Genomic DNA, 115343 nt, shown 5'->3' with positions numbered 1-115343 from the left:
GCGCCACGTGAACAAATCGGTCTTGACCATCGGCCAAAACTTGGTCGGGATGCCCATGACCGATCCGTCCGGCATTTGTCGAAGCTGTTGGCGGACATAAATGTACGATGTCCCGGTCATCGACCGGACGAGATGATCGTCGAGTCCGAGCTCGGTGATCAGTTCGGTCAATGTCGGTTTTCGGGCCATGTATCCGTCCGGCCCACATTCTAAGACGAAGCCGTCTTGATAGACGGTCTTGATTTTTCCGCCGATTCGATCGCTCGCTTCGTACATGGTGACGTGCGCCCCGGCTTGTTTCGCGTAATAGGCGGCGGCCATGCCTGTAATTCCTCCACCGATAATTGCAATTTTGTTCAATCCATTCACCCATTTCTATGTAGTGTTCTTCCTAACGGTACCGAGAATATTGACGTAGACATAGGATAAGTCTCACATGGTTCTAGACAAATTCGTCACGATTGGGAAGGAGAGGCTCCATATGGTTTGGTTCGGCATAACGGCGACAGTCGTCGTGGTCGGCATTATTGCCTTCATTGCATCGATGAATCGGTACGGGGAGAAGCTCGACGGAGATGAAGACAGCCCGTCGGTCCTTTGGGCTGATGAGGAATGGTATAAGCCAGAAAAGGAAGACGGACCACTTGATGGTTAACCGTCTTCGAATATGATAAGATGACCCGGTTGAAAACTATCGGACATGGGGTGATTGGATGAAAGTATTGGAACAACAGTTGGCGCATTTGGTCGATGAGTGTCGTCCGTACACAGCACAAGGGAAAGTCGCCGACTATATTCCTGAGCTCGCGCATGTACAGGATGATTTGCTCGGCGTGGCGATTTGTTTGCCTGATGGTTCATATATTCATGCGGGGGACGTCCACCATAAGTTCACAATCCAAAGCGTCTCGAAGGCGTTGACGCTCTGTTACGTCTTGATGGAGTTTGGAGAAGATTACGTGTTCTCGAAAGTCGGGATGGAGCCGACCGGCGACGCGTTCAACTCGATTGCCAAGCTTGAAGAGACGGTGCCGTCAAAGCCGCTCAATCCGATGATCAATGCAGGGGCGCTCGCTGTCACGAGCATGATTTTAGGGGACACGGCGGAACTGAAAATCTATCAGTTCCGCCAGTTTTTGGCGACGTTGCTCGACGTGCCGGTGGAGGAAATCACGTATAACGAAAAAGTCGCCCGCTCGGAATACGAGACGACCGACTTGAACCGGGCCTTGCTCTATTTCATGCGCCATCACGGGATTGTCGAGGGTGATGTCGATGAAATCATCGACGTGTACACAAAGCAGTGTGCGATTGAAATCGATTGCTTTGACTTGGCCCGCATTGGCCGAATTTTGTCGGGCAACGGGGAAGACCCGGTCACGGGCGAAGAGGTGATCCCGCGTCGCGTCGTCCGAATCGTCAAAGCGATCATGACGACGTGCGGCATGTACGATGCGTCTGGGGAATTTGCCGTCCGTGTCGGTCTCCCGGGAAAGAGCGGGGTGTCCGGGGCCATCCTTGCGACCGGTAAACACGAGCTCGGACTGAGCGATGTCGGCTTCGGGATTTTCGGACCGGCGCTCGACTCGAAAGGGAACTCAATTGCCGGGATGAAACTGCTCGAACTGCTCGTCGAACGCTACACGTCCCGCTAAAGCTGGATGGCGTCGACCGATTCGTCGAGCCGAGATTGCAGCTCGTGCACGACTTGTTCGTAATCGTCGGCCAAGGCGGCGGGTGGTGTGAAATCGCTCCAACGCAATAACAGTTGATGGCGATCGTTCATGTCGCCAAGCTCGGTCTGGAGCCGCTTCAGTTTTTGAATTTGATCTTTTGAGGCTTTCGTCTCATAGTTCAATAAGTACTCGTTCAAATAGCGCTCGCGTTTCACGGCGAGCCTGACCTTGTGGAGCGTCTCGAGCCGGTCGGACATCTCCGTCGCGTCGTGATGGGCGTCGATCCGTCGTTTGCGGTCGCTCCTCGCTTTATCGATAAATGACGAGGCGTCCTGCTTTTTGAAGGCACGGAACAACTGTCCGCCGATAAAGCGGCGAACTTGTTGGTCGAGCGATGGGGTCATCTTCTCCGTGACGCGCGTATTTAAAATCGTGCGGTCTTTGGCGCGGCTCGCTTCGACGTGATCGGCGAAAGCCTGCTCGAGCTCGGTCTCGACAGCGAGCCCTTCGAGAAGAACGTCCCCGTCACGCACTGCACCGAGCGCCTCCATCAACTGTTTCAACTGACGATACGTGGAAGGTTTCGTGTCGTACAGTTGCATGAATGTCAATAGTTTCCGAAGATGGACCCGCGCTTGGTGGATGTCTTCGCTGTTTTGGAACGTGAGCGCCTCGGTCATATAATGATTGAACGTGTTCCACGTCTCCAAAAGCTCGTATTTTAATTTCTCCGCATTCCGTTGATTCATTCTAATTTTTCCTTTCTGAAATGAGATGAGGTTGTCCATGTATCAAACACATTCACTTAATGAAAAAATTAAACTGTTCTTCACCATCTTCTTCCCGATTTTGGTGACACAAGTGTCCTTTTACTTAATCAGCTTTTTTGACACGGTCATGTCAGGCCGTGCCGGTGCCGTCGATTTGGCAGGTGTCGGCGTCGGGTCGAGTCTATGGATGCCCGTCTATACGGGGTTAAGCGGGATTTTGCTCGCTGTCGCACCGATCGTCGCGCAGGCGCTCGGGGCCCGTAACATCCAACAGATTCAACGAACACTGTATCAAGGTGTATACTTAGCGATCGGACTGAGCGTCGCGACGCTCATCCTCGGGTTCTGGCTCGTCCCGACGGCCGTTGACGGCATGGGGCTGAGCGAAGAAGGTAAACGAATTGCCAAAGGGTATTTGCTCGCACTCGGATTCGGAGTGTTGCCGATGTTCCTGTTCAACGTGTTGCGCACACTCATGGACTCGCTCGGCAAGACACGGATCTCGATGCTGCTTATATTATTAGGGTTACCCATTAATGTCGGGTTAAACTACATCTTCATCTTTGGAAAACTTGGTGTGCCGGCATATGGCGGCGTCGGGGCCGGAATTGCCTCAGCGATCACCTACTGGTTGCTGTTCTTTATGGCGTTCGCGTTCGTCCGGAACGGAAAACCGTTCCTCGAATATCGCTTCCTGCGCTCGGTGGAACGTCTCATGTGGCCGAGACAAAAAGAGTTGCTCAAGCTCGGCACGCCGATCGGTCTCGCCATTTTTGCCGAAGTCAGCATCTTCGCGGCAGTGACATTGCTCCTTAGTGCCTATGGTGACAATATCGTCGCGGCCCACCAAGCGGCCATCAACTTCGCCTCGTTCGTCTATATGTTGCCGTTGTCGGCATCGAGCGCGCTCACGATCGTCGTCGGGTACGAACTCGGGGCCGGGCGACTCAAGGATGCGGTGCGCTATGCTAAAATCGGGATTGTACTCTGTCTGGCCGTCTCGCTCTTCTCGGGTGGTCTTTTGTTCTGGCAAAATGAACGGGTAGCCGCGATTTATACGAACGACGCGGCCGTCGTGGAACTCGCGGCCCACTTCATGATCTTCGCGGTCTTTTTCCAACTGTCGGATGCGGTCGCCGCACCGATTCAAGGGATTTTGCGTGGCTTCAAAGACGTGAACGTGACGCTCGTCTTGTCGCTTATCGCCTATTGGGTGATCGGTCTCCCACTCGGCTATACACTCGCCGAACAGTTCGGCTTCGGACCGGATGGTTACTGGATCGGGTTGATCGCAGGTCTTGCGGCAGGCGCCGTCTTGTTGTTCATGCGTCTCATTCATATCGTCAAACGGTATGAGGGGAAACCGCTCATGAACGAGATCTCATAACCTACAAAAGTTGACGTCACTGACGTCAACTTTTGTTGTTTTAGGCATGAATAAGTCGGGCAAAGGATTGAGGGAATCAATCCTTTTTATAAAGCAAAATTGGTCTATACAACTATACTGATTTTTGTTATGATGACGATGAAGCTACTTGAGGAAAGGTGGATGACCAATCATGGTGATCATCAACGCACAGATCGTTTCGGGGGACAAGACATGGGAACGAGGATATATCCGGTTCGACGGAGCGACGATTGAGAGCGTCGGTTCGATGGATGAGTATAGAGCAGAAGGTGAGACGGAGCTCGATGTGGACGGGGCGCTTGTGACGCCGGGCATGATCGACGTTCATATCCACGGCGGGTATGACGTCGACACGATGGATGCGGATGAAGACCGATTGCGTCATCTCGCCAAGTCGATGCTTGCTGAAGGAGTGACATCATTCTTTGCGACGACGATCACGCAGTCACCGACTGCCATCACGAAGGCGCTACAATCAGCCCGGACTGTCATCGAGGCGGGAGACACGTCGCTCGTCGGCATCCATCTAGAAGGACCGTTCGTCAATGTCGATAACGCGGGGGCGCAACCGGCAGAATATATTATCGACCCCGACGCGGAGCAGTTCCGGACATGGCAACAAGAGGCCGGCGGGCACATCCGTCTCGTCACGTATGCGCCGGAACGTCCAGGGGCACGTGAACTCGAACGAGCGATGCTTGAGACCGGGGCGGTCGGGTCGACCGGGCACACGAACGCCACGTTCGCCGAGAACAAGGAAGCGAACGTCAAACATGCGACGCACTTATACAATCAGATGCGCGGACTTCACCATCGGGAGCCGGGAACGGTCGGCTATTGTTTATTGGAGCGGGACGTCATGGTTGAAATCATTCCAGACGGGATTCACAGCCGTCACGAGATGGTCGACTTCGCCTATCGCATGAAAGGGGCGGACGGGCTCGTCGTCATTACAGACGCAATGCGGGCGAAAGGGCTTCCGGACGGTCGCTATGAACTCGGAGGCCAACCGGTCATCGTTGCGGACGGGGCAGCCCGCCTTGAAGCCGGAAACTTGGCCGGTAGCGTCTTGACGATGGACGCGGCGTTCCGAAACGTGGTCACGTTCACAGGATGCACATTACCTGAAGCGGTGAAGATGACGTCGACGAACCAAGCGCGTGAATTCGGATTGACGAAAAAAGGATCGATTGCGGCCGGCTTTGATGCGGACCTCGTCATTTGGGACGATGCGCTGTCGGTCACGACAACGATTCTTCAAGGACGTATCGCTTATTCGAAGGAGGATATGGAATGAACATACTAGTTGCGAAAACACCGACAGATGCAGAAACGATCGCTTATACACTCATCACTGAACGATTGGCCGGGAAACGAGAGTTCGTGCTCGGGCTGGCGACGGGGAGCACGCCGGTCGGCATGTATCAGATGTTCAAACGTGACAAGCTTGACTGCAGTCATGTGACAAGCGTCAATTTAGATGAGTACATCGGACTCGCACCGAGTCATCCGCAAAGTTATCATCACTTCATGGAAGAACGCCTGTTCAATGACGTCCCGTTCAAAGAGAGCCATCTGCCTCGTGGGGACGCGGAAAATCCGGAAGCGGAAGCGGCACGATACGAACAGCTCGTCCGATCGATTGGGGTCGATCTTCAATTGCTCGGCATCGGAGAGAACGGACATATCGCCTTCAATGAGCCGGGTACCGCGCTCGATGCGAAGACGCACGTGACCGAACTGACCGAGTCGACGCGGGAAGCGAACCGTCGTTTCTTTGACACGATTGAAGAAGTGCCGACACATGCCATCACGATGGGGCTCGATACGATCATGAACGCGCGAGAAATTGTACTCGTCGCAACAGGTGCTCGTAAAGCGGAAGCCGTGCACCACATGATTGAGAGCGTACCGACGATCGAGTGGCCGGCTTCCATCTTACAGGCGCATCCAAGCGTCACCATCGTGCTCGACGCCGAAGCGGCTTCAGGATGCAGTGACGTGTTACAGGCACGTGGCAGCGAAGCGGCTGATCGATTCTTTTCCATCCGAGCTTAACGACCTGGAGACAAGTGTCTCCAGGTTTTTTTATGGCCAACTGTGGGAAATTGTATGGAAATGGATTTGTAATCAAAACGTTTTCGACAAAAGTCGAGGATTCCTCTATAATAGGTGAAGCTCATATCATTCGACCGTGAAGGAGAAACTCATGAATTCAAGAACTCAGGCTCGTAGACGGCGCAAAGGCCCGTCTGCGTTTTATAAGCTGTTCAGCGCCCTCGTATTGATCGCCGTCATCGTTGGCTCGAGCATGTATGGGACAGCGTTTTATAAAGCACATAACATGTTGTCCGGTACGCAAGTGATACTTGAGGATGATCCGACCCTCGAACCGACGCGATTCGATAAAGAGGATACCGAGAGCTTCCTCGTACTCGGGACGGACTTGTCCCCGCAAAAGAAAGCACGCGGGGAGTACGGTCGTTCAGACGTCATGATCGTCGTCATTTTGAACAAGAAGAACAAGCAGACGACGATGCTCAGCATCCCGCGTGACTCGTACGTCAATATCGACTACACGGGCTTCAACATCCCGTACGGCAAGACCGGTCTCGATCAAGATAAGATCACGCATGCGTACTATTTCGGATCGATGGATGAATCGAACCCGAACAACGGGATGCGAGTAGCGACGAACACGATCGAAGACTTGGTCGGCATCGATATCGATCACGTCGTCTCGCTCAACTTCCAAGGGTTCGTCGACTTCATCGATGCCGTCGGCGGCGTCGAAATCGATGTCCCGTTCTCGTCGGAACAGAAGAGTTATGACGCTTCCCGTGAAGTCGTCCAAGTCGAAGAAGGATTGCAACAGTTGTCAGGTGAAGAGGCGCTTGCTTATGTCCGGAACCGCTATGACGACCCACGCGGTGACATCGGACGCGGACAGCGCCAGATGGAAGTCATTAACGCCGTCCTTGACCAAGCGCTCGGCACGTCGCTCATCAACAACTATGACAAGGTGTTGAAGGCGGTCGGTGACAATATGCAGACGACGCTCGGTCCAAACGACTATATGCGCCTGATCGAAGATGTTGGTGCTCTTAATAACACGGTCCAGTATCAGTTGACCGGTGAAGGGGCCCGCGGCAACGACGGCCATTTCTATTACTTCTTGAACGAGCCGTTACTCGAAGAAGTCCGCTATCGTGTCCAACAGGCCGATGCGGGCAATGAAGTGGAGCCGATGACCGATACAGAGCTCGAAACGTATATGTATGACCCTGCCGGCATCACGTACGAAGCACAATAAAAAATGGTTTGCCGTCCGCGGCAAACCATTTTTTTACGTCCGATCCATGGAGACGGTGAACGAGTAGGCGTCACCACGGAACAAGGAACGGCTATATTCGAACATGTTTCCGTTTTCGAGATACGTTCGTTGGTCGATCAAAAGGACAGGGGCGTTCGGAGAAATCGTCAACAGCTTCGCTTCTTCCGGCCCCGCGCTCCGTGCCTCGAGCGTTTGGGTCGCGTTCTTTAATCGAAGGCCGGATTGCTCGGCAAACTCATAGATTGAACCGACGGCAACCGTCTCGGTCAGTTCTGGCAACAAGGCGACCGGGATATACGCGGTCTCGAGGGCGAGCACGTTCTCATCGGCGAGACGCAACCGTCGCATCTCATAGACGGGGGTATCGAGGGACACGCTCAACTTTTGAGCGATTTTCGCCGGGGCTGGAATCGTCTGGAACGATAACAGGCGGCTGAACGGTCGCATGCCTCGATGTTTGATTTCTTCTGAGAAACTCGTCAATCCAGACAGTGCCATCGTGATTTTCTTGTTGGCGACGAACGTTCCCCGGCCTTTTTGCCGGCTTAAGTAACCGGCGTTGACCAAGTTCGTGATCGCTTGTCGAACCGTCATCCGACTGACGTTATAGCGCTCGGAAAACTCCCGTTCGGATGGGATCGATTCTCCGGGTTGAAGCTCGCCGGCATCTATTTGTTGCTTTAAATAGGCTTCGATTTGATAATAAATAGGTAGCGGTGATTGTTTATCAATCTGTAACATGCATATCGCTCCTGACTTCGAAAGTAAGTGTTTCTTATTATAGACCAAATTAGACTAGTTGTCTGAACATATCCTACAGAAAAGGCGGCGACAGTAATGAATTCATGGCAATTTGAAACGACGGTGACCGAGACTCGCACCGATGCGCGCGGGACATGGATCGCGCTTGAATCCACATTATTTTATGCAGAAGGCGGGGGACAACCACCGGATGCCGGGACACTCAACGGAGAGCCCGTGCTCGATGTGCAACGGGTCGACGAGATCGTCTGGCACTTGATCGAACGTGCGCTTGAAACTGGAACGCTTGTGACCGGCATCGTCAACGACGCTGTCCGACGCGACCATTCGATTCAACATACGGCCCAGCACGTGTTGACGGCTTTGCTAGAGGATGAGTACGGTATTCAGACGCTCAGTTTCGGGATTGGGCCAGCCGAGTCTTCGCTTGAAATCGATACGGATACATTCGATTGGGATCAAATCGAGTCGCTAGAACGGGACGTGCAACGCATCATCTTTGAAAACCGTCCGGTCCATGTGCGTGAATTCCCAGCCGAAGAAGTCGAACAAGACCGTTTACGAAAAGCGACCGACCGCACCGGAACCGTCCGCATCGTCGCCATCGACGGCCTCGATTACAACGCCTGTGGCGGGACCCATGCGGATTCAACGGGTCAACTCGGAATCGTCCATGTGACCTCGATGAAGAAAGTTCGCGGTAATGTCCGTTTGACGTACGTCGCCGGTCTTCGGGCCTTGGCCGAGGTCCATTCGTCCCGGACCGCGCTACGGACGATTCATCAAACGTTGTCGACGACGAACGAGACGGTCGCCGCCCGTGTCATCGAAGAACGGAATCTTCGGCTCGAGCGGGACAAAGAAGTGAAGGCGCTCGAGGCCCGCGTCGCGAAAGCGAAAGTCGCTGCCTTCTTGCAAGAAGACAATTATGTCATCACCCACATCGGCAAGACGGAAGCAGAGACGCTCACGACGACGATCGTCGAACGGATCGCCGCGACCGGACGGATTGCCGTCGGAGCCAATCATACGGGTCAAAAGCTGTGGCTCATGCATGACGGGACACACGACATCGCCATCGGTAAGTTTTTGAAACGGACGCTCGACGACCTCGGCATCGGTCGAGGGGGCGGCAGTCACAAACAAGCGCAAGCCCGCTTCGAGTCTGTCCTCGAGTTAGAACGAGCGACAGCGGAGATTGTGAAGCGGCTACAGGAAGGAATGGTATCATGTTGAAGATTGAACACGGGAACGACTCGAAACTGATAGAACTGGCCCGGTCTGTGCGGCAAACGGTGTTTATTGGCGAACAAGGGATCGCGCCGGAACTTGAGTATGATGAACTCGACCCGGACTGTATCCATTTTGTCGGAATGGTGGACGCTGAGCCTGTCACGACGGCACGTCTGCGCCCAATCGGTGACGGGGCCGGGAAAGTCGAACGGGTCGCCACACTTGCCGCGAAACGCGGTAACGGGTATGCCAAGGAGATCATGCTCGCCATCGAATTTGTCGCGCGGGCGAGGGAGTTACACGAGCTCAAACTAGGGGCGCAACTGACGGCACTCCCGTTCTATGAACGACTCGGGTACGAGGCGTACGGCGACGAATTTTTAGATGCTGACATTCCACATCGGATGATGCACAAGGCGTGGTGACCATTGTTTGAAATTTTCCTTTTTTCTAAAAAAAGGTTGGCAAGCCGGGAAGCATTTGTTATAACTAAAACTAACAACTGACAGATAGAGGTTGCGAATGACATGAGTAAGCTTGATCGACACGGACGCATTCCGGATCGAGCCGAAAGGGGAAATTCGCCGAAGTCGACGTTCGCATGCGTACGAACGAAGGCTGGGGTAGTCGTGAATAACGCCTACACTGCCATGGATGAAATGCCATGGAGCGCTATCTACGGAACGATTCTTTAATCGTTTTTCAACTGCGCGTACAAGCGGCAGACCGTAGGGAGAGTGCTTCCTACCGGTCTGCCGCTTTTTCTGTTGGTGGACATCATGAAAGTGGGGAACCTGATGACAACCGTATTGAAATTCGGAGGCAGCTCCGTTGCCACGATTGAACAAATCCAGGCCATTGCTGAATATTTACAGACTCGGGCCGCCGCCGGTGAAAAGCTCGTCGTCGTCGTTTCCGCGATGGGGAAAACGACGGACTCACTCTTGTCACTCGCCAAACAAATCACGGAACGTCCGATGATTCGTGAACTTGACCGCTTGCTCGCGGTCGGTGAGGAGCAGACGATCAGCCTGCTCAGCATCGCTTTGAACTCTCGGGGCGTGGCCGCCATCTCGCTCACCGGACAACAAGCCGGCATCGACACGATGGGCATTCACACGAAAAGTAAAATCAAAGCGATTCGAAAAGAAGTGTTAGAAGAAAAACTTCGGACGTATGACGTCGTCATCGTCGCCGGTTTCCAAGGTGTCAACGAGTTCGGTGATGTGACGACGCTCGGACGGGGTGGGTCGGACACGACGGCCGTCGCCTTGGCCGCCGTGCTAAGCAAACGTTGTGAAATCTATACAGACGTCGCCGGGGTCTACACGGCTGACCCACGTATCCACAAAACGGCACGCCGACTAGACACGGTCTCATATGACGAGATGATGGAGATGAGCGCGCTCGGGTCGAAAGTGATGGAGATGAGGAGTGTAGAGCTCGCGAAAAAATTTGATGTGAACATTTTTGTAGGGAAGACGCTTGCAAGCGAAGGAGGAACATGGATCATGGATATGACACAGGCGATGGAACAAAAAGCGGTGACGAGCGTGAGCGTCGTGAAAAACGTGCTCAGTGTCTCAATCAAACACATTCCACATTCGGTGGCAGGAGTTGCCGACATTTTCGAGAAGTTGTCACAGCGTCATGTCAATATCGATATGATTAGTCAGACGGCGTTCGATGGAGAAGTGTTCTTATCGTTCACGTGTCCGCTCGATGAAGAGGCGTTCCTCGAAGAAGCGCTCGCGGAATTGACCGAGACGTTCCCGCAAATCAAAATCGACCGTCATACCGAACATGCGAAAATCTCGGTCGTCGGCATCGGGATGCGTGACGCGACCGGAGTCGCGTCCGAATTGTTCGCCACGTTCCGTGAAAGCGGGATCCCATTCTATCAAGTCACGACATCCGAGATCAGCATCTCGTACACGATTAACGATCAAGACGTTGAAACGGCGGTCGCAGCTATCGCCGAACGTTTCCATTTATAAGGGGGAGTCACCATGTATAACGTAGCCGTCGTCGGCGCGACCGGAGCCGTCGGTCAAAAAATGATTGAAGTCTTGACCGAATACGAGTTTCCAATCAACGAATTATTGCTTTACGCTTCAGCCCGTTCAGCCGGAAAGACCGTGAACGTGAACGGAAAAGATGTCGTCATCCGGGAACTGTCGGACGCGATTTACGCCGACCCGATCGATATCGCGCTTTTCTCAGCCGGGGGGAGCCTCAGTGAACAATATGCGCCTCGTCTGAGTGAACAAGGGGTCATCGTCATCGATAACTCGAGCGCGTTCCGGATGCAAGCGGACATCCCGCTCATCGTCCCGGAAGTGAACCGAGTCGAACTGAGCCCGGACAAGACACTCATCGCCAATCCGAACTGCTCGACGATTCAATCGGTCGTCGCACTCGCACCGCTTGCGGAAGTATACGGGTTGACGCGCGTCGCTTACACATCGTATCAAGCCGTCTCCGGGTCGGGTCAAAAAGGGATTGAAGACTTGGAACGCGGAGCGCGCGGCGAGGAACCGAAAAACTATCCGTATCCGATTTACGATAACGTCTTGCCGCACATCGATGTGTTCTTAGAGAACGGTTATACGAAAGAAGAACAGAAGATGATCGAGGAAACACGTAAAATTTTGAACGCGCCGAACCTCGGGGTGACGGCGACATGCGTCCGTGTCCCGGTCCGTAACAGCCACGCCGTCTCCATCACGGTCACGCTCGACCGCGAGGCGACGCTAGCCGAAGTGAAAGCCGTGCTCGCGGACGCGCCAGGTGTCGTTCTCATGGACAACCCGGGCGAACTCGTCTATCCGACACCGCTCGATGCGAACGGGACAGACGACGTGTACGTCGGTCGTGTCCGTGTCGACGAGTCACAGCCGAACACGTTCCATCTCTGGTGTGTCGCTGATAACGTTCGCAAAGGCGCGGCAGCGAACGCCGTCCAAATCGCCCAATGCATGATTGGGCAGACTGCTACGAAATAAGGGGGAGATTATATGTTCACAGGAGTCGCAACCGCACTCGCCACACCGTTTCAAGCAGACGGTCAGTTACATCTCACAGCGTGGGAAGCGTTGATTGAAGACCAAATCAAAGAAGGTGTCAGCGGCCTCGTCATCGGCGGAACGACTGGTGAAGGCATGACCATCACGGACGACGAGTTCGAGACGCTTCTCGTCAAAGCGATTGAAGTCGCTGCCGGCCGTGCCGTCATCATTGCCGGTACCGGGTCGAACAACACGGCGCTCAGCATTCAAAAGACGAAACGGGCCGCCGAGCTCGGAGCCGAGATGGCGATGGTCGTCACGCCGTATTACAACAAGTCGACGCAAGCGGGTCTGATCGCCCACTTCACAGCGATCGCCGACGCGTCACCGATTCCACTCATGCTCTACAACGTACCATCGCGGACGGGCGTCGCCCTTGATCCGGCAACGGTTGGGGAACTCGCCGATCACCCACGCATCGCTGCGCTCAAGGAAGCGAGCGGGGATATTTCGGTGATGGCTCAAATGGTGGCGCACGTGCCGGAAGGCTTCCCAGTCTATTGCGGGAACGATGATCAAATCCTTCCTTATATGGCTTGGGGCGCGCAAGGTGTCGTATCGGTCCTCTCGAACGTCTATCCAGGCGCGACGGTCGCTTTAGCCGAAGCGCTCCTCGCCGGAGATTTAGAGACGGCCCGCACATGGCAGCTCCGACTGCTCCCGGTCATCGACGAATTGTTCGCGGAAGTGAACCCGATTCCAGTCAAAGCGGCATTAAATGCACGCGGCTTCGAGTTCGGTGCACCACGTCTCCCGCTCGTCCCGATGAGCGCGACGGCCGAGGCCCGCTTGTTGTCGGCAATGGAGCAGTTCAATGAGGTGAGACAGTGAACTTACTCATTCATGGCTACGGAGCGATGGGACAGATCGTCGAAGAAGTCGCTCGGACACAAAACTTGAACGTTGCGGCCATCGTCTCACCGGCCGGAGGGGAGCATCCCGTCTCGTTGCAAGACGTCGAGGCCGACGTCGATGTCGTCATCGACTTCTCGAACCCGGCACTGTTAGATGATGTGCTCGCTTTCGGGAAAGCCAAGCAAATCCCGCTCGTCATCGCGACGACGGGTTTCTCGGAAGCGGAACTTGCCAAAATTGAAGCGGCGTCTCAGGAGATCCCGATTTTCCAGTCTTATAATACGTCTTATGGGATCGCGCTCCTGAAACAGTTGCTCGACCAACTCGTCCCGCTCACGCTCGGTTATGACATCGAAGTGATTGAGGCGCACCACCGCAAGAAAGTCGACGCACCGAGCGGCACGGCGGAATTACTCGCCCGTGCCATCGAAGCCAAACGCGATGTGACACCGGTATATGACCGGACACCGCGTCGCGAAGCGCGTGCAGCCGATGAACTCGGCATGCACTCGGTACGCGGGGGGACGATTTTCGGTGAACATACCGTCCTCTTTGCCGGAGACGACGAAATGCTTGAATTGAAACATACGGCCCTGTCCAAACGCGTCTTCGCGAACGGGGCACTCGCCGCGGCGGCAACGATTCTTGACCGCCCGGCCGGACTATATAATTTAACGAACCTATACGAGGAGGCCACTCATGTTACTCACAAACGCTTATGAAATCGCGCAATACATTAAAGATGCCAAGAAAGAAACGCCTGTCAAACTATACGTCAACGGTCAGTTGGCCGGTCTAGACATCGAAGGGGCGAAAGCATTCGGGACCGACGAATCGAAATTATTCCTCACGACGGCCGAACGCGCAGCCGCTTTCGTTGAAGCGAACGCAGCGGTCATCACAGATACGCATCTCGAATACGACCGCCGGAACAGCGCCGTGCCGATGCTCGACACGACGAAATTGAACGCGCGCATCGAACCAGGTTCGTTCATCCGGGACCACGTTCAAATCGGCAATAACGTCGTCGTCATGATGGGTGCCGTCATCAATATCGGTGCCGTCATCGGTGACGGATCGATGGTCGACATGAACGCGGTCATCGGTGCCCGTGGAACGCTCGGGAAGAACGTCCATCTTGGAGCCGGCGCGGTTGTCGCCGGTGTCCTTGAGCCACCTTCAAAAGACCCGGTCATCATCGAAGACGGCGTCATGGTCGGTGCGAACGCCGTCATCTTGGAAGGCGTCCGTGTCGGTGAAAACGCAGTCGTCGCAGCAGGGAGTGTCGTCACGCAAGACGTCCCAGCAGGAAGCGTCGTCGCCGGAACACCAGCCCGTGTCATTAAGCAAAAAGATGAAAAAACCGCAGAAAAAACACAACTCGTTGATGACTTACGCTCCCTGTAACGTATAATAGACAGAAAATATAAACAATGAATGGGAGAGTTGAACAATGGAACAGTATGGACAATGGATGTGGCAAAACGGGGCTTGGATCGAGCCGAGTGACGCGAACACGAGTATCATGACACACGCGATTCACTACGGTAGCGGGTTCTTCGAAGGGATTCGGGCATACCATACAGAGGAAGGCCCGGCCATCTTCCGACTCCGTGAACACTTGGAGCGACTCGTTCGTTCGTGTGCATACTATCACGTCGACTTGCCGTACACGGTCGATGAGCTCGAACAAGCGACAATCGAATTGATTGAACGCAACGGCTTCGAGGCTTGTTACATCCGCCCATTCGTTTTCCTCGGCACACCTTGGCAGGCACTCATGCCGACGCAGGAAACGAAAGTACACGTCGCGATCTCGTGCTGGCCGCTCGGCGAATATTTCAGCAAGACGGTCGGGATCCGCGCGAAAGTCGCCTCGTATCGTCGTGTCTCTTCGACGATGATGCCGATGCAAGCGAAAGCGGCGGCGAACTATATGAACTCGCAACTCCTTAAAGGAGAAGCGGTGCGCGATGGATATGATGAAGCGATCGCCCTCGACATGAACGGAAACGTCAGCGAGGCGAGCGTCGCCAACATCTTCCTCGTCAAAGGAAACAAAATCTTCACACCGTCACTCGATTGCTCGGTGCTCGACGGCATCACGCGTCAAACGGTGATCGAACTCGCCCGTGAGGAAGGGTTCGAGGTCATTGAACGCCACATCGGACGTGACGAACTATATGTCGCAGATGAAATCTTCTTAACGGGGACGGCGGCTGAAGTGACGAGCGTCATCGAAATCGACAACATCTCAATCGGCGGCGGCGTCCAGACGGTCGCGACGAACATGCTCGCGCGTTACCGTGAGGCTGTGACGGGTCAAATTCCGACACACCGCGATTGGATCACGTTCGTCAAAGCTGGAGTCAAAGAATAAAGGAGTTTTTTGTATGGGAGTCACAATTGACTTGAATGCGATTCGCGAAAACAAACGTCGGATTGAAGCGCTTGGCCGACCGGTGTTCGCCGTCGTGAAAAACAACGCCTATAACTTAGGGATGGAGCCAGTTGTGACGACACTGTATGAAGAAGGGGTGCGTCACTTCATGGTGACGACGCTGGACGAGGCGAGCGAGGTCAGGGCATCAGCTCCGGAAGCGCGCGTTCTCGTCATGAACCCGGTCTACGACTGGGCAACCGTCCATCGTGACCATCTTGACGTCGCCATCGGTTCCTATGACTGGCTCGTCTCGCAACGGGATCAGTTGGACGGTGTCCGCCTTCATTTAAAGCTTGACGTCGGGATGAACCGATTCGGTGCCAAGACGTTCAAAGAAGCGCTAGCCATCGTCGCGTTTTGCCAAGACGAGGGGCTCGACCTCGTCGGGTTATGTACTCATTTCCCGCTCGCTGACGCCGACAACGCAGAAATCGAACACAGTGTGCACGTGGAACGGTTCGCCGACTGGTCGAATCGTCTCATCGAACGGCATTCGTTCGACATCGTGCATGCGGCCAATAGCGCCGCGACACTACAAGCGGATCCGCGCCTCGGGCATTGTACCCATGTGCGCGTGGGAATCTTCCTTTATGGCTACTCTTCGGTCGAACCGGTCGATTGGCTCATCCCGGCGTTTCACTGGGAAACAGAAGTCGTCGCCGTCCATGACATCGAGGCCGGTGCCCACGTCGGTTACGGTACGGGCTACACGGCCGAGACGAATGAACGCATCGCTGTGCTCTCGGTCGGTTATGGCGACGGACTCATGCGAGCCCGGCGCTTCTTACCGGCCCACATCGAAGGACGGGCCTATCCGTTCATCAGCAACATCTTCATGAGCCACAGTTTCTTGCGCGTCGATGACACGATTCAAGTCGGAGACCGTGTGGAGCTGTACGGCCATCTCACGAAAATCGATGACGTGACCCGCACCGGGCACGCCAATAACTCAGAACAATTATGCGCACGCTCATGGCGTGTCCCGCATCGCTTTGAAGGAGGCAATGTATGTACACCACCAACCAATCAGTTTGTATGATCGAAGGCGTGTCCGTCCGTGAACTTCAAGCGACGTACGGGACACCGCTCTATATCATGAGCGAGCCTGAACTCGAGCGTCGCCTCGGCCTCGTCCGTAACGCGTTCCTCGACAAGTATCCGAACACATATGCGCTCTACGCATCAAAAGCGATGTCGATCGCGGCCGTGTACGACAAAGTGATGGCAGCGGGCTTAAGCATCGACGTCGTCTCACGCGGTGAGATGTTCGTCGCGCTCCACGCAGGTGTCCCGGCTGACCGGATTCACGTCCACGGGTCGAACAAGACGGTGCAGGACATCACGTTCGCACTCGAGAACGGCATCACCCATTTCACGATTGACAATATGCGCGAAATCGGACTGTTGTCGGGCCTCGCGGTCGAACACGATGTCGACGTCGACGTCCTGCTCCGCATCGTCCCACAAGTCGTCGGAGGCGCCCATGAGGCGATTCAGACGGGTGGGGTCGACACGAAGTTCGGCTTCCCGACCCACGACGACACGTATCTCGAAGCGATCAAGGCGACGCTGCAGGCGGAACGTCTGCATTTGCAAGGCATCCACTGTCACGTCGGCTCGCAGATTCAAGAACCGACGTTGTTCATCAATACCGTCAAGACGATGGTCAACTTCATCGAGACGATCCGTCAAGAGACAGGATACACGGCCGACGTCTTGAATATCGGTGGTGGCTTCGGTGTCGCCTATCTCGAGTCGGACGACCCGCTCGACTTCGCCGACACGATGACACAAGTGATGGACACGCTCGTCGCGGAAGTAGAACGCTTCGGCTTTCCGCTCCCGAAAATTGGGATCGAACCAGGCCGTTGGCTCGTCGCCAACGCCGGCGCGACGCTCTATGAAGTCGGGACGGTGAAAGAAGTGAGCGGTGTCCGCACGTACGTCTCGGTCGACGGAGGCATGACGGATAACATTCGTCCCGCCCTCTATGATGCCGAGTATGATGTGATTGCGGCGACACGGATGGATGAGCCGAAGACGATTGAAGCAAAAATCGTCGGGGCGTGTTGCGAGTCGGGAGACATCATCTCGAACCGTTCGCTCATCCCGCCGGTCGAAGCTGGCGATCTCCTCCTCGTCAAAGCGACGGGAGCGTACAATTTCTCGATGGCGAGCAACTATAACCAGATGCTCCGCCCGGCCGTCGTCTTCGTGAAAGACGGGACACATCGTCTCGTCGTCCGCAGACAGACACTTGAAGACTTGGTCGCCTGTGAGGTCGTCGGGCAATCGACATGATAGAACGAACGCATTCCTAACTCAGGGATGCGTTCTTTTTGTCGAAGTCATTCTCCTTCAAATGAGAAATGTTTTCAATTATGATGGAATAGATAACAGAGGGGGAAGTGACTTCAATGGAAAAGACAGCAGGACAACAGTTGATTGAGTCGCGGCGGACGATTCGGATGTTCACTGAAGAACCGATTGCGACGAAAGTACTCTATGAGTTGTTGGCATCGGCGCATCAGGCACCGTTTCATAACAAAGTCGAACCGTGGAATCTTTATTTGTTCAACGGGGATGGAAAAGACGTCTTGCTTCAGGCGCTCGAACCGGCGTTTCAAGATGGACCAGAGGCGAAGCGCGAGAAAATCGCGGGACGCATCCGGAACGCCGCAGCTTGCGTCTACGTGACGACGAAGCATTTCGAGACGGACAAAGGGAAGAAAGATGCGCTGCTCGCGACGGCGACGATGATTCAAAACTTTCATTTATTGTGTAGTGAGCAACAGATCGGCCTCGTCTGGCGGACGGGCGGTATTTTTGAGGATGCCAGGCTTCAAGAGATGATTGGGGCTGAGGGTGAGACGTTTGTCGGACTGCTCCAGCTCGGTCGTTACGAAGATGTACCGCCTACGAAGCAACGTCAATCGATTGACGCTTACTTGACGATTTTTGAGTGAACGAAAAGGTCCGAGCGTAGGTGACTACGATCGGACCAGTATTTATAGGTCAATGCGACTGAGCCGTTCATGTGAGCGCTCAGTTTATTTTTTTAACTTGGCTGCGAGCCAGTCTTGAATGACATTCGTTGGAATCATTTTGTTCACGTTCCCTCAACTTTAGTTTCTTCCTCTTTAGTATTATCCGATTGCAATCGTTCCCAAACCTCTCGATGTGTTCCTTGCAGCGTATCGTCGAACGAATCCTCGATATGCAGGCAATAGCTTGGGTTAACGGACGAGGCGTACAAGTCTAACATGAGTTCGGCATGGTTTGGATACATTACAATTGGCCCCTTTCGACACGTCGGCTTGACTACATCCTCAGTATACAAAGGAAACATGAAGAAAAATCGGGATAATCGTTAACAATTTATGAATATTGTAAACGCTTTCACAATCTTTGTGTCGATGTGAGTGGCTCGCATGTCGTCAAGTACTGCTCAGCCCGTTTCGCGTATTTGTTGACGGTCCGTTCCATGATGAAGCGATCCTCGTCATTGAGCGGACGGACGACTTTGGCGGGCACGCCCATGACCATGACGCCCTCCGGGATTTGCATGTTCGGTGTGACGAGAGCACCAGCGGCGATGAACGAGCCCTTCCCGATTTTTGCCCCGTCGAGAACGGTGGCATGCATCCCGATGAGACAACCTTCTTCAATCTCACAGCCGTGAATCATCGCCATATGTCCGATGGAGACGCGGTCATGAATGACTGTCGGGGAACCTTCATATTGGTGGACCATCGATCCGTCTTGGATATTCACGTAAGAACCGATGCGAATCGGTCCCTCATCGCCTCGAATGACCGTGTTGAACCAGACGCCGGAATGGGCGCCAATAGTGACATCGCCGATGACGTGCGCCCCTGGTGCGATGAACACCGTCTTATCAACATGTGGAATCAATTCTCCTAATTTGTATTGCATATGTGTAACCCCTTTCAAACGGATATGCTTTCATTGTCGCATAAGTTGAAAAAGAAATTGCACCGGAAAGATTATTCTTGTTAAGATAATAAAAATACGTAGAAAAAAGGAGACACACAGATGGAGAAACAACATTTGATCGACGTCGCGGCGAAAAAAAAGAAAGCAGCGGTCGTCTTTAAAGATGTGGCGGTCATCGACGTCTACAGCCGTGAGACGATTCGCACCGACGTCGTCGTCGACGCCGGCTATATTGTGGCCATTGGGGACGGCTACGAAGGGGAGACCGAATACCATGACCCGTCTTGGACGCTCGCACCGTCATTCATCGATGCGCATGTCCACATCGAGTCGTCGATGGTACCTCCTCACGAGTTCGCCAAAGCGGTGCTTCCGCTCGGGGTGACGACGGTCATCGCCGATCCGCACGAGATTGCGAACGTGAACGGGGCACTCGGCATCGAGTATATGCTCGCCGACGCTAAAGGGTTGCCGCTCGACGTGCGGATGATGCTCCCGAGCTGTGTGCCGGCGACGCCGTTCGAGCACGCCGGGGCGAAGCTATACGCCGAGGACTTGGCCCCGTTTTTAGGGGACCCGGGCGTCCACGGTCTCGGCGAGGTGATGGACTATCCGTCCGTCGAGTCGGGGAGTGCGGATATGCTTCAAAAGATCGCACAAACCGAACACGTCGGGAAAGTCGTCGACGGTCATGCCTCAGGTCTTGGCCCGGATCAGTTGAACGTGTATCGCACGGCCGGCATCATGACCGATCATGAATGTACGACGGCTGAGGAGGCGCTCGAACGGGTGCGGCGCGGCTTTTACGTTCAAATTCGTGAAGGGTCGGTTGCCCGGAACGTGGAAAAAGTCAGCCGGGCCATCACGGAGAGCAACGCCCACCGGTTCTTATTCTGTACGGACGATAAGCATTTGGACGATCTCGTCGCCGAAGGCGGGATCGACTACAACATTCGCATGGCGATCAAACAAGGTGTCAAACCAGAAACGGCCTATGCCATCGCTAGTCTGCACGCGGCCGAGGCATACGGACTCAAAGATGTGGGTGCCGTCGCTCCGGGCAAACGAGCAAACTTTGTGATCTTGTCAGACGTCCAATCGGTAAAAATCGAAACCGTCTACGTGAACGGGGAAGTCGTCGCCAAAGAAGGCAAGGCGACGTTCGAAGCCCACGGGATTGAAGTGCCGAAACCGATGAAAGGTGAGCTCAAACTACCCGATTTGACGGCGGACTCGTTCCGTCTAGCCGTGAAAGAAGAAGCGGTCGATGTGATTCAAGTATTGCCGAACAGTCTCTTGACGAAGCGACAGCGTCTTGTCTTCACACCTGACGCGTCCGGAGCCGACCTCGCCCAAGACATTGCCACGCTCGCCGTCATCGAACGCCATCACGGGACGGGTCACATGGCCCTGGCACCGGTGACAGGGTTCGGCTTGAAGCGGGGTGCGCTCGCGGCGACGGTCGCCCATGATAGCCACAACCTCGTCATCGCCGGGGTGAGCCCGGACGACATGTTGCTCGCTGCCGAAACACTTGAAAAAATGGGCGGTGGTGTCGTCGCGGTGTCAGAAGGGAAGGTGCTGGCGGTCTTGCCGCTCGAAATTGGAGGACTCATGACGAAACGTCCGTATGCGGAAGTGGCGGACGTGCTCGAACAGTTGAACGATGCGCTCGACGTCGTCGGCGCCCATCGTCATTTCAATCCCTATTTGACGATGTCATTCCTTGCGCTCCCGGTCATCCCGGATTTGAAGTTGACCGATATGGGACTATTCGATGTGACGACGTTCTCATTCATCGAGTCGTAAGTCAGTCTAACGTATGATTTTTGTTAAGAACGACCCGAAACGATTGAACGCTCTTGGTTAAGTTGGTATAGTTACGACAAGTTTCATCGGTACAAATGGAAAGGGGGGATATAACAGATGGAACAAGTTGCTTACAACAGGTCGTATGATGAACATGAGGATTTGATCAATTCTGTGTATCGTGCCTTCCAGGATCGATGTGAAGAATTGCCTGACGAGACGCGGACGAAACGGCGGTTGCGTCAACTCGTCTTACTGACGATTAAAGACCATACATCGTCACACGCCGAACGATTCGTCTTGTATCATTTCTTTAGTGATTTCTTTAAAGCGGTCGAGTCTGACGATCAAGCCGCACTCGCTGTGTTAAAACAAATCATCCGAGATGAAAAAAACTATTGATTAGTCACTATGACCTATGATAATTTAGACGTAACTTTAAATGAATATTCGTGCTATCGATGAGGTAGAGGTGCGATGCTGATGAGTAAGTAGTCCGAGGATGACAACGGTGAAGACTACAGAAAGGCAAGATCGCCGAAGTGTAAAGTCATGTCTCTGACTTTGTGCTGGGCTGACGGGAAATACCCGTCAGACTGCCATACATATTTATGTATGGAGCGCTCCAAGTCGGCTAAGAAAGACGGAACATCCAGCGAGGGTGTCGGCTTTGTTGCCGATGCCCTCGCTTTGCGTTTTTTTAAGCATAGGGGGGCCTCATCTCAAACAGAAGAGGAGGAAATCAGCATGGTAGATTATTCAACTTCGGTACTATCACTCGTACCAGCTTTACTCGCCATTATTATGGCCATCACAACACGGAAAGTCATTCCGTCACTCGGTGTCGGGATTATCGCAGGGGTGCTACTGCTTCACAATTTCAACCCGCTCGAATCGATTCAGTATTTATGGTCAAACATCATCGCGCTATTTTGGGCGGATGGGGCCATCAATGAATGGAACGTGCTGTTGATCGCGTTCTTGCTCTTGCTTGGCATCTTGTCATCCATCATTCAAACGTCGGGCGGAGCCCGTGCGTTCGGAGAATGGGCCGCTTCAAACGTCAAAACGGCTCGTGGCGCTCGCCTCGTCTCGTTCGGTCTTGGGATTTTGATTTTCATCGATGACTATTTCAACAGTCTTGCCGTCGGGAATATCAGCCGACCGCTCACAGACCGTAAAAAAGTATCACGTGCAAAACTCGCCTACATGATTGACTCGACTGCCGCACCGGTCTGCGTCATCAGCCCGCTCTCGAGTTGGGGAGCTTATATCATCGCCATCATCGCAGGTATCCTGGCGAAGTATTCGATTGATAGCTACTCATCGTTCTCAGCGTTCATCCAAATCATCCCGATGAACTTCTATGCCATCTTCGCACTTATGTTGACGGCGTATGTCGCTTACACGGGACTCGCGATCGGACCGATGCGTACACATGAGCTACGTGCCCTTCAAGGAGAGCTCTACGATTCATCGAAAGGCGCACCGATGGGGATGAGTGAAGATATTAAAGAACACGATGGCGGGAAAGTCCGCGACTTGATTGTCCCAATCATCGTGTTGATCATTGCCACTGTTTCAGCCATGTTGTACACAGGCGGACAAGCGCTTGCTGCCGATGGTCAAAGCTTCTCGCTTCTCGGTGCGTTCGAGTCGACAGATGTGACACGGTCACTCGTGACCGGTGCCGTCATCAGCTTGCTCGTTGCGCTCTTGCTCTTGATTGGTCGTAAAATTCCAGCTAAAGACTACGGTCATGCGACGTGGGCCGGTATCCGTGCCATGTGGCCAGCCGTGCTCATCTTGTTGTTTGCTTGGACGATTATCGCCGTCATCGGTGACATGAAGACAGGTGACTACTTGGCAAGTTTTGTCACAGATTCGATTGCAGCGTCTTACTTGCCGCTCATCTTGTTCGCGATCGCTGGTCTGATGGCGTTCTCGACAGGGACGAGCTGGGGGACGTTCGGTCTCATGCTTCCAATCGGGGCAGACTTGATTATGGCCGTCGATCCGGAACTGTTGCTCCCGACACTCGCGGCGGTGCTCGCTGGTGCGGTGTTCGGTGACCACTGCTCACCGATTTCGGATACGACGATCCTCAGTTCGACGGGTGCCGGATCGCACCATATCGACCACGTGTTGACACAACTTCCATACGCGTTGATTGCGGCTGGTGTGTCAGCGGTCGGGTATTTGGTCCTCGGGATCACAGGCTCGATGTGGATCGGCTTCTTCGCGGCATTCGCGACGTTTGTCGTGGTCCTTGTCATCGCGCAAATCATTTCTAAACGCGGACGCGTGCCAGCTGATATGCGCGCTGAACGCGAAGCGTAATTCATCTAGATTAAAGGCGTGCCACCGCTCGTGGCACGCCTCTTTTTTGTATTGGCATAGGTGTCGATGCACAAACAAGCCCTGCCACAGGAGTGACAGGGCTTGCTGATTAGTTGACGTCCAACCACTTGAAGCTAGCGTCAGCTCCGAACGGATGGCGGTGCATGTTTTGAATGTTTGAGCGTTCGAGGTACGCTTCACCTTTTTGATAGATCGGTGCGATCGCGAAGTCATCTTCGAGCAAGATGCGTTCTGCTTCTTGCATCGTTTCCCAACGTTTCATTTGATCAGCTTCTTGTTTCGCGCTTTGGATCAATTTATCGTACTCGTCGTTCGAGTAGGCCATCCGGTTGAACGGACCGTCCGTTACCCACATGTCGAGGTACGTCATTGGATCCTGGTAGTCAGGGCCCCAGCCAGCAGCTGAGACGTCGTACTCACCTTTACCTTCAAGGTCAAGGAAGTTTTTGAACGGCTGTTGCTTGATGTTGAGCGTGAGGCCAGGGAGGTTCTTCTCGAGCTCACCTTTGATGTACTCGTTGACTTTCTTGAACGCTTCTTCATCACGTGAGAGGAATTCAAGTTCGATCGTTTCGACGCCAAGCTCGGCAAGACCTTTATCCCATGCCGCTTTCGCTTCGTCGACGTTGTAGCTTTGAAGGTCTGGATACTTCTCGCGGAAGTCGGCTCCGTCTTCTGTGAACGTGAAGTCTTTCGCGACGATATAGTTGGCCGGCTGTGAGCCGTCTGTCAAGATGACGTCTGTGACACCTTGCTTATCGAAGCCTTTCGCGAGCGCCTCACGAATGTTGACGTTTTGGAGTGCTTCGTTTTTCTGGTTGAAGCGAAGGAAGTTGATGCGTGCGTCGGCACGAGTCTTGAACTCTTCGCTGTCTTGGAATTGTGGTACGAATTCAGACGACAAGAGCGTGTAGTCGACTTCGCCCGATTCGAACAAGTTGACACCCGTCGCGACTTCTTTGACGACTTTGACGTTGATCGTCTCCATCTTGACGTTTTCAGCATCCCAATAGTCCGGGTTCTTTTTGTACACCCAACCTTCGTTGTCTTGCCAGCTGTCTAAGACGTAAGGCCCGTTGTAGAGCGTCTTATCGACCGCGCTCGCGAACGACTCGCCTTGCTCTTCGACGAATTCTTGCTTTTGTGGCATGTACGTCGGGAACCCTGTCAACCCGAGGAAGTAAGGGGCTGGTGCTTCCAATTGAACTTCGAGCGTCTTCTCGTCGACCGCTTTCGCGCCAAGCGTATCGAGTTCTTCTTCGCCTGCGAGAATCTTATTGGCGTTTTTCAAATCTTGAAGGATATACGCGTACTCGGCACCTGTCTCAGGATTGAGGGCACGTTTCCATGAGTAGACGAAATCTTCAGCTGTGACCGGTGAACCGTCTGACCAATTCGCGTCACGCAATTTGAAGGTGTATGTAAGTCCATCTTCTGAAATTTCTACGTCTTCAGCAATTCCCGGTACCGGTTGGTTATTTTCATCCAGACGATACAGTCCCTCGAAGACGTTGTTCGTCACGATGACCGATGTCGAGTCCGTTGTGAGCGTCGGATCGAGCTGTGGTAAATCTGTCGCCGAGACGAGCGTGATTTCCTTCTTCGCATCACCCGATGATGATCCGTCCGACGAGCTCGACGATGATTCTTCTCCGCCGCCACATGCTGCTGTCGCAAGCAAGGCGACACCCGATAAAGCTAACCATTTTTTGTTGCGCATTGTGTTACCTCCCGAAAATTCTGATTGTTTCGAATATATTGCAATTAAACTACAAACAAGATGAATAGGCAATAAAATTTTTTTAATTATTCGAAAATATAAACATTAGTGAAACACCTATCTAAACGCCTTTGGTTTCAGTAGAATAAGGAAATCGTCGAATGATTATACATTATTGATGAATAGTTATTCGTCAGACGTCAACTTGCTTTGGAGGGTTTTTGAATGAAGTCACAGTCAGCCGGAATCGGCTTTTTTGGACTCGCTGCCATGGTCATCGGAACGATGATTGGCGGAGGGGCATTTAACTTGCCTGGCGCGATGGCGCAAGGTGCCGGGGTCGGATCGGTGTTAATCGGTTGGACGATTACCGGCATCGGGATGGTCATGCTCGCGTTCGTGTTTCAATTTCTAGCGAATACGCGTCCTGAGCTTGAAGGCGGGATTTATGCCTATGCAAAGGAAGGGTTCGGCAAGTTCGTCGGTTTCAACAGCGGGTGGGGTTATTGGATGTCCGCGTGGATCGGGACGGTGGCGAACATCACGTTGATCTTTAGCACGCTCAGTTATTTCTTCCCGATCTTTTCGGCAGAGCATCGGGCGTTTCGATTGATTATGAGCGTGATCGTGATTTGGGGGCTGTTCTGGATCATCTCGCGAGGGATGAGAGAAGCGGCACTCCTCAATATCGTCACGACGATCGCGAAGCTCGTCCCAATCTTTTTATTTATCATCCTTATCTTGTTCGCTTTCCGGATCGACACGTTCCAAATCGACTTCTGGGGACAATCGGGATTTAGCTGGTCACAGGTGTTCCCGCAAGTGAAGTCGACGATGCTCGTGACGCTTTGGGCGTTCGTCGGGATTGAAGGAGCAGTCGTCTTGTCATCACGGGCTCGTCATAAACGGGACGTCGGTCGGGCGACGGTGATCGGACTCGTCGGAACGCTTGTCATTTATATGATGATCTCGATTTTATCGTTTGGGGTGATGACCCAGGAACAACTCGCGGCACTTTCGGAACCGTCGATGGCGTACGTGCTCGAGGCCGTCGTCGGACCAGTCGGTGCGACCATCATCAACATCGGACTCCTCGTCTCGCTCTCGGGTGCCCTGCTCGGGTGGACGATTCTCGCGACGGAGATTTCTTATGTGGCAAGTCGCGACGGCGTGTTCCCGAAACTGTTCAATCGACTCAATCGAAATGAGACGCCGGTGAGCGCCTTGTTCATCACACAGGCGTTCACACAACTCGTCACGATCATCGCTCTCTTTTCGGAACAGACGTACTTGGTGCTCTCGAGTATCGCCGGCATCGCGGCGCTCGTCCCATACTTGTTCTCGGCCTTGTTCGGTTGGAAAGAGGCACGGCGGACCGGAACACGCCCGATGCTCGTCATGTCGGGGATTGCGACGGTATATGCGGCCTGGCTCCTCTATGCGTCAGGCGTCGAGTATATGCTTATCGCCATGATTTTGTACGCGCCGGGCGTGTTCGTTTTCATGTTGGCCGAGCGCGAACAGGGCCGGCCGTACCTCAGCCGGTTGCAATATATGATTGCGGTTGTCATCCTGTTGGCGGCCACGTACGGTGTCTATGGACTATGGACGGCGACAATCAGCCTATAATAAAAAGTCATCGTACGTCGTGAGACGCGCGATGACTTTTTTAGTGGTTCTTTTCGGATAACAAGCGGACGACTTCAATCGGAGGCAGCGGCTTGGCGTACAAAAACCCTTGGAACGAATCGCAAGCGGTTTGTTTCAAGTGATCGAGCATCTCCTGGTCCTCGACGCCCTCGGCCACGACGTGCAGGTTCAGGCTCTTGCCGAGGTGGACGATGACATCGAGCAAGTGTGACTTCGACGCCAACCAATCATCGAGGAAGACTTTATCGATTTTTAGCTCGTCGACCGGGAACGACTTCAAGTATTGCAGTGACGAGAAGCCGGTCCCGAAGTCGTCGATGGATAAGCGATAATCAAGACGTTTGATTTGATCCATCCGGGCGATGATTTCGTCCGTCTGTTGCATGACGAGACTTTCGGTAATCTCGAGGATGATATCGGACGGATTCAAATTGAGCTGTTGCTTGATGTTGCGAAGCGTATTGATGAAGCTGTCGCTCCGGAATTGGTTCGGCGAAATGTTGACGGCCATCGACAACGGGTGATCGACGAGTTGTTGCCAGGCTTTCAACTGTTTGGCGGCCTCGAGAATGACCCAGTTGTTGATTGGGACGATGAGCGCCATCTCTTCGGCGAGCGGGATGAACTCTGACGGCGGGATTTGACCGAGCTCTTCATGGTGCCAACGGAGGAGCGCCTCGAAGCCGATGAGCGTGTCGGTCTGCAACTCATACTTTGGTTGATATTCCAAATAAAAATGTTTTTCTTCAAGCGCTTGATAAAGCGCCTTCTCGATATGGATTTGACGTGAGAACGCATCGTCCATATCTTTCGTGACGAACTGGATTGTCCCGACACCGATTCGCTTGCCTTTGAACAAGGCGCTCTCGGCGCGTGTGTACAGTTCTTCTAGTGAAGACGTGGCGGACGGATAGAAAACGCACCCGATGGAAATCGACACCATGATGGAGTGATGATAAATCCGGAACGGACGCTGCAGTTCATGTTGTAATTGACGTAGCAACTGGAACACTTCTTCTTTCGATTCCTCAAAGAAAATCAATCCGAACAAACCGCCCGACGGATGGAACATGACGCTCGTCTCCGGCATGAACTGTGCGGCGCGGTCCTTGATTTGAAGGAGCAATTCGTTGCCGACGCGTGAACCGAACGATTCATTGATGATTTTGAAGCGATCGATGTCGAACAAGGCGACATGGACCAAACCGTCCCCTTGATCGACAGTTTTCAAGACGTGGGCATATTGGCGAAGCCACCCTTTTTTATTTAATAGACCGGTCAAATCGTTATGATAGGCGAGGTAGTTGACCTCTTGCTCGAGCCGTTTTTTATCCGAAACGTCAAATCCGAAGGCGGTATATTGCACGACTTCGCCTTCTTCGCTCAAGATTGGGACGACCGTCAAATTGAGCCAGCACGTGTTCGCCGTATGACGTTCCGAGCGGATGGGCATCTCGCCGTTCCAAATACGGTCGGTCGTAAGCGCTTGAAGCACGTCCTCGGCGATCGGGTCATTCTCGAATGACGGATGGATGAGCTCGAACCAATTACGACCGATAAATTGGTGGTCGGGGGCCCCGATCAATCCGCATAACAACGGGTTGACCTCGGTGATTTCCCCATACGCGTTCGCAGCCAGATAATAAGTCGACTGCTCAATCATCGCCTGAAAATGATGGAGTAAGTTGAACTGTTCCGTGCTGATGAGCGGACTAAATCCTTTCGGTAAAAAGGCTAAAAAATAGCCGGTGAAATCGTTGATGGAAAAAGATTGTAAATAGGCGGTCGCATAGACGACCGAACCGTTTTTATGTTTGAACGGCGTCATCGCCGTCGTCGAGAACGGATATTGAAGGAGCAGTGGCGACCACGTCTCGAGTGTATGCTCTAAGTGCTGGACGACCGGGAGTGGGTGGTGAAGGACCTCGTCCCGTTCCCATCCGAAGAGCGTTTCCGCATGCTCGTTCCAAAGAAGGACGTTGCCGTCGAGGTTGATGTAACAGCATGGGACAGATAAAGCATCGATGAACTCGTCAATCGGCAAATCGCGCAATGAAGCCACAGCATTTCCTCCAATCTACATCAAATGAATCGTACTCTACGTTCAGTGTACCTTATTTTCCCAACCCGAGGAATGGGCAAGTTGGTCGTTGTCAAAAGAAAGACGGTCATCATATACTGAAGAAGTAAGAGAGTTTTTTGATAAGGGGGAAATCAAATGTCAAAGACACAAGAAGTGATTGAATTGACAGAGAAGTTCGGGGCGCACAACTATCATCCACTTCCAATCGTCATCTCGGAAGCGAAAGGGATCTGGGTGACGGATCCAGAGGGGAACCGCTACATGGATATGTTGAGTGCCTATTCGGCCGTCAACCAAGGTCATTGTCATCCGAAAATCATCCAAGCGCTAAAAGATCAGGCGGATAAAATCACGCTGACGTCACGTGCGTTTTACAATGATCAACTCGGTCGTTTCTACAAAAAAGTGGCAGCGCTTACAAACAAAGAGATGGTGTTGCCGATGAACACGGGTGCGGAAGCAGTCGAAACGGCTGTCAAAGCATCACGTCGCTGGGCGTATGAAGTGAAACAAATCCCAGGCCAAGCGGAAATCATCGTCTGCTCGGGCAACTTCCACGGCCGGACGATGGCGGCGGTGTCGATGTCGACAGAAGCGGAATATCAACGCGGATTCGGGCCGCTATTGCCAGGGTTTAAAGTCGTGCCGTACGGTGACATCGATGCTTTCGAGGCGGCTATCACTGAAAATACGGCGGCGTTCATTGTCGAACCGATTCAAGGCGAAGCCGGGATCATCATCCCACCGGCTGGTTACTTGAAACGTGCCAGTGAGCTCTGCCAGCAGCATAATGTCTTGTTCGTGGCCGATGAGATTCAATCGGGGCTCGGTCGCTCAGGCAAATGGTTCGCCATCGAATGGGAAGATGTGGAACCGGATATGTATATTCTCGGAAAAGCGCTCGGGGGCGGCGTATTCCCGGTATCATGTGTCGCAGCCAATGAGAGCGTCTTGAACGTATTCAATCCAGGGTCGCACGGGTCGACGTTCGGCGGGAACCCGCTCGCGGCAGCCGTGTCGATCGCGTCGCTTGAAGTGTTAGAGGAAGAACAACTGCCACAACGTTCACTTGAACTCGGGACGTACTTCATGGACCGATTGAAATCGATCGACAATCCGCTCATCAAAGATGTACGTGGACGCGGTCTGTTCATCGGAATCGAATTGACAGAAGCGGCACGTCCTTATTGTGAAGCGCTCAAAGAGCGCGGTCTGCTCTGCAAAGAGACGCATGAGACGGTGATTCGTTTGGCGCCACCACTGGTCATCACGAAAGAAGAGCTCGATGAGGCGTTCGAGGCGATTTCAGCCGTGTTCGCACCAGCCGCTATTTCGTGATTGCGCATCGCTTGTTATAATGAATACAGACTTAAACACCTGTCTCGCGACGTGCTCGCGGCAGGTGTTTTTTTGAAAGGAGACGGGGCCATGCTCTATGTATACGTCGGCTTGGCGGGAGCGCTCGGTGCCTTGGCACGTTATGGAATCGGGACAGGCATCGAGACGTTTTGGATCGGTCTGTTTCCGCACGGGACGCTGCTCATCAATTTATCAGGAAGTTTCGCGCTCGGTTGGCTGACACACTTTCTGTTTCGGTCCGGACGTCTCTCCCCGAGTGTCGTCACCGCGGTCGGGACAGGGTTCATCGGCTCGTTTACGACGTTCTCGACATTCAGTGTGGAGACGATTGAATTGCTAGAGGCTGACGCATTCGGTTCAGCTCTGCTTTATGTGACGCTCAGTCTCGGACTTGGGCTGTTCAGTTCATGGCTCGGATTTTGGTTTGGGCGGCGACGGTTCGATCGGGCTGTCATGCGAGAGGGGGGAGTACGATGACGCTTCTCGTCATCATGATCGGCGCGTTCTTCGGGGCGATGGCGCGATTCGGGGTCGGTCAGTTCGTCAAAACCCGGACGACATCGGCGTTTCCGTGGGCAACGCTCATCGTCAATGTGACTGGTTCGTTTGGACTTGGGTATTTATACGGGGCGAGTGTTCACCAAACGCTCATGCTCGGTATCGGTGTCGGCTTTCTCGGTTCGTTCACGACGTTCTCGACGTTCAAGCTCGAAGTGATGCGGTTCGTCGCCAAAGACTGGCTTCGTTTCGGGATGTATTTGCTTGCGACCTATGTACTTGGTCTGCTGGCGGCCTATCTCGGTTATCATCTGCCATGAAAAATCCCTCGGAAACTTGTTCCGAGGGATTTGCTTTATTCGCTAAGTTGCAGTTTTTCAGCACAGGATGGGCACGTGTTCTCGTAAGACTCGCACTGCTCATCCATCTGTTTCCCGCATTCTTGACACGTCTTGTCCGGTAACTTCCGATAAAATTCGACGGAAGATTCAAGTCGGCTTGCCCATTCATTCATTGTAACTGCCCCCTTTATTTAAGTAACGTAGCTGTTATGTTGTTTTTATTGTATTATAACAGTAGTGTATAAGTCAACAATAATATATAACAGATTTATAAATCGGATTTTATTAGAATGAGACTACAGAAAACGAGGTGAGACGGATGAAAGCACCCCAGTGTGAAACAATCGCCATTCAAAGTGAAGATGTGACGGTGTTACAACGGGCACTGACAGACCTAGATGCGGTTCGAGTCAGCCGATTGTTCAAGGCGTTCGCCGATCCGACCCGGCTCAAAGTGTTGTACGTCCTGACGTTAGAACGGGAACTGTGCGTCTGTGACGTGGCGGCCGTGATCGGACATTCAAACGCGACGGCGTCGCATCATTTACGGACGTTGCTCGAGCAAGGGCTTGTCAAATATCGAAAAGAAGGAAAAGTCGTCTACTACTCACTCGACGATGATCACGTCCGGCTACTCGTCGAGATCGCGATGGCCCACAGTGCCGAACAAATTGATGCGTGACAAAGAGCCAGCTGGGATTCCAGTCGGCTCTTTTTTCGGTTGTAATTGTGATGGAACAGCGTTGCGATATATTCAAATGAACGTTTGAATGTAAAGGGGCAAGATAATTATGAAACGGGATGTATTACCTGTCGAAGGGATCACATGTACGAACTGTGCCGCCAAAATCGAGAAAAGCGTGACGGGAGAGGACGGTGTCGCCGCTTGTCAAATCGATTTTGCGACAAGTCGAATGATTATCGAATGGGATGATTCGAAGGATCACACGAAGACGCTCCGCGCCATCGAAGCGACGATGGGGCGAATTGAACCGGGTGCACATTTTGTCAAAGACGAGGCGGAAGTGCCGATGTCGGGTCGCTTATTGTGGCGGTTTGGCGTCGCGTTCGCCCTGCTGCTCGTCGGTCTGTACACCGATTTGCTCTTTGTGTACGCGATTGCCTATGTGGTCGCAGGCTATAACGTCGTCTATGCCGCAATTCGCAACGTATGGCATCGGGAATGGTTTGATGAAAAATTTTTAATGTCGATTGCGACGATCGGTGCGATTGCGATTGCGGAGTATCCGGAAGCGGTCGCCGTCATGCTGTTCTACCAGCTCGGTGAATACTTCCAAGCGCGGGCCGTCCACGCCTCGCGACGGTCGATTCAATCGCTGTTGAACATGAAACCGACGATTGCGCGCGTGTTCGAAGATGGACGAGAAGTAGAAAGACGTCCTGAAGAGGTCGCAACCGGTAGCATCATCATCGTTCGAGCAGGCGAACAGATCCCGATGGACGGTCGTGTGCTGCGAGGCTCGAGCTCATTGGATACGGCGTCGCTGACAGGTGAGTCGTTACCACGCCCAATCGGTCCCGAGGAAGACGTCCTTGCGGGAATGGTCAACCTTGACGGGCGGCTCGAAATACGAGTCGAACGCCCGGCGACTGAATCGAGCCTGCAAAAAATGATTGCCCTCGTCGAACAAGCGAGCATGAACAAGGCGAGAACGGAACAGATGATCACACGGTTGGCGAAAGTATACACGCCGGTCGTCGTCGTGCTCGCGGCGGTCGTCGCATTTGTTCCACCACTGTTTGTCGGAAATCTCGAGGAATGGGTATACCGGGCCTTGATTTTCCTCGTCATCAGTTGTCCATGCGCCTTGGTGATCTCGATTCCACTCGGCTATTTCGGTGGGATTGGAGCATGTTCACGGCGGGGCATCCTAGTGAAAGGCGGCGAATATTTAGATGTGCTCGCCGAAGTCGATACGGTCGTATTCGATAAGACCGGTACGCTCACGACCGGCCGCTTTGAAGTGACCGATGTCGTGACAAACGGGGAGCTGACGACAGACGAGTTGCTTCAGCTTGCCGCCCGTGTTGAGATGGCCTCCACGCATCCGCTCGCAAAAGCAATCGTCGAGCATGCGGGTCCAGTCGCACCGTTCTCGATGATTCAAGAAGAACCGGGATACGGGTTGATGGCGATCGACGGTGAAAACCGCATTTACGTCGGCAGCGCCCGCTATGTTCAAAAATTGGGTTATCCAACCCCGGCGGAGACATCGGGGACGATCGTCCATATCGTCAAAAATGACCGTTGGCTCGGCCGAATCGAGTTGAGAGACCAAGTGAAGCCAGATGCGCAAGAAACGATTCAAGCTTTGAAGCGCTATGGTTATCAGACGGTCATGTTGACCGGGGACCGGCAAGAAGTCGCAGCCGCCGTCGGTTCGGCAATTGGAATCGATGAAGTGAGAAGCGAATTGCTTCCGCATCAAAAAGTCGCAGAAGTCGAACGGTTGGCGGCAACTGGCAAGGTCGCTTTTGTCGGTGACGGATTGAACGATGCGGCGGCGCTCGCACGAGCCGATGTCGGACTCGTGATGGGCGGCGTCGGGAGTGATGCAGCGGTCACGGCAGCCGACCTCGTGCTGATGAACGACGCTCCGCGAGATGTCGTGGCAGCGATTGAATTAAGTAAGCGGACACGGCGGATTGTTTGGCAAAACATCACGTTCGCGTTCGGTATGAAGGCGCTCTTCCTCTTGCTCGGTCTCTTCGGACTAGCCTCGATGTGGGAAGCCGTGTTTGCTGACGTCGGGGTTGCCTTGCTCGCCATCGGGAACGCCGCACGTCTCATTCATTCCAAATAAAAAGACCTCACAATGGAAATTGAGGTCGAGGGATCGTCTCATTGGAGACGGTCTTTTTTTCGTGTTTTGAAGAGGAGAAACAGCAAAACGAGCAGTGCGGCGATGAGCAAGATGGCAATCGACGTGAGGGCTTGAATCAACACATCGATTTGATTCTCGGTCGCGACGAGTTGTTTGCGGATGTCTTCATACTGTAGTTTCTTCAATGCGCGCAAATCTTCGAGGATCGTTTGGCGCTGATCGGTCATCGTCTCGGCTAGCTCGGTCGCGGCCTCGAGATCGCCGCGCTCATAAAAGACAAGCACTTCGGCGGCGCCTTGCTCCCATATTCCGTCACGGTAAAGCAAATCAATCAGCGAGCTCGGTGTGTGCGGGTCGTTCGTGATCGACGTCTTCAACTCTTCAGCTTGCTGGGACATACTGTAATACGATTCTAAAAAACGCCGGTCTTCGTAGGCGAGCAACCCGCGAATGGCGTTGGCTCGTTCAATGTTAAAATACATGATCTCTTCGATGGCATCATAGGAATCGAGGCGTTGACTATGAATCGACTCGAGCTGATGTCTCGTGTCTCGAAGTTGAAACCCAAAACCCGCAAGGATCAGCACGGATAAAAGTGACAACAAGATGAGTAAGGTCAGCCATTTCTGTTGGGACACGGTCATCCCTCCTTCCATACAATCGTACAATATTTACCGATTTCGTCGCAAAATATTTTTTTGGAAAAGGAAAATTTCGGGTAAAGGTATAAAAATATAGTAAAGCGTTTCTTGTTATCGTTTACAATGAAATGAGGAACGATTTCATTCATAAGGAGAATACACATGCCAGAGAACTCATCGTTACGCAAGTTACACCAGGTCTTGAAAGAAAAACGAACGAACATGGAATACGACATTCCGGCCTTGTGGAACCGCCTGCAATTCCCTTCAGAGCCTGTCCGAGATGGCGTCGAACGGGTCAATCCTTACGATTTTTTAATCGAGACGATTGAAAAAGCGATTCTCCCGCATGCGGTCGACGGACGGGATTATCATCAATCGGTCGCCCAAGCGGATGGATATCTTCAAACGGGCGGCGATTGGATCAAACGTGCCTCCGTCTATTCGATGCAAGTCCGGACCTCGACGTCATGGGATCATGACGGTTCAGGTTATGTCGAGATGGAGAACTCGGTCGGGATGAAGGACACGGGAACGTTCGTCAAAACGCTCGCGCTAATCCCGCACTTGCTTTATATGGGAATTGACACGTTGTTCCTATTGCCGATCTCGCAACATAGCCACAAAAATAAAAAAGGCGAATTTGGTTCTCCTTATGCCGTGCAAGACTTCTTTGGAATCGATGAAGAACTGAAAGAGACGTTGACGGGAGACGGCTTGACGGTCGAAGAAGAGTTCGCCGCGTTCGTCGAGGCATGCCATATGGTCGGAATTCGGGTCGTCATCGATGTCATCCCACGCACATGCGCCCGTGACAACCGTCTCATTCTAGAAAACCCGGAATGGTTTTATTGGATCCCGGTGACGGAACTTGACTACTATCACCCGCCGCACGTGCCCGGTATCGGAGAGAACGTAAAACCAGAGCACGCTTTCTTGCCAATGATTTACGGGTCGGAAGACGTCTGGGCGCATTTGCGTCGCTTCTCGATGGCGCCGAACCTCGTTGACGCGGACAAGTGGGAGACGGTGAAGACGTACTTGCTCGAGCACCCGGAAGAGAACTTGCTCGCGGTCATCGAGCGTGAGTTCGGTTTGACGACCGCTCCAGCTTTTTCGGATTGTATCAATGACCCGCAACCGCCATGGTCGGACGTCACATACTTCCGTCTGTTCCTCGATCATCCGACAGCGGCAGCGCCTTACGTCAGCGAAGCGAACTTGGCTCCGTACATTCTGTTCGATTCGATCAAGTCGAATCAATTCCGGGGCGATCAAATCAATGAGCCGCTATGGGCGATGCTCGCCGATATCATCCCGCACTACCAGCGCGAATTTGGAATCGATGGGGCCCGCATCGATATGGGTCACGCCTTGCCGGTCGATTTGGCACAACGGATCCTTCAACAGCCACGCGCACTCGACGCCAACTTCAGTTTCATCGCTGAAGAATTGATCGAAATCGGAGCGTGGGCAGCGAAAGAAGCGGGCTATAACATGATTATCGGGTACGGGTTCTATAAAGAGCCACGTTTTGATACACATGAGACGCACCAGTTCGTATATGACTCGCGCTTCTTACCGTTACCGGTGTTTGCGGCCGGAGAAACGGCAGACACGCGCCGTATCGCGACACGAGATGGGGGACGGCAGGCGAGTCGCTTGCTCACCGTCTTGAACGGCTTCGTACCGAACGGCGTCCCGATGACGAACTCTGGACTCGAACTGTATGAGACACAGCCGATGAACACCGGGCTCGACTGCCGACCGGAAGAAGCGTATCAACTGTTCCCGACCGATCCGTACTTTGGAAAGCTTGCTTTCTTCGATGCGTACCAGTTCCATTGGGATCATCCAGAGCGAGACGAGATGATCGAACTGATGCATCAAGTGGCCGAGGTGCGTCGTCGTTGGTTGGACGTCCTCGTCAACCCGAGTCATTTCGAACCGCTCGCCATGGCACATATGGATGCGCCGTTCATCGGCCTCGCTTGGTTGCGTCCGGATACGAACGAGACGCTTCTCGTCGTGGCCAATACGGATATGTACCAACCGCTGCAAGGGAAAGTCCCGCTCGACGGGGTGCGACGCCGTAACTGGAACGCGAGCCGTTTCGCCGAGATGGTATACTCACCGACGTCATGGCCGTATGCCGAGCACTCGTTCGATGAGAATTGGGACCTGTGGGTCGATTTGAAGCCGGGCGAAGTCAAAATTTATGAGATGAAATAAGCAAATGCCCCGAATCGGTTTACCGGTTCGGGGCATTTTTTGTCACATCGTCTGCTTCATGTAGTAGATGACAAACTCATTGAGTGGCATCGGTTTCGCATAGCGATAGCCTTGCATCGAATCACAGCCGATTTTCCGTAAGAAATTCTCTTGATACTCGGTCTCGACACCTTCAGCGACGAGTGCCATCCCTAGTTGTCGGGCCATGGCGACGATCGTCGCGGTGACGGTTTGATACTCCCGGTTCTCTTCGAGTTGCATCGTGAACTCGCGCGGAATCTTTAACTCGTCAATCGGATAGCGGACGAGGTAGGCGAGTGAGCTGTAGCCGGTCCCGAAGTCATCGATCGACAGTTTGATGCCGAGCGCCTTGAGTTCGAGGATCCGTGTCAACACCCGGTCGGAATGGTGGGCGGCGACGGTCTCGGTCAATTCGAAGTTGAGTCGGCTCGGTTCGATTGGAAACCGCTCAAACAAAGTCGTCAAATACTCGATTAAATGTTCATCGAACAATTGACGGACGGAGAGGTTGACCGACAATTTCGGCAAATTGATTTCTCCTTGCTCGAAGGCGTACATCAATTGGAACGTCTCATGGATCATCCAGCGACCGAGATCATGGATGTGGCCCGTCTCCTCGGCGATCGGGATGAATTGGCTCGGCGGGATGAAGACCCCATCGCGTTGCCAGCGCATGAGCGCCTCGGCCCCGATGATGGCTTTCGTCGAGGCGTCGACTTGAGGCTGAAGGTAAAGCGAGATCTCGCCTTTTTCAAGGGCGGTGTCGAGCCCTTCCATCAACAGCTTGCGTTCTTCTTTATCCGCACGCAGCTCTGGCGCGAACAGGACGGTCTCATTACGTCCCTTGTCCTTTGCCTTGTACATCGCGAGGTCTGCGTTTGAGAGCAAGTGCTTGAGCGTCGATCCGTGGTCGGGATAGCGGACGATGCCAATCGACGCATGGATCTCGACGAGCGTTCCGCCCATAAAGTAAGGCGGGCGATAGACGAAGCGTCGCAACCGTTCGACTAACATCTCATCATCATCATGTTCGGCGACGACGATGAACTCGTCACCGCCGAGCCGTCCCGCGTACTCGTTCGGCAATAAGGCACCTCTTAGTCGTTTGCCGATGTGTTGCAGCAATTCATCGCCCATATGATGGCCGAACTGGTCGTTGATCTCTTTGAAGCCGTCCAGGTCGGAGAACATGAGCGAGAATCGTCGTCCTTCGGCGATGAGCCGTTCGATTTGTTCTTGCAACGCGTAACGGTTGTGTAGTCCCGTCAAACTGTCATGATTTGCTTGATAGTAGATTTGTTCTTGTTGCACGATCATTTGGGTGATGTCTTTGACGATGGCATAAATGCCTTCGACTTCCCCGTCGATAATCATCGGGATGTTCATCAGCTGCCAAACTCGCTTCGCCCCGTCCTCGGTGACGACATCGACGTCGAGCGTACGCGGGCGACCGTTCTTCAAATCATGCAATACGGTCGCATAGGCGGACCGGTCTTTTTGTTCGATGATATCTAATATGTTGGAACCGATGAGTGTCTCTGTGTCATGACCGAGCACCGAGCTGCCGGCCTCGTTTACGGACAACACTTCACCGTGAAGGTCGAACAAGAAAATCGGTTCGGCATGATAGGCGAACAGGGACCGATACTGTTGCTCCCGAATTTCAAGCTCATGTGCTTTCGTCGTCACTGCGACTTCGAGGTCGGTATTGACGGTATGTAAACGGTGACTGATCAATGCGTTTTGTTTGGCGACGACGAACTGACGGATGAGCAGCAACAAGACGGCGTTCGCCGTCATCGAGTCGAGCACAGATGTGCCGAGCAAACGATCCGAGGCGAGCATGAACAGCATGACGATTGCGCTATAGACGACGTAGTCGAACACGGAGTCATAGACGAGGGCATCTTCTCTCGATTCATCGAACACGTAGCTGATTGAAATGATAAAGATGCTACTCACTTGAAGCAGGTGCACCAACTCATGGCCGATGCCGTTGAAGATGAGCAATTGGTTCAAAATCGAGGCAGTCGTGAAGCCGAGAATGCCGATCAACAAAAGCACACGGAACGTTTGGCCGACCGAGGTGATGCGATTCAAGTACAGGAAGCCGAGCATCATGTAGAGACTAATCAACACCATCTGTTCTTCAAACCCGTTCAAATGAGCCGCATAACGTGCTCCGTCGTTCGAATAAACGAACAGATGCAACGCCCCAATCAACAGGAAGCTGAACAAGGCGAAGATGTCAAACGTTCGCAGTTTCAATGTCCGAATTTCAATCGATTGCGTGATGACAATCAGCGACATAATCAAATAAAAAAAGTTCTGAATGAACGGCATATGGTTGATTGTTGTCGATGCGCCAAAATGGTGTCCGACCAAATAAGCGATGAAGCAGACGTTGCCGGCGCTAATCAGTAAATGTATGTAGCGTCGCATCCCGCGATTTTGAAACACGGCCGTCGCGCTAAAGACGGTCGCGATGAGCGTGACCGCCGTGAAATAGACGAACAAACTTGTCTCCCTCAAGGCGTAAGGGGTGAACAGAATCAATAAAAGTCCGAGAAAAAAGGTCCCGACGAGCAAAGCGGGGACTGTTTGGCGCAACGAGTGGTTGGTCAACTCATGCACCTCCTTCTGTATATGTCTAAGAGGCCCACCATTATTATCGGATTGTTCATGCGTTTGTTACACAAAAAAATCGACAGCAAGTTGCTGTCGATTAAAGTGTATACGAATGCTCTTTGAAGTTACCGACGATCGAATCGATTTCGGAGACGGTGACGAACGCTTCTGAATCAATCTCTGAGACGATTTGACGCAGTTTTGGTATTTCGTTGTTCTGGATGACGACATACAACATCTTCTTCGAGTCGTTCGAGTAACCGCCGGTCGCGTCCATGATTGTGACGCCGCGTTTCAAGTTCTGCTTGATGACGAGGTTGATTTCATCGGCTTTCTTACAGATGATGAAACACTGCTTTTGCGCCGAGAAGAACCGGTGAATCGTCAACAACGTCCGCGACCGGACGAAACTGAGGACGAGCGCATACATGACCGCTTTAATGTCGAACGTGATGAACACGAGGATATAGACGATGATATCTTGTGTCAAAAAGATTTTCGGGAGTGATAAGTTCCGGTTGTTCGTATAAATGACTTTCCCGAGAATGTCGAGTCCTCCGGTCGAAGCGCCTGCGAATAACAGCAGGGCGAGCCCGAGGCCGGAAACGATCCCACTGAACACCGAGGCGACGAGCGGGTCATCGAGCGGGGTCGGCGGGATGAGCACGGGCAACGTATCGATCAAGATAGATGATAAGACGACGACGAGCCCGGTCATGAGAATGAACCGTTTCCCCAGATATTTAATCCCGACGATAAAGAGCGGGACATTCAACACGAGTTGCGTGAATCCGATCGGTGTGCCGAACAGCTCGTTGATGATCAAGGTGATCCCGACGATGCCCCCGGTCCCGATCTCGTTTGGTTTGAGCAATAAGCCGACAAAGATCGATTGTAGAATCGTTCCGGCGATGATGAACAAAGTCGTCTCGACGGCGATTCGTTTTCTTGATTTTGCGTACATAGATGATGGCTAGGCGCCATACGCCCCCTTTGAAATAAACTCACTCAAGCGTACTCCGATGGTGGAGGAATTTCAAGCGCCGAACGATTACAATTCGTTGTGGAAGCGGTCGATATCGCTTGCGAGCTGTTCATGCACGTAATCGATGACTTGAGCGTCATCGAATAAGCCGAGTGGGGCGTCGTCCGGAATCGCATCGAATGGGGATACGAAGTATAAGACGGCCGCAACGAGGGCATGTTGTTTGTCCGGCTGCATCTCGAACTGGTGATTATAGACGGCACGCAACATGTTGAGTAACTGTTTCATTTGGAAGTAGAGCGTCAGTTCTTCTTCTCGCTCGATATTGCTAATCTCGTTCGAAGCGACGTCGACCGTCACTTTAGCGAGAGCGAGTTCGCCTTGGACCAAGAGGTCACCTAATGTTTCATTGTCGGTATAGTCCTCGGTCGCGCTCGTTAAAAAGTGTGTGTACGTTGTTTTCCAATCTGACATGTATATTCCTCCTTCTGTCTTCATCTACTAATATGCCCGTTTTTGCGATTTGGTTGCAACTTTTCCGAAAATTTAAGAAAATAGAAATAAGTGAAAAAGGAGGAACTGTACATATGTCTACTGTAACCATGCCGACTGAGGCAGAATTTGCCCGCTACGCTGAGCTTGCCGTCAAAAAAGGCGTCAACATTCAGCCGGGCCAACAGCTCGAAGTCCGAGCTGATATTAGCCAAGCACCGCTCGTCCGTCAAATCGTGAAAGCAGCTTACGCAGCTGGCGCGAAACAAGTATATGTCAACTGGAGCGACGAAGAGACGACGAAAGTCCGTTACTTCAACGCCCCGGCGGATGCTTTCAAAGAATACCCGGAATGGCTCAAGGCTCGCTTTGAGCAATTGGCCGAAGAGAAGACGGCGTTCCTATCGATCGTCAGCGACGACCCGGACGCACTGAACGGCGTTGAGTCGTCACGCATCGCGGACTCGAACCGTGCTGCCGGCGTGGCGCTCGCGAAATGGCGCAAATATGTCATGAGCGACAATGTCAGCTGGTCAATCGTTGCTGGCGCTTCGGAAGCATGGGCGAAGAAAGTCTTCCCAGACCGTGAAGACGCCGTACCAGCCCTTTGGAAAGCGATTTTCGAAGCGACGCGCATGGACCAACCGGATGTCGTCGCGGCGTGGGATACGCATGACGCATCGCTCCGTGAACGCGCGACGTTACTCACGAACAAGAAGTACACGAAGCTCCATTACAAAGCACCGGGCACGGAATTGACGATCGGCTTGCCGAAGAAGCACGTCTTCCTTGGCGGCGGCGGTCCGAACATCGACGGTGTCGATTTCATCGCCAACATGCCGACCGAAGAAGTGTTCACGCTCGCCGATAAAGATTCGGTCGAAGGACACGTGTCGAGCACGAAACCGCTCAGCTATAGCGGCAACTTGATCGATGGATTCACGCTCTGGTTCGAAGGCGGGAAAGTCGTGAAGGCGGAAGCGAAACAAGGACAACAGGCACTCGATGAGTTGTTGAACCTCGATGAAGGGGCGCGTCGTATCGGAGAAGTCGCGCTCGTGCCGGACGACTCACCAATCTCGAACTCGGGTCTCCTTTTCTATAACACGTTGTTCGACGAAAACGCATCGTGTCACTTGGCGCTTGGACGCGCGTACTCGACATGTCTCGAAGGCGGACCGCAAATGTCAGCCGAAGAACTCGCCGAGAACGGTGCGAACGACTCGATGACACACGTCGACTTCATGATCGGCTCGGCCGAGATGAACATCGACGGCGAACTCGAAGACGGTTCACGCGAAGCCATCATGCGTGACGGCAACTGGGTCATTTAATCAAGCAAGAGACGAATCCCTTCGTGGAATTCGTCTCTTTTTTCATGTCAATTCATAGAGGAAGGCGAGGGCGTTCGGTAGCCGACGCCGCCACGCGATCTCATTATGGACGGCACCGGGCTCGACTTCATAGCGGAAGGCGATCCCTGTTCGCGCGACCGTCTCGACGAGTTTCGCATTCGTATAAAGGTAATCCTCGGGCGTGATCGGTCCGCTCGTCTCGTTCGTCCCGATGTCCATATAGAGACGCGCCGTCAAATCGGCCTGCTTCACTTCCCGAATGAGGGAGTCGAGATTAGCCCAAGCGGCTGTCGAGAGCGAGCCGACGCGCCGGATGGACGGATAGGCCGTCATCATATAGAGCGAGATGACCCCGCCCATCGAGCTGCCCATCACGCCGACGTCGTCTGGGTCGGTCGCATAGCGTTCATCAATCCACGGCTTCAACTCTTGCATGAGCCAGTCGGCGTAAGCACGCCCTTTACCCCCGAGCGTAGGCCGTGTCTTGGCGAGTTCCGGTCCAATCCGCCGGTATAGCATCTCATCCTCATAAAACGAATACTCATCGTAGCGGTCGAGCCAGTCTGGGGCACTCGCGATGGCGACGACCATGAGCGGCAATTGTAAGTCCTCGATGTGGCGGTCGATCGACCAACCTTCGCCGATCGTGGCGGTCTTGCCGTCGAACACGTTTTGACCGTCGTGCATATAGAGGACCGGGATCCGCTCGTCAGCCGAAACAAAGTCGGGACGATAGACACGGACGATTCGTTTCCGTCCGCGTGTCGTCTCGGTCGGTAACGTAAAGCTGAATTGCTCAAGCATATAAAGCGCTCCTTTCCCATCAACTGTCTCCATTTTGCCGGGTGGAACCGGGGAATGCAATCCGCGCACTTGACTACCTACCGTTCGTTAGGTAAGGTGGTGAGAGAGAAAGGGGACGATCTGTGATGAATACGAAACAACGAATCGAACTGGCGGCGCGGCGCCGGTTTGCGCTTGAAGGATATGAAGGCTTGTCGCTCGCCTCGCTCGCTGAGGATGTCGGCATCAAAAAGGCGTCGCTATACGCCCATATCGAAGGGAAAGAACAACTGTTCAAGCAAGTCGTCGAGGACATGGGGAACCGTTATGCACACATCTGGCAGGAGGCACGGGACGCTTCCGTTGACGCTGCGCCGCTCGAGCGGATCGAGGCGATCGTCGAGGCGTTGATTCGCTTCTTTGAAGAAGAGGAGACATGGATGCTGACGAAGCGGATGTTGCTCGTCCCACCGCCCGAGTTGCGATCATTCATCGAGACGACGCTCGGTTCGGTCGAGACGGAACTGCAAGCGTTCGAGAAAGAACAGTTTCGATTGGCGATGGAGCAAGGGGCGTTACCCGAACAGTCACTCGAGGACGTGTATGACGCGTACTATTGTTTTCTAGACGGGGCGCTTCTTTCGCTCTTCACGCTTGAGACGAATCGCGTCAAACGGCAACGGGCCGCATTCACGATTTTCAAGAAGGGAGTCGGTTGGACATGAAACAAGATCAACTAGCCTGGGTTTGGCTCGTGCTCGCCGGTCTGCTCGAAATCGTTTGGGCGACGACGATGAAGCTGTCGAACGGGTTCACGGTGCTCGGTCCGAGCGTGATGACGATTCTATTATTGATTGTGAGTTTTGGATTGTTGGCGATGTCGTTCCGCACCTTACCGGCCGGGACGGGGTACGCCGTCTTTACCGGCATCGGAGCCGTCGGAACGGTCATCGTCGGGGCGCTCTTGTTCGACGAGGCGCTCACCGGGATGAAGCTCGTCTTTATCATCACGCTTCTGATCGGTGTGGTCGGACTGAAACAAGTGACGGGAGGTGAGTCGGCATGAGTTGGGTATTTTTGATTGGTGCGGGTCTTGCTGAGATGATGGCCGTCTTTTGGATGGGTAAATCAAAAGGCTATCAGATTGTTAAATGGTCGATCTTGTCGGTCGGAACATTTGCCTTAAGCTTTTATTTGTTGTCGCGTTCGCTCGAGACGCTCCCGCTCGGATTGGCGTATTCGATTTGGGTCGGGATTGGGGCGGCTGGCGGGGTCGTGCTCGGCATGCTGTACTTGAACGAATCCCGGGACCGGTGGCGTATCTTCTTCTTATTGCTTATTATCGGAAGCGTCATCGGATTGAAAGTTGTCGCATGATCAGGATTAGCTTCGAATAAAAACGGGAATTGAATAGTTCAGACTGTGAAAGAAAGGGGCGGGGACGATGAGTCATATCAAACTGCAATCCGAGCGTCTACGACTCGAACCTTACACGATTGCTGATTTTTATTTCGTGAAATCGCTACTCCAAGATCCGCGCGTGATGCGTTTTATTAGCCCGGACGGAAAGCCATATACGGATGAACAGACGATCGAGTGGTTCGAGCGCCAGTTGGCCCGCTATCAGACGGGTCGTCAAACCGGGTTGCTTAAATTGATGTCGCATGAAAATGACGAGCCGATCGGTCATGCCGGCACGTTGCTCCATGAACTCGACGGCACGATTGAACTTGAAGTCGGATATTGGTTGGCGCCGAAGCATTGGCATATGGGCTACGGACGTGAGGCGGCGGCTCGTCTTATGCGTCATGCGTTCGAAGAAGGTGAGAAAGAGATCATTTCCTTGATTCATCCGGATAACGTCCCATCGCAACGAGTCGCGAAAGCGAACGGATTGCATTGGGACCGTGACACTGAATATCAAGGCATGCTCGTCTCAGTATATGCCGGTGATTTAGAGCGGTTATGCCGCCATATGAAACGGGAAAAAATGACGCGTTAAAAAAAGTAAAAAAGTTTTAAAAAACAGTTGCCAAGGCATTAGTTTCTTGATATATTAATAGTGTCCTTAAGAGAGGACACGACCTGATTCTGTAGCTCAGCTGGGAGAGCGCTACCTTGACAGGGTAGAGGTCGCTGGTTCGAGCCCAGTCAGAATCACTTGGGTGCCAAACCCGATGCGAAACCCATAGGAACGTGGGTTTCCGCGACGCCACTTCTTGCGAGAAGTGGCTTTTTTTTGTTTTTCTTTCAATTGACAGTCTACATAAACAGTTGGTATATTCCTCTCATTACATACAGAAACGGGGAATATTACAATGGCCTTAACCGGAACAATCGTCAACGCGGCGTTGATTGTGATTGGCACATTACTTGGACTTTTATTTCACCGCATCCCCGAACGAATGAAAGAGACGGTCACCGCAGCCATCGGTCTCGCCGTCGTCTTGCTGGGGATTCAAATGGGGATGAAGAGTGAGAACTTTTTAATCGTCATCGGCAGTCTCGTCATCGGGGCGGCGCTCGGTGAATGGTGGAAGCTTGATGAGAAGTTGAACGAGGTCGGCTATCAATTGGAACGCCGACTCGGCGGTAAGAGCAAGTCGAGTATCGCCGAAGGCTTCATCACGGCGACGCTCATCTTCGTCATCGGGGCGATGGCCGTCATCGGCGCACTCGACAGTGGATTGCGCGGGGACCATGATGTCCTCTATACAAAAGGATTGATTGACGGCTTCACGGCACTCGTCCTTAGCTCGACGCTAGGGATTGGGGTCATGTTCTCGGCCGTCCCGGTTCTCTTATACCAAGGAGCAATCGCCTTGCTCGCCATCCAAATCATGAAGTTTATCCCGGAATCGCTCATGGATGACTTTATTTTAGAAATGACAGCGACCGGCGGCGTCATGATCGTCGCGATCGGTTTAAATTTGGTCGGCATCACTCGGATTCGCGTCGCGAATCTATTGCCGGGGATTTTGATGGTCGCGGTCATCGTCTCGATTTTACATATCGTCCAATAAAAAATCCGAGAGACGCGATGCGTTTCTCGGATTTTTTCAATTCTTCGGTTGTTCGACTTCTTCTCTCGCACTTTCGCGAAGGGCAGAAGCCATGACGTCTGCTAAATCGCGCGAGCGAAGCACACCGACACCCCGATCGGTCGGACCGTCCGGCGCGGCCACATCTGCGATCAAGTCGTTCGTCGGCCGTGTCTCATGGAGGAGAAGCTCAGCTGATCCTTTCATCGCTTGGGCGACGATTTGACGGGCCGTCGTTTCGTCAAATCCTGCTTCCGTCAAGACCGGTGTCATCGACCCGACAATCTCGTAAAAGAAAGCGGGGCTGCAACCGGCGGCGGCCATAAAGGCCGACATCGTCTTCGCATCAGTCACAGCTGTACGACCAACACGCTCAAACAAAGCCGTCGCCTTTTCACGGACCGTATCATCGGTCTCGGGTCCGAACCAGAGCCCGGTCATCCCGTTTTGATAAGCCACTGGCGTATTCGGCATCGCGCAGACGGCAGGGAGACCTGACGCCTCTTCAATTTCGCTCGGTTCGATATGAGCCGCTACGGAAACGAGGAGCGGTGTGGTCCACGTCTTCGAGCTTACATATGGAAGCACTCCGTCCGGTTGCATCGCAAGGACGACGATGTCATACGCGTTGACATCCTCTTCGTCGACGATTTGCACGCCGAGCTCAGTGTGAAGTTCTGTAAGACGTGTCCGGTCACTCCGGTTCGTCATCGTGATTTGTTCAGGAGACAGGCCTGAGGCTAACCATCCGCGGACGAGTGACTCGCTCATCGATCCTGCTCCTACCATTAAAATATTCATAATCGTCACCTCTTCATATAGATTCGGTCGTGTACATGTTGCCTATCATAACAAATGATACGTCAAATAGCGCCTCTCGTGCTCAAATTGTAAAACAAAGGAAAAACGTGACACCGTCTTGTCACTGGATTGTCGCAGACGTCACGGATGACAAGTCGAACCGGTCGAGCTATCATGGCAGTAATCAATCAGGAGGCGATGAAACGTGAAACGAGTGTTAGTCCGGGGGATTCAAGGGTATCAACGCTTCATTTCTCCGTTGAAACCACCGACGTGTCGGTTTTATCCGAGTTGTTCGCATTATGGGATCGAGGCGATCGAGAAACATGGTGCACTCAAAGGTGGTTATTTGACGACGCGCCGGCTCATGCGTTGCCAACCGTTCCATTCAGGCGGGCTCGACTACGTGCCGGACGAGTTCGATTGGAAGGCGCCGTTACAACGTGAAAAACCCCCATCTCAGCGAGACGTCTAATCGACGGCTCGCTGTTTTAGATACAGCCCTTCTTTCTCTGACTTGTTTTATCACAATACTTTTGACAATCTTCTAAGTATTCTGAAAAAATAGAGATGTACTCATTACATACGGGGAAAGGGGAATACAACATGGGTCAATCGTTCAGTGAACTCATCGGTACGATTTCAAACTTTGTGTGGGGACCACCGTTATTGATTTTGCTTGTGGGGACAGGCATTTATTTGACGGTACGTCTCGGGGGAATTCAAATCACGAAGTTGCCTTACGCACTGAAGCTCGCATTCTCTAAAAATCAGGACAAGTCATCGAAAGGGGACATCAGTCACTTCCAAGCACTCATGACCGCGCTCGCGGCTACGGTCGGTACGGGGAATATCGTTGGGGTCGCGACGGCCGTCGTGCTCGGTGGGCCAGGCGCGATCGTCTGGATGTGGGTATCCGGTTTCTTCGGAATGGCGACCAAATACGCGGAAGCCGTGCTCGCGGTCAAATATCGGGTCACTGATGAGCGGGGACAAATGGCTGGGGGACCAATGTATTACTTGGAGCGCGGCTTGAAACAGCGCTGGCTCGCTGTCGCCTTCGCGGGGTTCGCTTCCCTCGCGGCGTTCGGGATTGGAAACGGGGTACAGACGAATTCGGTGGCGATGGCACTCCAAACGACGTTTGATGTGCCGATTTACGTATCCGGCATCTTGATCATGATCTTCACGGGTGCGGTCATCTTAGGTGGTGTCAAATCGATTGGACGCGTCGTCAGTTACTTCGTACCGGTCATGATCGTCTTTTATCTCGGCAGTGGATTATTGATTATGATTATGAACTATACGCTCATTCCAGATGCGATTTCACTCATCTTCAGCAGCACGTTAAGCGCCGAGGCAATTGGTGGAGGAGCGATCGGGGCGGCGATTCGTTACGGGGTGGCCCGCGGCGTCTTCTCGAACGAGGCTGGTCTTGGATCGGCCCCAATCGCGGCGGCAGCGGCCAAGACGGATATGCCAGGACGTCAGGCACTCGTCTCGATGACGCAAGTGTTCCTCGATACGCTCATCGTCTGTTCGGTCACAGGGATCACGCTCGTCATGGGCGGACAAATCGGGTCGGGGCTCGAAGGGGTCGCGTTGACGACGGCGACGTTCGAGCAATTTTTAGGGCCGGCTGGCGGATATATCGTGACAATCGGCCTCGTCATGTTCGCCTATTCGACGGTGCTCGGATGGTCGTATTATGGAGAACGTTCGATTCACTACTTGTTCGGCCAGAAATCGATTATTCCGTATCGCATCGCCTTCGTCCTCGTGGCCGGACTCGGCGCGATGACGACGAACCTCAACTTGGTCTGGGCCCTTTCCGATGTGTTTAACGGTTTGATGGCCATCCCGAACTTGATTGGTCTGCTGTTCTTGTCGGGTGTCGTGATCGCCGAGACGAAACGGTTCAATCAGCAACTCGAGCTCGAAAATCGAAATCGAAAAGCATCTTAACGAAACACGCCACCGTCTTCAAGGAGACGGTGGCGTGTTTCGTTTGCGGACCTCTTCGAGTCGCGCTTGCTGGAGGTGGTCAAAGACTTTGGTGATGAAGCCGACCATGATGCCGACACCAGTAATGACGTAGCCGATTGTGAACACTTTACCGAGATCGGTCGTCGGGACGAAATCCCCATAGCCGATTGTCGTGAGCGTGACGACGCTGAAATACAAGGCGTCAAGCCAACGCATGTCCTCGAACCGTGAATAAAATAGTGTCCCCGAGATGATGGTCAGAAGGGCGAGACTGAACATCACTTGAAACTCAGCGTCTTTCAGACCGCGCCAGATTCCGCGAAACATGCGACGAAATGTCAAAATAAATGAGAGCATTCGCCCGCCTCCTTTCTTTATAGGTTTGTTCGCTAATAACAGGGGAACATCCTCTATAGAAAAGTTGGAAAGGATGATACATCATGACACGACCGATTCCGAAAGAACAAGGGCTCGACCATAGCTTGGCGTTCCTCCGGGAGGGCTACTTGTATGTCCCGAACCGCAGAAAAAGCTTTCAGTCAAACCTATTCGAAACGCGTTTGCTTGGGGAGCGAGCAATCTGTCTCGGTGGTGCCGAGGCAGCCGCTTTATTTTATGACGCGGACAAATTCGTTCGGCAAGACGCGGCACCGAAGCGGTTGCTGAAGACGTTGTTCGGGGAGGACGGGGTGCAGACGCTGGACGGTGCGGCGCATGCACATCGAAAAAAGATGTTCATGTCGCTCATGTTCCCAGGAAATATCGAGCGCCTGACGAGACTTGTCAGCCGTGAATGGGAACGAGCGCTCGATGCGGCCGAAGACGAAACAATGCTCTATGGTATGGCTCAAGAAGTCCTCATGCGGGCCGTTTGTGAATGGGCCGGGGTCCCGCTCGGCGAGCATGAAGTGAAACAGCGGACGGATGAGATGCGGTTGTTGTTCGAATCGGGGACGGCCCTTGGACCAAAGCACATACGTGGACGGGCGGCCCGGTCGTCGGCCGAGTCTTGGGTTCGGAAGATGGTCGAGGAAGTGCGGACGAACCGGTTGCTTCCGAACGAACAGACAGCGCTGTATGAATTTTCATGGCATCGTGATGAGGCAGGGGAACTGCTTCCGGCCGATGTCGTGGCGGTCGAGGTGATCAATATTATACGACCGACCGTGGCGGTGTCGATTTACGTCTTGTTCACTGTGCTCGCGTTGCATCAGTTTCCTGGGGCTCGTGCCCGGTTGGCCTACGGCGAGACGGATTCGACATGGTTCGTCCAAGAAGTCCGGCGCTTTTATCCGTTCTTCCCGGTGACGGCCGCGCGCGTCAAGCAGGACTTCGAATGGGATGGGTTTGTGTTCGAGCAAGGGACGCTCGTCTTGCTCGACTTGTATGGGACGAACCACGACCCCTCGCTTTGGACGGAACCCGAACAGTTCAATCCAGACCGGTTCAAAGGGTGGACCGAGAGCCCGTTCACGTTCATCCCTCAAGGTGGCGGGGATGTGGATTTTGGGCATCGCTGCGCTGGGGAACATGTGACGATTGCCATCATGCGTGAAACGATCGACGTGTTCTTGAACCGCTATCGCTATGAGGTACCGTCTCAAGACCTTAGTTATAGTTTTGTGGACTTACCGAGTTTGCCGAAAAGCGGGCTCGTATTGAAACAGATTGAACGCAAATGAGTCGCCGAGAGGCGACTCATTTTGTGTGCAAGGCTAACCGTTTCGTGATCGGTTGGATTGTGATGTTCGTGTCGACCATACGGTTATCCCGTTTCGGTTCGTCGGTTCGTTCGATTTGCCATGATGTGTCATGCAACTCTTTCAAGCCGAGTGCGATGTCATAGAGGGAATGGCTCGGGTTGCCGTTCAATTGATACAGTCCCGGCCCACGTTTCGTCAAAATCTCGAACAAGGCGTCCGCCGTATCTTCTAAAAACGAGCAGGACGGGTACCAGTGTGCGCTCGCGACGATTATACCGTTTCGCTTCATCTCGGTCTCGAAATAATCCATCATATTGTTCGAACCGGGACCGTCCCCGATTTGCCAACCGAGGCGGACGATTTGGGCACCGGGATTAGTCCGGGCGATGGTTTCTTCACACGCCCGTTTATAGGCACCATATTCATCTGTTGCATCGGGCGGTGTGTCCGGGGTGATTGGTCCCGTCACATCGTCGGAGAAGACGGAGACGGTGCTCGTGAAGAGGAAGGGGATTTTGTATTCCCCGCATAGACGTGCGAGCGTATCGGCCCATTCGACGGCGCCCATGCCAATATGAAGAAAATAAGTCGGGCGGACCGATTCGATAAAGGCTCGCATCTCAGCCTCGTCAGATGTGGACACTTTCGTGCGGTCCCACGCGACCGGCTCGATGCCGTGCCGCTTTAATGTACGGGCGACGACAGGGGCGACCGTCCCGTTCATGCCTGTCAAAATTGCTTTCATTACTTATTCCTCCCTTCTGTTTGTATCATCCCACACTTCACTGTCCGACAAACCCTTTGAAAGAAGCTTTGTGCTAGACTGATGGGTGGAGGCGATAAAGATGAATATTCGAAAAGCGACACCGGATGACAGCACGCAAATCGCACCGCTCGTTTACGCGGCGATTCACGAAATTGCGTATTCGTTGACCGGTACGTCAGACCAACAACAAGTACTCGAACGACTCTCGATGTGGATTGGTCAGCCCGGAAACCGCTTGAGCTACGAAAACGTTTGGGTGGCGGAAAACGAGACAGTGATGGCGGGCATTCTGATTGCCTACCACGGGGAACGGGCATCGCAGTTGGATGAACCGATCAAGACGTGGCTCCGGACCCAAGGGCAACCGGACACGTTAGACGTCGAAACCTCAGGGGATGTGCTCTATATCGATTCGGTCGCTGTCGACTCGTCGTTCGGCGGCCGTGGGATTGGGACGAAACTGATTCAACAAGCGATCGACCATGCCCGTGAGATAGGCATCCCACAAGTCACGCTCAACGTTGACCAGACAAATCCGGCAGCCGGGCGGTTATATGAGCGGCTCGGTTTCAAAAAAGTGAAAGAAATCGATATCTCCGGAGGACGGTTTGATTATATGGCGCTCGCGCTTTGAATGAACCGTCAATCGGTCAATTATCAGTCTTAAAACCGATGCAAAATGATTGCGACTCGGCTATACTAAATGCTTGAAATGAATCAGTAGCGAAAAAGGAGATCATGTATGGAATGGAAAAATATCCTGCGCGGCATCGCGATGGGGACGAGTGACTTGATTCCCGGTGTCAGTGGTGGGACGATTGCAGTTATTTTAGGAATTTATGACCGGTTGATTGAAGCGATCAGTGGGATTTTCAGTCGACATTGGAAACAGCATATCTTGTTCTTGATTCCGCTCGGGATCGGGATGGCGAGTGCGATTTTAGGTCTTAGCCGCGTAATCGAATTTTTGCTGCTTGAATATTACGAGCCGACCCAGTTCTTTTTCATCGGGTTGATTCTCGGGATAATCCCGTTGCTCCTGTTTGAATTTCGATCGCGTGCGGTCATGCGTCCGGTACATATCGTCGCCATGGCGATCGGGGCCATTCTTGTGGCGAGCATGGCTATCATTAAACCGGCGGATACGGCCATCATTACAGAACTTTCCACAAGCACGGCGATCCTGTTGTTCTTCTCAGGATGGCTCGGAAGTATGGCCATGTTGTTACCAGGGATTAGCGGCTCGTTCGTCTTGCTTCTCATCGGGGTCTATCCAACCGTCATCAGTGCGTTATCGAACTTGAATATTCTCATCATCGGTATCGTCGGTCTTGGGGTGGCGGTCGGTTTCATCGTCAGCAGTAAAGTGATCCGCTATTTGCTCGGCCATTTTCCAGGCATGACGTTTTCTGTCATTTTAGGCCTCGTCATCGGCTCGCTCGCGGTCGTATTCCCGGGTCTCCCGGACACGACGCTCATGTGGGTGCTCAGTATCCTCTCATTTGGAGCAGGCTTTATGATCGTCCGTCTGCTCGGACGCTTCTCTGTATAAAAAAACATGCACGACCGTCATCGATTGACGGCGTGCATGTTTTTGGTTTATTCAGCGATTGTTGCTCAATAGATGAACGGGATCAATCGTTTACGCGATTTGGCCCACGTTCGATACGCGCTCCCGAAATGAGAGGTCAGCATCTTCTCTTCGATATGAATTCGCCATAACAGCGCTAAACCAATCGAGAATGTGCCGAATAAGGCGATGCCCCAATGCGTGAAGTAAAGTGAAAACCCGAGTGTGATAAACAAGAGCCCTGTGTAGAGCGGGTGACGTAAATAGCGATACGGCCCCGAACTGACGAGTTCATCCTCGGGACGGACGACGACGTGACGGGTGAACTGATGGCGCAACTGCCCGATGCCCCAATAGCGGAGCGACACTCCGGCTACGTAGCAACCGAGTCCGAGCAGACGTTGGGGAAGCGGTTGACGTACATCTGTCCAGACGGATAATCCGATGGAAACCGCGAACACGATGACCATGATCAATGAAACGATGTAAAAACTGGCGTGCTCACTGGCGCCGTCGGTCGGCTCGGACCGATTTCGGTAACGCCAAATTTCATATAGCCAAGCGACTGAGATGAGAATGAAGAACCCGTCTAACCAATCCATAGCGTGCCTCCTTTCTCAGTATCTTCCACTCAATACCCGCGTCTTCCTCCCCAAAAACGCACGCTGAATGAAAAAACGTCTCGCAATATGCGGGACGTTAAGTAGTGCTCAGCCGATTAATACGCGTTGGTAAGCAGTGCTGCGGCGACCTGTTTGTCGTGTTTCACTTCGTTTGTCTCTTCTTTGATCAAGTGATACGTGAGACACATCGGCTTCTCGGTCCGCGGGTCGCGACCGATGATGGCATCGATGTGGAATACTTGTCTGAGGACGAGCGGACAGATGACTTCTTCGGCCGTTCCTGTCGCGAGTACTTCGCCGTCTTTCATCGCGACGATGTGATCGGCAAAGCGAGCGGCCTGATTCAAGTCGTGGAGGACCATGACGATGGTTCGTCCTTGGTCTCGATTGAGCGTCTCGAGCAGTTCGAGTACTTCGAGCTGATGGGCCAAGTCGAGATACGTCGTCGGTTCGTCCAAGAAAATCAAATCGGTCTCTTGGGCGAGCGCCATCGCAATCCATACACGCTGACGTTGTCCGCCTGAGAGGGCATCGACGCTGCGGTCTTTATAGGCGAGCGTCCCGGTCACGTCAAGCGCCCAATCAATCACTTCATGATCATGTTTCGAAAGGCGGCCAAATCCGGATTGATAAGGGAACCGGCCGTAGGAGACGAGTTCTCCAACCGTCAATCCGCCGGCACCTTCTGGCGTTTGCGGCAGGATCGCCATTTTTCGGGCGATCTCTTTCGTGTTACATTTGGCGATGTCGGCTCCGTCCAAATGGACTGAACCGTTAGACGGAGAAAGAATCCGGGTCATCGCCTTCAAGAGCGTCGATTTTCCACAGCCGTTCGGTCCGATGATCGTCGTGATTTTATGGTCGGGAATCGACAAGCTCAATTGTTTTACAATCGTCTTGTCGCCATATCCGACCTCGATATCTGTCGTATGTATCCGTGACATGATGGATTCCCCTTTCCGTAGATGACGCCCGTGATAATGATTCTCAATATCGAATCTACTATAGCAAGTGCCACACAGCGTGTCAATGTTTGTTTGATGTCAAAATAGATTGTCGACAGGCGTGTTTCAAGGTATAGTGAATGAGAATGAGAATCAATGGCGCTGGAGTTTCAAGGAAGGGTGAGGGCGATGAGCGAACAAGATGTATATGATGTAACGATTATTGGGGGCGGACCAGCCGGACTATATGCGACGTTTTATAGTGGGCTTCGTGGGATGAAGACGAAATTGATTGAGTTTCAACCACATCTCGGCGGCAAAATCCATGTCTATCCAGAGAAGATGATTTGGGACGTGGGCGGGGTCACACCGACGACCGGTGCTCGCCTTATCGAACAATTGGTGGAACAAGGCTTGACGTTTGATCCGACCGTCGTGCTCGGAGAGAAAGTCGAATCGATGACGAAGGACAACCAAGGCCATTTCGTACTCGATACGACACATGGACAGCATGTTTCCAAGACGGTCATCGTCGCGACAGGAAGCGGCATCCTACAACCACAGAAAATCGATATCAGCGGGGCAGAGCGCTTCGAGGTCTCGAATTTACACTATACGGTCAAATCGCTCATGGCGTTCAAAGGAAAGACAGTATTGATCTCAGGGGGCGGCAACAGTGCCATCGACTGGGCCAATGAGCTCGAACCGATTGCTGAGCGCGTCATTTTAACGTACCGGAAAGAAGCGCTCAAGGGACATGAGTCACAAGTCGATAAGTTGCTTTGTGGCCGTGTCGACTGTCGGTTGCATACGCAAATCGAAGACCTCATCTCTCGGGATGGGACGACGATTCATGCGGTTTCGCTCGTCGATTGCGGGACGGGGGAACGTGATCTCGTAGAAGTCGACGAAGTCGTCATCAACCATGGGTACGAGCAGGATACGGCGCTGCTCGGTGATTGCGAGTTACAAGTCGAGATGGTGGATGGTTTTTACGTGAAAGGCAATGCGAGCAGCGAGTCATCGGTGCCAGGTTTATATGCAGCGGGCGATATCTTAACGCATGAAGGGAAAGTCCATCTGATTGCGGGTGCTTTCCAAGATGCGGCCAATGCCGTCAACCGTGCAAAGACGTTCATCGATCCGGACGCCACGAAAGCGGCGATGGTGTCCTCGCACAACGAACGGTTGAAGACAAAAAACCGTGATATCATCGAGCAGGCATTACAAAAGCAGTGAGGGGCTCCCTCACTGCTTGTTTGTTGTCGGATAGTCGCACAGTTCGACGATGACGCCGCCCGAATGACGTGGGTCCATATATATGAGACGTCGGCCTTTTGCCGTCGTCCGCAACGTGTCCTCTAAAAAGGAAATGCCGTCTCGTTTGAGCGACTCGATCGATTGGGTTAAGTCATCAACCCGGTAGGCGATATGGTGGACGCCTTTGCCTCGTGCTTTCATGAAGCGGGCGATTGGACTCGTCGGGCTCGTCGGCAACAACAGTTCAATCACATCGTCACCGACGTGGATGACGGCGATTTCCGTCTCGACGCCGACCGCTGTGTTTGTGTAGCGATCGACGAGCTTCCCTTGTAGGACGGTCGTGTAAAATGAAATCGCTTCGTCTAAATCACGGACAGCGATTCCGGTATGGTCAATGTGCATCTTGATCCCTCCTCACACTCTAGTTTGACGAAACTTGAACAAAATGTCACTTCACAACGTTTTGTCGGAATCCGATATACTGAAAGAGGGAGGGACGGCGAAATGAACGGAAAGATCACTCTTGGATTGATCAGCGCGTTCGCGCTGGTGTCATTTGTGTTTGGACTCTCACTTGCGACGTTTGTCGATTATCGGATCAATGAAGAACAAGTCGTCCTGGAACGATTGACGACACATAAAAAAATTGGTCCTGCTGAAATCTTGTCGACGGAAGTGGACTTTCATTTGAACGGTTCCAATTATGCCCTGCGTTTTACAGACGAGCCACATATCACCTATTGGTTCAGCGTGGCGGACCGCGAGATCCAATTCGATCGAATCGAATCGTTGGATCGGCGCGATACAGGACTTAGAACCGATCTTTTTGAACAGATGCCACCGCTCGCGATGGAATCGACAAACGCTGCCGAATGAAAACACGAAACGAACGAGTCCGATGAAGGACCCAGAACGTTTCGTGTTTTTTTACTGTTTACTGTACAGAAGGATAAGGGACCAATTCTTTTAAAAATGTATGAGTGCTGACAGATGTTTGGGTGGCTTTTTGTTTTAGTAGGGCGTCTCGCAAGCTTGGTTGGAGCGATGTCACGGTGACCTTGACGTCTTGAATCTTTTTCAACTTTATGAAAGATGATTGTTGGAGGAACGAGAGACCTTCTCGGGTCGTGAATGAGTCGCACGTCATGTGGAGCTCATGAATATGCAAGCGCGAGAACTCGATTCGGCTATACATCGTGCCCACGACAGCACCGTTCCGTCTCAATGAATGGAACGCACCTTGATTTCGATGACATTCGTCGATGGTTCTAGCCGAAACCGGTAAGGCGCCTGGCAAAAGACGGGCGTACTGATTGCGGGTCGATGTCCATGACGCATACGTTTCCGGATGCTCAAGGCAGAGTTGCCATTGCACGTATGTCTCTTTTTGGAACGGTAGTACAGGTAAATCATAAACGGTCGACTCAAGATGAGGTGTGAACCCGATGGCGGTGAACGAATCGAGTCGTTGAAGTGCCTTTGCGTTTTGGACATTTAAAGAGACCATCGTTTTTTGTCCGATATGCGGATGGAATTGATACAAGACGCGATCGATCAACCCACGCAATGCCGCGAAATTTGTATAGGCTGCATCAGTCATGCGAATCTGTTGGGTGGTGGGGAGGTCACGATAATCCACGGTGATGGCGGCCATGAGCTCATTTCCTAGCCAACCGGTATACAACGAGCACTGTGGTGGAAAGCTGAACAGATTCGGGACGTGCTGAGGGGGATAAAGATTGTGGAGCAATGGTCGAAGATGGGGTGGAAGTTCACGACTTTCTTTGATTGTAAAGGTCTGCTTCATCCGAGCGGTCCTACTTTCTATATAAAATGAGATACCCTTAAATTGTAAGCGTTACCACATTTAAATGCTCGTATTAAATTGATGAACATTTATTGGGAAATCAAGAGCGTATTTGTTTCAAAAAACACCCAAAAATCTTTCCGATTTGACGTGGAAATGGCGCAAGGACGAGACTCTATCTGGCTAAGACATACATAAAGAGGTTTGATGGCGGAGGATGAAACAGGGTGTGATATTTGTTAAAACGTAGAACAATCCAATTCAGGTTAAATGAAAAAGACATGCTATACTGATGGGTAAGAAACGAGTCAAGGAGACGACTATGCGATACGTAATAAGTTTTTGGTTATTAGCAGTAGTGTTGATGGGTATACCGCATACGACGCAGGCGGAAACGAATCCGATTGTTGTCCATGAGAACGTCATCGTTGACGAAGCGGTAGAACTATATGAAGGGTTTCGCTCCCCGAACGAGATGGTGTTCATTTTTGTATTGATTGTATTATTATCCGTGATTGGGCTAGGGATTATCAATGCGATTGAATAACGTGAAAACGTTCACAAAAATGCAATATCTGAATCGGAAGCGGTTTCAAATCTAATTTATACTAAACGTGTAGGAAGGAAGTTCTGCACCAACTTCCCCTCCTTTTCAGATGAACACCCCTCGTTCATATCATGTTTTGGAGTCAACCGACGCTGTCGATTGACTCCCTTTTTTGTATGATTAAAATTGGATTCGTTTTTCTTTGGCGAGTCGTCGCAGTCGTTTCGTTTCATTCGCGTGGCCACGACTTTCGAGCATATTCACATATACTTTGAACGGTTCTGAACGATGGGAGAAGAAAGGGATATATTCGGCGAACAACTTTTGTTCGGCTTCTGATAAATGGCCGCGCTCCACGAGTAATTCCAGCTCAAGCATCTTTAAGGCTTGATAATCGGCAAGGGCGTTCTCGTCTGTGTGGGCTTTGGCTAATGTGCGGTCGCACAACGTGGTCAAACGTTCACGGAGCAAATTCCATTCGGACGAATTATAAGATTGATCGAGGAGTGTCGAGAGCAGGTCGACCCGAGTCGAGTCAACATCTTTTGGGACATGGAGTGCGGTGTATAAGGAACGATCGATCCAAACGGCGGTCGTGGGGGCATCAAGTTGATAATACTGAATCAGTTGGGATAACATCGTGGTTTGAGACAATTTTAACAACCGGAAAGGATCGCTCGTTGTGAAGAGCGGTTCTTCTCCCGCTGAAGACGACAGCAACAAAAACATTTCTTCGTACATCGTCCGGGCCTCGGGCTCGTAATCCGCGTAATAGGCTAAATCGCGAATGATTTTTTTCGCATGAATGTACCAATTTTTTTGGTCACGTTCACTCATCACTTGGTTCGGGACTACATATAAGTGATCATAAGCCAATTCGACAAAACGTTCAGCGAGGACGATGGTTTGTGAGAGCGAATGACGTTCGTCTGACGATTTTTGTTCTTTATATCGTGTGAACTGGCTGACCATAAAGTCGATGTCTTTCTCTTCAATCACGGTTTTAGGGATGTTTCGATACATCTCGACAATCACATCGCGAAGCGTGGCTTCGCCGTACTGTTCTAGCAACATCCGTAACTTTCCGATACGCATTAGCTCTCCCTCCTTTCAAGAGGACGTCGAACAAAGTAACTGTCCGCAGATGGGCAGACACCAATTATTATTCCTTTCCCGCTTTCGATTCAAAACAACCCTTCCGTCTCATGCTTGAGACGGATTTTTACGTTAACCGTTGTCAGAAAAACGTTTGTCGATGATAATGTAGAAAAATCTAACCATAATTGAGGTATTGCATATGAATGACGATCAACACTTATCACGTGTCGAACGCAGAAAGCGTGAGCTCGAACGGGAACGGTTGAGTGAAGAGGCTCAGCTAAACGAACAAGCTCGACACGAAACGATAAATCATCAAACAAACGAAGAGAACCCGGAAAGATGGGAGACGGGCCGGCAAGCAGAGACGACACAAGGCGAGCATCCGTTTCTAAACCGAGCGCATGAACAGTCGTCTGAACAAAAAAAGAGAGCGCGCGACGTCCGGAAACCGAAAGCGAAGTTAACCCTTCCGTTCGGCACGAAACGTAAATCAAAGCCACGTCGAGAAGAACGACGGGAACCGAGACGCCAAACACGTGAACCGGAACGAACTCACGTCAAACATGAGGCGACCGCACCGAAAGACAAACCGCGCCGCCGGAAGTGGAAAGGGAAGCTATTGCTTGTCATGTTGCTCCTCCTCATCGGAGTCGGCTATATGGCAACGCGTCCTGTCACGTTTTTAGTGATGGGAAGTGACGCCCGCGTCGGAGAATCATTATCTGGATCACGGACGGACTCTTTACAGTTGATGGAATTTGTACCACGTTCACGCACTGTTCAAAACGTCTCGATTCCGCGGGACACGTATACAGCGATTCCTTGCGAACCAGAACGAGAAGGCGATAAAATCACCCATGCGTTCGCCTATGGCGGTGCGGATTGTACGGTCGGGGCGGTAGAAGGACTGACGGAAACCTCGGTCGACGGTCAAGTCGTGATCACGTTTGAAACGTTTATGGAATTGATTGACCTCGTCGGCGGCGTCAACGTCACAGCGACCCACTCGTTCAGCGAGAAAGGCTTCAATCAAACGTATGAGTACACAGAAGGAGTGTCTTACGCCATGGACGGGGACATGGCGCTCGCCTACGCCCGTCACCGGAAGACAGACACGGACGGTGCCCGCTCGAACCGTCAAACCGAAGTCATGTCGGCCGTCGCCGATAAATTGGCCAGTCCGACGGGGTGGACGAAAATCCCGGCGACGTATCGTTTCATGAAAGACGAGATGGGACTCGAAATGAATCCGTTGCAGATGGCATCGATCGGAATGACGATGGTATTACAGCCGCAGGTGGATAAACTTCAAATCGAAGGAGAAGACGCCTACATCGATAACGTCTATTACTATCAACCGACCGAAGCGAGTGTTCAAGCCATTCGTGACGCCCTCGACTTGACGATGTGGGGAACGGTGAGATAATTTCGCGAAAAGGGTTTGATTCCGTTCCGAAAGAGGAAATTTAATCAAATGAACTACTCTTTTAAGGAGGGAAATTTGAATGAAAGTTTTAGTCATTGGAGCAACAGGAAAAATCGGTAGACGTGTATTGAAAAGTTTAGCGAAATCGCATCAAGTGACCGCTTTAATTCGTTATCCTGAACTACAGGCAGAGTATGAAAAGATGGGTGCGCGCGTGCTCACCGTCGACGTCGAGAAAGAATTGGATAAAGGGATTCACGAGGCGACCTCGGGACAAGATGCCGTCATCATCGCGGCAACGGCAGGGGCAGATGGATCAAGCAAGGAAATCGAACTGCTGGACCGCAACGTCGCGATGAAAGCGATTGACGCTGCTAAAAAAGAACGTGTCCGTCACGTCGTCTTGCTCAGTGCATACGGCGCGGATCAACCGGACGCGGCACCGAAAGAACATTTCAACTTCTTGTCTGCCAATAACGCGGCCGATGAGTATATCGAACATAGCGGTTTAAACTACACGATCATTTGCCCAGTGACAATTGTAGATGGGCCAGGGAAAGGCTCGATTGAGGCATCGGAAGACTTGAGTGATGCGAATGGTGCGACGATTTCTGAAACGGACGTCGCGACGATCATCACCGCTTCGCTCGATAATCGTGGATTGTATGGCCGTCGGATCGAAGTGAAATCCGGCAGTACCCCAATCAATGAAGCACTCGATTTTGACAGTCGTGGGGAAGTGGCGACTGGAGGCAGAACAACGCTTCGTCGACCACAACGCTAACGAAAATCTGGAGGAGAAGGTGTCCTGATGGAACGAAAATTGTATAAAGATCCGTCTGATCAAATGATTGCCGGTGTCTGTTCGGGACTAGGGAAATACCTCGGGGTCGATGTCACGTTAATGCGCATCATCTTCGTCGTCCTCGCTTTGTTCGGGGGTCCTGGTCTATTGATTTATATCGTCCTGGCCATCGTCATGAAAAAACCGCCGTCAGAGTATGAGGCGGAGCAAGAAAATCGCTTTTAACAAAACGAGCTGACCGCATCGGTCAGCTCGTTTTTTATTCGGTATAGAGCGTGTAAGTCGCCTCGAACGACTCACCAGGGTCGAGCAATTGCATATCTTCTTTATGGTGGATGTCCTTCCGATGACCTTTGTAGTCAGCGTGTCCGAACCAAGGTTCGAGACAAGCGAACGGGGCGTCGGAGTGTGGAGGCGACCAGATGCCGAAATGGGTGAAGTGAGGGGATTCCATGACGATGGCCCGACCGCTCGGTTGATGTCGAAGCGCTGCGTACTCGATTTGTTCAAAGATGAGGGCATCTTGGTCGAACAAGTGATGCGTCAGCGGGATGTAACGGCGTTCCCCGAGAGGTTGATAGGCACCCGTCAAGTAAGGTCCTTCGAGCAATAGACGGTCGAGTGTTCGCGTCTCCCCAAAGTCAATCGTATAGTCTTCAAACGTCCCCCCGGCAAATGGGATATTAAAGGCCGGGTGCCCGCCGATGCTGAACGGGAGGACGGTATCATCTCGGTTGACGACACGATACGTCACGCTCAACTCTTCGCCGATGAGGCGATAGATGACATTCAGTTCGAATGAAAATGGATAGTGTTTACGCGTCTCGACAGAATCGCGCAGGATAAAGCGGACGTGTGTGTCTGTTGCCTCGGCGACCTCGAACAGTTCGTCGCGCGCAAATCCGTGTTGGCTCATCGTGTACGTCATTCCGTCATATAAGTAACGGTCGTCGAGCAGGCGTCCGACGAACGGAAAAAGGATCGGGGCTTGCCGGCCCCAATACGTTGGGTCACCTTGCCAGAGGAGCTCCGTCCCGTCGACGTTCCAACTGGTCATTTCGGCACCGTGTGCTTTTAGTGTGACGCTAACTTTCTCGTTGTAAAGTTGCAAGATAGTTACTCTCCTTTGAATGATATGATAAGTTAAGTTTAGGAGTGAACAGTACACAGAACAAGGGGTAAATCATGCGATTTCATAAACTAGCGATTGGATTGATCATGGCTGGCCTCGTGGCCGGTTTAGGCTATAAAGGATATGACGAGTTTAATAGTCAGGCGAAGGAACCGGCGGTCAGCATCGCCACGGACGATAGCGTACTTGGCGGTCTCGAGGTCGGTCAACGCGCGCCGGCCCTTGAACTGGAGACGGTCGAAGGGGAACGCCTATCGCTCGTTGATTACAATGGACAGCCGGTTGTAGTGAACTTCTGGGCGACGTGGTGTCCTCCGTGCCGTGAAGAACTACCTGAACTGATTAAATTTAGCGATGAGACGGGCGTCCCTGTGCTAGGCGTGAACATCACGAATAACGAACGTCGCGGCCGACGAGATGTCGATGCATTTTTAGAAGAAGTGCCGCTCAGTTTCCCGGTCCTGTTAGACGAAGACGGCGAGGCTGTAAAAACGTATCGCATTGTGGCCATGCCGACGACCTATGTCATCGGATCAGACGGTGTGATCACCGCCAAACAAGTCGGACCGGTCGATTTCGATTGGTTGCGAGACAAAACAAAGTAAATGAACGGACAAAGACAGACTGGGAGTGAACCGGTCTGTCTTTGTCTACTTTTTATAATGTTGTTTGATGAGCGCATCAAAATTCGGTGTCATGTCTTCCTCGAGATAATAGTGATGATTGTCTCGAATGATTGTATCGCCAACACGTGCTTCTGATGGCAAGAATCGTCTTGGGATGAAACTCGAGCCGTTGTTCCAACGTAACACGGCATACTTCCCTTCGACCCGCACCAATGTGCCGTACTTAATCATGCCTCTTCCTCCTCAACGAACAGCTTTCTGTCTCTTTATTCTTATAGAGTGTATTCCCACATTCCACAAAAGCTACACATATTTGCGCAAGGCTGGACAAGCAAATGGGAACTTAAAGAGGTGACAAAATTGTGAAGAAAGTTAGGAGAAAGCGCTTTCTTTTTTGTTTGTTTTCTTCTATAATGAAGGCACGGGGTGATTTTGACGAATTTGTGAACAATGGGGGTATGGTCAATGTTTTCATCAGCTATGATTGGATTGCTCGCCTTAACCGGCGTGACCATTTATGGGATTGACCGTATGTTCACGGTCCGTTCAGAGCGCATCACAAAGAAATAGGTCTACATAATAGGGGGGATCGCAACGTCTTGGGGAGACGTTGCGATTTTTTTGTGTCAATAATCTTGCTGCCGTGACTCGCGATCTTTCGCTTTTTGTTCGACGTGCTTACGGTTTCGTTCATGGACGCGTTGGAAAAAGGCGTGCTCGGGCCAATGGGGAGACCAAACGCGTTCTTCTGGCAAGGCGAGGATATATTCTTCGGCGGCGCTCAGTCGCTCCATCATTTTGCTGCGATCGTCGCATAAATCGCCGTGGCCCGGGACGAGCCACCGAATCTCATACTCATAAATGGCGGCTTGGAGTTTTTGCAAGGAATTCAAATACGCCTCGGCATCATGCTCGATGAACGGAGGCTCGATATTGGACCCGTAGTCGCCACAAATCAGGAGCCGCAGCGGTTCGACGATTAAAGACATATGAGTCGACTCGTGTCCTGGCGTCAATAAAAACGTGATGGGGGTAGAGCCGAGTGCGAGCGTCCCGTCCTCGGAGATCATGATGTCGACGGCCGGTTTGACGATGGGGCGATCGATATAATACTGCTCATAAAACGACTGGATCTCGTCTAACTGCGAGCGCGCATCCGTCTCGACGAACGCCTGAGATGCGATGACGGTCGCATCGGGAAACGCATAGGCACCGATAATATGGTCGTAATGCTGGTGCGTATAGATGACATACAGCTTTTTGCCTTCTCGACGCAGTTCGACGTCTCGGCGGATGGTGGCAATCTCTTCAGGCAGCCAGTTCGGATCGATGACGATTAAGCTCTCATTCGTCTCAATCAACGTCGAAGTCGTTCGCATGAGTGCACTTTCGTAAACAGTGAACGGTTGAAGACGTACTTGAATCACGGGAATCCCTCCTTCTTGTCTTCCATCCTTTTCCCGAATCGTCATCATTTAAGCGTCGCCGGTATGACTGCTATTATCGTGAAAAACAAAAAAAGCAGAACGTCGAATGACGTCCTGCTTCATGCACGGTGTACCGTGCGGTTATGTGTGCGAGCAAATTCTCGCGTATATGTCGGTAATTGGAGCGGGTGAAGAGAATCGAACTCTCGTCATCAGCTTGGAAGGCTGAGGTTTTACCATTAAACTACACCCGCATATGAAATTTTAAAATGGAGCGGGTGAAGAGAATCGAACTCTCGTCATCAGCTTGGAAGGCTGAGGTTTTACCATTAAACTACACCCGCGAAACGCTTAACGTTACGGTAATATAATAGCACAGGATTTTAGCTTTGCAAACCCTTTTTTGAAAAAACATTGGTTGTTGCGGCTAGGTCGTCTTGCTAAGATAATAGGAGAGAGGAGTGGATGGGGCATGAGTGAGCGTAAATCCTATTTACAGATGATGAGCGAGGGCTTTCGGATGATGAAAGAAGGCAAACAAATCAATCATGAGACGAAGCTGCGCCAATGGACATTCTCGATCAGCCGTGAAGCGAATTGGCATGTGATTCTCCGGACAGAGCGCTTGAAATGGGTCAGTCCGGCGACCGATCAGTTCATCATTGAACCGTTATTCGTCCGAATCGGGGCATTACAGCTCACGCGTCATCTCGAAACGAACGAAGTACGTTTGACTATCGATGAAGAATGGGGAATTGAAAGTAAGGTCGTCTGTGACGACCAGGAGTGGGAACGATTCGTCGCGTCGCTCAAACAGATGAAGGGGGAGTAGTCGTGAGTCGAGAAAGGCTATATCGGATTGAAGCGGAAGCTCGTGGGAGTGCCTGGCGGGCCCGTGTATTGACCGGCATCCAACGATTCCGCTTTTTTAAAGGGGAATTGCTCGCACCGACTGAACGCCCTTACGTCGTCTTGAGTATCTCTCAAGACATGCAGGCACTTCCCGATTTGATTGAGACGGATATGGGCGTCCTGCTCATCCATGAACGAATCGGCCCGATTTTTATGAATTTATGCCCATATGATATTCAACTCGTTCGAGTCGAGTTGCACACGAGCACCGGAAAGACGGATCAATACTGCGCACTCAACGTGCTACGCCGTTTCGAGATTGAACATCTTGAAGATTCGGGCGAATATCGACCGTTAGATCCGGACCGGCTCTATTTTTTGTCACGGCAAACCGTGAGACTAAATTTATTCGGGCATATGATTGCCCAAGATCGAAACAGCCAACGCCTTTACGTAACGGAACGTCTCAAATATGCGCTTCAAGCGAAAATGGTGACCGGGCTGGCATTCAAGAAAACGAAGGAGCAAACAGCATGAAGGAATACGAAATTGACGGTTGGATCCGTCTAGACTACCCAGAACACTTTGAATACAACGAAGAAGAAGACCATGTCAGCTTTTACTCTGTCGAGGCAGATGCGCAAGGGACGCTTCAAATGTCCATTTATGAAGCGGAGGAAGCACAAGCCCCGAGTGACGCCGCGCTTCAAGAATTGAACACGTTTTTAGGTGAGTTCCCGATCGACGTCAAAGTCGCCCCAAGCGTCACGTCGGAGGCCGGTGGTATGACGACGGCCTATGCGAGCGGAATTGAAGACGGCATGCATCTCGATGTATGGTCGTTGACAGACGGGAAGCGACTTTTGTTTTTGACGTATGTCGCCGATGAAGTGACGAATGAGAAGTTAGAGATCGAATCGATTATCGACTCGATCGAGTGGACATAAAAAGAGACACGCGCCAACGTCGGCTGCGTGTCTCTTTGTGTCTTACTGGAATTTCGGAACTTCGAAGTAAAGCGTGTAAGCGTCGAGCTGTTGATACATGTTGTAAATATTGGCCGTTTGTTTTGTTGCCCACGAAATATCGGTGGCATATTGATACGTACCTGGATTGCTCGGATTGAACCGCATCTTATAGAGCGTGTTCTGTTTCCGGTTCGGGTTGTTGATATACGAGTCGCCGATGAACTTGGCCCCGCCGATGATAGCGGCTTCCGGTGTGAACCAACCTTCTTTATAAGCGCGCTCAGCACCTTTAACATGGGCGTTCCCGTCAATCGCACCGATGCCGTACATATTGTAGACGGTCTTCGGCGTGACGGCTTTGCCGTCGACGCTCGAGACGACTGTCCCGTTGGCGAGTGCGGACGTTCCGTGTCCCGTCTCTAATAACGCATGCGACAACAGATAAATCTCGTTGACGTTGTGCGTACGTGAGGCGTCGATGAACGCTTGGCCACGGCCTGCTAAAATCCCTTTGCCGACGAGCGATTTGTTCAACACGGTCGCTGTCAAATCGGCACTCTTCGACAAGTCGAGGAATTGGAAATATTCACGCGACGTCGTCGCGAACGAAGTCGGTGAAACTTGACGTGTGATTTCTTCATCCGTCGCAAGACGCCAATTCCGGTCATAGACGCGAATATTGTATCCACTCGGGCGATAGTAGCTGATTGTGTAATACTGACCGATTTCACCGGTGATGGTCACCTTCTCACCCGGGTTGATCACCCCGAACGAGTGCGCCGTCAATGAGGCATCTTTCAACACCTTGACGTTTCCAGCAACGTTGGCGGCGCTGACATATCCCGTCAATAGACCCGATTTTACTTTATACCAAGTCGTCGAGCCGACCTTTTGCGTGCCGAGATATTCGAGCTTCGTATTGCTCGAGAGGCTAGTCAAGCTGGCAGCCGAAGATGAGGCGGTTGCTTTCAAGTACTGGAATGAAGTTGTAAATAGCTCTGTCGAGGCGATTGTCCCGGTCGTGGCAGTCGTTGTCGCACGAGTGATGTATGATTTCGGCACATACGCGTTCGCGGCGCGATATGCGTCCGACTGGGCGAACACGTTGCGCTGCTTCGTGACCATCGTCGCGAGCGTATACGGATAAGCCGTCTCTGTGATCACCATCTCTTTACTGCCGGCAACAGGCGGCGTGTACGGTTTCGTATACGTGAGGGAGATGTACCCTTTCACGAGCGAACCGTTGACGAGATACGAGATGACGCCCCAGTCGCTGCCGACGATTGGTTTCACTTTGACGACCGTGCCGTTCGCGAGCGTGCCGATAACGTTTCCGTCTACCGGTTTCGTCCGGACGTTCAACGTGCCATTGTTAGCGACGACGACCTCGACTTCCCGTTCAGCTTCTAACTGTTCTTCCGGAGCCGGTGGCTTGTCGGCGAAATAAGCGGCGGTCGCATAGCCCGTGAGCGAGCCGTACTTGATTTTGTACATCGAACTCGTCAAGCCAGCCTCAGAAATTTGCTGAACTTTCGTTCCCGTCGGAATGACGGCGATTTTTGTTTTCGGTGAAACAGACCGGTCATAGAGGACGACTCGTTGCGTCGTATAATAATCGGTCACGACGATCACCTCCGGTTTGTCGACTGAGAAATGGCGTGAAGCTGCATAGCCCGTTTTCCCGTCGTAACGTACTTTAAACCATGAGCTCGACAATCCACTCTGCGAAATCTGCTCGATTTTCGCGCCGAATGGAATCGTGTCAATTTTCGTCGCACCCGAAGCCGATGAATTATACATCGCCACGTTGCGAATCGCGTAATAAGGTTTGATCACAATCACTTCTGGCGGAGTCGTCGAGAAGTTTCGAGCCGCGGCATAGCCGGTCACGCCATCATATTCAATCTTGAACCACGAACTTGCGAGTCCGGCCTCTGACACTTGTGTCACTTTGCTACCGGCCCGGATTGTCCGTAGACGTTCCGCCCCTGAAGCTGATGATTTATACAAGACGAGGTCACGAGCGGCATAGTAAGGCGTCCGCACGACGGTTTCTGGTTTTGTCTTTGAGAAATTACGTGCTGCCGCATAGCCGGTCACGCCATTGTAGCGGATTTTGAACCAAGATGAGCTCAGCCCTGGCATCGCGAGTTGTTCGACTTGGGCACCGAGTGGGATCGTCGCGATTTTCGCCGCGCCCGAGGCGGAACTGTTATAGAGAGCGACGTTCTTGACCGCGAAGTAAGGGGTCGTCGCTTCCGGCGTCAAGAGCGAAGTCGAGAAGTTCCGGGCCGGGGCGTATCCGACGGTCGAGCCGTACTCGATTTTAAACCACGAACCGGTCGCGCCGAGTGAGGCGAGGTGCGTCACTTTGGCACCTGCCGGAATCGTTCCAATTTTCGTCGCCCCTGAACCTGTCGAGTCATACAGCACGGCTGTCTTGACAGTATAGTAAGACGTTTCGACAGGCGTCGTCGGTGTGAAGTAGCGGGCTGCAACGTAACCTGTATATTTCCCGTAAGTCACTTTCATCCACGAGCCGGTCGCGCCGTGCGAAGAGATATAGGTCACGGTCGCGTCTTTCGGGATCGTCGTGAGGATGACGGCAGAAGTCGACGTCGACGAACGCAAGTTGACGTTCGCGTCCGCTGTGTAGGCCGATGCCGTTGTCGTCGCTGTCTTTTCAACGGTTGATTTCAATGTCAAATACGTCGCCGACACGTAGCGTTTTTCGCCCTCGAATTCGATTTGGGCCCAGTTATCGTTCGTTGTGTACACTTGAACGGTCTCGCCTTGCGTCAATTTCCCGACAATGTCCGAAGTGGTCGAAGTGGCGGAACGTACGTTTAAAATAGATGTATTCACGGTTCCTTCGTATGTTGCTGCATATGAATGAGCGGGAACAAGCGTACTCAACATTGTGCTAGAGATGAGGACGGCCGTGCTCAATCGTGTGATTGTTGGCTTCAATGTGTTACCCCTTTCGGTGAATACAGATCAACATGTATGTATTCATGTAGTGTGCGGTCTAAGTATAGCGTACTTAAAAATTGGAAAGAAGAATGTAAATTACAAAAAAGGTAAATGAATTAGAAAAGTGATGTATTATTATGGAAAGAAAAAAGAACCTCCTAGGAAATGGAGGTTCTTTTTTCGAATTGTACGGTTTGATGCATCCAATCGCCGATATCGGTCCACACGTCTTGTCGTTGTCGTTCACGCAAAATCTCATGTCTGGCATTGTCATAGGTGAGAACGGTCAACTCGATATCGGCAACTTGGTGTTTATGAACGATTCCCGTGAGTCCTTCTCCGTCATGGACGACCGGATCGTCAGCCCCGACAACGAACAAGATGGGTAACGTTTTCGGATGTTCGTGGATTCGAGCGGTAGACGTCACATCGAGCGATGCGCGCGCTACTTCGTGCAAGTAACCGAGCGTCGGAATTCCGCCGCAATTCGGGTCATTTAAATAGGCGGATACTTCTTCAGGAACACTTGAAATCCAATCGCTCTCGGTCGTGGCCGGTAAGAATTTCAAGTTATACCGTCCAAATAGTAAGCGTTCGAAAAAGCGAGAGTTATAGTTGCTCCCTTTGAACCGGATGGCCATTTCAATCGTATAGAGTCCGACCCGCCCGATCCATCCCGAATGCGGAGGCGGAGACACGGCGATGACGCCAGCCAGGCGATGACCTAACCGTTGCCCGAGGCGACGGGCGAGCAGTGAGCCGAAACTATGGCCGAGGACGACGGTCGGCAACTCGTCTTGATAGTGATCGAGGAGTGAGATAGCGTCATCAACCATTTGATCAAATCCTTCATGTGGAGACAAGTGGGCGTAAGTGGACTGATCCCGTGCCAAAGAACCGGCACCGCGGAGATCGCATAGGAATACGTTAAAACCAATTTCTGACAAAAAATCAGCGAATTCGACATATCGTCGGTGATGCTCGAGCATACCGTGAAAGATGAAGCAATTTCCAATTGGTTGTGAGGTGGGAATGTGTAGCACATGCGTCCGATACCCGTCCGCATACGTATGTTCCGTGACGTCCATCTGTATCCCTCCGTGTCGTTTAAAATAATCCGATCGCTTTACCGGTCTCGTCGATTCCCATATTCAAGGCGGCCGGTTGCTTCGGCAGACCCGGCATCGTCAAGACGTTTCCGGTCAAGGCGACGAGGAAGCCAGCGCCGACCGACGGTTTCAACTCTCTTACGGTCACAGTGAACCCGTGCTGGTAACCGAGTTTCGTCGGGTCGTCTGACAGCGAGAACGGTGTCTTCGCCATACAAATCGGCAAGTGTTGCCAGCCGTTCGCTTCGATTTGAGCCATTTGTTTTTTTGCGGTCGCGGTGAAGGTGACGTCGGCCGCCCCATACACTTCACGGGCGATCGTCAAGATTTTTTGTTCGATCGAATCGGTCAACGCATAGAGCGGGGTGAACGCACTCTCATTCGACTCAATCGTCTCGATGACGGCCTCGGCGAGCGCACGTCCGCCTTGGCCTCCGTTTGACCACACTTCACTGAGCGCGACTCGAATGTGGTTCGCTTCACACCAGTCGAGGACGGCCGCCAACTCTTCGGTCGTGTCTGAATTGAATCGGTTGAGGGCGACGACGGTCGGCAAGCCAAGTTTCCCCATCGTCTCGACATGTTTGGCAAGAAGTTTTAATCCGTTCCCGACGGCCCCGACGTTCTCGACGTGGAGTTGGTCTTTGGCGACGCCACCATGCATTTTCAAGGCACGGACTGTCGCCACGAGGACGACGGCGTCCGGATTTAATTTACCGATGCGTGACTTGATGTGACAGAACTTCTCGGCACCGAGGTCGGCTCCGAATCCGGCTTCGGTGACGACATATTCACCGAGCTTGAGCGCAGTTTTTGTCGCAATCAACGAGTTGCAGCCGTGAGCGATGTTGGCGAACGGACCACCATGAACAAGCGCGGGCGTCTGTTCGAGTGTTTGCACCAAGTTCGGCTTGAACGCTTCTTTCAACAACAGTGTCGCGGCACCAGCCGCCCCGATTTGTTCGGCCGTGATCGGTTCGTTGTCTTGATCGTAGGCGACGACGATGCGCTTGATGCGTGCCTCGAGGTCGGTCAACGAATCGGCGAGGCAGAGGATGGCCATGATTTCAGACGCCACGGTAATGTCAAATCCGTCTTCACGCGGTACCCCGTGGGCACTGCCGCCGAGGCCGATCGTCACGTGACGAAGTGCACGGTCATTCAAGTCGAGGACACGTTTCCAAACGATTTTACGGACGTCGATCCCGAGGTCGTTCCCTTGATGAAGATGATTATCGAGCATGGCGCTGATCGTGTTATGAGCTGCGGTGATCGCATGCATGTCACCTGTGAAGTGAAGGTTGATGTCTTCCATCGGCAACACTTGGCTGAAACCGCCGCCGGCCGCACCGCCTTTTAAGCCCATCGTCGGACCGAGTGATGGTTCACGTAGACAAACGATTGCTTGTTTATCGAGTTGATTCAACGCTTGTCCAAGTCCGACGGTCACGGTCGACTTTCCTTCGCCGGCTGGAGTCGGATTGATCGCCGTGACGAGGATGAGTTTCCCGTCTTCTCGAGTCGCCATCCGATCGATGACATCGAATGATAACTTGGCTTTATATTTCCCGTATAGATCGAGGTCATCTTCTTGTAAACCGAGTTTTTCCGCAATCTCTTTGACAGGTAGCATCTCGGCTTGTTGGGCAATTGTTAGGTCGGATAACGGTTTAATCGTCGTCATGTATAAAATCCCTCCACTTTCGAACATTATAACCTATTTAGTACATTTCATTCGTGAATCGACCCGGAATCAAGGTTTAATCTTTCGTTAGGGAAGACTCGTTCGTGTTGTCATTGAGTTTATCATAACCCATCGCTTCGTAGAATTCACCCATTGAGTGCAATATATTCCACCCTTTCCGTCAAATGTATCCGTTTTCATTTTTGGTCCAGGAAGGTAAGTTGATAGTGGAGGCGATGAACATGACAGAAACACCGAAACGAATCAAACGGAGACGAAATTGGAAGAAGCCGGCGAGTTTTATCGCATTCGTTGGTCCGGCCTTTTTGGCATTTGTGGCAATCGTGCTTATTCCATTTTTCAACGGGATTTATTACAGTTTCACAGATTGGAACGGTGTGACGGGGCAATTGAATATGGTCGGACTGGACAACTACCATCGGATTTTATTTGAAGATGAACAGTTCCGCGCTTCGTTCTGGATCACAACGAAATATACGCTCGTGGCCGTGGTGCTGACGAATATCGTCGGCTTCCTATTGGCTTTACTATTGACGATGAATATTAAGACGCGCAATATTCTGCGCACCGTCTTTTTCATGCCAAACTTGATTGGCGGGCTTATTCTCGGGTTCATTTGGCAGTTTATCTATGTGAAGGGCTTTGAATCAATCGGTGCATTGACCGGGTGGAGTCTGTTCGAACTGCCGTGGCTAGGTGACGCTCAGACGGCGTTCTGGGGCATCGTCATCGTCGCCATTTGGCAAGGTGGGGGCTATGTCATGGTCATTTACATTGCGGCGCTCCAAAATGTGCCGACAGATTTACTTGAAGCGGCTAAAATCGACGGGGCAAACCGGTTGAAGATGCTTCGTCATATCACCCTCCCCATGATCATGCCGTCGATCACGATTTGTCTGTTCTTGACCATCTCATGGTCGTTCAAAGTATTCGATACGAACTTATCACTGACGAACGGCGGGCCGTTCAAATCGACGGAGATGCTCGCTTTGAACATCTATACCGAATCGTTTGTGAATAATAACTACGGACTCGGCTCGGCGAAAGCAGTCATCTTCTTCCTCGTCGTCGCGGCGATTACCGTCACGCAAGTGTACTTGACGAAAAAGCGGGAGGTGGAGGCATGACGACGGAAAAAATTGAACGCATCGAAGCGAATATCGATCAGGCACCACGACAATTGTTGCCGCAAAAGCCGTTGCGGACGGGCGGATATACGGCGGGGCTCGGTCTCGTCGAGTTGGTGGCGATTTTACTCGGGCTCTTGTACCTCGTCCCGTTCTATTACGTCATCGTCAACTCGTTCAAATCGATCGCCGAGATTTACACGAATACGTCTGCCTTGCCGAACGTTTGGCTCGCCTCGAACTATTCAGAGGCATGGGAGGCGATGAACTACGGACGCGTCTTCTTGAACTCGCTCCTCATCACGGCCGGCGCGAACCTACTGATCGTGTTGTTCACATCGATGGCGGCTTGGAAGCTCGTCCGGACGAAACATTGGATTTCGACGGTCATCTTCTTCTTGTTCGTCGCGGCGATGGTCATCCCGTTCCAGTCAATCATGATTCCGCTCGTGAAAGTATCGAGCGTACTCGGGTTGTTAAACAGCCATTGGGGACTGATGGTCATGTATCTCGGGTTTGGGTCAGGCATCTCCGTGTTCTTATATCACGGGTTTATGAAGTCGATTCCGGAAGAAATCGAAGAAGCAGCCATCATTGACGGTTGCTCGACGTGGGGCGTCTTTTGGCGCATCGTGTTCCCGCTTTTAAAACCGATCACGGTGACAATCGTCATCTTGAACAGCCTTTGGATTTGGAACGACTTTCTGTTACCTTCACTTGTCCTCCGAGACATCGAACTGCGGACGATTCCGCTCGCGACGTTCTATTTCTTCGGACAATATACAAAACAATGGGATTTGGCACTCGCAGGTTTAGTCCTTGGGATCGTTCCGCTCCTCGTCTTTTTCTTCGGTATGCAAAAGCATATTATCAAAGGGATTACGAGCGGCTCGATCAAATAACCCTTCCCAAGGGATCTCCCCCGTCCGCTACACGGGGGAGAATTTTTTTTGAAAAAAGCTGTTGACATTTGTCGGAATATTTATAATAATTGGGTCAATTCAATTGTGAACGACATTGAAAGGACGAGTACACAGAAGACGTAAGCAAAGCGAGCCGGGGAAGGTGAGAGCCCGGACTGAAATCTCTGTCGAAGAACCTCCTGGAGTCGCTACCCGAACGCTTTGCAAGTAGACGTAGCCGGAATGTTCCCCGTTATCGGAACTACGAGATGTTCGTCTCGAAAAAGTGAGTAGATTCGTCTACTAATTTGGGTGGCACCGCGGAGCTTGAAGCCTTCCGTCCCATAGTCCATGGGATTGGAGGGCTTTTTTCTATTGCTCCATCCCGAAATCCCACAATTGGAGGAAGAAAACATGACAACAACAGCAATGAGCAAGATGAAGGAAAAACAACAGGCGATTACAGTAGTGAAGGCGACATTCGAAGACAAGTTCAGCACGGCGCTCGGACTCACACAAGTTCAGGCCCCACTGTTCGTCACATCGGCGAGCGGTGTCAACGACCACTTGAACGGTGTCGAACGCATCATCCAGTTCGATACGCAGTATCCAGGGCATGAACTCGAAATCGTTCAGTCGCTCGCGAAGTGGAAACGTGAAGCGCTCGGCCGCTACGGATTCGAAGTCGGTGAAGGGTTGTACACACAGATGCGCGCCATCCGTCGGGATGAAGAACTCGACGCGACACACTCACTCCACGTCGATCAATGGGACTGGGAACGTGTCATCGCTCGGGAACACCGGACGACGGAGTACTTGAAGGCGACGGTCGAAACGATTTACGCGGCACTCCGCGAGACGGAACAGACGGTCGAAACGATGTACGGGATTGAGGCGATCTTGCCAGAGTCGATTCACTTCTTGACGAGCCAAGAGTTAGAAGACCTTTACCCGGATCTTACACCAAAAGAGCGTGAGCACGCGATTTGTAAAGCGTACGGTGCGGTCTTCCTCTCGCAAATCGGCGGCGCACTCGCTTCGGGCGATAAGCACGACGGTCGCGCGGCTGACTATGACGACTGGTCGCTCAACGGCGATATCCTCGTCTGGCACCCGGAACTCGAATCGGCGTTCGAACTGTCATCGATGGGAATTCGTGTCGACGAGACAGCGCTTGCCGAGCAGTTGGTGACAGCCGGAGCTGAAGACAAACGCAAGTACCCGTTCCACCAAGCGGTCCTCGAAGGACGTCTCCCTCTTACAATCGGGGGCGGCATCGGGCAATCGCGTGTCGCCATGTATTTGCTTCGTGCTCGTCACATCGGTGAAGTCCAATCTTCGGTCTGGCCGAGTGAGATGATCACAGCATGTGAAGAAGCTGGAATCAGCCTGTTGTAATTATATAGAAGAAACTAAAACCAGGACTTTCTTTTTCAATAAGAAAGTCCTGGTTTTCTGTGCAACATTTTCCACCCTACACGTCAATTTTGACACCTACATAATGGAAGCGTTTTCATCTAAAGTTAGGGTGTACCGAATGATGAAGGATTGTCGACTCTATACTTAGGAGGAAGCGAAATGAAACGTAAATGGAGATTATCAACTGCCGTCATGACGGCAGGGATGGTATTGACACTTGCGGCCTGTGGCGGCGGGTCGCTTACGGAAGATGAAGGATCGAACGATGCGAACGCAGATAACGGGGACAAGCAAGACGTCACGTTGAACGTCTTCCAGTTCAAAGCGGAAATCGCCAAAGATCTTGAAGCGATGGCGAAACAATACGAGGAAGAGACGGGCGTCAAAGTGACCGTTCAAACAGTCGGCGGCGGAGCCGATTACGGCGCTGCGCTCAAGTCACAGTTCGCGTCAGGCAACGAGCCGGACATCTTCAATAACGGCGGGTTCACCGAAGCTCAGACATGGAAAGACAAATTGGAAGATTTGTCAGGCGAGAAGTGGGTCGGAGATTTGACGGAAGTGGCCAAGGAACCGATGACGATGGACGGAAAACTGTACGGGATGCCGATGAACTTGGAAGGATACGGCTTCATCTACAACAAGGAGCTGTTCGAGAAGGCGGGCATCAGTGAGTTGCCGAAGACGTTGTCTGAGTTGACGGATGCGGCTGAGAAGTTGGATAAAGCAGGCATCACGCCGTTCTCGGTCGGTTATGCCGAGTTTTGGATTCTCGGAATTCACTTGCTCAACATTCCGATGGCGCAACAAGACGACCCGGATGCGTTCATCCAGGCACTCAACGAGAATAAAGAAAAATTTGAGGGCAATGAGCAGTTCCAACAATTCTTGAAACTGTTTGACCTCACGATCAAATACGGCAATAAGAACCCGCTCACGACGGACTATAACACGCAAGTCACACAGTTCGCTCAAGGTGAGACGGCAATACTTCAGCAAGGGAACTGGGCGCAACAGATGATTCTCGACGTGAATCCGGACATCGAGATGGGCTTCGTGCCAATTCCGATCAATGATGACAAAGAAAAGATGGACCGCCTCCCGGTCGGTGTCCCGAACAACTGGGTCGTCAACAAAAACTCCGAGTATAAGGAAGAAGCGAAGGATTTCCTCGAATGGATGGCGACGTCCGATACGGGTAAAGACTACATGGTCAACAAGTTCAAATTTATCCCGGCGTTCAAATCGATTGAAGCGAACGACCTTGGACCACTTGCGGACGATATCTTGGCCTATTCAAACGAAGGCAAGACGATCTCGTGGAACTGGTTCAAGTATCCGGATGGTGCGGTCAACGAGTATGGCGCACTGATGCAAGCATACGTGGGCGGTCAAAAGACAGGCGACGAGATGCTTCAAGACTTCACGAAAGTATGGGCCGATAAGGCGAAATGATAGCAACACAAGCGGCGAAATGACCCCTTCGCCACTTGTGTTTTTTTTATGAAGAAACTGTCACATGAATCCTATAAAAATGAGACATACCCCCCTAGGGTTTTCGTGCAATATGTTCTGTAAGCGATTCATCAAGAGGAGGGGTTATGAAACGACTAAGCGGGTTACTCGCGTTATGGTTCTTCTCACCGATCACTGTGCAAGCGAACGAGGAACCGGTGTCGCTCAAAGAACCGATTGTGATTCAATCGAACGAAACGTTTAACGGTGAAGGAAAGCGGTTCAGTAGTTGTGAACATCCTGCGTTTCAACTCGAAGGGACCGGGCCGTGCTCGAGAACGTCGAGATCGAACAGTGCGAACGGACGACCGTATCCGCGGTGCTCGTCGTGGGACTCGGCCATCAAGTCATCGACGTTACGATTGAGGCGACCGGGACCGGGATCGCCGTCGAGAACAGTTACGGGGTCAGGTTGATTCGACCGAACGTGACAGGGAAGGGTGAGGAGGAAGGAATCGCCATCGAGGATAGCGAGGCGACCGTCATCAAAGGAGCCATCGTCGACCACGTCCGTGACGGCATTTATATTGAAAACGGGACCGGACACGAGTTGACCCGGCCGCTCGTCACGAGCTCACGATACGGCGTTCATCTTATGTTCCCGACTGACGTCTCGATTGTGTCCCCGAATCTGCACAACGTTGGAGCGCGTCGGTCTCGATGGATTGAGAAACCGAGCCGTCGGGAAGTTGTCGAAAGGGATGCGTCAACGTCTCCTACTGGCGCAGGCGCTCGTGACGAAACCTGACATCTTGCTCCTCGATGAACCGACGAACGGACTCGATCCGACTTGGATGCGTCTGCTCGGTGGCTTGTTGCGGGAAGAAGCTGAGCGTGGTGCGACGATCGTCTGCTCGACACACCAGCTTGATGTGGCAGCGATGCTCGCTGATGAAGTATGGATGCTCAAGGACGGTCGGCTCGCAGGTCGCGTCCTCGTCACGGACGAAGCGGCGGCTTATGCTAAAATCAAACGTTTCTTTTTCGAATCGGAAGTTGAGGCTTGTCAAACCGGCGCGGCTCGCACAAAATAATAGACAGTTGAAGTGGTGCTCGGAACCTTCCGGCACCACTATTTTATTGGGGAGATGAAACAAATGAGAAAGAATGTTACGGTCGCGCTGTTGTTGGCGACTTTTTTAGCGGCGATTGAAGGGACGGTCGTCTCCGTCGCAACGCCGGTCATCGCGAGCGAATTGAGTGGGGCTGCCCTCGTGAGCTGGGTGTTTGCCGCCTTCTTGCTGTTCACGGCGGTATCGACACCAATCTATGGGAAGGTGGCCGATTTGTTCGGCCGAAAGCGTGTCCTGTTATTTGGAATCGGGCTGTTCACGCTCGCCTCACTTCTTTGCGGACTTGCCACATCGATGGAACAACTGATTGTCTTCCGGGCGCTTCAAGGGCTCGGCGCCGGTGCGGTATTACCGATCTCGATGACGATTATCGGCGATTTGTATAAATACGAAGAGCGCGGCAAGATTCAAGGGATTTTGAGCGCGGTGTGGGGCGTATCGGGCGTGCTCGGTCCGGTCATCGGCGGGTTCTTGGTCGAGACGTTGTCTTGGCGTTACGTCTTCTTATTGAACGTACCGTTCGCACTTTTATCGTTCATCATGATCGTCACGTTCTATAAAGAGACCGTGACCGAGACGACGGAACGGATTGACGTCAAAGGAGCGCTGTTGTTTGCGTTCGGTACGACGGCGTTCTTGTATGGGCTGATCACGTTCAGCGAGACGAACGTCTGGACGGCCTCGGTCGTCGCCAGTGCCGTCTTCAGCGTCATCTTGCTCACCAGTTTCTTCTTATCGGAACGACGGGCGAAGACACCGTTGTTGCCACTCGAATTATTGAAACAACCAATCATCGCGTCGATCAATGGGGCCGTCTTCTTCGCGGCGTGGGTCCTCGTGTCAATGTCGGCCTATATCCCGATTTGGGCACAGGCCGTCCTTGGGAAATCAGCGACCGAAGCCGGATTCATGCTCATGCCACTCTCGGTCGCTTGGACATTCACGTCGATTATCGGCGGCCGTACACTTGGAGCGGCCTCGCCACGGCGTCGGGCCGTGACAGGAATGAGTCTCTTGTTGATCGGGACAATCATCTTGACGCTGCTCACGCAATCAAGCCCAGATCTGTTCGTCTACCTCGCTGTCGCCATTATTGGCGTCGGGTTCGGCTTGTCACAGCCGATGTTCATCGTTGTCTTGCAGACCGTCGTATCTTACCGGCAACGCGGGACCGCGACGGCCGCGAACTCATTTTTGAGTACCGTCGGTCAGACGCTCGGTGTTGCCGTGTTTGGTGCAGTATTCAACTTTATCGTCCTCAGCGGTTTCCGTGACGAGGCGGGCTTGAGCGACGTATCACTCGAATCGTTCTTTAATCGAAGCGTCACCGAGACGTTAAACACGACGGTCCGGCTCCAAGGCGAGCAACTCATCGCCACCGGATTGAATACCGTCTTCATCGGAGCGGCACTCGCGGCGTTCATCGCGTTGTTGATCGCGCTTCGTTTACCAGCTAACCCACCCGAACCTTCACGCGACAACTAAAGACACGGTATGATGGTGAAAAGGAGGCGATCATGTTGAAACGATGGATCCTTGTGTTATCTCTTGCCGTATTAGCAGGTTGTGCATCGGAACCTGCTGACGCACCGGCGCCAGAAGAGACTCCGGTCGAAGAGTCGACCGAAGAAACACCTGCGGAAGATACACCAGGCGATGCACCAACATCGGAAGCAGACGATTCGCTGACATTCGGTGCGAGCGAGTCTATCGTTGAGCAATTGGACGTACCGTGGTCGATGGTAAGGACCGACGAAGGATGGCTTATCTCGGAACGAGGTGGCACAATCGCCGTCATCGATGCGGACGGGAATCTCGATCGACAACCGGTCGTCCTCGAAGAAGATGTGCTCGAAATCGGCGAGGGTGGTTTACTCGGCCTGGCCTTGACGACAGATTTCACGACATCCCGACAAGTGTACGCCTATCATACGTACGGGACACCTGGGGACGTACGAAACCGGGTCGTCGAATTGACGTGGGACGGGGAGCGCTTTGAAGAGACGGCTGTCGTGCTCGATGAGATCCCAGGCGCCCAGTTCCACAACGGCGGCCGCTTATTGCTCGATGGCGACGCACTTTGGGTCACCACGGGAGACGCCCTCGTTCCGGATCTCGCTCAAGATGAGACGTCGATTGCCGGAAAAGTGTTACGGGTGTCCTTATCCGGAACAGGCGAGCCGACCGATTGGATTTATTCGTCGGGCCACCGCAATCCCCAAGGTTTGACGAAAGTTGGCGACACGCTCTATGCGAGTGAACATGGGGCGTCCGGTCACGATGAAGTGAACATTCTCGAGCGGGGAAACAACTATGGCTGGCCGCTCATCGAGGCAGACCAGGAACAAGATGGTCTCGAGACACCATGGTTCGAAGTCGGGGAGACATCGTGGGCCCCTTCGGGAATCGCGGCGGACGACCGTTACGTATACATGGCGACGCTTCGGGGGAATCGCCTTGTTGCCATCGACCGAGAGACAAAAGAGGTCACCCCGCTCGTCGAGGACAAAGGGCGTATCCGTGATGTCTGGTTAGGAGACGGAGAGCTCTACTTCATCACGAACAATACGGATGGACGCGGAAATCCGAGCAATGAGGATGATCAGCTGTATCGCTTGACCCTCGAATAGAAACTGACACCCGTGTCAGTTTCTATTTTTTTTTTTGTTGTCGATATCCAATTATCAGGTATAATGGACTTCATATGGAAAATGAAGGGGAATTTTACATGAAACAATCGCAATTGGTACATAAGAACGAAAAGCTGTATTTTGGACTGCTCGTCGCGGCCAGCGTGTTGACGGTGGTGTTAGGAATCGTCTTCACAATCGCCTCTCTCGGCATTTTCTTATGGATAATCGGAACGATTTTAGCATTGTCTCTATTCACGCACTGGCTTCAAATCGGATATATTCGCACGAACGGCGTCAAAGTGACAGAGCGTCAATTCGCCGACTTGCATCATACGTATCAGCGTGTCGGGCAAGAGATGGGGATTCGCCTACTCCCGGACGTCTACATTCTTCAAGCCGGGGGCGTCTTGAACGCTTTCGCGACACGTTTCTTCCAAAAGAACATGGTCATCTTGTATTCGGATATCGTCGAGTTGTCACGTGATGGGTACACGAAAGAAGTCGAGTTTGTCATTGCGCATGAACTGGCACACATTCGCCGTAATCACGTTCAAAAACAGTGGGCCATGATGCTCGGCGGCTGGATCCCGTTTTTAGGGTCTGCCTATTCGCGCGCCTGTGAATTTACGTGTGACCGCATGGCCGCCCATTACATTCAAGACCAAGCCGCATCGAAACGTGCCCTCACGATTCTTGCGATCGGTGGGAAGTTGGCAAAAGAAGTGAGCGAGTTTGACTACTTGTACGAAGCGAGCCGTGAGAACGGATTTATCGCCAAGTTGAGCGAGCTGTTATCGACGCATCCGCCGCTCCCGAAACGGATTGCGGCCATCGCGACGAACGCCGGTGAGACGAACGTTCCGGTCTTCAAGACGGCAGGGTATGTCAAAGGGTCGATTATCGGGACGATTGTATTGAGCGTCATTGTCAATGTGGCCATTGTCGCCTGGTTGTTCACGAGCGACGGATTGACTGGCTTCTCAGAAGGGTTCGGCTCGCTTGATGCCATGGCAGAAGAGCCGATTCAAGAACTTGCCTATAACGATGCATCGTACGAAGAGTTCGCGGCATTGCTGGCGGACGGTGCTGACGTCAACACGCAAGACCTGTATGGCGATACGCCGCTCCATAACTTGTTATACGGGGAAGGCGCGGACATCGACACGGTCGAGCTGTTGCTCGAGAGCGGTGCCGACGTGTCCCTTGAGAACGAGGACGGGATGACCCCGGCTGAACTCGCTGCCGACTCCGGTCAACCAACAGGAATCATCGAATTGATTCAATCGTACGAGTGAACAGAGAGGTTTATGGCCATGCGTGTGGCCATAAACCTTTTTAATAACAGCTGTTGCAAACGCTTGCATGGACCGTGATATAATGACAGCGAGGAGGCGATGCGCGGATGAGCATTCGGACGAAGCTGACGGGAATGATCGCCTTGACGATTATCGTTCCCGTCATTTTGGCGACGGTCATTTCTTTTTGGTACGTCAAAGATAGGGAGCGAGAGCGGGGGCTCCAGCTCACCGAATGGTCGCTTGAGCGTGGGACGCTGCAAATGGAGCGATATATCTCGGACTTGAGCCGCCTGCCGACAAGTCTATATGCGAACCGGGACGTGCTCGATATTCTCGAGTATGGGCCGGGGCTATCCCTTCAGCAGACCGAATTGGAAGTGAGACGGGCGCTCCTCGGAATGTACTTGTCCCGCGAGGATGTGGCCCAGATTCAACTGCTCATGCTCGAAGACATGGACTCGTTCGCCGCTTATAAAATGAAAGTGTCCCCGCGTTCGAAACAGCAGCCAAGTGAGATTCAGCAACAACTATTGAAATATGAGGAGAGCCGCGTCCTGCTTGAGGCCTCGCATCCGCTCGTGCCCTATCATGATTTCGGGCCGCTCGTCTCGGAAGAGCAGGTCGTCACACTTCATTTCCGACTCGACAAAATCGAGACGGATCAGCCACTCGCGATATTGTCGATTGATATTCCGGATGACATTTTCATCGGCCAACTCGCCTCACTACAGAACAATCCGAGCGAGAGCCTCTGGTTCGTCGGGGGAGGCAATCAAGTGTTCGCACAACTCGGTGACGGTGAAATCCCGCAAAATGTATCGACGAACTCGCTGTCGAGCGATGGAAAGCATCACCGTATCGTCAAATCGTTCGAGTTTGAGAACCAGACGTTCTACGTCGGAAAATCGATACCGGATCGATTGTTGACCGAGCCGGCGTCGCGGACGTCGTTCATCATCTTTGTCGTCGGGATGGTGTCGCTCGTATTGGCATTGATTGGGGCGACCTATGCCTCGATGCGTTTGACGACTCCAATCAAGACGCTCACGTCGAACATTTGGCGAATCGAACAAGGGGACATGACGGTCTCATTCGATTCCCTCGGAAATGATGAGTTCGGTGTGCTCGGACGGCAATTCAAACGGATGATCGAACGCATTGACGATTTGATTCAACGAGAATATCGTCTAGCGCTCGAAAATCGGACGAATGAACTGAGAGCGCTCCAAGCCCAGACGAACCCACATTTTTTATTCAACGCCTTGCAGTCGATTGGGACGCTCGCGTTGAAAGGGGACGGTAAGACGGTGTACCGTCTGATTACCCAACTCTCGTCGATGATGCGTTACACGATGCATCCGGACGAATCGATGGTGACGCTTAGGCGAGAAGTCGACCACCTCACGTCTTACATTCGGCTGCAGCAAGTCCGGTTCCCGGATCAATTCGAGATCGAGGTCGACGTTCCGGAGACGCTCCTCGATTTGACCGTGCCGAAGATGATTTTGCAGCCGCTCGCCGAGAACTTCTTTAAGCATGGATTTGAGCGCGACGGTGCGACAGCAGCGAACCACTTCTCGGTCCGGATTCACCAAGCAGGGCCAGATCTCGTGATTCGATGTGAGAATAGCGGACGCGATATCTCGGACGAAGAGCTAGCGTTGTTAAAAGAACGGATTGAGAAGTCGACCCAACCTTTGAATGGGGCAGAAGGCACCGGTTTAAAGAACATTCGGGATCGACTCATGTTAAACTATAATCGGGAGGCTCAGTTTATGTTGGCTACACCAGAGACAGGCGGATTTCGTATTGTCATGCGTTTCCCGGCCGTAAAGGAGGCGGATGCGTCATGACGAAAGTATTGATCGTCGATGATGAGTCGCCGGTACGGGAAGCGGTGAAACTGCTCGGGGAGTGGGAACAGCTCGGCGTCACGAAAGTGATCGAGGCGCAGGACGGGGAAGAAGCGAAACGAATCATCGCCAAGGAACGGCCAGCACTGATTTTATCGGACCTGCAGATGCCTCGTTGTAACGGCATCGAGCTGATGGAATGGGTTCATAAGGAAGCTGAGGCGACCAAGCTAATCGTATTGACCGGTTATGACGAATATTCGTACATGCGGCGTGCGATTCAGCTCGGTAGTTTTGATTACTTGTTGAAGCCGATCGACCCGGACGTCTTGAATGAGACGCTTGCACGCGCTCTTGCTGACGTCACGCCTGATGAAGCGGATCCGATTCTACAGATTGGTGCGTTCATCGAGCGCCATTATGCGGAAGAACTCAGCTTACAAGGGATGAGCGAGCGCTTTTACTTGAGCCGCGAATACATATCGCGTCGCTTCAAACAACAGTACGGCGTCAACTTATCCGAATATTTGCTGTCGATCCGGATGCTCGAGGCGAAACGTCTCCTTGAGACGAGTAGACAACGTATTTATGAAGTCGCCCAAGCGGTCGGCTTTTCGGATGATAAATATTTCCGGAAAGTCTTTAAAAAACAGGTTGGCATCACCCCGAATGAATATCGGGAGCAGTGTCACCGACTATCTTGAAGGAGGAATTTAATCATGAGTGTACACATTGGGGCAGAACCAGGACAAATCGCAGAAACGGTATTGTTACCGGGAGATCCGCTTCGCGCGAAATATATCGCGGAAACGTTCCTTGAGGACGTCGAGTTATATAACGAGGTCCGCGGGATGTATGGCTTCACAGGAACATATAAAGGGAAACGCATTTCGGTTCAAGGGACGGGAATGGGCGTTCCATCGATGTCGATTTACGTGAACGAATTGATCATGTCATACGGCGCGAAAAACTTGATCCGTGTCGGTACGGCCGGTGGGATTCAAGAAGACGTTAAAGTACGTGACGTCGTCATCGCGATGAGCGCATCGAGTGAGATGGGTCAAAACCGTGTGCGCTTCAACGGGATGGACTATGCACCGACAGCGACGTTCGACCTCCTACATCGCGCTTATATGAACGCTGAAAACGCCGGCATCCCGGTCAAAGTCGGTCAAATCTTCACAGCCGACCAGTTCTATCAAGATGATTTCCACCATTTCAAGAAGTGGGCCGACTTCGGTTGCCTCGCCATCGAGATGGAGGCGGCAGGACTCTACACACTCGCTGCGAAACATAAAGTGAACGCGTTGACGATCCTTACGATCTCAGACCACTTGTTGACAGGAGAAGAGACGACATCCGAAGAACGTCAAACGACGTTTGACGAGATGATCCGTGTCGCACTCGATACAGCGGTCGAAGTCACGAACTGATGCAAATGCCCTACAAGCCACTGGTTTGTAGGGCATTTTTGTGTCCGTGCGCCTTCCCGTGTATACAAAGTGAAACCGGCAAGCTAGACTGAAGCTGAAACGAACAGTTCGAAAATCGGGCTGTACCAAGGAGTTGTGACTATGAACAAAGCATCTGCTTTTGTCATTTATAGTATCGTCTTTTTTGCTTTCTTTGATCTTTTTGCCCAGCTTCCGGTCATGAGCACGTTCGCGACATCGGTCGGTGCGACACCGTTCATCGCCGGACTCGTCATTGCCATTTATTCGTTGTCGAACACGTTCGGCAACATTTTATCGGGGATCTGGACTGACCGAATCGGTCCGATCGTCATCTTATTCGTCGGTCTCGGGCTATCGAGCCTCAGTCTATTGTCATACCATCTCGTCGACACATCGACGACGCTTCTCATCGTCCGCATCGTGCACGGGTTCGTCGCCGGCTTGATCGTACCGGCCGCGTTCACGTTGTCTGCCAATTTGACCGCAGCGAACCGTCAAGGGAAGAAAGTGGCATTGACCGGCAGTTTTGTCGGGTTGGCGGCCATCATCGGGCCGGCGTTCAGTGGGATCATGGCGAGTCGAACGACCGTCCCCGTCGTTTTCACATACGTCGCGTTTTATGGGGCGATGGTCGCATTACTCGCACTCATCTTTTTACGTCCGTCGAAACTGTCGCTCGGAACATCGAGCCGTCAAGAGGAAGGGAAATCACGGCTTGAACGTGACGTCGTGAAGGCGTATATCGGTGCCTTCCTTTTAATGTTCTCGCAAGGTGCGATCGCGTTCTTGCTACCACTTTATGTACAGTCGCTCGGCTATGACTCCCGCTTGAGCGGGACACTGCTTAGTACGTTCGGAATCATGGCGGTGCTCGTATTTGTGTTACCGACGAACCGTTTGTTCGATCAAATCGAACCAGCGAAACTTGCGGCACTCGGTGTCGGCATTCTTGGTGTGAGCCAACTGTTGATCGGCCGTGCCGAGACATCTAGTCTCTTATACGGGGTGCTCGCCTTGTACGGTGTCGGTTTCGCGATCTTGTTCCCAGCCATCAACACGATGTTGATCAAAGCCACCAACCATGCCAACCGTGGCAAATCCTACGGATATTTTTATGCCTTCTTCTCGCTCGGGACGGTAACGGGATCGGCTTTTTTAGGCTGGCTTTCCATCACGGTGACGCAAAAATTCACGGTGACCGGAGGCATCTTGCTCGCCGCCGGGTTGGTTCTCGTCATGATGCAACAAGCGAAAAAGCGGAACGTGCCCGTGAGATAAGGCAGACCGAGAGTGTGCGGAGCGAAGGTTCAAAATGGTCGATGGCCAAGAGAAAATGATAAGATGAAGCTAGCGCTATCATCTAAGGGAGGCAGATTTATGCTCGCACCAATCGAACAGTTGACCATCGAAGAGCTCATCCGTAAACAACGTCGTTTCTATCGGACCCAAGCGACCAAATCGCTCGCATTCCGTCTCAGTATGCTGACGTTTTTAAAAGAATCGATCAAACATCATGAGGCCGAAATTCTCCAAGCGTTGGAGCAGGATTTGAACAAATCGGAACTCGACGCGTTCACGACGGAAATTGGTTTCGTCTACGATGAGATTACACGGACGACTCGTGAGTTGAAACGTTGGATGCGCCCGAAGCGAGTCCGCGGTGCTTCGATTCATCTCGGGACGAAAAGTGAGGTCATGTATGAACCTTATGGCACGGTACTGATTATCGCTCCATGGAACTACCCGTTTCAATTGGCGATGGCACCGCTCATCGGAGCGATTGCCGCAGGGAACACGGCCGTCGTGAAGCCTTCGGAATTGACACCGAACGTCGCCCAAATAATCACAAAAGTGCTCGAACGGGCGTTCACTGACCGCTACGTCGTCAGCGTCGAAGGAGATAAAGACGTGGCGACGGAACTGCTCGCAAAGAAGTGGGACCATATCTTCTTCACTGGGTCGACACCGGTCGGAAAAATTGTCATGGAGGCGGCGGCGAAACATTTGACGCCGGTCACGCTTGAGCTCGGCGGGAAATCGCCGGCCATCGTCCATGACGATGCCAATATCGAGATTGCGGCGAAACGGATCGCTTGGGGCAAATGGATGAACGCCGGGCAAACGTGCGTCGCTCCAGACTATGTCCTCGTCCATGAATCGAAACGAGAGGTATTCCTCGAAGCCATTAAACGTGAAGCGTTCACGATGTTCGGGAATGGCGTCGGGACGAAGCGGTTCACACGAATCGTCAATGAGACACATTTCGACCGTTTGACCGGATATTTGACGGAAGGCGACGTATTTTTCGGAGGTCAGACCGACCGAGATCAATTGAAGATCGCTCCGACTGTATTGACGGACATCGAAGAAGACGCAAACGTTATGAAGGATGAGATTTTTGGGCCGATTCTACCGGTACTCACGTATCGTCAACTCGATGAAGTGATTGATTTCGTTGCAGCGCGCCCACACCCGCTCGCGCTCTATTTGTTCACTGAGACGAAAGAGGTGGAGCAGAAGGTGATGAAGCATCTCACGTTTGGCGGAGGTTGTGTCAATGATGTTCTTATGCATTTGACGAACCCGAACCTGCCGTTCGGTGGCGTCGGTGAGAGCGGAATGGGCTCGTATCATGGTCGCTACAGCTTTGAGACGTTCAGCCATGCCAAATCGATTTTACGCAATACGACGAAATTTGATTTTCCGGTTCGTTATCCGAACTTCAAAGGAGCCGAGAAGTTGATTCGACTCGTCTACCGATGATTGGATTAGACTGCAGAGAGCCTGCAGTCTTTTTTTTGTGAACGAAAAAATAAGAAGATTGTTTGAAATGTCACATACTTTTATGAAAATGCCCATTGCCCTCCTGTATAATAAAACCATATATCACGCACGAGGCCAGATTAGGCATGAGACCAGTGGAGGGAGCAGACAACATGACTATGAAATGTGGGACGACCCAACCGAACAGCTTCGTCTTCTCAGAAGAGACGAAACAGCTCTTATTCGAGATGATGACGTTTCAAGAATATTCAAAAGCGAGTATCGTTTGTTGGGAAGGAGAAAAATGCAGTAAGTTCTTTTATTTGAAGAGCGGTGCCGTCAAATTCACGAAACTGACGAAAAAAGGGAGTTCGCTCATCATGTTCATATACGGCGCTGACGACTTCTTTGGAGAGTTCGACATCGACGATGTATTCCCGAGCTCCTACAGTATCGAGACGACCGAGGACAGTGTCATCGGCTGGATTTCAAAACAAGAGATGGACGAGCTCGTGCGTCAAGACGCGCAGCTGGCTACGGAGGTGTTGCGTTGGACTTCGATGATGCGTAAACAGTCCGAGATGAAGTTGCGTGACTTGTTGCTGTATGGGAAGCCAGGGGCGCTCGCCTCGACGTTGCTTCGCATGGCGGCAATGCACGGCGTAGAGGAGACAGAGGGGGTCACAGTTCCGAGACATCCGTCTGACGGCGAACTCGGACAATTGATCGGTGCACCTCGCGAAACGGTCAATCGAATGATGAACCAGTGGCGGAAAGAAGGCGTGTTAACGACGACTCCGACATCGATGGTGTTGCATGACATCGATTTCCTAAAAGAGCTATGTTACTGCGAAGGCTGTCCCGCCGGTATTTGTCGGCTTTGACTTGCCGTTCATAAGCATTGAAAAACGTGCGGCGTCACAACATGAGAACATGAACAGGTGATTGGACCGACTTATGTCGGAGCAATCGCCTTTTTGTATGCCTTTTTTTCAAATGTGAACTTTATGTGTGGAAACTACGCAAATTTGATGTGATTGTCACTTTTGAAGTGACAAATGTCACATATTAATCAGTGCCCCTTTTCATACAATGAAAGTGGAAATCAAAGGGAAAGGGGTCCTTCACGTGGAGAAAAACGATGGACAAGAACCGAACTTAAAAGGCACGTTCACATCGGTCATGATTGTCGCTGGCGTCATCATTGCCATGTGGTCGTCGGTCTTTTACTTATTTGTGACACGATAACGAGCAAGAGGAGGGAAGCACGATGCATATTCATAAACTTGAGAAGTATTGGTTAGTATTCGGCATTATTCTATTAGGCGTCTTTTTGACAGTGCTCGGTATCTCTGCGTTTGCGGCAGGGAATCAGCCGGCTTCGGACGCCGATTTGATCGACCCGGCAAAAGTGCATCAAACTGCACCGTTCGACAAACCGGGGCTTCATAAAATCGGTGACAACGAGTATGAGCTCGTCATGGTCGCCCAAGCGTTCACATTCACACCGGGCAATGTGGAAATACCAAAAGGGGCGAAAGTCACGTTTCTCGTCACGTCACCGGACGTCGTCCACGGGTTCCAATTGACAGGGACACCGGTCAATATGATGGTCGTGCCAGGCCACATCAACTCGCTCACGTATACGTTCGAAGAAGCAGGCGAATTCTTGATTCTATGTAACGAATACTGTGGAACCGGACATCACATGATGTCGACAAAAATTAAGGTGGTGGACTAAATGAATGACGTAGCCTCAAAATTAAAACAGTGGGAAATGGAACGCGGCGTACCGGTACCAAGTATCGGTGTTAAAGAAGCGCGCCTCGCCTATGCCCATGTCGTCATTTCGGTCCTCGCCGTCTTAATCGGCGGTTTGGCAGGACTCATGCAGACGCTCATCCGAACGGGCGTCATCCCGGAAGTGTTCGGTTATTATCAACTTTTGACCGCGCACGGCATCATGCTCGGTCTCGTTTTCACGACAATGTTTATTATCGGTCTGCTTTACGCGCTGCTCGCTAAGTCGTTCGGACGCTTTGAGTCATTTCCGACACGGGTTGCTTGGCTCGGGTTTTGGATGATTATCGCCGGTGCCGTGCTCGTCACAATCATGGTGCTTGCCAATAAAGCGACCGTTTTGTATACGTTCTACGCGCCACTCATGGCCGATCCAGTGTTCTATATCGGTCTCGTCTTGTTCGTCGTCGGGACATGGTTGTCGGCGTTCGCCATGTTCCGGATGTATGCGGACTATAAACGGGAAAATCCAGGCGTGCATCCGCCGCTTCCAGCGTATATGAGTATCATGACGATGCTCTTGTGGGTCATCGCCACGCTCGGTGTCGCCGGAACGATTTTATTCCAACTGCTCCCGCTCTCGCTCGGATGGAAAGACACGGTCGGAATCGAGTTATCACGGACGTTGTTCTGGTACTTCGGTCACCCCCTCGTCTATTTCTGGCTCATGCCGGCCTATATCGTCTGGTATACGGTCGTGCCGAAAGTCATCGGCGGGAAAATTTTCTCGGATGCGCTCGCCCGGATGGCGTTCCTGTTGTTCCTCCTGTTCTCGTTCCCGGTCGGATTCCACCACCAGTTGACGGAACCAGGGATTGAACCGTTCTGGAAGTTCGTTCAAGTCATCCTGACGTTCCTCGTCGTCATCCCATCGTTCATGACAGCGTTCTCGCTGTTTGCGACGTTCGAGCTGCGTGGTCGCGCACTCGGTGCCCGCGGGTTATTCGGTTGGGTCAAGAAAATGCCATATGGGGATGTCCGTTTCCTCGCGCCGTTCGTGGGCATGTTGTTCTTCATTCCAGCCGGAGCCGGCGGGATCATCAACGCATCGCACCAATTGAACGCGATGGTCCACAACACACTTTGGGTCACAGGTCACTTCCATATCACAGTCGGGACGGCCGTCGCCTTGACGTTCTTCGGAACGGCATATTGGCTCGTGCCGGTATTGCGCGGTCGGACCCTCACGAAAGCGATGAATCGAATCGGATTGATTCAAACGGGAACGTGGGCGTTCGGAATGTCGATCATGTCTTACGCTATGCACATCTCGGGCCTTCAAGGTAACCCGCGTCGGACTGGTCCGGCAACGTACTTCTCGGATGCGCTCACGCGCGAATGGATTCCATACCACATCGCCATGGCGATTGGCGGGACAATTCTGTTGATCTCGGTCCTCATCTTCGTCTATTCGATGTTCAACTTGTCATTCCTCGCCCCGAAAGGAGAAGAGGAGTTCCCGCTCGCCGAGACAGAGGAGGCGGCGATGGAGACACCGCGTTTCTTTGAAAACTGGAAACTATGGATCACCGTCACGTTCGTCTTGATCGCGTTCGCTTATACGGTCCCGATTTGGCACTTGATTGAGAGTGCGCCACCGGGAGCGAAAGGCTGGGTGCTCTGGTAAACTGAAGTCAGCCCTTTAGCGGGGCTGACTTTTTTTGTAGGAAGGGGATGAGGGGATGGACACTTTACGGGAAACCATTCGTCGAGAACACGCCAAGTATCCGCAAGGCCGGCCGTTCATCGTCGCCATCGACGGATTGAGCGGAGCTGGGAAGACGACGCTTGTTGATCAACTGCGCGGGACCTCACCGAAGGAAATGATGCTACATATCGATGATTTTATCGTCGAGCGGCATCGGCGTTACGGGACGGGACAATCGGAAGCGATGGAATATTATGCGCTCCAATGGGACGTCGACTTACTTGTCCAGACGTTGTTCGAACCGTTGCGGCAAGGGGAGACAACGCTGACGTTACCGTACTATGCGCGCGACCGGGACGAAATCGTCATGCGAACGATCGAGATTGCTCCGAACGCACTTGTCTTGATCGAAGGAATTTTCTTATTGCGGGACGAGTGGCGCCCTTATTTTGACTACGTCGTCTATCTCGACTGTCCGCGGGAGGTCCGGTATGAACGGGTCTTGAATAGGGATACGTATATCGGCGAGTTGTCGGAGCGGATTGCCAAGTACGAGCGCCGGTACTGGCCCGGAGAAGTGCATTATTTGAAGACGGTCAACCCGAAAGCCAAAGCCAATCACATCGTTCAATCCAGTTGACGCATCCACTTATAGGAGGATGCGTTTTTATTTTGGAAAAAACTGTTGACTCCGTTAGTGTACTATGGTGATAATACAGTCAGGTAGTGTATTAGTCGCATCATACACTTAGAGAGGTGACCACATGATCATACAATTCAACACGAGAGCCCCGGTCTACATCCAAGTCGTCGACTACTTCAAAAAGAAAATGGCACTTGGCGAACTGAAAGCGGGCGAAGAGATGCCGTCGCGGCGTGAGTTAGCGAGCGAATTGAAAATTAACCCGAACACCGTCCAAAAGGCGTTCAAAGAAATGGAGGAACAACAATTGATTACGACCGAACGGAATCGCCCAAGTCGCGTGACGACGGATGAACATGTATTGAAACGGATCCGTACCGAACTCGTCGATGAGGCGGTCGCCGTCTTCGTCGAATCGATTCAAGAACTCGACGTCACGATGGATGAGCTCGTCGATAAAATCAAACGGCAATACGGGGAGGGGAATCTCGATGATCGAAGTATTGGGAGTTAAAAAACGTTACCGGAGAAAACAAGTTATCGAAGACGTGTCGTTCACGGCCCAAAAAGGAGAAATCACGTGCCTGATCGGCTTGAATGGGACCGGGAAGTCGACCATTCTCAAAGGGATCATGGGGCTGACGCGATTCGACCGGGGCACGGTACTCGTCGACGGCAAACCGCTCGACTTGAATCGTGTCGCGTTCGTACCGGATCATTCGACGTTCCCCATCCATTTCACCATTGAACAGTGCGAGGCGTTCATGCGCGACTTTTATCCAAAGTTCGACCCGAAATTGTTTGCCCGTCTTGTCGATGAGTTCAAGCTGTTCCCCGAGGACAAGTTGAATGAACTCTCAAAAGGGACGCTCGCGAAAGTGAATTTGGCGCTCGGCATCGCCCAAGACCCGGACTATTTATTGCTCGACGAACCGTTCTCGGGCATCGACGTATTCTCGAAAGAACAAATCGTCGAGTTGTTCTCGAGCGATTTGATGGAAGACCGCGGTGTGTTGATCACGACGCACGAGATTGACGATATCGAATACTTGGTCGACAAGGCCGTCCTCTTGAACCGCGGTCGGATCGTCCGCGAGTTCGACGTCGAGGACGTCCGCTTCATTCATGGGAAGTCGATCGTCGACGTCATGAGAGAGGAGTATGGCGCATGAATCTATTGAAACTACTCGGATGGGAAGTCGAGCGGATGACGAAACCATATCTCATCTTAATCACATTGCTCGTCGTCACGCAGTTCGCATGGCTCGGTATCTTCTTATGGAGCGAGACGAACATGTATGAAGAGATGCGTCGCACCGGGACACCGGATTATATCTTGACGTTCGCCAATTATCTCGGAGGGACACCGTTCATCTTGTCGATTGGGGTTGCTGTCACGGCGATGGTATTCTTCAGTTTTTGGATTTGGTATCGTGACTTCCAAGGCCGTGGGACGTTCATGATGCGCTTGTTGCTCATGCCACAACAACGGATGCTCGTCTTCGCTGCGAAGCTGGCGACTATGATGTTGCTAATCCTTGGCTTGTTCTCGGTTCAATGGATTGCCCTTAAACTCCAGTACATAGCGTTTACGAGTTGGTTCGATTCGCAGATGATTTCAATGCGTGGCTCGTTCGAACAGGCCATCGGTTACGATGGGGCGCTCTCGGTCATGTTCCCGGCGTCACTATTCAACTTCTTTGTCCATCAAGCATTAATTGTCCTAGCCGTTTTGTTCATCTTCACATTTGTGTTGATCGAACGGAGCCTTTGGCAACGGACGGTATGGGCACCGTTCCTCGCTTTATTGACGATTGGGGTGGTCATAGTTGTGCCGATGATTGGATTCTTTACCGTTGAGAACTACCTATTCATGGAAGAGACGCTGGCCGTCTTCACTCTTATTTTAGTGATTTGGTTTATTGGGGTCATTTGGATCGGACATCGTCAGTTGACGAAAAAATTAAGTGTGTGAGGTGAGCAGATGAAACGAATGTGGAATGTGGCCGCGCTCGGTGTGGTCGTCATCATCGGCCTCGGTACGTTCGCCATTGATTCGAAAGCATCAACGGCGGAGTGGGTGCTCGACGTCAAAACGGACGAAAGTGTATGGGAAAATCAAAAGATACGAGCTTTTTATGAAACCGGGGATGAAGTCCAAGAACAGTTTGAAATCTCTCGGTCTGGCAGCGAAGTGACGACACATTTAAATTATGTCGAAGAAGCGCTTAAACAACGTGAACAGATTGATCCGACGATGCGGAAATTCTATCGTCAAATGACGAATCTTAGTTTTACCCAGTTGGTGCGCACGAATGATGGATATGTCGGAATCGGACAAAAAGGAAACGAGGAAATCGTCCTCTTCCGGACCGAAGGCGAAGACGTGACGACGACAACATTCCCGTCAGACGTCAGTAGTGCGGTTGAAATCATGGAAGGGAACTGGCACGGTATATTCGTTCAAGACAGCCGCGTCCATTTGATTTATCGTGACGGTTATGACAGACAGGCAGCGACGAAACTCGCGGTGTTTGATGAGGGATCGACAGATATCGCCACCGAAGAAATCACGGTAGAAGACGGCTACATTTCCAGTGTGTTCGGCACGTCGTGGTTTTACGATGAGAATCGGACGCCACTCTCTGCCGATAATCGTTTCCTCCCAGTACGTCTTGGGACGTACGAGACGATTACCGAAGATGGTCAGACGTACACGAACGAGACGGAACGGTTTGGACTGTATGCGTATGACATCGAGGAAAAACGAGTCGTCGAGTTAAAGAGTGAAGGGGATATTGGGGACGTAACCGTCTATGAGGATCAATTGATCGCCTTGCAGGAAGACGGAACCGAACTTGTCGTCGACTTGAAAACAGGGAAGCAATCGACGCGTCAAGTCATCGATGGTTCGGTCGGCACGACGTCATACGTCGGTAATCAACTGTATCATATCCGTCCGGCGAAAGATGGTGCCGTCATCGATGTGTATGAGGATGGGAAAGCCATCTCGAGCGCCGCGGTGAAAGCGACGAACGATGAGGCGAAAGCATTGCTCTCAAACACACAGTATTATGTACAATAACAAATAACCGAGAGGCGGCCGCCTCTCGGTTATTTTGATGGTTTCGGGACGATGACCCCGTCTTCTAAATCGAGCAACATGTCGATCAGTTCCGCACAAAACTCTGGGAACTGGTCGAGGAACGCACCCGGACCGACCTCATCGGTGAAGTCGATATACAGGTCCGACACGTTACCGGCCATTTTCGCCGGAAGGGCGAGGAACGCCGATCCGAAACGCCAGCTGCCACGGATATCGAGCAGCTTGCCGAGCATAATGTCGCCGACCTCGCGCTTTTCGGGGAGGTTGACGCGATACGTCTCTTTCGTCTCCCAGTCGCGTAAGCCGTCCTCGGTCACTTCAAACACCGAACAACGCGGAACCGCCAAGCCGCGGAGCGCGTGATACAAGGCCGGGGACATGTCGGCTTTTTGATCCGCCAAATAGCGGCCGTGCGGTGTCATCCCGTCCTCGTCCGTCTCGAAGAAGACGGCCCAATCGATGAACAAGTCGCGGAATAGCTCCGCGTCTTTCAAGTGCCACGTGCCTTCCGAGGTGATCTCTTGTATATAGTTCGTCCATTGCGTGATGCGCGCGAGCGCGGCCTGCTCATACATTTTTTTCAGCTCGGCCAGCAATTCGGACTCTTCTACGAGCAAAGGGAATGGAATTACTTTCCGGTCTTTTTTCATCGGCGTGGTCCTCGTTTATTCGCAGGACGCTTGACGACCGGCGGTTTATCCTCGATTCGCTTCTCGATGACGTCGCCACGGTAAATCTCGAGTTCTTTCAATTCAACGCCGAGTTGACGGGCGAACGATTTCAAATGGGTCAAATCCTCATCTGTCACGAGCGAGAGCACGGTCCCGGCCGCATTCCCGCGTGCCGTCCGGCCTGAGCGGTGAATAAAGTCATCGATTGATTCTGGCAAGTCGAAGTGGACGACGTGCGTCACTTCCTCGATATCGAGACCACGGGCTGCGAGGCCAGTCGTGATGAGGAGCGGGTAGTCACCCTTCCGGAACTCACGAAGTGTTTCGACACGTTCGCGCTTTCCTTTCAAGCTGTCGAGCATGCGATAGTTCACTTTCATCTTGTCGAGCTCACCTTTCAACGGTGGCAAGAACGACCGGTTGTTGATGAACGCGAGCGCTTTGACGTTGTCGACGTGAGACAGGCGGCGGAGCAACTCTGGTTTATACCGGCGCGTCGTCAACATGTAGCCATAGGTGACTTGTGCGCTTACCGCCCGCTCGATTTTCACGTGGGCCGGTTCGTTCAAGAATGGGGCAGCCCAAGCTTGAAGCGTGTCTGTGAGTGTCGCCGAGACGAGGGCGATTTGATGTTCATGCGCCGTATGTTTGATGATCCGTTGGGCAGATTCTGTCAAACCGCTATCGATGATTTGATCGGCTTCGTCGAGGACGATCGTATGCGTCTCGTGAAGTTTCAATTTTTTCTTCTCAATGAGTTCGACGAGTCGGCCCGGTGTCCCGACGATCAAATGTGGTTTTTTCTTCAACCGGTCGATTTGACGTTTCAACTCGACGCCACCGATGAACGAAGCGATGCGGACGTCACCTTTCTCGGTGAAGCGTTGCGCGACCGTTTGAATCTGCATGACGAGTTCACGCGTCGGCGCGACGATGACGACTTGGATGCGGTCGTTCGACGCATCGATTTTTTCGATGGCGGGTAATAAGTAAGCAAGCGTCTTCCCGGTACCTGTCGGCGCTTCGATCGTGACGTCTTTACCGTCCAACAGAAGCGGGAACGCTTCTGCTTGGACCGGCATTGGTTCAGTAAAGCCAAGGCGATCCCAGGCTTCGTTAATAAATGGTTTTGTAAAGTTCATATCAATTCTCCTTATCGTGGGGCAAAAACAAAGGAAGCTTAAGCGCTCCCTGTCTTAGATATAGCGAACATGTTCAGTATCTTGGTCGAATGAAGAACGGAGTGTCTGTGTGAACGTCTGTCCGTCCTCGATGAGTTTGATGTGCACATCGATTTGGTCAGCCGACGCCTCGACGCCTTCGACGGTGAAGCCTTGATACACACGATACTGCAATTCTTTCGTCAACCGTTCGTATGAAGCGAGCTCTGGATACGTCGCTGCCACGTCAATCGGGCGCGAGATGAGAGCAACGAGCAAGTTATCGCGGTAGTCGATGAAATCCTCGTTTTCGATGTCGTCGTCAAACCGAATCCAAAAACCTGCATCTTCAAACTCAGTGATAAATCCGTCACGTTGTTCACCGTTTTCCTCTACTTTAAGAGAGATGCGGTCACCGGTCTTTAAATCGTGAGCGGCTGTCAATAATTCGTACGTCACGGGAAGAACCCCTTCCTCTTCTACAATGTTCTGCCTTCATTGTGTCCGATATAAGGCAAAAATTCAAGTTCTATCCCCGAGGTGTGAGGTACATCACTACGAAAACTGTATAAATCGTCACATCCCATCTGAAATGATACAGAAATGAGTTGAATCCTGCCGTAACAAGACTTATCTGTTTCAGAAGGAAGGGTTTTTGCATTATAACAGTATTTAAAACGCTTACAAAAACGGCTTTATGCCAACGTTCATGAGATTGTTACAACTTTCACAAGAATGTAAAACAAAATGTTCACGTTTTCACGTACACTCAACTTATAGAAAGCACGCAGTTATCTCAACTATGAGGAGTGACCCACAATGGCAACCGAAATTAAATCAGCCTGGTCAGGATTTGTACCTGGGCAGTGGACGAACGAAGTGAACGTCGGTGAGTTTATCCGTTTGAACCGACATGAATACACAGGGGACGATCATTTCCTCGTCGGACCGACCGATGCGACGAACCGTCTTTGGGCACAAGTGATGGAATTGACGAAAGAAGAGCGGGAACGCGGTGGTGTTTGGGCGGTCGATCAAAACAACCCATCGACAATCGTCTCGCACGGACCGGGATACTTAAACAAAGAGCTCGAGAAAGTGGTCGGTGTTCAAACGGACGAGCCGTTCAAACGTTCGATCCATCCAAACGGCGGGATCCGGATGGTCGACGCTGCCCTTGAGTCATACGGTTTCGAGCCGAACCCTGAAATCACAAAGATTTATTCGGAAATTCGCAAAACGCATAACCAAGGTGTCTTCGATGCGTATACACCTGAGATGCGGGCGGCGCGGAAGTCAGGGATCATCACAGGTCTTCCTGACGCTTACGGCCGAGGACGGATCATCGGCGACTACCGTCGTGTTGCCTTGTACGGGTTAGATTTCTTGATTGCAGAACGTAAAAAAGACTTGGCGAACCGTGGCGGTTTCTTATCAGAGTCAGATATTCGGACACGGGAAGAAATGTCTGAGCAGCTCCGGGCCCTCCAAGAGTTGAAACAACTCGGTGCGGCGTACGGATTTGACCTCGGCCGTCCGGCGGAAAATACACAAGAGGCGTACCAATGGGTATACCTTGCATATCTCGCAGCCGTCAAAGAACAGAACGGCGCCGCGATGTCACTTGGACGTGTCTCGACATTCCTCGATGTTTACGCAGAACGTGATATCGAAGCAGGTCGTTTGACCGAGTCAGACGTTCAAGAAATCGTCGACCACTTCATCATGAAGCTCCGGATTGTCAAATTCTTGCGCACGCCTGACTACAACGAATTGTTCTCGGGTGACCCAACGTGGGTGACCGAGTCAATCGGTGGGATGAGTGAGGATGGTCGCTCGAACGTGACGAAGAGCTCATTCCGCTTCTTGCATTCACTCTCAAACCTCGGGCCAGCACCAGAACCGAACTTGACGGTGCTTTGGTCGACGAAATTGCCAGAAGGATTTAAACAATATTGCGCGAAGATGTCGATTGAGACGTCTGCGATCCAATATGAGAACGACGACCTCATGCTTCCAGAGTTTGGCGACGACTACGGCATCGCCTGCTGTGTGTCACCGATGAAGATCGGGAAACAGATGCAGTTCTTCGGTGCCCGCGCCAACATGGCAAAAGCACTCCTTTACAGCATGAACGGAGGCCGCGATGAGAAGAGCGGCGACCAAATCGCGCCGGTTTGGGAGATGAACACCGAAGACGTGCTCACGTACGACAAAGTGTATGCCGACTTCGATCGGACGCTCGATTGGCTCGCCGAGCTCTACGTCAACACGCTCAACGTCATCCACTTCATGCACGATAAATATGCGTACGAACGGATCGAGATGGCACTTCATGACCCAGAAATCCTACGGACGATGGCATGCGGAATCGCCGGTCTCTCGGTCACAGCAGATAGTCTGTCAGCCATCAAATATGCGACCGTGAAACCGGTCCGCAACGAGCAAGGCATTGCTGTCGACTTCGAGACAGAAGGCGACTTCCCTAAATTCGGAAACAACGATGACCGTGTCGATTCAATCGCCGTCGAACTCGTTGAGTCGTTCATGGAAAAAGTGCGTAAGCATAAAACATACCGCGACGCGCTCCATACGCAATCAGTCTTGACGATCACATCAAACGTCGTCTACGGCAAGAAAACTGGGAACACACCGGACGGACGCCGTGCCGGCGAACCGTTCGCCCCAGGTGCGAACCCGATGCATGGCCGCGATACGAAAGGTGCTGCCGCATCGCTCTCATCAGTCGCGAAACTTCCGTTCGAGCATGCGCAAGACGGGATCTCATACACGTTCTCGATCGTACCGAAAGCACTAGGCAAAGAAGAAGTAGCTCGTGAACTCAACTTAGCGGCACTTCTTGACGGCTATATGGGCGGCGAGCATAAAGGACATCACTTGAACGTCAACGTCTTCAACCGTGAAACGTTGCTCGATGCGATGGAGCATCCGGAAGAATATCCACAGCTCACCATCCGCGTCTCTGGCTATGCGGTCAACTTCATCAAGTTGACGCGCGAACAACAAATCGACGTCATCAACCGGACGTTCCACGGTTCATTGTAAGTAATCAAGGCTTGGCGGCCTTCTTCTGAAGGCCGCTCATTCGTTAGGAGGTCATTTCGATGACAATGGGATATGTACACTCGGTCGAATCGTTTGGAACCGTTGACGGCCCGGGAATTCGTTTTATCGTCTTTTTACAAGGTTGTGCGCTTCGTTGCTTGTATTGCCACAACGCTGACACGTGGGATTTCAAAAAGAATAACCATCGTTCGGCCGAGGACGTCATTCAAGAAGCGCTCAGCTATCGTCCGTTCATGGAAGCATCAAAAGGCGGTATCACGATTTCAGGGGGCGACCCGCTCGCGCAGCCAGAGTTCTTAGAAGCGCTCTTGCGTGAAGCGAAGAAACACGGGCTCCACACGACACTCGACACGTCGGGCGCACTTCGTCCCCCTAACTTGGATGCCATCTTAGATCATACGGATCTCGTCTTACTCGATATCAAACATATCGACGATGACATGTGTAAGAAACTGACGGGACGGAGCAACGTCAACACGCTCGCGCTTGCTGAACATTTATCCGAGCGCGGAACGAAAATGTGGATTCGCCACGTCCTCGTCCCAGAATGGACACTTGATGAAGGAGCGCTCCGCCGCACGGCCGCGTTCATTCAAAAGCTCGACCACGTCGAGAAAGTCGAAATTTTGCCGTACCATGAGATGGGTGTCTATAAATGGGAGGCACTCGGTCTCGACTATCCGCTCAAAGGGATTAAACCCCCGACGACGGAAGAAGTAGAATGGGCGGAAGGGATCTTACAAGGAACCGTTTAAAAAACTGCGCAGACCGTCACGGTCTGCGCAGTTTTTTGGATTACAAATGTTTTTGACTGACGTGCTGACGGATGGCTGCCTCATCGAGTGGGCGCTTGGCGACGCCGGTCTCGACGGCGGCTTTGGCGACCGCGACTGCGACGGCGGGTGCGATTCGCTCATCGAACGGGCTCGGGATGACGACCCCGTTTATGAGATCTTCCTCGGTCAACAAGTCGGCAATCGCGTGGACGGCCGCTTCTTTCATCTCTTCGTTGATCTCGGTGGCGCGAACGTCAAGCGCCCCGCGGAAAATACCAGGGAAGGCGAGGACGTTGTTCACTTGGTTGGCGAAGTCGGAACGACCGGTCGCGACGACACGCGCCCCGGCTTTTGTCGCGAGGTCCGGCATAATCTCCGGAATCGGGTTCGCGAGTGCGAAGATGACCGGATCGACAGCCATCGAACGAACCATCTCTTCGGTGACGGCACCGGCCGCCGAGACGCCGATGAAGACGTCGGCACCTTGAAGCACATCGGCGAGCGTCCCTTCATGTTGCTTCCGGTTCGTTGCTTTGGCGATTTGCTCTTTGAACGGGTTCATCCCTTCGACGCGTCCTTCGTAAATCGCACCTTTCGTGTCACAGATGACGAGGTCTTCGACGCCGAAACGCTTCAACAGTTTCGCGATGGCGATGCCGGCAGCCCCGGCACCGTTCATGACGACCCGAAGTTCAGGCATCGTCTTGTCGACGAGTCGTAGTGCGTTGACGAGACCTGCTAGCACAACGATGGCCGTCCCGTGTTGGTCGTCATGGAAGACGGGAATCGGGAGCGTCTGTTTCAGGCGCGCCTCGATCTCGAAACATTCGGGCGCCTTGATGTCTTCTAAGTTAACGGCACCGAATGTCGGCGCAAGCAATTCGACCGTCCGGACGATCTCGTCGACGTTATGCGTGTCGAGACAGATGGGGAACGCATCGACCCCGGCAAAGCTTTTGAACAAGACGGCTTTCCCTTCCATGACCGGGAGCGCGGCCTCTGGACCGATATTGCCGAGGCCGAGGACGGCACTTCCGTCCGAGACGACGGCGACCGTGTTGGCACGGAGTGTATAGTCGTAAGACAGTTCTTTATCTTCAGCGATGCGACGGCATGGTTCGGCGACACCTGGTGAATAAGCGAGACTGAGCGCTTCTTTCGTGTCGACGTCGACTTTCGGTGTCGTTTCCAATTTTCCGTGGTGCATGGCGTGCATCTCAAGTGCGCGTTCGTTCAATGTTTTCATAGGTCTCTCCCTGTATGCTAGCGATTTTTATCTGTGACAATACGAATCCATTGTAGCGGAGAAACCGCTTTCTTTCGAGGGTTTTGCCTGCATTTATGCGAACTATTTCTGAACGATTGTTCACAAATGTCGGATTGGTGATAAGACTTGGTGCTAGGGCAGGAAGGTCGAAAAAGGAGCCACAGTTTTTCTGTGACTCCTCTCTTAGATTAAGCTTTCGTTTTTCGTTTCTTCTTCTCAGCGAGACGTGCCGCCTCCGCTTGGCGTTTTTCCGCGTAGCGGAGCTCGCGCTCGAGCTTGACGAAGCTCTGATAGCGTTTCGCATCGAGCGTTCCGGATGTGATGGCGGCTCGGACGGCGCAGCCTGGCTCGTTGCCGTGCGCACAGTCCCGGAACCGACACGTCTCGGCGAGCGCCTCGATATCCCGAAACGTCTCGTCGAGGTGGTCGGCCCCGTCCCAAAGACCGAATTCACGCATACCGGGCGTATCGATGACGAACAAATCGTCAATCCGGAACAGTTCGCGATGCGTCGTCGTGTGCTTGCCGCGCTCATCGCTCTCGCGGACGGCCTGTGTCTCGGTGACGGTCTCACCGGCGAGCGCGTTCGTCAGCGTCGATTTCCCGACACCGGACGAGCCGACGAGGACGATGGTGCTTCCGCTCGGCAGTGCGGCTCGCAACGCCTCGACGCCGTCGCCTGTGAGTGAACTGACAGGGAAGACATCGACCCCCGGAACCGTCAAAGCGAGCTCATCGACGAGCGCCTCGGGGTTGTCGACTTGGTCCGATTTCGTCAAGATGATGAGCGGTGTGGCTCCGGTTTCCCACGCGGCGAGCGAATAGCGCTCGAGCCGGCGCAGGTTGAAATCATGTCCGCACGCCATCGTGATCAAGATAAAATCGACGTTCGCGCAGATCAATTGTTCGCGCGTCTCGTTGCCGGCCGCTGCCCGTGACAGGACAGTGCGCCGCTCAAGGAGACGCCGAATCACGCCTTGACCATGCTCACGAACGGTGAACTCGACGAAGTCACCGATGACCGGATAGTCGCGCTCGCTTTCGGCCTCATGTCGGAATTTCCCGGTGACACTGCACGTATAGTTCGCACTTTCAGTCGTGATGGTATACATATGTTGGAACTGTGCCGTGACACGTCCCGTTGTCGTTGTTTGATTCAAATAGAATCCTCCTTTTAGTTGTGGAGGACAGTCGCCCTCCTGTTGGCTGACAAAGTGTGTACTGCGAATTGTACGGTGCTCATAAAACATCATCCTTTCGTTGTTCGATGCCTCTAGTATAACACACGATTTGATAACGCTATCATCTCAGTCTACAGACCGAGGGAAAACAAGCCTTCCGCTCGTCGCACTATTGAAAATAACGTATTATGATAAGAGTGTACTTAACGAGGAGGGATAATCGATGAATCGCCAGGTGAAGCAAGTATTGTTCATTGTGGCCGCGATCTCTTTAGTTCTCGTTCTAATCGGCTTTTTACCGAACATGATCATGTTCGGTTTGGGGGCGCTCTTAGCACTGTGGGCTGGAGTCAGATTCATGGCCGTGACACATGTCGGCGCAAAAATCGGTTACGGCGCGCTTGCCGTGATCGGGATCATCACAATTTTATCGAATATTTGGGCGTTGATCGGGATTGTGGTGGCATGGGTATTGTTTAAAGGGTATATGATGTATGCCAACCAAAAACAAGACGTCGAGATTTTCAATGCGGACGGGTCGCGTGCGAGCCGCAGCAGTTTTCAATCGTTCGATCAAGTTTGGCAGAAGTTTGTAAACCGTCGCTAAGATTCAAAAGGAGGACATCAAGATGAAAACACCATTTGACCAGTTTCGTGATTTAGCTAACGAGTTGACGAAAGAACTATCGAAAGAGATGAAGAAGTTTCAAGATAAAGAGGGGCCACGTTCGGCTCCACGCTCAAGTGGGGAAGCCGAATTGAACCGCCATATCCGCGGTGCTGAAAAAGAGGCGCTGTCAGTCGAACGTCTCGTTGAGCGTCAAAAGTCATTGCTCGAGGAACTTGCTACAAAACGCGATGACGCCAAGCAGATGGCCGATAAGCGTTACGAGCAGACGGAACTCGCCAAGCAAGCAGGCGAAGACAAGCTCGCCGAACGGGCAGCTCTCGAGTCGAAGCATTACGGTGAGCAGTATCGTTATTTTGAAGGTCTCCTCGACGAAGGAGCACGTGAACTCGATGCCCTCGAGCGCCGAGCTCTCGAGATGCGACTGAAACTCGATGAGATGCAAAACAAACGGTATGAGTTCGCAATGCGTGAGAACCTGGATTTATTGAAAGGTGCGCTCGATCAAATCTTCGGGGCAGAGACGTCGAAGACACATCCATTCACGGAAGAAGAGAAAAAAGCAGAAGAGAAGAAACAAGAACCGGCCGCTGAAGAGAAAATCGATCCAGCGGACGAAGATGATTTCGAAGCAAAACTAAAAGAACTTGAGCGTCGTTTCAAACAAGACTGACGCAACGGTTCAGCGATGGTCCGGCGAATGGTTGGGCCATCGCTTCTTTGCTTCATGTTACATACTGTTAGAGAGGGGGAAGCAATGTGGAACGTTGGAACACACGCCAAATCATCGGCTTTATGATTATTCTATTCGCCATTGGACTATTTATCGATATCGCGACGGGTGGTAACAGCGTCCTCTTCAGTATGGTCGTCCCGCTATTGTTGCTGTATATCGGGCGTCGTTTTAGCCGCAAAGGCAATCAGCCGGTCAGCTATATCTTTTACGGGATTGGCGGTATCATGCTCGTCGGGCTCATCTTCTCGTCGGCGGCGTTCGGTTTTGTATTGTCAGGTTTATTGCTCATGTTCGGCTATCGACTGTACAAGAATCGTCCGCTCGAATCGAGTCGGTTCAAGTCACATATCCGGCAAGAACAGGCCTTTTCGTTCGGGACAAAAGAGAGCGGTCACTACGTGCTTCAAGACACGAATGAATTCTTCTTATTGCGTGACGTCGAACTCGACTTGTCGCGCGCCATCATTCCGGAGGGAGAGACATTCTTACTATTGAACGGACTCGCCGGGGACGTCCGAATTCTCATTCCAGCCGGCTACGATTACTCGATTGATGCATCAATCGGATTCGGCAAGATTCAAGTCGATGAGTCGAACTATTCACCGGTGTTCAACCGTCGCTTTTACACGGCTTCGGACGATTATCAAGCAGCAACACGGAAAGTCCGCATCCATATCGTGCTCATGAGCGGAAGTGTCGAGGTGATGACCGTATGAAGAAGGATTCGTATCCAAGGACGGTCGTCTGGCATCAGTTATTTAGCAGCCTACTGACGGCACTGTTCGTCACGATCGCATTTTTAATAGGTGACTCGACTTCACTCCGAGATTTGTTCACACGTGAAGAAGGGTTGCCTTTCGGTGTGTCTATCCTCGTCATCGCCGTCTTGATTGGTAGCATCTTCGGGGTCGGTTCGTATTTTTATTTGCGACGCGACTTCCGGGAAGTGGCGATTGCCTTGTGGAAGCTTGAGAATCAAAAAGAGATTACATTCCGTCCATTGTCGCCTTATCGAGATACACTCGAACGGATTGCCCGGATTTCTAAGCAACGCACGGAAATGATTGAGATGGCCAAACGGGTCGGGGACCGACCTGTCAGTGTCGAGGAAGCGCGCAGCGAAGCAGTCGTCGAAGAACGGCGCCGTGTCGCCCGTGAACTCCATGACTCGGTCAGTCAGCAACTGTACGCCATCTCGATGATGACGACGGCGGCCAAACAGACGATCACTTCAAAACCAGACGTGGCGGCCAAACAAATCGAGCAGGTCGAAGTGATGGCACAAACTGCTCAGGCGGAAATGCGCTCGCTTCTGTTGCAACTCCGTCCGGTCGAGCTCGAAGGAATGACGCTCAAGACGGGAATCGAGCGCCTGTTAGAAGAACTGTCACGCAAACAATCGACCGAGCTCGTATGGCGCCTCGAAGAAGTCGAATTGTCGCGACATACTGAGAATGAACTGTTCCGCATCGTCCAAGAAGCGATTAGCAACACGCTTCGCCATGCGAAAGCGAAACGACTTGAAATCGAAATGCGGACCGTGCAACAGACGGTCATCTTAAAAATAAACGACGACGGGATCGGCTTTAATGTCGATGATACACAAGTCGCCTCATATGGCTTACAATCGATAAGAGAGAGGACGGCTGAGGTCGGCGGGACGTTACGACTCGTCAGTGTGCCAGGCGTCGGTACTCAGATTGAAGTGCGTGTGAAACAACAAGTGGAGGGGTTAGAATGATTCGAGTCGTATTGATTGATGACCATGAGATGGTGCGGGCCGGCGTCTCGGCGTTTCTGTCGACGCAGCCTGACATCGAAGTCGTCGGAGAAGCATCGGACGGCGCGACAGGGGCCGAGCTTGCCATCGCCGAGAAGCCCGATGTCGTCTTGATGGATTTAGTGATGGAACCTGTCGATGGGGTCGAGTCGACGAAGCGGATCAAGGCGAGTTGGAAAGAGGCCAAGATTTTAGTCGTGACGAGTTTCTTGGATGACGAGAAAGTGTATCCGGTCATCGAGGCCGGGGCAATGAGTTACGTCTTGAAAACGGCGAACGCCAACGAGATCGCCGATGCGATTCGTCAAACGGCAGCCGGCAATCCGGTCATGGCCGCCCAAGTGACGGGCAAGATGCTCGAACGGCTCCGACATCCGGAAAAGACGTTGCACGAGAGTCTGACGGCAAGGGAACGTGAGATTTTGCAATTGATGGCGGAAGGGAAATCGAACCAAGTCATCGCCGATGAACTATACATCTCGTTGAAGACGGTGAAGACACACGTCTCCAACATTTTGACGAAGCTTGACGTCTACGACCGGACGCAAGCCGTCGTTTATGCGTTTCAACATAATATCGTCAGTAAAGGATGAACAGGGTGCTTCCAAGCGCTGCACTCGAATTGTCCACACATGGCTACACGAAAAACAAGGATCACGCCGACGCGTGATCCTTGTTTTTAGTTCTTCTGTGCTTGAATTTGTTCATCAATCTCCGATAAATATTCCCATCGCTCCATCTTCGCATCGAGCGCTTCTTTCAACGCGGCAATGTCGGCGTACAGTTCATTCACTTTACCGAGGTCGCTACCCGCTGCGGCGAGCCGTGCCTCGGCTGCTTCGATCTCAGATTCGAGAGAGGCGATATCATCCTCGATCGTCTCCCATTCTTTCTGCTCTTTAAAAGTGAATTTGACGACATCGACTTTGACACGCTCTTTCTTCTCTTTCGATTCTTTTTTCACTTGTTGCTTCGTCTGTTCTTGGAGTGTGGCTAAATAGTCACTGTACTCCGCATGATAAACGTTGATCGTCCCGTCTTCGAACGCAATCAGCTGTTCGGCGATCCGATCTAAGAAATAGCGGTCGTGACTGACGGCGATGACCGTGCCTGGGAACGACTCCAAATAGTCCTCGAGGACGGACAATGTCTCCGTGTCGAGATCGTTCGTCGGTTCATCTAAAAATAGCACGTTCGGCTCGTCCATTAAAATCCGAAGCAAGACGAGGCGGCGTTTCTCTCCACCCGACAGTTTGGCAATCGGTTTGTATTGCGCGTCCGGGGTGAATAGGAAGCGTTCGAGCATCTGACTGGCCGTGATCGTTTCGCCGTCCGGCGTATAGATGACTTGGGCGATGCGCTCGATCTCGTCGATAACGCGTCGCGTTGTGTCTTCGAATTCAACTTGTTGCCCATAATATCCGAGATGGACGGTTTCCCCGTGGACGACCGTTCCGTTCGTCGGTTCGAGGCGGTGGGCAAGCAAGTTCATGAGTGTCGTTTTCCCACTCCCGTTTGGTCCGACGATGCCATACCGTTCCCGGCGTCCGAACAACCACGTGAAATCTTCAATGAGCAAGTGATCGTCATAACCGAAGGACAAGTTCTCCACCTCGATTACTTTTTTCCCGAGGCGGCGCGAACCGACGGATACTTCGAGCGCCTCATCCTCGGCAAGCGTCTCTTGATGCTTCAAGTCCTCGACGCGCTGGATGCGTGCCTTCTGTTTCGTCGTCCGTGCCTTGGCACCACGACGCAGCCAAGCGAGCTCACGACGTAAGATGTTTTGCCGCTTTTGCTCCATTGAATGCGACCGGGCTTTTCGTTCGGCACGCTTCTCAAGGAAGAGCTCATAGTTGCCGTCATAGAAGTAACTCGTGCCATCGGCGATTTCAAGGATATGATTCGTGACTCGGTTCAAGAAATAACGGTCATGGGTGATGAGCAGGATGGCCCCCCGGTAATCAGCGAGAATCGTCTCAAGCCAAGCAATCGTATCGGCGTCGAGTTCGTTCGTCGGCTCATCGAGTAATAGTAAGTCAGCTTCGTCGAGTAGGGCTGCGGCCAAAGCGACCCGTTTCTGTTGTCCACCGGAAAGCGAGCTAATCTCTGCCGTCACGTCCGGAAGACCGAGCCGATTTAAAATCGATTTCAACTTCGCTTCAGTCTCCCATGCGTCGGCTGCATCGACCGCTTGCTGGGCTGTCATGAAGCGTTCCAACCATTGTTCGCTCGTCGGGTTCGCCTCGAGTGCTTGACGCGCGAGCTCATACTGTTTCAACGCTTGGACGGACGGGGTGTCACTCGTGAACAACGCGTCTAAAATCGTTTGCCCGGGGGCGAAGTCGACCGTTTGGGTCAAATAGCGAATCCGGTAATCGTTCGGGTGTTGCATCGAACCCCGGTCTGCGGTCTCGACGCCGGCGATGATTTTTAAGAACGTCGACTTTCCGGAGCCGTTGACCCCGATGACCCCGATGCGATTACCTGGGTGAATCGTCATCGTGACGTCGTCGAACAAGACTTTATCTGCAAATTCTTTATGAATGCCTTCGATGGCTAATAAACTCATGATTCTTCTCCTTCAACGACGCGGCGAATCATCGTCTCTGCCAGCGCCGCAATTTCTTTATTCGGGACGTCTGCCGGATCGATGACCGGTAAAAACGTGACGTCGACCGTACCCGGTGTGATTCGGTTTGTCGTCTCGAGCAAATGGTGGCTTCCTTTAATGGCGACAGGGACGATCTTGGCACCGCTTGATGTGGCGAGCGTCAGGCTACCAGCTTTGAACTCTTTGATTGGTCCGCCTTTTGAGCGGGTGCCTTCCGGGAAGACGATAATCGACTGTCCTGATTGGATCGTCTCGACGCCGGAACGGATTGCTTTAATGGACTGGCGCCGGTCGCTGCGGTCGATGAAGATACAACCCATCAGTTCCATCCAGCGCGGAATGATTGGGAACTTTTGCACTTCGATTTTTGAGATAAACGCTTTTGGATGTTTCGTCGCTGTGATCATAATCGGGACATCAAAGTTCCCTTGGTGGTTCGCGACGTAGACGACCGGTTCATTCGGGATGTTCTCTTGGCCGTGAACACGGACGCGAGCGCCGGCGATTCGTAGTAGAAAGCTTGCCCACTTATAGGCGACAGTTTGGACGTATCCATAACGTTCCGGGGGCGTCAGTCGCTTCGCTTTCGGATAGAACGGAAGTGTCAGCGGTAAGACGGCGAAAAAGGCGATAAACCAGATGGCGGTGCGGATCATACATATTTCTCCTCTCGATCGTTCAGTAATGAGTCTGGACACGAAGAAAGAGTCTTCCTCTCTTGACGAGAATCCGACTCTTCGGCATGAATCTTTATTCCCAGAAGCGAGAATCGCTTTCCTCTTCTTCTTCCTCGAGTTCGAACGTGATTCGTTTATTCACCGGGTCCACAGCAAAGTAAGCCCCATCTTGTTCGATGCTCTTGAACTGCATGACTTGGTCACTGCCGATTTCAAGCGTGAGTCGAATGCGATTGTCATCGTCGACGAGCAAGATGCCGTCTTCTTTTAGCCATAGCTCCATGACAGGTGAATAACGCAATAGCCATTCGTTCGATAAAGGGATTTCGTTCATACGTGTTTGTGCCTCCTACGGGTTGAGTCCGTTTTGCTCTTCTTGTCTAGAATAGAATAACAAAAGTGGAGGGGGAAGACGAGCGTTATGTAGAACGTTTACGCGTAGTTGAATGCATGCGCGCCACGATGCGCTTGATCTTTTTTTGATTCCGGCGCTCGATGAGCAAGACGTTCGTTTGTGCGACCAACTGTTTAAATGAAGATAAGCCCATAGCGAGCAATACGGCGAACAGGAATGTACCGATCGGGTCTTTGAAAAAACCGGTTTGGAGCGAGACGGACAAACCGACGACCGAAAGAATCGTGGTGAGAAAATAAAATAGCATGAGTGACTCTCCCTTCCCAGATGATTCAATAATAAAAGCCGAACGTTATGTTCGTTCGACAGATGCATAAAAAATCCCTTTTTTTGTCGGAACAAAACAAAAAAACGCCTTCTGTCAGGAGAGGGCGTTTACTCTTGGACCATCGTGACGGATGAGGATACGTTTGTATCGACTCCGTTTGAAAAAATGAAGCTAAGTGAAGCGAGTAGCGCGAAGAAAGCAATCAATAAGCCTTTCATGAAGCGCTTCGCGAATGATCGAGATTGTACATCAAACATTTTATATCCCCCGTTCGGCCATGGCTGAAACCTAAATCGTTAAACAACACTTCCTTAATAATAACGTTTTCAAAATGTGGATACTAGATGGAAAATGCACGTTCACAAAATTGTCACAAAATTTGAAATATAGAAGCTAGTATACGGACCCATTTAGCATAACGGGGGGGTAATCTTGTTCACATTTTAGACACAATTGAACGGAGTAAGGAAATCGAACGTGATATGATTAGGAACGTGTGTAGGTAGGTATACTGACAGTAACAGATGAAAAAGGATGTGGATTGTATGGCATTACGTGCAGGAGAAGTAGTAGACTTGGTCGCGGAACGTTCAGCTGATTTTGGTGTGTTTATCGGAAACGGTCGCGAAGAGGTACTCCTTCATCGAAAAGAACAAACTGAGGAAGTCACAGTCGGACAGACGGTGCGGGTCTTCCTTTATCACGACTCAGAAGGACGTCTCGCTTCGACGATGACGATTCCGAGCGTCACGTTCGATGACTATGAGTGGTATGAAGTGACTGGAGTCCGGTATAACACCGGTGTGTTCGTCAATATCGGGATTCAAAAGGATGTACTCGTCTCATTAGATGATCTTCCTGAGAACCGGTCGTATTGGCCAAAAGAAGGGGACAAGCTTTGCATTCGTCTCAAGTACGATCAAAAGAGCCGTCTTCTCGGGGAACCGGCCCACTATGCGTACTTGAACTTGTTGGCGCGTCCCGCTAAAGAAGAATGGGGCAATCAAGATGTCCATGCGGTCGTCGTCAATCGACGCGACGTCGGTGTGAACGTCTGGGTCGAAAATGAATCACTCGGTTTCTTACATGAAGCAGAGATGACACGTTGGCCACGTCTCGGTGAGCAATTGACCGTACGTGTGACGCAAGTGAAACAAGACGGGACGGTACTCGTCTCGATGAAACCGCGGGCATATGAAGCCATCGACCCGGACGCGGAAAGTATCCGTGCTTATATTGAAGAACGCGGCGGCCAAATGCCTTATGGCGACAAGACGGCGCCGGACGTGATCGATCGTGAGTTCGGGATGAGTAAAGCGGCGTTCAAACGCGCACTCGGGAAACTGCTGAAAGAAAAGCAAGTTGAAAAACTCGACAACGGCTATAAATTGAAATAAGATAACTCATGTCCAGGTGGCTATGAAAAGTTTTAGAATGTATTTCTTTCATTTTAGAAACAAATACGTTATAGTTAGTAAAGTTGACTACGAGGAAACATTGGAAAAACGTCTGTAGAACAAAACCTCAGACGTTTTTTGTATGAAAAAAGGAGAATATAATTTGACAAAATTCCAAGATTTACAGTTAAGTGAAGCATTAGTAAAAGGTGTACTCAAAATGGGCTTCGAAGAAGCTACACCGATCCAAGCTGAGACAATTCCTGTCGCACTCACAGGAGTGGACGTATTAGGTCAAGCGCAAACAGGTACAGGGAAAACAGCAGCTTTCGGTATTCCGACAATTGAGCGAATCGACACAAAGGCACGTCAAGTCCAAGCACTTGTTCTTGCACCGACACGTGAACTTGCGATTCAAGTTGCAGAAGAATTGAACAAAATCGGTGAAGCGAAGCGCGTTTACGCACTTCCAGTATACGGTGGCCAACAAATCGACCGCCAAATCCGTGGTTTGAAAAAGAACCCACAAATCGTCGTTGCCACACCGGGCCGCCTCATGGACCACATGAAGCGTAAGACGATCAAACTCGACGAGATCCAAACTGTGATCTTGGACGAGGCAGATGAAATGCTCAACATGGGCTTCGTTGAAGATATCGAGATGATTTTGAAAGGCCTTCCGGCTGAACGTCAAACGCTTCTCTTCTCTGCAACAATGCCACCACAAATCAAGAAGATTGCTGAGCGCTTCATGAAGTCGCCGACGATCATCAAAGTAAAAGCGAAGGAAATGACAGTTGAGAATATCAACCAACAATTCCTTGAATTGCGCGAAGGTCAAAAATTCGATACGCTTTGCCGTTTGATCGACATCGACTCGCCAGAACTCAGCATCATCTTCGCTCGTACGAAGAAACGTGTTGACGAAGTGACAGAAGCACTCATCAAACGTGGTTACACGGCTGATGGTCTTCACGGTGACTTAACGCAATCAAAACGTGACCAAGTCATCCGTCGTTTCAAAAACGGCACGATCGACATCTTGGTCGCGACAGACGTTGCAGCCCGTGGTCTTGATATCTCAGGTGTTACTCACGTTTACAACTTTGACGTCCCACAAGATCCGGAAAGCTACGTGCACCGCATCGGACGTACAGGCCGCGCTGGTAAAACAGGTACAGCCCTTACGTTCATCACGCCACGTGAATTCGGTCAAGTCAAAGCAATCGAACGCGTAACGAACAAGAAAATGAACCGTCGTCACGTACCGACAATCGCAGAAGTGCTCGAGGGCAACCAAAAGCAATCAGCTGAAGAATTGATCGAACGTGTTCAAGCGGGCGACTTCAAAGCTTACACGCAACTTGCGACTGAGCTTCTTGAAGAATACGAAGCAGTCGAGCTTCTTGCAGCGGCACTTCGTGGATTGACGAAAGAGCCAGATTCAACTCCGGTTGAAATCTCGTATGCAGAACCAGTACGCGTCAAACGTCAAGGTGGACGTAACGACCGTGGTGGGTACCGTGGAAATCGCAGCGGCGGCGGCGAACGTCGTGGCGGCGGTGACCGTGGTGGACGCAGCGGTGGCGGCGGTGGATACCGTGGCAAACGCACGGGTGGAGACGACCGTCGTCGTTCAGACGACCGTGGCCCACGCCGTCCGCGTGACTAATCAATAACTAAAACCGCATCTCCTTAAGTGGATTTGCGGTTTTTTTTTTGGTGTCATGCTACACTAAACGAGTAGAGACAGAAAAATGAGGTGTCAACGGATGATTGAACTAGGTTTTGGTCTCGTCATACTATTGGCGTGCGTCCTGGCTTTGAAACCGATTATAACGCGGACCGAGCGTCCGAATTTCCGATATATCCCGGTCGCCACGCTCTTGTTCGGCGCGATGATTTGGCTGGTGATGGCCATCGGCGTGGGCGGGAAGATGGGAATCGGCTACGGTGTGATGAGTATCGTATATTTCATTGCTTGTTTCGGTGCCTATATGTATGTGCATACACGAGCGAGCTGAACCCAGCTCGCTTTCGTGTTTAGAAAAAAGACGAGGTGATCAAGTTGGACGCAGTGGATGTGATGATGAATCCAGAAGAAGTCGAAGTGACATTTGAACCAATCCTGGGAGCCGCCACCTTCCAAGTAGAAGGTTATATGGTCCATGGACAGTTCAGGGGCGAGTCGCTCACCCCATTCTTTTACGACGATGACGTCCCGCTCGAGTATCAGCTCGATATCGCCAAACGGATGGAGCGTTTAGCGGCCGAACAGTTAAGGGATGCGACGCAATTCGTCACGTTCCGATGTCGGTCAGAGTGGATTCTCGAACAAGGAGGCGAGGCGTTTTTGGCCCCGCTTCGAGAATTGAACTTCCCGCTCCATCGCATTTATGTGACGCTTCAAGGGACGGATCTCGTTGACGTGTCACGCTTGTCACGAGTCGTCCAATATTATCGTTCATCTGGTGTTAAAGTCGCGCTCGACTTCGCAGAATCAACGAGCATCGAAGACATCATGACGGTGGCGCCTGAGATGTTGCTCGTCGATTTGGCGACGATGGTCGAGAAGAAGACGTTATCGGTCACGTATCCGCAAATGCTTCAGACGATGGAATATATCGCTTCCCGTCTCGGGGCTCCGCTCCTCTATAAATCGATTGACCATCTCGGACAGTTGCGTTATGCGTGGCGTCATGGCGGACGTTATTATATGGGAAGTCTCCTCGGGCAAAGCGATGCGATGCCGCCGCGCGAAGCGAAAGGTATGAGCGTATTGACGCAAGAAGTACCGTCGTTCTTCTTACACGATCAAGAGCGATTAAAGCGATTATATGAATTGGAGTTCGAACTCCATAAACAAATCCACGACCTCGTCCAAAGCGGGAAGTGGTCGCGCGATAAGAAAGATGAATGGTTGCTCCATATTGCCCCGAAACTCGAAGGGACGTTCGTCCGTTACTA

The 115343-nt window shown here is 52.1% G+C and carries 118 protein-coding genes, 3 tRNA genes, 1 pseudogene, 2 riboswitches and 1 other annotated feature (2 of these 125 cut by a window edge); of the genes and pseudogenes, 84 read left to right on the top strand and 38 right to left on the bottom strand.

Features of this window, described 5'->3' with window-relative positions; genetic code table 11:
* Nucleotides 1-369 carry the 5' portion of a protoporphyrinogen oxidase gene (hemG, locus tag KNP74_RS10865; RefSeq protein ID WP_138860009.1) on the bottom strand. It extends 996 nt beyond the left edge of the window, so only the first 369 of its 1365 coding nucleotides appear in the window; it begins with the start codon at nt 367-369; the stop codon falls past the left edge of the window.
* 112 nt (nt 370-481) lie between these two features.
* On the opposite strand from hemG, the gene KNP74_RS10860 reads away from it, so the two are divergent.
* Together KNP74_RS10860 and glsA are read left to right on the top strand one after the other, a co-directional pair.
* A complete protein-coding gene (locus tag KNP74_RS10860) occupies nt 482-655 on the top strand; it encodes a hypothetical protein (RefSeq protein WP_167491852.1) in 174 nt (57 codons plus the stop codon).
* A 58-nt stretch (nt 656-713) separates the two neighbouring features.
* Nucleotides 714-1655, top strand: coding sequence for a glutaminase A (gene glsA / locus KNP74_RS10855; protein WP_138860008.1), 942 nt, complete (start codon nt 714-716; stop codon nt 1653-1655).
* Here glsA and KNP74_RS10850 read toward each other — a convergent pair.
* Entirely contained in the window at nt 1652-2425 is a 774-nt protein-coding gene (locus KNP74_RS10850; RefSeq protein ID WP_034781270.1) for a CHAD domain-containing protein, read from the bottom strand. The two genes, glsA and KNP74_RS10850, sit on opposite strands and share 4 nt — an antisense overlap.
* A gap of 37 nt (nt 2426-2462) precedes the next feature.
* Between KNP74_RS10850 and KNP74_RS10845 the strand changes: the two genes are divergently transcribed.
* The 4 genes from KNP74_RS10845 to KNP74_RS10830 all read left to right on the top strand — a co-directional run bounded on the left by KNP74_RS10845 (nt 2463) and on the right by KNP74_RS10830 (nt 7167).
* Entirely contained in the window at nt 2463-3833 is a 1371-nt protein-coding gene (locus tag KNP74_RS10845; RefSeq protein ID WP_138860007.1) for an MATE family efflux transporter, read from the top strand.
* 172 nt (nt 3834-4005) lie between these two features.
* Complete coding sequence (gene nagA / locus KNP74_RS10840; protein WP_034781268.1) at nt 4006-5151, top strand: N-acetylglucosamine-6-phosphate deacetylase; 1146 nt, start codon at nt 4006-4008, stop codon at nt 5149-5151.
* The gene (gene nagB / locus KNP74_RS10835) at nt 5148-5912 is read left to right on the top strand and encodes a glucosamine-6-phosphate deaminase (RefSeq protein ID WP_138860005.1); all 765 of its coding nucleotides are present in this window, start codon (nt 5148-5150) and stop codon (nt 5910-5912) included. The genes nagA and nagB overlap by 4 nt, the downstream gene beginning before the upstream one ends.
* 151 nt (nt 5913-6063) lie before the next feature.
* Entirely contained in the window at nt 6064-7167 is a 1104-nt protein-coding gene (locus KNP74_RS10830) for an LCP family protein (RefSeq protein WP_138860004.1), read from the top strand.
* 33 nt (nt 7168-7200) lie between these two features.
* Here KNP74_RS10830 and KNP74_RS10825 read toward each other — a convergent pair whose 3' ends face one another.
* On the bottom strand, nt 7201-7929 hold the full coding sequence (locus KNP74_RS10825) for a GntR family transcriptional regulator (RefSeq protein WP_214764262.1): 729 nt from the start codon (nt 7927-7929) through the stop codon (nt 7201-7203).
* 90 nt (nt 7930-8019) lie between these two features.
* Between KNP74_RS10825 and KNP74_RS15040 the strand changes: the two are divergent.
* The 12 genes and pseudogenes from KNP74_RS15040 to KNP74_RS10770 form a co-directional block, all read left to right on the top strand.
* Nucleotides 8020-8247: pseudogene (locus KNP74_RS15040) on the top strand (alanine--tRNA ligase-related protein); the annotation flags it as partial.
* On the top strand, nt 8239-9186 hold the full coding sequence (locus tag KNP74_RS10820) for an alanyl-tRNA editing protein (protein ID WP_371815593.1): 948 nt from the start codon (nt 8239-8241) through the stop codon (nt 9184-9186). The pseudogene KNP74_RS15040 and the gene KNP74_RS10820, both read left to right, overlap by 9 nt.
* On the top strand, nt 9180-9608 hold the full coding sequence (locus tag KNP74_RS10815; protein WP_214764260.1) for a GNAT family N-acetyltransferase: 429 nt from the start codon (nt 9180-9182) through the stop codon (nt 9606-9608). The genes KNP74_RS10820 and KNP74_RS10815 overlap by 7 nt, the downstream gene beginning before the upstream one ends.
* A 77-nt stretch (nt 9609-9685) precedes the next feature.
* Nucleotides 9686-9866, top strand: a riboswitch (Lysine riboswitch).
* Between the two features lie 114 nt (nt 9867-9980).
* Nucleotides 9981-11180 (top strand): aspartate kinase, encoded by a 1200-nt coding sequence (locus KNP74_RS10810; protein ID WP_034781262.1) that lies wholly within the window; start codon nt 9981-9983, stop codon nt 11178-11180.
* A 12-nt stretch (nt 11181-11192) separates the two neighbouring features.
* Nucleotides 11193-12188, top strand: a complete 996-nt coding sequence (locus tag KNP74_RS10805; protein WP_034781260.1) for an aspartate-semialdehyde dehydrogenase — start codon at nt 11193-11195, stop codon at nt 12186-12188.
* 12 nt (nt 12189-12200) lie between these two features.
* Complete coding sequence (gene dapA / locus KNP74_RS10800; RefSeq protein WP_214764259.1) at nt 12201-13082, top strand: 4-hydroxy-tetrahydrodipicolinate synthase; 882 nt, start codon at nt 12201-12203, stop codon at nt 13080-13082.
* Complete coding sequence (gene dapB, locus KNP74_RS10795) at nt 13079-13828, top strand: 4-hydroxy-tetrahydrodipicolinate reductase (RefSeq protein ID WP_128123933.1); 750 nt, start codon at nt 13079-13081, stop codon at nt 13826-13828. The genes dapA and dapB overlap by 4 nt, the downstream gene beginning before the upstream one ends.
* Complete coding sequence (dapD, locus tag KNP74_RS10790; RefSeq protein WP_034781255.1) at nt 13806-14513, top strand: 2,3,4,5-tetrahydropyridine-2,6-dicarboxylate N-acetyltransferase; 708 nt, start codon at nt 13806-13808, stop codon at nt 14511-14513. Before dapB ends, dapD begins: the two co-directional genes overlap by 23 nt.
* 46 nt (nt 14514-14559) lie before the next feature.
* Nucleotides 14560-15486: a branched-chain amino acid transaminase gene (locus KNP74_RS10785; RefSeq protein WP_214764257.1), complete on the top strand. Its 927-nt coding sequence runs from the start codon at nt 14560-14562 to the stop codon at nt 15484-15486.
* 13 nt (nt 15487-15499) lie between these two features.
* The gene (gene alr, locus KNP74_RS10780; protein WP_034781251.1) at nt 15500-16588 is read left to right on the top strand and encodes an alanine racemase; all 1089 of its coding nucleotides are present in this window, start codon (nt 15500-15502) and stop codon (nt 16586-16588) included.
* Nucleotides 16558-17850: a diaminopimelate decarboxylase gene (lysA, locus tag KNP74_RS10775; RefSeq protein ID WP_251130157.1), complete on the top strand. Its 1293-nt coding sequence runs from the start codon at nt 16558-16560 to the stop codon at nt 17848-17850. Before alr ends, lysA begins: the two co-directional genes overlap by 31 nt.
* Nucleotides 17851-17966: 116 nt before the next feature.
* The gene (locus tag KNP74_RS10770) at nt 17967-18515 is read left to right on the top strand and encodes a nitroreductase family protein (RefSeq protein ID WP_214764256.1); all 549 of its coding nucleotides are present in this window, start codon (nt 17967-17969) and stop codon (nt 18513-18515) included.
* 433 nt (nt 18516-18948) lie between these two features.
* Here the strand turns inward: KNP74_RS10770 and KNP74_RS10765 are convergent, their stop codons facing one another.
* Nucleotides 18949-19485 (bottom strand): gamma carbonic anhydrase family protein, encoded by a 537-nt coding sequence (locus KNP74_RS10765; RefSeq protein ID WP_214764255.1) that lies wholly within the window; start codon nt 19483-19485, stop codon nt 18949-18951.
* 120 nt (nt 19486-19605) lie between these two features.
* On the opposite strand from KNP74_RS10765, the gene ade reads away from it, so the two are divergent.
* The 3 genes from ade to KNP74_RS10750 all read left to right on the top strand — a co-directional run bounded on the left by ade (nt 19606) and on the right by KNP74_RS10750 (nt 23655).
* Nucleotides 19606-21315 carry an adenine deaminase gene (gene ade / locus KNP74_RS10760; protein ID WP_214764254.1) on the top strand — a complete coding sequence of 570 codons (1710 nt, stop codon included), beginning with the start codon at nt 19606-19608 and terminating at the stop codon, nt 21313-21315.
* A gap of 117 nt (nt 21316-21432) precedes the next feature.
* Nucleotides 21433-21717: a hypothetical protein gene (locus KNP74_RS10755; protein ID WP_138859995.1), complete on the top strand. Its 285-nt coding sequence runs from the start codon at nt 21433-21435 to the stop codon at nt 21715-21717.
* A gap of 57 nt (nt 21718-21774) precedes the next feature.
* Nucleotides 21775-21949, top strand: a riboswitch (Lysine riboswitch).
* 113 nt (nt 21950-22062) lie between these two features.
* Nucleotides 22063-23655: a Na+/H+ antiporter NhaC family protein gene (locus tag KNP74_RS10750; protein WP_214764253.1), complete on the top strand. Its 1593-nt coding sequence runs from the start codon at nt 22063-22065 to the stop codon at nt 23653-23655.
* 109 nt (nt 23656-23764) lie between these two features.
* On the opposite strand, the gene KNP74_RS10745 is transcribed toward KNP74_RS10750, so the two are convergent.
* Nucleotides 23765-25396 (bottom strand): peptide ABC transporter substrate-binding protein, encoded by a 1632-nt coding sequence (locus KNP74_RS10745; RefSeq protein ID WP_138859993.1) that lies wholly within the window; start codon nt 25394-25396, stop codon nt 23765-23767.
* Nucleotides 25397-25621: 225 nt separating this feature from the next.
* Between KNP74_RS10745 and KNP74_RS10740 the strand changes: the two genes are divergently transcribed.
* The gene (locus KNP74_RS10740; protein WP_214764252.1) at nt 25622-27025 is read left to right on the top strand and encodes a basic amino acid/polyamine antiporter; all 1404 of its coding nucleotides are present in this window, start codon (nt 25622-25624) and stop codon (nt 27023-27025) included.
* A gap of 40 nt (nt 27026-27065) precedes the next feature.
* Here the strand turns inward: KNP74_RS10740 and KNP74_RS10735 are convergent, their stop codons facing one another.
* Nucleotides 27066-29108 (bottom strand): EAL domain-containing protein, encoded by a 2043-nt coding sequence (locus KNP74_RS10735; RefSeq protein WP_214764250.1) that lies wholly within the window; start codon nt 29106-29108, stop codon nt 27066-27068.
* A 156-nt stretch (nt 29109-29264) separates the two neighbouring features.
* Between KNP74_RS10735 and KNP74_RS10730 the strand changes: the two genes are divergently transcribed.
* From KNP74_RS10730 to KNP74_RS10720, 3 genes are all read left to right on the top strand, one after another.
* On the top strand, nt 29265-30467 hold the full coding sequence (locus KNP74_RS10730) for an ornithine--oxo-acid transaminase (RefSeq protein WP_214764249.1): 1203 nt from the start codon (nt 29265-29267) through the stop codon (nt 30465-30467).
* A 90-nt stretch (nt 30468-30557) separates the two neighbouring features.
* Nucleotides 30558-30965 (top strand): fluoride efflux transporter CrcB, encoded by a 408-nt coding sequence (crcB, locus tag KNP74_RS10725; RefSeq protein ID WP_214764248.1) that lies wholly within the window; start codon nt 30558-30560, stop codon nt 30963-30965.
* Nucleotides 30962-31306, top strand: coding sequence for a fluoride efflux transporter FluC (locus KNP74_RS10720; RefSeq protein WP_138859988.1), 345 nt, complete (start codon nt 30962-30964; stop codon nt 31304-31306). The genes crcB and KNP74_RS10720 overlap by 4 nt, the downstream gene beginning before the upstream one ends.
* Before the next feature lie 35 nt (nt 31307-31341).
* Here the strand turns inward: KNP74_RS10720 and yhfH are convergent, their stop codons facing one another.
* Entirely contained in the window at nt 31342-31500 is a 159-nt protein-coding gene (gene yhfH, locus KNP74_RS10715; RefSeq protein ID WP_021065246.1) for a protein YhfH, read from the bottom strand.
* Nucleotides 31501-31646: 146 nt separating this feature from the next.
* Here yhfH and KNP74_RS10710 point away from each other — a divergent pair, with 146 nt between their 5' ends.
* Both KNP74_RS10710 and KNP74_RS10705 read left to right on the top strand, forming a co-directional pair.
* Nucleotides 31647-32009, top strand: coding sequence for an ArsR/SmtB family transcription factor (locus tag KNP74_RS10710; RefSeq protein WP_214708921.1), 363 nt, complete (start codon nt 31647-31649; stop codon nt 32007-32009).
* A gap of 109 nt (nt 32010-32118) precedes the next feature.
* Entirely contained in the window at nt 32119-34152 is a 2034-nt protein-coding gene (locus KNP74_RS10705; RefSeq protein WP_251130156.1) for a heavy metal translocating P-type ATPase, read from the top strand.
* A gap of 38 nt (nt 34153-34190) precedes the next feature.
* Here the strand turns inward: KNP74_RS10705 and KNP74_RS10700 are convergent, their stop codons facing one another.
* Nucleotides 34191-34817 (bottom strand): hypothetical protein, encoded by a 627-nt coding sequence (locus tag KNP74_RS10700; RefSeq protein ID WP_138859985.1) that lies wholly within the window; start codon nt 34815-34817, stop codon nt 34191-34193.
* Nucleotides 34818-34976: 159 nt separating this feature from the next.
* Between KNP74_RS10700 and KNP74_RS10695 the strand changes: the two genes are divergently transcribed.
* The gene (locus tag KNP74_RS10695; protein WP_251130155.1) at nt 34977-37046 is read left to right on the top strand and encodes an alpha-amylase family protein; all 2070 of its coding nucleotides are present in this window, start codon (nt 34977-34979) and stop codon (nt 37044-37046) included.
* A 42-nt stretch (nt 37047-37088) separates the two neighbouring features.
* Here the strand turns inward: KNP74_RS10695 and KNP74_RS10690 are convergent, their stop codons facing one another.
* From KNP74_RS10690 to KNP74_RS10680, 3 genes are all read right to left on the bottom strand, one after another.
* Nucleotides 37089-39692 (bottom strand): putative bifunctional diguanylate cyclase/phosphodiesterase, encoded by a 2604-nt coding sequence (locus KNP74_RS10690; protein ID WP_251130154.1) that lies wholly within the window; start codon nt 39690-39692, stop codon nt 37089-37091.
* A 100-nt stretch (nt 39693-39792) separates the two neighbouring features.
* Nucleotides 39793-40659: a YitT family protein gene (locus tag KNP74_RS10685; RefSeq protein ID WP_214764247.1), complete on the bottom strand. Its 867-nt coding sequence runs from the start codon at nt 40657-40659 to the stop codon at nt 39793-39795.
* Between the two features lie 87 nt (nt 40660-40746).
* Nucleotides 40747-41154, bottom strand: a complete 408-nt coding sequence (locus tag KNP74_RS10680; protein ID WP_034781220.1) for a YkvA family protein — start codon at nt 41152-41154, stop codon at nt 40747-40749.
* A gap of 113 nt (nt 41155-41267) precedes the next feature.
* On the opposite strand from KNP74_RS10680, the gene KNP74_RS10675 reads away from it, so the two are divergent.
* Nucleotides 41268-42506: an aminopeptidase gene (locus tag KNP74_RS10675; RefSeq protein WP_200860057.1), complete on the top strand. Its 1239-nt coding sequence runs from the start codon at nt 41268-41270 to the stop codon at nt 42504-42506.
* Nucleotides 42507-42548: 42 nt separating this feature from the next.
* Here KNP74_RS10675 and KNP74_RS10670 read toward each other — a convergent pair whose 3' ends face one another.
* Nucleotides 42549-43364 carry an alpha/beta hydrolase gene (locus KNP74_RS10670; RefSeq protein WP_251130153.1) on the bottom strand — a complete coding sequence of 272 codons (816 nt, stop codon included), beginning with the start codon at nt 43362-43364 and terminating at the stop codon, nt 42549-42551.
* Nucleotides 43365-43456: 92 nt separating this feature from the next.
* Here KNP74_RS10670 and KNP74_RS10665 point away from each other — a divergent pair, with 92 nt between their 5' ends.
* The 6 genes from KNP74_RS10665 to KNP74_RS10640 all read left to right on the top strand — a co-directional run bounded on the left by KNP74_RS10665 (nt 43457) and on the right by KNP74_RS10640 (nt 46333).
* A complete protein-coding gene (locus KNP74_RS10665; protein ID WP_214708893.1) occupies nt 43457-44035 on the top strand; it encodes a TetR/AcrR family transcriptional regulator in 579 nt (192 codons plus the stop codon).
* The gene (locus tag KNP74_RS10660) at nt 44032-44376 is read left to right on the top strand and encodes a DMT family transporter (protein WP_167491846.1); all 345 of its coding nucleotides are present in this window, start codon (nt 44032-44034) and stop codon (nt 44374-44376) included. Before KNP74_RS10665 ends, KNP74_RS10660 begins: the two co-directional genes overlap by 4 nt.
* The gene (locus tag KNP74_RS10655) at nt 44373-44687 is read left to right on the top strand and encodes a DMT family transporter (protein ID WP_021065258.1); all 315 of its coding nucleotides are present in this window, start codon (nt 44373-44375) and stop codon (nt 44685-44687) included. Before KNP74_RS10660 ends, KNP74_RS10655 begins: the two co-directional genes overlap by 4 nt.
* Nucleotides 44688-44754: 67 nt before the next feature.
* Entirely contained in the window at nt 44755-45312 is a 558-nt protein-coding gene (locus KNP74_RS10650; RefSeq protein WP_214764246.1) for a GNAT family N-acetyltransferase, read from the top strand.
* A gap of 85 nt (nt 45313-45397) precedes the next feature.
* Nucleotides 45398-45470 (top strand) — tRNA-Val (locus KNP74_RS10645).
* 158 nt (nt 45471-45628) lie between these two features.
* Complete coding sequence (locus KNP74_RS10640; RefSeq protein ID WP_214764245.1) at nt 45629-46333, top strand: DUF554 domain-containing protein; 705 nt, start codon at nt 45629-45631, stop codon at nt 46331-46333.
* A gap of 36 nt (nt 46334-46369) precedes the next feature.
* Here the strand turns inward: KNP74_RS10640 and KNP74_RS10635 are convergent, their stop codons facing one another.
* Nucleotides 46370-47152 (bottom strand): pyrroline-5-carboxylate reductase family protein, encoded by a 783-nt coding sequence (locus KNP74_RS10635; RefSeq protein WP_138859976.1) that lies wholly within the window; start codon nt 47150-47152, stop codon nt 46370-46372.
* A 205-nt stretch (nt 47153-47357) separates the two neighbouring features.
* Here KNP74_RS10635 and yidD point away from each other — a divergent pair, with 205 nt between their 5' ends.
* Together yidD and KNP74_RS10625 are read left to right on the top strand one after the other, a co-directional pair.
* Complete coding sequence (gene yidD / locus KNP74_RS10630) at nt 47358-47627, top strand: membrane protein insertion efficiency factor YidD (RefSeq protein ID WP_034781204.1); 270 nt, start codon at nt 47358-47360, stop codon at nt 47625-47627.
* A 131-nt stretch (nt 47628-47758) separates the two neighbouring features.
* The gene (locus KNP74_RS10625; protein WP_214764244.1) at nt 47759-49117 is read left to right on the top strand and encodes an alanine/glycine:cation symporter family protein; all 1359 of its coding nucleotides are present in this window, start codon (nt 47759-47761) and stop codon (nt 49115-49117) included.
* Nucleotides 49118-49135: 18 nt separating this feature from the next.
* On the opposite strand, the gene KNP74_RS10620 is transcribed toward KNP74_RS10625, so the two are convergent.
* On the bottom strand, nt 49136-49495 hold the full coding sequence (locus KNP74_RS10620; RefSeq protein ID WP_214764243.1) for a potassium channel family protein: 360 nt from the start codon (nt 49493-49495) through the stop codon (nt 49136-49138).
* Between the two features lie 83 nt (nt 49496-49578).
* Between KNP74_RS10620 and KNP74_RS10615 the strand changes: the two genes are divergently transcribed.
* Complete coding sequence (locus KNP74_RS10615; RefSeq protein ID WP_214764242.1) at nt 49579-50820, top strand: cytochrome P450; 1242 nt, start codon at nt 49579-49581, stop codon at nt 50818-50820.
* Between the two features lie 16 nt (nt 50821-50836).
* Here KNP74_RS10615 and KNP74_RS10610 read toward each other — a convergent pair whose 3' ends face one another.
* Nucleotides 50837-51586 (bottom strand): sugar nucleotide-binding protein, encoded by a 750-nt coding sequence (locus KNP74_RS10610; protein WP_214764241.1) that lies wholly within the window; start codon nt 51584-51586, stop codon nt 50837-50839.
* Nucleotides 51587-51686: 100 nt separating this feature from the next.
* On the opposite strand from KNP74_RS10610, the gene KNP74_RS10605 reads away from it, so the two are divergent.
* Both KNP74_RS10605 and KNP74_RS10600 read left to right on the top strand, forming a co-directional pair.
* On the top strand, nt 51687-52241 hold the full coding sequence (locus tag KNP74_RS10605) for a GNAT family N-acetyltransferase (protein ID WP_138859970.1): 555 nt from the start codon (nt 51687-51689) through the stop codon (nt 52239-52241).
* A gap of 108 nt (nt 52242-52349) precedes the next feature.
* Nucleotides 52350-53159 (top strand): DUF368 domain-containing protein, encoded by an 810-nt coding sequence (locus KNP74_RS10600; RefSeq protein WP_138859969.1) that lies wholly within the window; start codon nt 52350-52352, stop codon nt 53157-53159.
* A 65-nt stretch (nt 53160-53224) separates the two neighbouring features.
* Here the strand turns inward: KNP74_RS10600 and KNP74_RS10595 are convergent, their stop codons facing one another.
* Both KNP74_RS10595 and KNP74_RS10590 read right to left on the bottom strand, forming a co-directional pair.
* Nucleotides 53225-53779, bottom strand: coding sequence for a methyltransferase family protein (locus KNP74_RS10595; RefSeq protein WP_034781189.1), 555 nt, complete (start codon nt 53777-53779; stop codon nt 53225-53227).
* A 116-nt stretch (nt 53780-53895) separates the two neighbouring features.
* On the bottom strand, nt 53896-54744 hold the full coding sequence (locus KNP74_RS10590; RefSeq protein ID WP_138859968.1) for an ABC transporter ATP-binding protein: 849 nt from the start codon (nt 54742-54744) through the stop codon (nt 53896-53898).
* A 189-nt stretch (nt 54745-54933) separates the two neighbouring features.
* On the opposite strand from KNP74_RS10590, the gene KNP74_RS10585 reads away from it, so the two are divergent.
* Nucleotides 54934-55983 carry an NAD(P)/FAD-dependent oxidoreductase gene (locus KNP74_RS10585; protein WP_034781187.1) on the top strand — a complete coding sequence of 350 codons (1050 nt, stop codon included), beginning with the start codon at nt 54934-54936 and terminating at the stop codon, nt 55981-55983.
* Nucleotides 55984-55992: 9 nt separating this feature from the next.
* Here the strand turns inward: KNP74_RS10585 and KNP74_RS10580 are convergent, their stop codons facing one another.
* Nucleotides 55993-56409 carry a VOC family protein gene (locus tag KNP74_RS10580; protein WP_138859966.1) on the bottom strand — a complete coding sequence of 139 codons (417 nt, stop codon included), beginning with the start codon at nt 56407-56409 and terminating at the stop codon, nt 55993-55995.
* Between the two features lie 102 nt (nt 56410-56511).
* Between KNP74_RS10580 and KNP74_RS10575 the strand changes: the two genes are divergently transcribed.
* Nucleotides 56512-56883, top strand: coding sequence for a hypothetical protein (locus KNP74_RS10575; RefSeq protein WP_034781184.1), 372 nt, complete (start codon nt 56512-56514; stop codon nt 56881-56883).
* Between the two features lie 58 nt (nt 56884-56941).
* On the opposite strand, the gene KNP74_RS10570 is transcribed toward KNP74_RS10575, so the two are convergent.
* Nucleotides 56942-57814 (bottom strand): hypothetical protein, encoded by an 873-nt coding sequence (locus KNP74_RS10570; RefSeq protein WP_214764240.1) that lies wholly within the window; start codon nt 57812-57814, stop codon nt 56942-56944.
* A 322-nt stretch (nt 57815-58136) separates the two neighbouring features.
* Here KNP74_RS10570 and KNP74_RS10565 point away from each other — a divergent pair, with 322 nt between their 5' ends.
* Nucleotides 58137-58361: a hypothetical protein gene (locus KNP74_RS10565; RefSeq protein ID WP_214764239.1), complete on the top strand. Its 225-nt coding sequence runs from the start codon at nt 58137-58139 to the stop codon at nt 58359-58361.
* Nucleotides 58362-58541: 180 nt separating this feature from the next.
* Here KNP74_RS10565 and KNP74_RS10560 read toward each other — a convergent pair whose 3' ends face one another.
* On the bottom strand, nt 58542-59456 hold the full coding sequence (locus KNP74_RS10560; protein WP_214764237.1) for a hypothetical protein: 915 nt from the start codon (nt 59454-59456) through the stop codon (nt 58542-58544).
* A 202-nt stretch (nt 59457-59658) separates the two neighbouring features.
* Between KNP74_RS10560 and KNP74_RS10555 the strand changes: the two genes are divergently transcribed.
* The 3 genes from KNP74_RS10555 to KNP74_RS10545 all read left to right on the top strand — a co-directional run bounded on the left by KNP74_RS10555 (nt 59659) and on the right by KNP74_RS10545 (nt 61918).
* Nucleotides 59659-60888, top strand: coding sequence for an LCP family protein (locus tag KNP74_RS10555; protein WP_214764236.1), 1230 nt, complete (start codon nt 59659-59661; stop codon nt 60886-60888).
* Nucleotides 60889-60967: 79 nt separating this feature from the next.
* The gene (locus tag KNP74_RS10550; protein ID WP_034781176.1) at nt 60968-61672 is read left to right on the top strand and encodes an SDR family oxidoreductase; all 705 of its coding nucleotides are present in this window, start codon (nt 60968-60970) and stop codon (nt 61670-61672) included.
* Between the two features lie 27 nt (nt 61673-61699).
* Nucleotides 61700-61918, top strand: a complete 219-nt coding sequence (locus KNP74_RS10545) for a PspC domain-containing protein (protein WP_034781174.1) — start codon at nt 61700-61702, stop codon at nt 61916-61918.
* Nucleotides 61919-61952: 34 nt separating this feature from the next.
* On the opposite strand, the gene KNP74_RS10540 is transcribed toward KNP74_RS10545, so the two are convergent.
* Nucleotides 61953-62804 (bottom strand): aldose 1-epimerase family protein, encoded by an 852-nt coding sequence (locus KNP74_RS10540; protein WP_251130152.1) that lies wholly within the window; start codon nt 62802-62804, stop codon nt 61953-61955.
* Between the two features lie 74 nt (nt 62805-62878).
* On the opposite strand from KNP74_RS10540, the gene KNP74_RS10535 reads away from it, so the two are divergent.
* Nucleotides 62879-63430, top strand: coding sequence for a TlpA family protein disulfide reductase (locus KNP74_RS10535; RefSeq protein ID WP_214764235.1), 552 nt, complete (start codon nt 62879-62881; stop codon nt 63428-63430).
* A 45-nt stretch (nt 63431-63475) separates the two neighbouring features.
* Here KNP74_RS10535 and KNP74_RS10530 read toward each other — a convergent pair whose 3' ends face one another.
* The 4 genes from KNP74_RS10530 to KNP74_RS10515 form a co-directional block, all read right to left on the bottom strand.
* A complete protein-coding gene (locus tag KNP74_RS10530; RefSeq protein WP_016508383.1) occupies nt 63476-63682 on the bottom strand; it encodes a DUF3006 domain-containing protein in 207 nt (68 codons plus the stop codon).
* Nucleotides 63683-64077: 395 nt separating this feature from the next.
* Nucleotides 64078-64878, bottom strand: a complete 801-nt coding sequence (locus tag KNP74_RS10525; RefSeq protein ID WP_214764234.1) for an MBL fold metallo-hydrolase — start codon at nt 64876-64878, stop codon at nt 64078-64080.
* A gap of 180 nt (nt 64879-65058) precedes the next feature.
* Nucleotides 65059-65132 (bottom strand) — tRNA-Gly (locus KNP74_RS10520).
* A 16-nt stretch (nt 65133-65148) separates the two neighbouring features.
* Nucleotides 65149-65222: transfer RNA gene (locus KNP74_RS10515), tRNA-Gly, on the bottom strand.
* A 128-nt stretch (nt 65223-65350) separates the two neighbouring features.
* On the opposite strand from KNP74_RS10515, the gene KNP74_RS10510 reads away from it, so the two are divergent.
* Genes KNP74_RS10510 through KNP74_RS10500 form a run of 3 tightly spaced genes read left to right on the top strand, consistent with a single transcriptional unit; the run spans nt 65351 to nt 66677 of the window.
* Complete coding sequence (locus KNP74_RS10510; protein WP_214764233.1) at nt 65351-65710, top strand: hypothetical protein; 360 nt, start codon at nt 65351-65353, stop codon at nt 65708-65710.
* Between the two features lie 2 nt (nt 65711-65712).
* Nucleotides 65713-66267, top strand: a complete 555-nt coding sequence (locus KNP74_RS10505) for a hypothetical protein (RefSeq protein WP_034781166.1) — start codon at nt 65713-65715, stop codon at nt 66265-66267.
* A complete protein-coding gene (locus KNP74_RS10500; RefSeq protein WP_034781164.1) occupies nt 66264-66677 on the top strand; it encodes a hypothetical protein in 414 nt (137 codons plus the stop codon). The genes KNP74_RS10505 and KNP74_RS10500 overlap by 4 nt, the downstream gene beginning before the upstream one ends.
* Nucleotides 66678-66719: 42 nt before the next feature.
* Here KNP74_RS10500 and KNP74_RS10495 read toward each other — a convergent pair whose 3' ends face one another.
* The 3 genes from KNP74_RS10495 to KNP74_RS10485 all read right to left on the bottom strand — a co-directional run bounded on the left by KNP74_RS10495 (nt 66720) and on the right by KNP74_RS10485 (nt 72464).
* Entirely contained in the window at nt 66720-69563 is a 2844-nt protein-coding gene (locus KNP74_RS10495; RefSeq protein ID WP_214764232.1) for an SH3 domain-containing protein, read from the bottom strand.
* Between the two features lie 266 nt (nt 69564-69829).
* Nucleotides 69830-70759 carry an alpha/beta fold hydrolase gene (locus KNP74_RS10490; protein WP_214764231.1) on the bottom strand — a complete coding sequence of 310 codons (930 nt, stop codon included), beginning with the start codon at nt 70757-70759 and terminating at the stop codon, nt 69830-69832.
* A 19-nt stretch (nt 70760-70778) separates the two neighbouring features.
* Nucleotides 70779-72464, bottom strand: coding sequence for a formate--tetrahydrofolate ligase (locus KNP74_RS10485; protein WP_214764229.1), 1686 nt, complete (start codon nt 72462-72464; stop codon nt 70779-70781).
* A 242-nt stretch (nt 72465-72706) separates the two neighbouring features.
* On the opposite strand from KNP74_RS10485, the gene KNP74_RS10480 reads away from it, so the two are divergent.
* From KNP74_RS10480 to KNP74_RS10370, 23 genes are all read left to right on the top strand, one after another.
* Complete coding sequence (locus KNP74_RS10480; protein ID WP_034781156.1) at nt 72707-73612, top strand: carbohydrate ABC transporter permease; 906 nt, start codon at nt 72707-72709, stop codon at nt 73610-73612.
* Nucleotides 73609-74514: a carbohydrate ABC transporter permease gene (locus KNP74_RS10475; RefSeq protein ID WP_084592978.1), complete on the top strand. Its 906-nt coding sequence runs from the start codon at nt 73609-73611 to the stop codon at nt 74512-74514. The genes KNP74_RS10480 and KNP74_RS10475 overlap by 4 nt, the downstream gene beginning before the upstream one ends.
* Nucleotides 74515-74620: 106 nt before the next feature.
* Nucleotides 74621-74862: a binding site (T-box leader), on the top strand.
* Nucleotides 74863-74928: 66 nt separating this feature from the next.
* Complete coding sequence (gene asnA, locus KNP74_RS10470; RefSeq protein ID WP_021067832.1) at nt 74929-75912, top strand: aspartate--ammonia ligase; 984 nt, start codon at nt 74929-74931, stop codon at nt 75910-75912.
* 180 nt (nt 75913-76092) lie between these two features.
* Nucleotides 76093-77388 (top strand): ABC transporter substrate-binding protein, encoded by a 1296-nt coding sequence (locus KNP74_RS10465; protein WP_214764228.1) that lies wholly within the window; start codon nt 76093-76095, stop codon nt 77386-77388.
* A 328-nt stretch (nt 77389-77716) separates the two neighbouring features.
* Nucleotides 77717-78196: a NosD domain-containing protein gene (locus tag KNP74_RS10460; RefSeq protein WP_214764227.1), complete on the top strand. Its 480-nt coding sequence runs from the start codon at nt 77717-77719 to the stop codon at nt 78194-78196.
* Entirely contained in the window at nt 78090-78482 is a 393-nt protein-coding gene (locus KNP74_RS10455; protein WP_371816331.1) for an AAA family ATPase, read from the top strand. Before KNP74_RS10460 ends, KNP74_RS10455 begins: the two co-directional genes overlap by 107 nt.
* Before the next feature lie 63 nt (nt 78483-78545).
* A complete protein-coding gene (locus KNP74_RS10450; RefSeq protein ID WP_214764226.1) occupies nt 78546-80006 on the top strand; it encodes an MDR family MFS transporter in 1461 nt (486 codons plus the stop codon).
* 35 nt (nt 80007-80041) lie between these two features.
* Complete coding sequence (locus KNP74_RS10445) at nt 80042-81151, top strand: PQQ-dependent sugar dehydrogenase (RefSeq protein ID WP_251130151.1); 1110 nt, start codon at nt 80042-80044, stop codon at nt 81149-81151.
* A gap of 98 nt (nt 81152-81249) precedes the next feature.
* Nucleotides 81250-82449, top strand: a complete 1200-nt coding sequence (locus KNP74_RS10440) for a M48 family metallopeptidase (protein ID WP_214764224.1) — start codon at nt 81250-81252, stop codon at nt 82447-82449.
* 107 nt (nt 82450-82556) lie between these two features.
* Complete coding sequence (locus tag KNP74_RS10435; protein ID WP_214764223.1) at nt 82557-84305, top strand: sensor histidine kinase; 1749 nt, start codon at nt 82557-82559, stop codon at nt 84303-84305.
* Nucleotides 84302-85009, top strand: coding sequence for a response regulator transcription factor (locus KNP74_RS10430; protein ID WP_034781142.1), 708 nt, complete (start codon nt 84302-84304; stop codon nt 85007-85009). Before KNP74_RS10435 ends, KNP74_RS10430 begins: the two co-directional genes overlap by 4 nt.
* A 15-nt stretch (nt 85010-85024) precedes the next feature.
* Nucleotides 85025-85738 carry a purine-nucleoside phosphorylase gene (deoD, locus tag KNP74_RS10425; protein ID WP_214764222.1) on the top strand — a complete coding sequence of 238 codons (714 nt, stop codon included), beginning with the start codon at nt 85025-85027 and terminating at the stop codon, nt 85736-85738.
* A gap of 141 nt (nt 85739-85879) precedes the next feature.
* Nucleotides 85880-87037 carry an MFS transporter gene (locus KNP74_RS10420; RefSeq protein WP_214764221.1) on the top strand — a complete coding sequence of 386 codons (1158 nt, stop codon included), beginning with the start codon at nt 85880-85882 and terminating at the stop codon, nt 87035-87037.
* A gap of 99 nt (nt 87038-87136) precedes the next feature.
* Nucleotides 87137-88522 (top strand): aldehyde dehydrogenase, encoded by a 1386-nt coding sequence (locus KNP74_RS10415; RefSeq protein ID WP_214764220.1) that lies wholly within the window; start codon nt 87137-87139, stop codon nt 88520-88522.
* 173 nt (nt 88523-88695) lie between these two features.
* Nucleotides 88696-89406, top strand: a complete 711-nt coding sequence (locus KNP74_RS10410; RefSeq protein WP_214764219.1) for a Crp/Fnr family transcriptional regulator — start codon at nt 88696-88698, stop codon at nt 89404-89406.
* Nucleotides 89407-89650: 244 nt separating this feature from the next.
* Nucleotides 89651-89770: a cytochrome c oxidase subunit 2A gene (locus KNP74_RS10405; RefSeq protein WP_232819585.1), complete on the top strand. Its 120-nt coding sequence runs from the start codon at nt 89651-89653 to the stop codon at nt 89768-89770.
* 22 nt (nt 89771-89792) lie between these two features.
* Nucleotides 89793-90263, top strand: a complete 471-nt coding sequence (locus KNP74_RS10400; RefSeq protein WP_034781134.1) for a cytochrome c oxidase subunit II — start codon at nt 89793-89795, stop codon at nt 90261-90263.
* Complete coding sequence (locus KNP74_RS10395) at nt 90264-91949, top strand: b(o/a)3-type cytochrome-c oxidase subunit 1 (protein ID WP_251130150.1); 1686 nt, start codon at nt 90264-90266, stop codon at nt 91947-91949.
* A gap of 55 nt (nt 91950-92004) precedes the next feature.
* Nucleotides 92005-92610, top strand: coding sequence for a kinase (locus tag KNP74_RS10390; RefSeq protein WP_214754253.1), 606 nt, complete (start codon nt 92005-92007; stop codon nt 92608-92610).
* 124 nt (nt 92611-92734) lie between these two features.
* A complete protein-coding gene (locus tag KNP74_RS10385) occupies nt 92735-93127 on the top strand; it encodes a GntR family transcriptional regulator (RefSeq protein ID WP_214708735.1) in 393 nt (130 codons plus the stop codon).
* Nucleotides 93105-93785 (top strand): ABC transporter ATP-binding protein, encoded by a 681-nt coding sequence (locus KNP74_RS10380; protein WP_214764218.1) that lies wholly within the window; start codon nt 93105-93107, stop codon nt 93783-93785. Before KNP74_RS10385 ends, KNP74_RS10380 begins: the two co-directional genes overlap by 23 nt.
* On the top strand, nt 93782-94588 hold the full coding sequence (locus KNP74_RS10375; RefSeq protein ID WP_214764216.1) for a hypothetical protein: 807 nt from the start codon (nt 93782-93784) through the stop codon (nt 94586-94588). Before KNP74_RS10380 ends, KNP74_RS10375 begins: the two co-directional genes overlap by 4 nt.
* Before the next feature lie 9 nt (nt 94589-94597).
* Nucleotides 94598-95698, top strand: coding sequence for a hypothetical protein (locus tag KNP74_RS10370; protein ID WP_214764215.1), 1101 nt, complete (start codon nt 94598-94600; stop codon nt 95696-95698).
* A 29-nt stretch (nt 95699-95727) separates the two neighbouring features.
* Here KNP74_RS10370 and KNP74_RS10365 read toward each other — a convergent pair whose 3' ends face one another.
* The 3 genes from KNP74_RS10365 to KNP74_RS10355 are packed head-to-tail and all read right to left on the bottom strand — an operon-like array spanning nt 95728 to nt 98009.
* A complete protein-coding gene (locus tag KNP74_RS10365; protein ID WP_214764214.1) occupies nt 95728-96369 on the bottom strand; it encodes a hypothetical protein in 642 nt (213 codons plus the stop codon).
* Nucleotides 96366-97532 (bottom strand): DEAD/DEAH box helicase, encoded by a 1167-nt coding sequence (locus KNP74_RS10360; protein ID WP_214764213.1) that lies wholly within the window; start codon nt 97530-97532, stop codon nt 96366-96368. The genes KNP74_RS10365 and KNP74_RS10360 overlap by 4 nt, the downstream gene beginning before the upstream one ends.
* 54 nt (nt 97533-97586) lie before the next feature.
* A complete protein-coding gene (locus tag KNP74_RS10355) occupies nt 97587-98009 on the bottom strand; it encodes a hypothetical protein (RefSeq protein WP_034781118.1) in 423 nt (140 codons plus the stop codon).
* A gap of 360 nt (nt 98010-98369) precedes the next feature.
* Between KNP74_RS10355 and pflB the strand changes: the two genes are divergently transcribed.
* The gene (pflB, locus tag KNP74_RS10350) at nt 98370-100616 is read left to right on the top strand and encodes a formate C-acetyltransferase (RefSeq protein ID WP_214764212.1); all 2247 of its coding nucleotides are present in this window, start codon (nt 98370-98372) and stop codon (nt 100614-100616) included.
* A 59-nt stretch (nt 100617-100675) separates the two neighbouring features.
* Nucleotides 100676-101392 carry a pyruvate formate-lyase-activating protein gene (pflA, locus tag KNP74_RS10345; RefSeq protein WP_021067805.1) on the top strand — a complete coding sequence of 239 codons (717 nt, stop codon included), beginning with the start codon at nt 100676-100678 and terminating at the stop codon, nt 101390-101392.
* Between the two features lie 40 nt (nt 101393-101432).
* On the opposite strand, the gene KNP74_RS10340 is transcribed toward pflA, so the two are convergent.
* Complete coding sequence (locus tag KNP74_RS10340; RefSeq protein WP_214764211.1) at nt 101433-102659, bottom strand: NAD(P)-dependent malic enzyme; 1227 nt, start codon at nt 102657-102659, stop codon at nt 101433-101435.
* 209 nt (nt 102660-102868) lie between these two features.
* Nucleotides 102869-103840, bottom strand: coding sequence for a ribosome small subunit-dependent GTPase A (rsgA, locus tag KNP74_RS10335; protein WP_214764209.1), 972 nt, complete (start codon nt 103838-103840; stop codon nt 102869-102871).
* Nucleotides 103841-104084: 244 nt separating this feature from the next.
* Here rsgA and KNP74_RS10330 point away from each other — a divergent pair, with 244 nt between their 5' ends.
* The 5 genes from KNP74_RS10330 (at nt 104085) to KNP74_RS10310 (ending at nt 107598) form a co-directional block, all read left to right on the top strand.
* Nucleotides 104085-104468, top strand: a complete 384-nt coding sequence (locus tag KNP74_RS10330; RefSeq protein ID WP_034781108.1) for a lmo0954 family membrane protein — start codon at nt 104085-104087, stop codon at nt 104466-104468.
* Nucleotides 104469-104490: 22 nt separating this feature from the next.
* Entirely contained in the window at nt 104491-105162 is a 672-nt protein-coding gene (locus tag KNP74_RS10325) for a PspA/IM30 family protein (protein WP_138859937.1), read from the top strand.
* A gap of 86 nt (nt 105163-105248) precedes the next feature.
* On the top strand, nt 105249-105941 hold the full coding sequence (liaF, locus tag KNP74_RS10320; protein WP_034781097.1) for a cell wall-active antibiotics response protein LiaF: 693 nt from the start codon (nt 105249-105251) through the stop codon (nt 105939-105941).
* Nucleotides 105938-106966, top strand: coding sequence for a sensor histidine kinase (locus tag KNP74_RS10315; protein ID WP_034781091.1), 1029 nt, complete (start codon nt 105938-105940; stop codon nt 106964-106966). The genes liaF and KNP74_RS10315 overlap by 4 nt, the downstream gene beginning before the upstream one ends.
* The gene (locus KNP74_RS10310; protein WP_034781089.1) at nt 106963-107598 is read left to right on the top strand and encodes a response regulator; all 636 of its coding nucleotides are present in this window, start codon (nt 106963-106965) and stop codon (nt 107596-107598) included. Before KNP74_RS10315 ends, KNP74_RS10310 begins: the two co-directional genes overlap by 4 nt.
* Nucleotides 107599-107684: 86 nt before the next feature.
* On the opposite strand, the gene KNP74_RS10305 is transcribed toward KNP74_RS10310, so the two are convergent.
* From KNP74_RS10305 to KNP74_RS10285, 5 genes are all read right to left on the bottom strand, one after another.
* Nucleotides 107685-109577, bottom strand: coding sequence for an ABC-F family ATP-binding cassette domain-containing protein (locus KNP74_RS10305; RefSeq protein WP_214764207.1), 1893 nt, complete (start codon nt 109575-109577; stop codon nt 107685-107687).
* Nucleotides 109574-110275, bottom strand: coding sequence for a lysophospholipid acyltransferase family protein (locus KNP74_RS10300; protein WP_034781080.1), 702 nt, complete (start codon nt 110273-110275; stop codon nt 109574-109576). The genes KNP74_RS10305 and KNP74_RS10300 overlap by 4 nt, the downstream gene beginning before the upstream one ends.
* Before the next feature lie 94 nt (nt 110276-110369).
* Complete coding sequence (locus KNP74_RS10295) at nt 110370-110630, bottom strand: hypothetical protein (protein WP_034781079.1); 261 nt, start codon at nt 110628-110630, stop codon at nt 110370-110372.
* 85 nt (nt 110631-110715) lie between these two features.
* Nucleotides 110716-110958 (bottom strand): hypothetical protein, encoded by a 243-nt coding sequence (locus tag KNP74_RS10290; protein ID WP_034781078.1) that lies wholly within the window; start codon nt 110956-110958, stop codon nt 110716-110718.
* A 128-nt stretch (nt 110959-111086) separates the two neighbouring features.
* Entirely contained in the window at nt 111087-111236 is a 150-nt protein-coding gene (locus KNP74_RS10285) for a hypothetical protein (protein ID WP_021067792.1), read from the bottom strand.
* 288 nt (nt 111237-111524) lie between these two features.
* Between KNP74_RS10285 and KNP74_RS10280 the strand changes: the two genes are divergently transcribed.
* The 4 genes from KNP74_RS10280 to KNP74_RS10265 all read left to right on the top strand — a co-directional run.
* Nucleotides 111525-112376 (top strand): CvfB family protein, encoded by an 852-nt coding sequence (locus tag KNP74_RS10280; protein ID WP_214708749.1) that lies wholly within the window; start codon nt 111525-111527, stop codon nt 112374-112376.
* Nucleotides 112377-112539: 163 nt separating this feature from the next.
* On the top strand, nt 112540-114048 hold the full coding sequence (gene cshA, locus KNP74_RS10275; RefSeq protein ID WP_131485905.1) for a degradosome RNA helicase CshA: 1509 nt from the start codon (nt 112540-112542) through the stop codon (nt 114046-114048).
* 100 nt (nt 114049-114148) lie between these two features.
* Nucleotides 114149-114400, top strand: coding sequence for a hypothetical protein (locus tag KNP74_RS10270; RefSeq protein ID WP_021067789.1), 252 nt, complete (start codon nt 114149-114151; stop codon nt 114398-114400).
* 65 nt (nt 114401-114465) lie between these two features.
* Nucleotides 114466-115343, top strand: the 5' portion of a protein-coding gene (locus KNP74_RS10265; protein WP_251130149.1) for an EAL-associated domain-containing protein. Its footprint extends 286 nt past the window's final position; the window shows 878 of its 1164 coding nt (coding positions 1-878); it begins with the start codon at nt 114466-114468; its stop codon lies beyond the right edge, outside the window.

The sequence above is a fragment of the Exiguobacterium sp. s141 genome (assembly GCF_018618085.1).
In the GTDB taxonomy this organism is placed as follows: domain Bacteria; phylum Bacillota; class Bacilli; order Exiguobacteriales; family Exiguobacteriaceae; genus Exiguobacterium; species Exiguobacterium mexicanum_A.
Note: the sequence above shows the minus strand (reverse complement) of the source record. Positions and strands in the feature narration are given on the sequence as shown.

Coding starts and splice junctions, on each gene's coding strand:
- KNP74_RS10600 (WP_138859969.1), top strand. CDS start 52,350: ATGGAATGGAAAAATATCCTGCGCGGCATCGCGATGGGGACGAGTGAC.
- KNP74_RS10375 (WP_214764216.1), top strand. CDS start 93,782: ATGAATCTATTGAAACTACTCGGATGGGAAGTCGAGCGGATGACGAAA.
- KNP74_RS10315 (WP_034781091.1), top strand. CDS start 105,938: ATGAAGAAGGATTCGTATCCAAGGACGGTCGTCTGGCATCAGTTATTT.
- KNP74_RS10325 (WP_138859937.1), top strand. CDS start 104,491: ATGAAAACACCATTTGACCAGTTTCGTGATTTAGCTAACGAGTTGACG.
- nagA (WP_034781268.1), top strand. CDS start 4,006: ATGGTGATCATCAACGCACAGATCGTTTCGGGGGACAAGACATGGGAA.
- KNP74_RS10685 (WP_214764247.1), bottom strand. CDS start 40,659: ATGTACGCAAAATCAAGAAAACGAATCGCCGTCGAGACGACTTTGTTC.
- KNP74_RS10380 (WP_214764218.1), top strand. CDS start 93,105: ATGATCGAAGTATTGGGAGTTAAAAAACGTTACCGGAGAAAACAAGTT.
- ade (WP_214764254.1), top strand. CDS start 19,606: ATGGAGAAACAACATTTGATCGACGTCGCGGCGAAAAAAAAGAAAGCA.
- KNP74_RS10410 (WP_214764219.1), top strand. CDS start 88,696: ATGACTATGAAATGTGGGACGACCCAACCGAACAGCTTCGTCTTCTCA.
- KNP74_RS10340 (WP_214764211.1), bottom strand. CDS start 102,659: ATGAAAACATTGAACGAACGCGCACTTGAGATGCACGCCATGCACCAC.
- KNP74_RS10830 (WP_138860004.1), top strand. CDS start 6,064: ATGAATTCAAGAACTCAGGCTCGTAGACGGCGCAAAGGCCCGTCTGCG.
- KNP74_RS10545 (WP_034781174.1), top strand. CDS start 61,700: ATGGAACGAAAATTGTATAAAGATCCGTCTGATCAAATGATTGCCGGT.
- dapA (WP_214764259.1), top strand. CDS start 12,201: ATGTTCACAGGAGTCGCAACCGCACTCGCCACACCGTTTCAAGCAGAC.
- pflA (WP_021067805.1), top strand. CDS start 100,676: ATGACAATGGGATATGTACACTCGGTCGAATCGTTTGGAACCGTTGAC.
- KNP74_RS10530 (WP_016508383.1), bottom strand. CDS start 63,682: ATGATTAAGTACGGCACATTGGTGCGGGTCGAAGGGAAGTATGCCGTG.
- KNP74_RS10655 (WP_021065258.1), top strand. CDS start 44,373: ATGAGTTGGGTATTTTTGATTGGTGCGGGTCTTGCTGAGATGATGGCC.
- deoD (WP_214764222.1), top strand. CDS start 85,025: ATGAGTGTACACATTGGGGCAGAACCAGGACAAATCGCAGAAACGGTA.
- KNP74_RS10635 (WP_138859976.1), bottom strand. CDS start 47,152: ATGAATATTTTAATGGTAGGAGCAGGATCGATGAGCGAGTCACTCGTC.
- KNP74_RS10485 (WP_214764229.1), bottom strand. CDS start 72,464: ATGACGACGATTAAACCGTTATCCGACCTAACAATTGCCCAACAAGCC.
- KNP74_RS10385 (WP_214708735.1), top strand. CDS start 92,735: ATGATCATACAATTCAACACGAGAGCCCCGGTCTACATCCAAGTCGTC.
- KNP74_RS10595 (WP_034781189.1), bottom strand. CDS start 53,779: ATGGATTGGTTAGACGGGTTCTTCATTCTCATCTCAGTCGCTTGGCTA.
- KNP74_RS10845 (WP_138860007.1), top strand. CDS start 2,463: ATGTATCAAACACATTCACTTAATGAAAAAATTAAACTGTTCTTCACC.
- KNP74_RS10535 (WP_214764235.1), top strand. CDS start 62,879: ATGCGATTTCATAAACTAGCGATTGGATTGATCATGGCTGGCCTCGTG.
- KNP74_RS10670 (WP_251130153.1), bottom strand. CDS start 43,364: ATGGAGACAGTTGATGGGAAAGGAGCGCTTTATATGCTTGAGCAATTC.
- KNP74_RS10815 (WP_214764260.1), top strand. CDS start 9,180: ATGTTGAAGATTGAACACGGGAACGACTCGAAACTGATAGAACTGGCC.
- KNP74_RS10785 (WP_214764257.1), top strand. CDS start 14,560: ATGGAACAGTATGGACAATGGATGTGGCAAAACGGGGCTTGGATCGAG.
- KNP74_RS10555 (WP_214764236.1), top strand. CDS start 59,659: ATGAATGACGATCAACACTTATCACGTGTCGAACGCAGAAAGCGTGAG.
- KNP74_RS10415 (WP_214764220.1), top strand. CDS start 87,137: ATGCTCGCACCAATCGAACAGTTGACCATCGAAGAGCTCATCCGTAAA.
- KNP74_RS10850 (WP_034781270.1), bottom strand. CDS start 2,425: ATGAATCAACGGAATGCGGAGAAATTAAAATACGAGCTTTTGGAGACG.
- KNP74_RS10680 (WP_034781220.1), bottom strand. CDS start 41,154: ATGTCAGATTGGAAAACAACGTACACACACTTTTTAACGAGCGCGACC.
- KNP74_RS10650 (WP_214764246.1), top strand. CDS start 44,755: ATGAGTCATATCAAACTGCAATCCGAGCGTCTACGACTCGAACCTTAC.
- KNP74_RS10500 (WP_034781164.1), top strand. CDS start 66,264: ATGAAGGAATACGAAATTGACGGTTGGATCCGTCTAGACTACCCAGAA.
- KNP74_RS10430 (WP_034781142.1), top strand. CDS start 84,302: ATGACGAAAGTATTGATCGTCGATGATGAGTCGCCGGTACGGGAAGCG.
- KNP74_RS10570 (WP_214764240.1), bottom strand. CDS start 57,814: ATGAAGCAGACCTTTACAATCAAAGAAAGTCGTGAACTTCCACCCCAT.
- KNP74_RS10705 (WP_251130156.1), top strand. CDS start 32,119: ATGAAACGGGATGTATTACCTGTCGAAGGGATCACATGTACGAACTGT.
- KNP74_RS10610 (WP_214764241.1), bottom strand. CDS start 51,586: ATGAAAGCAATTTTGACAGGCATGAACGGGACGGTCGCCCCTGTCGTC.
- nagB (WP_138860005.1), top strand. CDS start 5,148: ATGAACATACTAGTTGCGAAAACACCGACAGATGCAGAAACGATCGCT.
- KNP74_RS10605 (WP_138859970.1), top strand. CDS start 51,687: ATGAATATTCGAAAAGCGACACCGGATGACAGCACGCAAATCGCACCG.
- pflB (WP_214764212.1), top strand. CDS start 98,370: ATGGCAACCGAAATTAAATCAGCCTGGTCAGGATTTGTACCTGGGCAG.
- KNP74_RS10450 (WP_214764226.1), top strand. CDS start 78,546: ATGAGAAAGAATGTTACGGTCGCGCTGTTGTTGGCGACTTTTTTAGCG.
- crcB (WP_214764248.1), top strand. CDS start 30,558: ATGCTCTATGTATACGTCGGCTTGGCGGGAGCGCTCGGTGCCTTGGCA.
- KNP74_RS10365 (WP_214764214.1), bottom strand. CDS start 96,369: ATGAAAAAAGACCGGAAAGTAATTCCATTCCCTTTGCTCGTAGAAGAG.
- KNP74_RS10580 (WP_138859966.1), bottom strand. CDS start 56,409: ATGCACATTGACCATACCGGAATCGCTGTCCGTGATTTAGACGAAGCG.
- KNP74_RS10480 (WP_034781156.1), top strand. CDS start 72,707: ATGACAGAAACACCGAAACGAATCAAACGGAGACGAAATTGGAAGAAG.
- KNP74_RS10440 (WP_214764224.1), top strand. CDS start 81,250: ATGAAACAATCGCAATTGGTACATAAGAACGAAAAGCTGTATTTTGGA.
- KNP74_RS10550 (WP_034781176.1), top strand. CDS start 60,968: ATGAAAGTTTTAGTCATTGGAGCAACAGGAAAAATCGGTAGACGTGTA.
- KNP74_RS10300 (WP_034781080.1), bottom strand. CDS start 110,275: ATGATCCGCACCGCCATCTGGTTTATCGCCTTTTTCGCCGTCTTACCG.
- KNP74_RS10590 (WP_138859968.1), bottom strand. CDS start 54,744: ATGTCACGGATACATACGACAGATATCGAGGTCGGATATGGCGACAAG.
- KNP74_RS10730 (WP_214764249.1), top strand. CDS start 29,265: ATGTCAAAGACACAAGAAGTGATTGAATTGACAGAGAAGTTCGGGGCG.
- KNP74_RS10295 (WP_034781079.1), bottom strand. CDS start 110,630: ATGAACGAAATCCCTTTATCGAACGAATGGCTATTGCGTTATTCACCT.
- KNP74_RS10565 (WP_214764239.1), top strand. CDS start 58,137: ATGCGATACGTAATAAGTTTTTGGTTATTAGCAGTAGTGTTGATGGGT.
- KNP74_RS10660 (WP_167491846.1), top strand. CDS start 44,032: ATGAAACAAGATCAACTAGCCTGGGTTTGGCTCGTGCTCGCCGGTCTG.
- KNP74_RS10400 (WP_034781134.1), top strand. CDS start 89,793: ATGCATATTCATAAACTTGAGAAGTATTGGTTAGTATTCGGCATTATT.
- KNP74_RS10330 (WP_034781108.1), top strand. CDS start 104,085: ATGAATCGCCAGGTGAAGCAAGTATTGTTCATTGTGGCCGCGATCTCT.
- KNP74_RS10765 (WP_214764255.1), bottom strand. CDS start 19,485: ATGCAATACAAATTAGGAGAATTGATTCCACATGTTGATAAGACGGTG.
- KNP74_RS10270 (WP_021067789.1), top strand. CDS start 114,149: ATGATTGAACTAGGTTTTGGTCTCGTCATACTATTGGCGTGCGTCCTG.
- KNP74_RS10305 (WP_214764207.1), bottom strand. CDS start 109,577: ATGAGTTTATTAGCCATCGAAGGCATTCATAAAGAATTTGCAGATAAA.
- KNP74_RS10510 (WP_214764233.1), top strand. CDS start 65,351: ATGAGTGAGCGTAAATCCTATTTACAGATGATGAGCGAGGGCTTTCGG.
- KNP74_RS10280 (WP_214708749.1), top strand. CDS start 111,525: ATGGCATTACGTGCAGGAGAAGTAGTAGACTTGGTCGCGGAACGTTCA.
- KNP74_RS10290 (WP_034781078.1), bottom strand. CDS start 110,958: ATGCTATTTTATTTTCTCACCACGATTCTTTCGGTCGTCGGTTTGTCC.
- KNP74_RS10475 (WP_084592978.1), top strand. CDS start 73,609: ATGACGACGGAAAAAATTGAACGCATCGAAGCGAATATCGATCAGGCA.
- lysA (WP_251130157.1), top strand. CDS start 16,558: ATGTACACCACCAACCAATCAGTTTGTATGATCGAAGGCGTGTCCGTC.
- KNP74_RS10490 (WP_214764231.1), bottom strand. CDS start 70,759: ATGGACGTCACGGAACATACGTATGCGGACGGGTATCGGACGCATGTG.
- KNP74_RS10810 (WP_034781262.1), top strand. CDS start 9,981: ATGACAACCGTATTGAAATTCGGAGGCAGCTCCGTTGCCACGATTGAA.
- KNP74_RS10695 (WP_251130155.1), top strand. CDS start 34,977: ATGCCAGAGAACTCATCGTTACGCAAGTTACACCAGGTCTTGAAAGAA.
- KNP74_RS10700 (WP_138859985.1), bottom strand. CDS start 34,817: ATGACCGTGTCCCAACAGAAATGGCTGACCTTACTCATCTTGTTGTCA.
- asnA (WP_021067832.1), top strand. CDS start 74,929: ATGACAACAACAGCAATGAGCAAGATGAAGGAAAAACAACAGGCGATT.
- KNP74_RS10585 (WP_034781187.1), top strand. CDS start 54,934: ATGAGCGAACAAGATGTATATGATGTAACGATTATTGGGGGCGGACCA.
- KNP74_RS10575 (WP_034781184.1), top strand. CDS start 56,512: ATGAACGGAAAGATCACTCTTGGATTGATCAGCGCGTTCGCGCTGGTG.
- glsA (WP_138860008.1), top strand. CDS start 714: ATGAAAGTATTGGAACAACAGTTGGCGCATTTGGTCGATGAGTGTCGT.
- KNP74_RS10860 (WP_167491852.1), top strand. CDS start 482: ATGGTTTGGTTCGGCATAACGGCGACAGTCGTCGTGGTCGGCATTATT.
- KNP74_RS10625 (WP_214764244.1), top strand. CDS start 47,759: ATGGGTCAATCGTTCAGTGAACTCATCGGTACGATTTCAAACTTTGTG.
- yhfH (WP_021065246.1), bottom strand. CDS start 31,500: ATGAATGAATGGGCAAGCCGACTTGAATCTTCCGTCGAATTTTATCGG.
- KNP74_RS10310 (WP_034781089.1), top strand. CDS start 106,963: ATGATTCGAGTCGTATTGATTGATGACCATGAGATGGTGCGGGCCGGC.
- KNP74_RS10395 (WP_251130150.1), top strand. CDS start 90,264: ATGAATGACGTAGCCTCAAAATTAAAACAGTGGGAAATGGAACGCGGC.
- KNP74_RS10615 (WP_214764242.1), top strand. CDS start 49,579: ATGACACGACCGATTCCGAAAGAACAAGGGCTCGACCATAGCTTGGCG.
- KNP74_RS10665 (WP_214708893.1), top strand. CDS start 43,457: ATGAATACGAAACAACGAATCGAACTGGCGGCGCGGCGCCGGTTTGCG.
- KNP74_RS10675 (WP_200860057.1), top strand. CDS start 41,268: ATGTCTACTGTAACCATGCCGACTGAGGCAGAATTTGCCCGCTACGCT.
- KNP74_RS10770 (WP_214764256.1), top strand. CDS start 17,967: ATGGAAAAGACAGCAGGACAACAGTTGATTGAGTCGCGGCGGACGATT.
- KNP74_RS10825 (WP_214764262.1), bottom strand. CDS start 7,929: ATGTTACAGATTGATAAACAATCACCGCTACCTATTTATTATCAAATC.
- KNP74_RS10465 (WP_214764228.1), top strand. CDS start 76,093: ATGAAACGTAAATGGAGATTATCAACTGCCGTCATGACGGCAGGGATG.
- KNP74_RS10390 (WP_214754253.1), top strand. CDS start 92,005: ATGGACACTTTACGGGAAACCATTCGTCGAGAACACGCCAAGTATCCG.
- dapD (WP_034781255.1), top strand. CDS start 13,806: ATGTTACTCACAAACGCTTATGAAATCGCGCAATACATTAAAGATGCC.
- KNP74_RS10620 (WP_214764243.1), bottom strand. CDS start 49,495: ATGCTCTCATTTATTTTGACATTTCGTCGCATGTTTCGCGGAATCTGG.
- KNP74_RS10560 (WP_214764237.1), bottom strand. CDS start 59,456: ATGCGTATCGGAAAGTTACGGATGTTGCTAGAACAGTACGGCGAAGCC.
- KNP74_RS10435 (WP_214764223.1), top strand. CDS start 82,557: ATGAGCATTCGGACGAAGCTGACGGGAATGATCGCCTTGACGATTATC.
- KNP74_RS10750 (WP_214764253.1), top strand. CDS start 22,063: ATGGTAGATTATTCAACTTCGGTACTATCACTCGTACCAGCTTTACTC.
- KNP74_RS10710 (WP_214708921.1), top strand. CDS start 31,647: ATGAAAGCACCCCAGTGTGAAACAATCGCCATTCAAAGTGAAGATGTG.
- KNP74_RS10420 (WP_214764221.1), top strand. CDS start 85,880: ATGAACAAAGCATCTGCTTTTGTCATTTATAGTATCGTCTTTTTTGCT.
- alr (WP_034781251.1), top strand. CDS start 15,500: ATGGGAGTCACAATTGACTTGAATGCGATTCGCGAAAACAAACGTCGG.
- KNP74_RS10720 (WP_138859988.1), top strand. CDS start 30,962: ATGACGCTTCTCGTCATCATGATCGGCGCGTTCTTCGGGGCGATGGCG.
- KNP74_RS10740 (WP_214764252.1), top strand. CDS start 25,622: ATGAAGTCACAGTCAGCCGGAATCGGCTTTTTTGGACTCGCTGCCATG.
- KNP74_RS10640 (WP_214764245.1), top strand. CDS start 45,629: ATGGCCTTAACCGGAACAATCGTCAACGCGGCGTTGATTGTGATTGGC.
- KNP74_RS10370 (WP_214764215.1), top strand. CDS start 94,598: ATGAAACGAATGTGGAATGTGGCCGCGCTCGGTGTGGTCGTCATCATC.
- KNP74_RS10285 (WP_021067792.1), bottom strand. CDS start 111,236: ATGTTTGATGTACAATCTCGATCATTCGCGAAGCGCTTCATGAAAGGC.
- KNP74_RS10755 (WP_138859995.1), top strand. CDS start 21,433: ATGGAACAAGTTGCTTACAACAGGTCGTATGATGAACATGAGGATTTG.
- KNP74_RS10805 (WP_034781260.1), top strand. CDS start 11,193: ATGTATAACGTAGCCGTCGTCGGCGCGACCGGAGCCGTCGGTCAAAAA.
- KNP74_RS10360 (WP_214764213.1), bottom strand. CDS start 97,532: ATGAACTTTACAAAACCATTTATTAACGAAGCCTGGGATCGCCTTGGC.
- KNP74_RS10745 (WP_138859993.1), bottom strand. CDS start 25,396: ATGCGCAACAAAAAATGGTTAGCTTTATCGGGTGTCGCCTTGCTTGCG.